Origin of the sequence: Mycobacterium hippophais (genome assembly GCF_027529605.1) — a bacterium.
GTDB classification, from domain to species: Bacteria; Actinomycetota; Actinomycetes; order Mycobacteriales; family Mycobacteriaceae; genus Mycobacterium; species Mycobacterium arseniciresistens.
Genome location: NZ_JAPZPY010000001.1, coordinates 684988 through 793938, shown reverse-complemented (window position 1 = coordinate 793938; position 108951 = coordinate 684988). Strand labels below are relative to the sequence as shown.

The window sequence follows — 108951 nt, the reverse complement described above, 5'->3', positions numbered from 1 at the left end:
ACCCCGGGCCCCCCGTAGCGGAAACGCGCAGGCAGCGATGATCCGAGGCGCGTACCGTGCCGCGGCCGGTACCGGTAGCCTTTCCTTCGATGACCGATCGCGCCGAACAACACGGCATCTCCTACGCGTCGGCCGGGGTGGACATCGAAGCCGGTGACCGCGCCGTCGAACTGTTCAAGCCTCTCGCGGCGAAGGCCACCAGGCCCGAGGTGCGCGGCGGCCTCGGTGGCTTCGCCGGGCTGTTCGCCCTGCGCGGCGGGTACCGCGAACCGGTGCTGGCCTCGTCGACCGACGGGGTGGGCACCAAACTCGCAGTCGCCCAGGCCATGGACAAGCACGACACCGTGGGGCTCGACCTGGTCGCCATGGTCGTCGACGACCTGGTGGTCTGCGGCGCCGAACCGCTGTTCCTGCAGGACTACATCGCCGTCGGCCGCACGGTGCCCGAACGCGTCAGCGAACTGGTGTCCGGTATCGCCAACGGCTGTGTGATCGCGGGCTGCGCTCTGCTGGGCGGCGAGACCGCCGAGCATCCGGGCCTGATGGCGCCCGACCACTACGACATCTCGGCCACCGGCGTCGGCATCGTGGAGGCCGACGACGTGCTGGGGCCCGACCGGGTGAAACCGGGCGACGTCATCATCGCCTTCGGCTCGTCGGGGCTGCACTCCAACGGGTACTCGCTGGCCCGCAAGGTGCTGCTGGAGATCGACCGGATGAACCTCGCCGGTCACGTCGAGGAGTTCGGCCGCACACTCGGCGAAGAGCTGCTCGAACCGACGCGCATCTACGCCAAGGACTGCCTCGCGCTGGCCGCCGAGAGCCAGGTTCGCACGTTCTGCCACATCACCGGCGGCGGGCTGGCGGGAAACCTGGAACGCGTGGTGCCCAACGGACTGTCGGCCGAACTCGACCGCGGCACCTGGACGCCGGCCCCGGTGTTCCAGATGATCGCCCAGCGCGGCCGCGTCGACCGCGCCGAGATGGAACAGACGTTCAACATGGGAATCGGCATGGTGGCCGTCGTCGCGCCGGAGGACACCGACCGCGCGCTGGCCATCCTGACTGCCCGCCATCTCAACTGCTGGACGCTCGGCACCGTCAAGAAGGCCGGTAAGGACGAACCGCGGGCACACCTGGTGGGTCAGCACCCGCGCTTCTGAGCGAGGGGGCTAAGGTCGCCAGTCGTCGTCTTCGACGTAGTCGTCGGTGTTGAACCCGTCGCTGTCTCCAGGAGAGCTCGACCCGCCCAGCTCCTGCTGGAGCCGCTTCAAGTCGGTTTGCGGTGAGCTGTACTTGAGCTCACGTGCAACCTTGGTCTGCTTTGCCTTCGCCCGGCCGCGGCCCATGGGGGGACCCCCTCGCGCAATAACGGAGCGGCCCAGCGAGCAGGCGGCTCCGATCTGAGTGTGTTTATTGTCCTGCGGTTACTTTACCGTGCCCGGCTGCGGTCTGCCGGTAGGCCCTGCCTTGGGTGACCACCCTCACCGCGCGCCGCCCCGGAGGCGCTCCACGGCAAGCCGTCCCGCTCCGGTCACGTCGGCTGCCGGCACGGAGGCCGGATCGATCACCGCGGCGACGTCGCCCGTACCGCCGGTGGTGAGTCCGGTGTCGACCGGCAGCCCCCGCTTCAGCAGCGCCAGCGCGATGGGTCCCTCGTCGACGTGATCGACCACCGTCCCGAGCCGACCGACCGCACGCCCGCCGGCCAGCACCGGATCCCCCGTCGCCGGCCGGTCACTCGACCCGTCCAGCTGCAACAGCACCAGCATCCGGGGCGGTTTGCCCAGGTTGTGCACCCGGGCGACGGTCTCCTGGCCGCGATAGCAGCCCTTGTCCAGGTGGACGGCGCCGATGCCGGGACCGCCGATCCACCCCACCTCGTGGGGGATGGTGCGCTCGTCGGTGTCCAGGCCGAGGCGGGGCCGTCCGGCCGCCACGCGCAGCGCCTCATACGCCCACACACCGGCCGGGCGCACCCCCGCCGCGGTCAGCCGGGCCCGCCAATCGGCGACCCGGTCGCGCGGCACGAGGAGATCGATCTCGAGATCGCGGGCCGTCAGCCGGCGCAGGAATCCGCCGCCGTCGAGCGCGACCGCCGTCGATTCCGCCGGTAGCGAATCGAGGCCGAGCGCGTCGAGCACCGGCGTGTCGCCCACCGCGGGCCCGAGCAGCGACAGCACCGCCAGATCGGCGGGCTCGACCTGGACGTCGGCCCAGAACACCATCTTGCGCAGGTAGGCCAGCAGCGGCTCCGCGCGCCAGGGCTCGGTGTCGATGTACGTGGTGCCGGCCAGTTCGGACTGCAGCCAGTGGTCCTCGACGCGGCCCTGGCCGTCGAGGCTGAGGTTCTCGGTGACCGCGCCGTCGGAGGACTCGCTGACGTGTTGTGTGGAGATGCTGTGCAGCCAGCTGCGGCGGTCGGCGCCGGTGAGGGTGAGCGTGCCGCGGTGGGAGCGGTCCACCACGACGGCGTCGTGCTCGGCGGCGCGCTGCTCGCCGAACGGATCACCGTGATGCCAGACGGCGCCGGCGTCGGGACTGCCTTCGGGCGCGGGAACTGCGGACATACCGTCAACTGTACGAGCGCTAGGCTAACCGGCCATGGGCAGCCAACCCGCGGTCGTGGTGAACCTCGACGGCACGCGGCACGATCCGCACGCGCCGCTGCTGCACGCCGACGACCTTTCCGCCGTGCGCGGCGACGGCATCTTCGAGACGCTGCTCATCCGCGACGGCGCGCCGTGCCTGCTGGAGGCGCACCTCGCCCGGCTCACGCAGTCGGCGAAGATGACCGACCTGCCGGCGCCAGATCTGGACCGCTGGCGTGCAGCGGTGGCCGCGGCCACGGCGCACTGGACGGCCGATCACGAGGGCGAAGGCGTGCTGCGCCTGGTGTACAGCCGCGGACGGGAGAGCGGTTCGGAGCCCACGGCGTACGCCACCGTCGGCGCACTCGCCGCCCGGGTGGCCGTGGCACGCCGCGAGGGCGTGGCCGCCATGCTCCTCGACCGCGGGCTTCCCGCGGGCGCGGCGGACCTGCCGTGGCTGCTCGCGGGCGCCAAGACCTTGTCGTACGCGGTGAACATGGCCGCGCTGCGGCACGCCGAGCGCCACGGCGCCGGCGACGTCATCTTCGTGAGCTCCGACGGCTTCGTGCTCGAGGGGCCGCGTTCGACGGTCGTGATCGCCGCGGGCGAGCCGGACAACCCGGTGCTGCTCACCCCGCCGCCCTGGTATCCGATCCTGCGCGGCACCACCGCGCAGGCGCTGTTCGAGGTCGCCCGCAACAAGGGCTTCGACTGCGACTACCGCGCACTGCGGCCCGCGGATCTGGCTGCGGCGCATGGTGTCTGGTTGATCTCCAGCATCACGCTCGCCGCCCGCGTTCACACACTCGACGGCAGGCCGTTGCCGCCGTCACCGTTGGCCGCCGAGGTGTCCGGGCTCGTCGACGCCGCGATCATCTGTGATCGCTGAGCGCGAAACGGAAATTGCTTGTCGGGTCGCCGGGCCGTGGGTATGGTCGCTCGTACACAGGAAGGGAGGTGGTCCGACATTTTGATTGACTTATGGACATGTGAGGTGGCTGCGAGCTAGCAGCACCAAGGGGGACCGCCGTTCGGCGAAACTACTTGCGCGCGCTGGCGAATTCCCCGCAGTCACCCGGCCCCCGAGCCCCTCGGTCCGTCCAGCTGTGGATCCTTGGCTCGGGGGCCGCTCCATGTCCGGAGACATCTCCAACACAGGGGCGGCGGTGGCGCCGCCGGACCGAGTAGGCGAAGATCGCGGCCATGCGCACATTCCCGATCTTGGTGGCCGGGCCCGCACTGACCGCGTTGGCCGTGCTGAGCGCCTGCGCCCCCGCCGACGAATCCGCACCCCCGACTCCTGCGGCGCAGACATGCCAGAAGGACGCCCTGCCGACACTCACCGAAGGGGTGTTGACCTTCGCCACTGACCAACCGGCCTACCAGCCGTGGTTCATCAACGACGATCCGGCGAACGGCCAGGGCTTCGAAGCGGCCGTCGCCTACGCCGTCGCCGGCAAGCTGGGCTACGCCAAGGAGGACGTGCGGTGGGAGCGGGTGCCGTTCAACTCCGCCATCGCGCCGGGGCCCAAAAATTTCGACGCCAACCTCTCCGAGTTCTCCATCACCGACGAGCGCAAGCAGGCCGTCGACTTCTCCTCGCCGTACTTCGATGTCACCCAGGCTTTCATCACGCTGCCGTCGTCGCCCGCGGCGTCGGTGACCACGCTCGACGGGCTGCGTGACGTCCGGTTGGGCGCCCAGGTGGGCACCACCAGTTATGAGGCCGCCGAGAAGGTCAGCGGCGGTTCGGAGGTCTCCGTCTACAACAACAACGAGGACGCCAAGGCCGCACTGGTGAGTGGACAGATCGACGCGCTGGCGCTGGACCTGCCGACCGCATTCGCGGTGCAGATGGAACTGGCCGACTCGAAGATCATCGGCCAGCTGCCGTCCGAGCCCGGCAACGCCGAACAATTCGGCATCGTGCTGGACAAGGGCAGCGCCCTGACCGCGTGTGTGTCCCAGGCCGTCGACCAGCTCGGCGCCGAAGGCGTGCTGTTCCGGCTGCAGAAGGAGTGGCTGGCCGGGCCGGGAGCAGCGCCGTTCCTTCCGTGACACCACCCGTCGTCGCCTCGCCGCTGCTCGACCGGCAGGCGTTCCGCCGCAGCAGGGCCCGCCGCTCGACGCTGGTGGCGCTGCTGTCCACGGCCGTGTTCGCGGCGGTGCTGCTGGTGGTCGTGACCAACGCACCGGGCTGGCCGCGGGTCCGTGAGTCGTTCTTCGACCTGCGCATCGGCTGGGACAGCCTGCCCGCGGTGCTCTCCGGTCTCTGGCTGAACCTGCGGGTGCTCGCGGTGGCGACGGTGCTGGTGCTCATCGTCGGTCTCGCCCTGGCCCTGCTGCGGGCATCCCGTGGGCCGGTGTGGTTCCCGGTGCGCGCCATGGCGACCGGGTACGTCGACGTGTTCCGCGGTCTGCCGCTGCTGATCTGCCTCTACCTCGTCGGGTTCGGCCTGCCCGGGCTGCGGCTGAACGGCGTGCCGAACGATCCCGTGCTGCTCGGCGGGCTGGCGCTGGTCCTGGTGTACTCGGCCTACGTCGCGGAGGTGTTCCGCGCGGGCATCGAGTCGGTGCACCCGTCGCAACTCGCGGCCGCGAAGTCGCTCGGACTCAACTACCGCCGCACCATGCGCCTGGTGGTGCTCCCGCAGGCGGTCCGGCGCGTCACCCCGGCACTGCTGAACGACTTCGTCGCGCTGCAGAAGGACTGCGGGCTGATCTCGGTGCTCGGCGCGGTGGACGCGGTGCGTGCCGCGCAGATCCAGTCCGCCTCCACCTACAACTTCACCCCGTACGTGGTGGCCGGGCTGCTGTTCGTCGCGCTGGCCGTGCCGTCGGCGCGGCTCGCCGACTGGGTGGCGCGACGCGCCGCGACCCGCCAGGGGGCGGTGTGAGCGCCGCTCCGGCGACGGTGCTGTCCATCCGCGGCCTGCGCAAGAGCTACGACGGGCGGACCGTGCTCGACGGGATCGACCTCGACGTCTGCGAGCACCAGGTGGTGGTGCTCATCGGGCCGTCCGGCTCGGGCAAGTCAACGCTGCTGCGCTGTGTGGACCTGCTCGAGGAGATCGACGACGGGCAGATCCTGCTCGACGGCCGCGACATCAGCGACCCCCGCGTCGACGCCGACGGCGCCCGGCGGGCGATCGGCATGGTGTTCCAGTCCTACAACCTCTTCCCGCACATGACCGCCCTGGCCAACGTGACGCTCAGCCCACGGGTGGTGCACCGCGCCGAACGCCGGGACGCCGACCGCCGCGGCCGTGAGCTGCTGAACCGGATTGGGTTGTCGGACAAGGCCGACTGCTATCCCGACACACTGTCCGGCGGTCAGCAGCAGCGCGTCGCGATCGCACGCGCCCTGGCGTATGAGCCGCGGCTGCTCCTGCTCGACGAGATCACCAGCGCGCTGGATCCCGAACTGGTCGGCGACGTGCTCGATCTGGTCGGGGAACTCGCCGCTGCGGGCCGCACCATCGTGATGGCCACCCACGAGATGAACTTCGCCCGCCAGGTCGCCGATACGGTGTGCTTCCTCGACGGCGGGGTCGTGGTCGAATCCGGGCCTGCCGAACAGCTGCTCACCGACCCGACACACGCGCGCACCCGGGAGTTCCTCGCGCGGGTCCGGCGCGGGTGACGGGGCGCGCTCAGCCTGCGGGGCCGGGCGCCAACGTCGAGCAGTCGTCCATGGCGGTCTTCCACTTCGCGGCGTCCACCCCGGGCGGTGGCCCCGCGACGGGCCCCGGCGGCGCGGGAACGTCATGTGCAGAAAGACATTCGGCGAAGGTGCCGTGCCCGCTCGGCGCCTGGGAGGTCGACGGGTCCGGGGACGGGGCGCTCTCCGACGAGCACCCGGCGAGCAGGGCGATTGCGGTGATTCCGGTACCGAGACAGATTCCGAGGCGGCGCGTCATCCGACGAATCTAGACAACCGGGCGGACAGGTGCGGCACCAACCCGCCGTCGGCGTCCACCCGTTCCTCCACGTACGCCAGGTCGCCGCCGTCGACGATGCCGTAGAGCCGTTTGGCGCCGCCGACGAGCACACCGGACTTGCTGCGCGCCAGGGCGTCGGTGGCCAGCTCCCACGACGACTGATTGCGGGGGCGTCCGTAGAAGAGTTCGACATAGCCGGCGGAATTCGCCAGCAGCAGTTCGATCGCCTGCGACTCCGACGGGTCGGCGGGGTCGGGGACGAACCGCCAGAACCCGGTCTCACGCAGCGCGGGCCGGTCGTAGTCACCGGTCTCGGTGAGCCGCCACGAGCGCGCTTCCCAGTTCAGGTAGTCGCCGCCGTCGTGGCTGACCACGATCTGCTGCCCGAAGCGGTAGTCGCCGCCTGCGCCGCGGCCCTCGCCCTCACCGCGCCAGACGCCGACGAGCGGCAGCAGTGCGAGCAGCGCCTCGTTGAGATCCACACCTTCGCGCAGATTCGCCGTGTCGGTCGGCAGCGGCAGGTCGCCGAACACCGGGATGTTGCGCGGCGCCGTCTCTCTGGCGCGTTGCGCCGCCGCAGCCACCGCCCTGTCGCCCGAGCCGAAGATCGAACCGGTGAGGTCCTCGGGGCCGTCGGGGGAGCTCACGACTCGTCGGTGATGAGGCGATACACCGCGTACAGCGCGAACCAGGTGATCACCACGGTGCAGGCGACCAGGAGGAGTTCGAAGAACAGCACCACGATGCGAGTCTAACCGTCTGGTGCCCGCGCAATGAAGCCGCGGGCGGGCGCGAGCGTGCGTGATTGCTCACTTTCAGCGGCGTGCCACAGGAAGCCACGCGCCCCCGCAAGCGGGAGGTACCCCCGGCTCGCGCCGACAAGCCAGGGAGGTCAGGCGACCTTGACGTCGACCTCGTGGATGCCGGCGCCGGACGGGGCGACGCTGGCGTCGCCGTTGCCCGCGGGCGACAGCGCGCGCAGGGTCCAGGTGCCGGGTGCGGCGAAGAACCGGAAGTCACCGGTCGCCGACGCGACGACCTCGGCGGTGAACTCGTCGGAGCCGTCCAGCAGCCGCACGAAGGCGCCGCCGACCGCCTGACCGGATCCGTCGACCACGCGGCCGGTGATCACGGTCTCCTTCTCGAGGTCGACACTGGCAGGCAACGTCAGCCCTTGCTTCGGTGCAGAGCACATATCAATCAACTTCCCAACTCGATCGGGGCTCCCACGAGGGAACCGTATTCCGTCCAACTGCCGTCGTAGTTCTTGACGTTCTGGTGGCCCAGCAGCTCGCGCAGCACGAACCAGGTGTGCGAGGAACGCTCGCCGATGCGGCAATAGGCGATGGTCTCCTTGCTGCCGTCGAGTCCGGCCTCGGCGTACAGCTTCGCCAGGTCCTCGTCGGACTTGAACGTGCCGTCCTCGTTGGCCGCCTTGCTCCACGGAACGTTGATGGCGCCGGGGATATGCCCGGGCCGCTGGCTCTGTTCCTGCGGCAGGTGCGCCGGCGCGAGGATCTTGCCGGAGAACTCGTCGGGGGAGCGCACGTCGACCAGGTTCTTGCTGTCGATGGCCTCGATGACCTCGTCGCGGAACGCGCGGATGCTGGTGTCCGGCGCTTGCGCGGTGTACGTGGTGGCGGCGCGGTTGACCGGCTCGGTCGACAGCGGGCGACCGTCGAGTTCCCACTTCTTGCGGCCGCCGTCGAGCAGCTTGACGTCCTGGTGGCCGTAGAGCTTGAAGTACCAGTACGCGTAGGCGGCGAACCAGTTGTTGTTGCCGCCGTAGAGCACCACGGTGTCGTCGTTGCCGATGCCACGGTCGGACAGCAGCTTGGAGAACTGCGCGGCGTCGACGAAGTCGCGGCGCACCGGATCCTGCAGGTCGGTCTTCCAGTCGAGCTTGACGGCGCCCTGGATGTGACCGCCGTCGTAGGCCGAGACGTCTTCGTCGACCTCGACGAAAACGATGTTCGGCGCGTCGAGATTGCTCTCGGCCCAGTCTGCGGTGACCAGGACGTCGGAGCGTGCCATGGATGAGATCCCTTCGGTTGCTTGTGAATTCGATCAGGAGTGAGCGGGACTGCGGCGGAGACGTACGGCGAGCGGGTAGAGCTGGCAGCCCAGGCAGATGCCGAAGGCCGCGTTGAGGAACGCCGCGAACAGCGCGAAGGCTGTCGCGGTCAGACCCAGCGGCGAAAGGCCCAGGGCGAAGCCGGCCACCCCCACCACGGCGAAGACCAGGCCGACGACCTGGGCGAACTTCAGCGGCGGCACCGGCTCGGTGTCGGTCACCGGACCGAGGCGCGGTGTGACGAACCGGGCGAACAGCACACCGTACGGATGGCTGCGCGGGCCGCGGACCGCACCGACTGCGAACACCGCGGCCTGCGCGGCGAGCAGGACGGCGGCGGCGGTCTCATCGACCGCGGCCGACAGCAAGGTCACCACGAGCACGGCCGTGGTGACCCACGCGACGAACCGGGGTCCGCGCACGTCCACGTGGTCCGGTGTGATGGTCATGAATCTGCTCCTGTTGCACGGTTGGGCTGGTCACGGGCATGCCACGAAGGCCTGCTCCGAGCGGGCGCGCGACGACGCGACGACGCTCAGCAGCTACAACAACAACAGCAACAACCCGCGACGCGGCACAGATCAACTGCGCGGCGCTTGGTGAGCACAAGCTCGAGGCGGGCGAACACGTCGGTCATCCTACCCAATGACAGGGTGATCAAGCCAACAGCGGCTCGAGCGCCGAACGCAGGTCAGCCGCCCTCGGCACACCCGTCGTGCGGTACCGCGGCCTGCCGCCGGCGTCGAAGATCAGCGTCGTGGGCAACGACAGCACCGAAAGCCGCCGGGCCGCCGTCGGATTGGCGTCCATGTCGATCTCGACGTGCGCGACCGAAGGCAGCTCCGCACACACCTGGTTGACCACCTTGCGTACCGCGGCGCATGGGCCGCACCACACCGCACTGAAGTGCACGATGGTCGGACCGGTGCCCGACAACCCGAGGTCGGAGGTGTCGACGTCCGCCGCGGCCTCGGCCGCCTTCAGCATCCCGGCGCGCATCGACATCAGCCGGCCGACGACGAAGGCCAGGCCGAAGACGGCGATCAGCACGGTGATGACCACCGCCCACTCTGTGCTCATGACCGGGTGAACTCCTCCAGCGCGATGGTTACTCCCTCGGCGATGCCCTCGATGATGATGTCCGAGCCGCGGGCGCCCTCGCTCGTCGGCGCGATGCCGAAGGGCAGCTCCTGACCCGGCATCGTGGTGCTGAACGCGGCCAGTACGGCGGCCACCTTGTCCTCGGGCACCTCCTCGTCGGCGGTGCCCGGACCGGTGAGCACCCCGGTGCCCGTCAGCACCAGGGTGCTCTGATCGCCGTCCGGGCGGGACAGATCGACCGACACGCTGACCCGCTCGGTCACGCCCGCCGACTTCGGGGTGCCGGTGAACACCAGGCCCCGGTTGCTCGAGATGCCGGACTCGGTGGTGCCGCCGGTGGAGTCGTTGGTCTCCCGGGACGGCGCCTCGACCAGCAGGTCGGGGATGCCCATGAAGCGTCCGACGTGAGTCGAGTCGATGATGATGCGGCTCTCCACCTTGCCGACCGGCAGCGGTGCCTGCGGCCGGACCAGCCACGACGCCTGGCCGAGGCCGATGTCGTGCAGGGTGGTCTCCAGGGAGACCTTGCCGACCACCGGGTGATCAACGCCACTGGCCCGGATCTCGACCTCGTCGTAGTGCCGGTCCATCGCCTGGGTGGCGAACGGGAAACCCAGAATCGCCACCGACGGGTCCCACTCCAGGTCCGCGGCGCTGCGCACGGCCCTGGCCAGTCGGTATTCGGCGTAGATGGCGGCGCCGAAGTCGACACCGACGGCGGCGACGACCACGGCGGTCAGCGTCGCTCCCAGTCCGATCAGCAGCCTGCGCACCTGGACATTCTGGCCTACCTCGACCGGCGCGTACCGCTTGGCGCGGCTGATCCGCAGGTGGCGCGGTATCGTTACGTGACTAACAGCCGGTAACGGCGATATGTCAGGCATGAATCTGGGAGATCACCGCAGGAGTTGATTGCACCCCGGGGACCGCTGGAGGGCCTGTGGACCTACTTCTCTTGACCGTCGATCCGCACCCTGAGTCGGTCCTGCCGTCATTGGCGCTGCTCGCGCACAACGTCCGCTCGGCGCCGACCGAGGTGTCCGCTCTGCTCGAAGCAGGCACCGCCGACGTCGCGATCGTCGACGCACGCACCGACCTCGCCGCCGCGCGCGGCCTGTGCCGGCTGCTGGGCACCACGGGTACGTCGGTGCCCGTCGTCGCCGTGGTGAACGAGGGCGGCCTGGTCGCGGTGAACCACGAGTGGGGGCTCGACGAGATCCTGCTGCCGAGCACCGGTCCGGCCGAGATCGACGCCCGGCTCCGCCTGCTCGTCGGGCGCCGCGGCGGCATGGCCAACCAGGAGAACGTCGGCAAGGTCAGCCTCGGTGAGCTCGTCATCGACGAGGGCACCTACACGGCACGCCTGCGCGGACGCCCGCTCGACCTCACCTACAAGGAATTCGAGCTGCTCAAGTACCTCGCCCAGCACGCAGGCCGGGTGTTCACCCGCGCCCAGCTGTTGCAGGAGGTGTGGGGGTACGACTTCTTCGGCGGTACCCGCACCGTGGACGTGCACGTCCGCCGGTTGCGCGCCAAGCTGGGCCCCGAGTACGAGTCGCTGATCGGCACCGTGCGCAACGTCGGCTACAAGGCGGTACGGCCCGCGCGCGGTCGACCGCCCGCACCCGGCGCGGAATTGCCCGACGACGACGAGGAGGACGACTACGCGCACGCCCCGGACAGCGTGCCCGAGTCGTTCGTGGATCCCCTCCGAACCCAGTGACCGACCTCGACTGGCGCGATCACCTCTCCGCGGCCGACCGGGACCGCATCCGCGCGCTCATCCACACCGCCACGACCGTGGACGGCGTTGCGCCGGTGGGGGATCAGGTGCTGCGGGAACTGGCCGCCGATTGGACACGTCACCTGGTGGCCGTCGACGATGACGACATCGTGGGCTATCTGAATTTGGCTCCTGCCTCCGAGGGCACCCCCGCGATGGCCGAACTGGTGGTGGATCCACCGGCGCGCCGGCGTGGCATCGGATCGCAATTGGCGACCGCCGGTCTGGCCGCGGGCGGTGAGGACGCCAGGGTCTGGGCGCACGGCAATCTGGAACCCGCCCGCGCGACCGCCCGGTCACTCGGACTGGTGGTGCGCCGCGAACTGCTGCAGATGCGCCGTTCGCTGCGCGATCTGCCCGCGCCGGTGACGTCGCAGGGCGTCAGTGTCACGACCTACTCCGGACCGGCCGACGACGCCGACCTGCTGCGCGTCAACAACGCCGCCTTCGCCTGGCATCCCGAGCAGGGCGGCTGGACCGGTGCCGACATCGCCGAGCGCCGCGGCGAACCGTGGTTCGACGCGGACGGGCTGTTCCTGGGTCGCGACGACGCGACCGGCGAACTCCTCGGGTTCCACTGGACGAAAATTCACGACGGGGATCTGGGCGAGGTGTACGTCGTCGGCGTCGACCCATCGGCCCAGGGTCGCGGACTCGGCGCGACGCTCACGCTGACGGGTCTGCACCACCTCGCGAAGCGGCTGTCCGGAAGCGCGCAACCGACGGTCATGCTCTACGTCGAGGCGGACAACGCGGCGGCGGTGAACACCTACCGCAAGCTCGGCTTCGACGTCCACAGCGTCGACGTCGCGTACGCCGCCGGGGTCTCGTCGGACTCCTGAGGTCTGGACTCGTTCATCTGCTCTTCGTTTGCCTGCTGATTCGATCAGTGTCAATATCGATGAATGTCGAATCAGGTGCCCGTCGAACCGGCGGAATGTTGTGACGTCGGGCCGCTGCTGCGCGAGCCACTGACGGCGCAAGCCGCCACTGCGATGGCCTCCACACTCAAGGCTCTGGCAGATCCCGTGCGCCTGCGCCTGTTCAGCGCCATCGCCAGCCGCGCCAACGGCGAGGCCTGCGTCTGCGACATCTCCGACGGCCTGGACGTCAAACAGCCGACCGTCTCGCACCACCTGAAGGTGCTGCGCGACGCCGGACTGCTCACGTCGGAACGCCGCGCGTCGTGGGTGTACTACGCCGTGGCGCCTGAGGCGTTGCACGGTCTGGCGGCCCTGTTCGCCGCCGGCCCGGTGCACTCGACAGCAGGAGCCACCGCATGACGAGGACCGCTGCGTCCGCCGACACCCCGGACGTCGTCGGCAAGCTCTCCACCTTGGACCGATTCCTGCCGTTGTGGATCGGCCTCGCGATGGCCGCAGGCCTGCTGCTGGGCCGCGGGGTCCCCGGACTGAACACCGCCCTGGGGCACGTCGCCATCGACGGCGTCTCGCTGCCCATCGCGCTCGGACTGCTGATCATGATGTACCCGGTGCTGGCCAAGGTGCGTTACGACCGCCTCGACACGGTCACCGGCGATCGCCGGCTCCTGATCAGTTCCCTCGTCCTGAACTGGGTGTTCGGGCCTGCGCTGATGTTCGCGCTGGCCTGGCTCATGCTGCCCGACCTGCCGGAGTACCGGACCGGCCTGATCATCGTCGGCCTCGCCCGGTGCATCGCCATGGTGATCATCTGGAACGACCTGGCCTGTGGCGACCGCGAGGCCGCGGCCGTGCTGGTCGCCCTCAACTCCGTCTTCCAGGTCATCATGTTCGCCGTGCTGGGCTGGTTCTACCTGTCGGTGCTGCCGGGCTGGCTGGGGCTCGAACAGGCCACCATCTCCACGTCGCCATGGGAGATCGCCAAGTCGGTGTTGATCTTCCTCGGCATTCCGCTTCTGGCGGGCTATCTTTCGCGCCGGTTCGGTGAGAGAGCCAAGGGGCGGGACTGGTACGAGACGAAGTTCCTGCCGGCGATCGGCCCGTGGGCGCTCTACGGCCTGCTCTTCACGATCGTCATCCTGTTCGCCCTGCAGGGGGAGCAGATCACCAGTCGCCCACTGGATGTGGCTCGGATCGCCCTGCCGCTGCTGGTGTACTTCGCGGTGATGTGGGGCGGCGGATATCTGCTCGGCGCGGCCATCGGCCTGGGCTACGCGCGAACGACCACTCTGGCTTTCACCGCGGCGGGCAACAACTTCGAACTCGCCATCGCCGTGGCGATCGCCACCTACGGAGCGACTTCCGGGCAGGCCCTCGCCGGCGTCGTCGGTCCGCTCATCGAGGTTCCGGTGCTCGTCGCCCTGGTGTACGTCTCACTGGCGTTGCGGCGCCGCTTCTCGCCACCCACCGCTGGGGATGCAGCCGACGTCGTGAAGAAGGGTGTGCCACGTGGCTGAACACGCGAAGCCGGCGGTGCTGTTCGTGTGCGTGAAGAACGGCGGCAAGTCGCAGATGGCCGCTGGGCTCATGCGCAAGGTCGCAGCGGATTCCGTCGACGTGTATTCCGCGGGCACCAGGCCGGGCGCTGAGATCAACGCGCTGTCGGCAGAGGTGCTCGCGGAGGTCGGCGTCGACATCACCGATCAGACGCCGAAGGCGCTGGACCCGGATCTGGTCGAGAGGGTCGATCTGGTCGTCACGCTCGGTCGGGAAGCCGAGGTCGACCCCGTGTCGGGCACGCGGTTCGAGAACTGGGACACCGACGAGCCGTCCGAGCGGGGCATCGACGGCATCGAACGGATGCGACTCGTGCGCGACGACATCGCTGCCCGGGTGGACGAATTGGCGGCCCGGTTGCGGCGCACGACTGGTCTTTCACCAAATATCTAGACGGATGGAATCGGGCCTCAGGGCGCAGGCAGCGATCGGCGGATCTGCTCTATCTGCGTCCGGGTCGGCAGTCTGTCGATCGCCTTGGTTATCGCCGCTGCGATGTCGACGTCACTGCGCGACGTCGTCGACGCGATGTCCGCGACAGCGCGCTCGATCTGGGCGGCCGACAATCGGCTTGGGCCCTGCAGCGCTATGAGCGTGCAGTGTCCAGTGCTCGGCGCCTCCGCGCTGTAGCCGGCCCGGAGCCATTCGACGGCAGCCCGCACCTTCAAGACGAGGCGCGCCCGCGGCGGCGTGACGGCAGGGGAGGCTTCGCGCATCAGCGTTCTACGCATTCACCGGAACCTCGAGCTCTGCCAACAACTCTCGGACCCGGCGCTCAATGTCGTCGCGGATCGGTCGCACGGCCTCGACGCCCATGCCGGCCGGATCGTCGAGCTTCCACTCCTCGTAGCGACGCCCCGGGAACACCGGGCAAGCGTCGCCGCATCCCATCGTGATCACCACGTCAGCGGCTTGCACGATCTCATCGGTCCACGGCTTGGGGTATTCCCCGGAGATGTCGATGCCGCGTTCGGCCATCGCGGCGATCGCGGCGGGATTGATCTCCGTGCCCGGCTCGGATCCGCCTGACCACGCGACCGCGGCGTCCCCCGCGAAGTGGGTGAAGAATCCGAGAGCCATCTGGGATCGGCCGGCGTTGTGAGTGCAGAGGAACAGCACCGTGGGCTTGCCGTCGTTGTGCTTGCCTTCCACTTTTGCGAGCGCCCGCAGTCGTTGTCTTGCGAACCGCTCGGCCAGCAGTGGCAGGAAGTTCGGGATCGATGCGCGGTTGGCGAACTGTTCATAGGAGGAGTGGAGGAAGCGTTCGATCGTCTCGACCCCGAACATCTCCTCGAAATCTTTCTCGAGCCTGGTGGCCGCGGTCTTGAGCGCCAACCGCTGGTCGATGGACAGGTCGGACCGCACATGCTGGTGAGTGGCGTTGTGCACCATGATGTCTCGCTTCCGGGTCAGGCTGGCTGAAGAGATGGGGACAATTGCTGAACTCGCTCGGCGAGTTCGCCGAACGCGGTGTCGAAGGCGTCGGCCGTCGCGGAGCGTGCCGGGTCCGCAACCGACCAGTGGATGCGATCAGGGTCGGGCGGTAGCGCTTCGTGGGCGTTGTCACATACCGCGATGAGCAGGTCACCGTCGGACAGGACGTCGGCGAGGTGCCGGGGAGTACTGGGTTCGATAGGCACGTGGTGACGCTGCGCAGCAGCCAGGGCGCCGGGATGGATCGCATCGGCGGGACAGGTGCCGGCCGACGTCGCGGGTACCGCGCTTCGCCGGTTCCAGATGGCAGCTGCCATCTGGCTGCGCGCGGAGTTCTGGGTGCACACGAAGACCACCCTCCGCGCTGTCCGCTCCGCTGCCGGGACCATCGCCTCCAGGGCGTCGTGATTCAACCTGAGGTAGGTCCGGCGGCGGTCGGCCTCGGATTTCACCCGCCGCAGCAGTTCCGCGTCTTCGAGCACTTTCAGGTGATGCGCGATGAGATTCGACGGCATGGCAAGGGAGGACTGCAGTTCGGTCGGTGAGGCGTCGGCAAGCAACAGGCGGTCGACGATCGCCAGTCGGGCCGGCTCCGCGAGAGCCGCATGAACAGCCGCTCGCCGCACCAGGGTATTTCGCTCAGCACTCATTGAGTCAATAATGATTGAGCTAGCCGATGCTGTCAACGAGATGTGAAAAGTGGCGCACGTCGCCGGTGTGGTTCATTTTCCGTTCACCATGCGTAGGTAATTCATTCATGGCGTCCCTTTAGGTTCACAGCCGAGCAGCAATGGGTCTGCTTGACGCGCCGGCGACGGCCAGCGTCCACCCGTGAACTTTGAAGGAGTTTCGTGAAGGCGAATCGTTCTGGTGCTGCGCTCGGCCTGCTGGCCGCCGGTGCCCTGCTGCTGTCGGCGTGTGGCAGCGACAACAACACCTCTTCGGGATCGGGATCCGGCGAATCCGGTTCGCAGGCCGCCGGTGAGTGCGGCGGCAAGGAAGCGCTGAAGGCGAGCGGCTCGAGCGCGCAGGCCAACGCGATGACGCGGTTCATCAACGCCTACGAGACGGACTGCCCCGGCTTCACGCTGAACTACACCTCGAGCGGATCGGGTGCCGGCGTGTCGGAGTTCCTCGGCGGCCAGACCGACTTCGGCGGCTCCGACTCTCCCCTCAGTGCGGACAAGGGCGAGGTCGAGAAGGCCAAGGAACGCTGCGGTGGCAGTGAAGCGTGGAACCTCCCCGCCGTCTTCGGACCCATCGCCGTGACCTACAACGTTCCCGGCGTCGACGGCCTGGTGCTGGACGGACCGACGCTGGGCAAGATCTTCAACGGCGCGGTGAAGACCTGGAACGCACCGGAGATCGCGGCGCTGAACTCGGGCGCCACCCTTCCGGGTGATCCGATCAACGTGATCTTCCGCAGCGACGAGTCCGGCACGACCGACAACTTCCAGAAGTACCTGGATGCGGCGTCGGACGGCTCCTGGGGCAAGGGTGCGGGCAAGTCCTTCGCCGGCGGTGTCGGCGAGGGCGCCAAGGGCAACGAGGGCACCTCGGCGGCCATCAAGAGCACGCCGGGCTCGATCACCTACAACGAGTGGTCGTTCGCCAAGTCGCAGAACCTCTCGATCGCCAAGATCATCACGTCGGCCGGTCCCGAGCCGGTGGAGCTGAGCACGGAGACGGCCGGCAAGGCCATCGACGGCGTCAAGTTCAAGGGCGACGGGAACGACCTCGTCCTCGACACCGCGTCGTTCTACAAGCCCACCGAGGCCGGGTCCTACCCGATCATGCTCGCGGCCTATGAGATCGTGTGCTCGAAGTACCCGGACGCCGAGGTGGCCACCGCGGTCAAGGCGTTCCTGAACTCGGCACTGGGCAACGGGCAAAAGGGTCTCGAGGACAACGGCTACATCCCGGTTCCCGAAGCCTTCAAGACGCGGCTGACCGAGGCTGTCGACGCCATCAACGCGACGGCGTAGTAGCCACAACAAATGGCTGTCACACCAGACTCGACCGCTGTGGGCTCGTCGGCGACGACGAGCCCACAGCAGGGCGGGCACACGCCCGAGAAGCCAACGAAGAACCGGAAGGGATCGGCCTTGAGGCAGGGCGAAGGACGTTGGGGCGACACCGTCTTCAAGTCCATCGCGATCGCGGCAGGCGCCACCATCATCGGTGCGATCGCGCTGATGGCGCTCTTCCTGATCATCAAGGCGATCCCCTCACTGCAGGCCAATCAGGCGAACTTCCTCACCAGCACCGAGTTCCTCACCAGCGACTCGAGCAACCTGCGCTTCGGTATCCGCGACCTCTTCATGGTGACCGTGCTCAGCTCGGTGTTCGCCCTGATCATCGCCGTGCCCATCGCGATCGGGATCGCGGCGTTCCTGACGAACTACGCGCCCAAGCGGCTGGCGAAACCGTTCGGGATGCTGGTCGATCTGCTGGCGGCCGTGCCGTCCATCGTCTTCGGTCTGTGGGGCATCTTCGTGCTTGCCCCCTGGCTCACCCCGGTGGCGACCTTCCTGAACGACAGCCTCGGCTGGTTCCCCCTGTTCTCCCAGGGCAACGTGTCGCTCGCGGGCGGCGGAACGATCTTCACGGCGGGGATCGTGCTGGCGGTGATGATCCTGCCGATCATCACCTCGGTCACCCGCGAGGTCTTCGCACTCACCCCGCGTGGGCACGTCGAGGCTGCACAGGCCCTCGGCGCCACGAAGTGGGAAGTCATCCGGACGACCGTGTTCCCCTACGGTCGCAGCGGCATGATCGCCGCGTCGATGCTCGGTCTGGGTCGTGCGCTCGGCGAGACGATCGCCATCCTGATCATCCTGCGCACGGCCGCACAGGCCGGCACGTGGTCGCTGTTCGACGGTGGCTACACGTTCGCATCCAAAATCGCCTCGGCAGCGGCGGAATTCAGTGCGCCACTGCCGACAGGTGCATACATCGCCGCCGGCTTCGTGCTGTTCGCGCTGACCTTCGTGGTCAACGCGCTGGCCCGGGCAGCGGCAGGCGGAAGGGTTAGCGGAGGATGACCGCAACGACGTCAACACTCGACCAGCCGGTGAAGGCCCCGACCTTCCACCCGGTCAGCGTCAGTCGCAAGCTCAAGAACAACATCGCGACGACGCTGTTCACCGCATCGTTCGTTGTCGCGATGATCCCGTTGATCTGGCTGATCTACACGGTGCTGGCCAAGGGGATCACCGCGATCCTCTCCTCGACATGGTGGACCAACTCTCTTGCCGGTGTGCTGCCGGAGGAGATGGCCGGTGGCGTCTACCACGCGATCTACGGCACCCTGATCCAGGCGGCCATCGCCGCCGTTCTCTCGGTGCCGTTGGGCGTCATGGCGGCGGTGTACCTGGTCGAATACGGCCGAGGCCGGTTCGCCAAGGTCACCACGTTCATGGTCGACATCCTCGCCGGCGTGCCCTCGATCGTCGCCGCCTTGTTCATCTTCGCGCTGTGGGTTGCGACCCTGGGCTTCGAGCAGAGTGCGTTCGCCGTGTCGCTGGCCCTGGTGCTGCTGATGCTGCCCGTCGTCGTTCGTAATACCGAGGAGATGCTCAAGCTCGTTCCCGACGAACTGCGAGAAGCGTCCTATGCGTTGGGCATTCCGAAGTGGAAGACCATTATGCGGGTCGTCGTTCCGACGGCACTGCCGGGGATGATCAGCGGCATACTGCTGGCCCTGGCAAGGGTCATGGGTGAGACGGCTCCGGTTCTGGTGCTCGTCGGCTACAGCCGGTCGATCAACTTCGACGCCCTCGAGGGCAACATGGCGTCGCTGCCCCTGCTGATCTACACCGAGCTGGTCAACCCGGAAGCGGCTGGCGCACTGCGGGTGTGGGGCGCTGCACTGACCCTCATCCTGATCATCGCGGCCCTGTACCTCGGCGCTGCCTTCATCAACCGATACCTCACGCGGAACCGAGTTTAGGAGCCTCATGGCCAAGCGCCTGGATCTCAAGGATCTCAACATCTACTACGGCAGCTTCCATGCCGTGTCCAACGTGGGTCTGGCGGTGCTGCCGCGTAGCGTCACGGCCTTCATCGGGCCGTCCGGCTGCGGGAAGTCGACCGTGCTGCGCACCCTGAACCGGATGCACGAGGTGATTCCCGGCGCCCGCGTCGAGGGCTCGGTGCTGCTCGACGGTGAGGACATCTACGCCTCGGGTATCGACCCGGTGAGCGTCCGCAAGACCATCGGCATGGTGTTCCAGCGACCGAACCCGTTCCCCACCATGTCGATTCGCGACAACGTGGTGGCCGGCCTGAAGCTGCAGGGAACGCGCAACAAGAAGACCCTCGACGAGGTGGCCGAGCGTTCGCTCAAGGGCGCGAACCTGTGGAACGAGGTCAAGGACCGGCTCGACAAGCCGGGTGGCGGGTTGTCCGGTGGTCAGCAGCAGCGGCTGTGCATCGCCCGCGCCATCGCGGTGCAGCCCGACGTGCTGTTGATGGACGAGCCGTGTTCGGCGCTCGACCCGATCTCGACGCTGGCCATCGAGGATCTGATCGCCGAGCTCAAGCAGGACTACACGATCGTGATCGTGACCCACAACATGCAGCAGGCCGCCCGGGTCAGCGACCAGACCGCGTTCTTCAACCTCGAGGCGACCGGCAAGCCCGGCCAGCTGGTCGAGGTCGACGACACGGAGAAGATCTTCTCCAACCCGACCCAGAAGGCGACAGAGGACTACATCTCGGGCCGCTTCGGCTGACGGTCGCTGCATGCACGTCGCGCGAGGGGGCGACAGAGTGACGGGCGAGGCGATGACGCGTGACGATTGAGGTGCGGCGCACCGAGGTGGGCTTGGGGCGGCATCGCGCCGCCGTCCCGCCCACCCGCGGGACGCTGATGCTGGTCGACACCGACGCCGTTGTCGCGGCGCATCTGATGGATGATGCGGCGAAGATCGGCATCGAGACCACCTGGTGCGACGACGGTGCCGAAGCGCTGCTGGCCATCGGCGTCGAACAGCCCAATGTGCTGGTGTTGGCGGCGCGGACCAGCACCGTCGATGCCGCACGGATCACCTCGGCGGTGCGCAACAGGTGGAACCTGCCGATCCTGATCGGCGCGCCCAGTGCCGACGAGCTCACGCGTCAGGCGCTGTCCGCGGGCGCCTCGGCGCTGATCGTCCGCCCGTACGACATCAACACGATCGCGCCGTTCGCGTTCAACGGATTCCACGAACCCCGGCGGGATCAGCAGGTCTACACGGCCGGCCCGATCGAGGTGGACCGGGACGGCTACGAGACCCGCGTCCGCGGGCGCGACGTCCAGTTGACCCAGCGTGAACTCGAGCTCCTGGTGTACCTCATCGAACGTCGCGGACGAGTGGCCAGCAGCGACGAGATCAGCCGCGCAGTCTGGGGCCACCCCGCCGACACCAACACCGTCGCCGTGCATGTACGACGTCTGCGCGAGAAGCTCGGTCACGATCCCGAACACGGCGAGTTCATCCGCACCATCCGCGGCGCCGGCTACCGTCTGGCGCCGTCCATCTCGGCCTGAATCGCTCGCCCGCCGTCGACTTCGGCGCGCTCACCTACGCTCAGCGTCGGTAAGCGCGCCTATGGCCGACGTCAGCGCGGAGTGGGGATCTGCTCCTCCGTCGGATAGGTCCCCGTGACCTGGAAGATGACCCGGCGCGCCACCTCGACGGCGTGGTCGGCGAAGCGCTCGTAGAACCGGCTGAGCAGGGTCACGTCGACAGCTGCCGTCACGCCGTGCTTCCATTCGCGATCCATCAGCACCGTGAACAGGTGCCGGTGCAGGTCGTCCATCGCATCGTCTTCCTCCTGGATGCGGGCGGCCTTCTCCGGGTCCCGGGTGATCAGCACCTCCTGCGCCGCATTGCCGAGTTCGACTGCGACACGGCCCATCTCGGCGAAGTAGCCGTTGACCTCCTCGGGCAGCACATGCTGCGGGTGGCGTCGACGGGCGATCTTGGCGACGTGGAGGGCCAGGGCACCCATCCGGTCGACGTCGGCGACGATCTGGATCGAGCCGACGACCGAGCGCAGGTCGCCGGCCACCGGGGCCTGCAGCGCCAGCAGCACGAACGCGGACTCCTCGGCGCGGACGCTCAGGGCCGAGATCTGCTCGTGGTCGCTGATCACCTGTTCGGCGAGCACCAGATCGGCCTGCAGCAGCGCCTGGGTGGCGCGTTCCATCGCGCTACCCGCCAGGCCGCACATTTCGCCGAGCTGGCTCGTCAGGGAGTCCAACTGTTCGTGGTACGCGGTTCGCATGGGCCAAGCCTAGAGGTTGACCAGGTCACACGTCACGACGCCGACAGTGAACGACAGGTGAATGACAACCGCCCGGACGTGCTGTTGTCCAATTAACGAAGCCGCTATTCGCAGGTGGTGTCCGCGGCATTGGTGACGGCGAGATCCTCGGGCAGGTGCGACGGGGCGGTGCTCGTGCCCCGCACCACCTGGACCTGAACGGGCGATCCGCTCGGTGTCGGCGCGTTCACGGTGTTGAAGTCCGGCCCGAGCACCACCTGCACGGTGTCACCGAGACCGGTGACCTGTTCGACGGTGGCGTTGGCGAACGACGAGGCGACCGTGGCTGCGGCCTGCTCGTTGCCCGGCGCGAAGAACACCGTCGTCGAGGACAGCGAGTCGGGGTAGTCGTCCGGGGTGGTGACGTTGAACCCGTGCGCCTGCAGCTCGTCGGCCGCGGTGGCGCCGAGCCCGTTCTGACCGGTCGAGTTCGACACCTGGACGGTGATCTGCGCCGGGTCCGTGGTGACGGCGTTGACCAGCCGGCCGGGGTCGGTCGCCGGTGCCGGCTCGGGCGCCGCGGTGGTCGACTCGGGAGTCAGGGTGGCCGACTCCGGAGTGCCGGGCACCGGAGTGTTGTCGGCGTTCTTCTCCCCGGGCAGCGGGTTGTCGTTGATGATCGCGTCGAACAGGGCGTTCATGTCGTCCTCGCGCGGCACCTCGTTGCCGTAGTCGTCGGCATAGCCGACCGTGGGCACGGTGACGAAACTGATCCGGCCGGCGGACACCCCCTGAATCGACTGGCCGAGATCGACCAGTTCACGGGTGCCGATGTTGTCGACGTAGGTGTCGTCGATGAACTTGTTCACCACGTCGTTGAGCTTGTTCAGCGAGAAGAACACCTCCTTGCTGATGAGCGACCGCAGCAGCGACGACAGGAACAGCTGCTGGCGCTTGATGCGGCCGTAGTCGCCGTTGATCTCGGTGGTGACCTGGCGGGCGCGCACGTAGTTCAGCGCGGTGTGCCCGTCGATCATCTGGCGGCCCGAATTCGGCAGCACCGTGCCCAGCTCGTAGTCCTCGATCGGGGTGGTGCTGCAGACCTCGACGCCGCCGATCGCGTCCACCATCTTGGCGAAGCCGGCGAAGTCGACGGCCATGAACCGGTTGACCGACAGCCCCGACAGCTTCTGGACCACCTTGACCAGGCACTTCGGTCCGCCGACGGCGTACGCGGAGTTCAGCTTGGTCTCGGTCCACGCCTCCTCGAGCCCGTACATCGGCGAGTTCTCGTCGGTGATGGGTCCGTACGCGCCGGTCTCGGGATTCCACGGCTCGCACTCCATCGGCTCGATGGACAGGTCGCGCGGGAACGACACCGCGACGACCCGCTCCCGGTTGGCTGGGATGTTGACCAGCATCACGGTGTCCGAGCGCGCGCCCGCCGCGTCCTCGGTGTCGCCGGCGCCCATGTCGCTGTTCTGGCCGATCCGGCTGTCCACGCCGACGATCAGGAAGTTCTCGTCGCCGTACTGCGCGTTCGCGTCGATGATGTCGCGCGAATCCCGGTCCAGCGCCGACACCTTGTTCATGCTGTTGTTCTTCGACGACTGCCACTGCCACGCGCCGCCGGTCAGCACGAGCGCGAAGGCCGCCAGCAGCGCGGCGGCGGTCCGGCCGGCCAGCATCACCCGTCTGCGGCGGTGCGGTTCGTCACCCGGCGCGCCGACCGAACGCCGGCCGATCCGTGACGGCGGCACCCGCGATGACGTGAGGTCGGGGATGTCGTCGTCGTACGCGGACGGTACGGACGGGATGATCTCGGTGTCCTGCCGGTCCGGATCCGACGGGCGGGCGGCACCGTCGGCGGCCACGGCCTCGTAGCCGCCGTAGGGCTGATAGGACTCGTAGTCCTCGTACTGCTCGTAGGGTTCGGCCGGTACGGCGTCGATGATCTCGGTCGGCGGTGCGGGCGGCTCGGCCGCCGGGACCACGTCGATGATCTCGGTCGGCGGTGCGGGCGGCGCCTCGGGTTCGGGCTCGGGCTCGGCGAGGTGGCGCCGCGCGCGGCGTCCGCCGGTGCCCTCTCCGGCCATCTTGGCGATGAGGTCGGCGACCGTCAGGCCGCCGTCGGTGTGGCTACCGCTCGACTCGTCGGCCGCCTCGTCGTCGGGCTCATCGGCGGCCGCGGGCGTGACGGGGTGCCGGTCGCTGCGCTCCCACGGCGCGGCGCCGAGGGATCGCCGGGGAGTTCGGGTAAGCCATTGGTTGTCCGCGTCATGATCCGGGGCCGGGTCCGGCGCCCGCCGACGGCCAGGAGTGGCGTTGTCGCCGTCACTCATGTCCTCATCGGCCTCCGACTCCGTGAACCCGCCGGCGCGTCGCGCCCAGCCGGCTTGTGCAATGCCACATGTCTCGCAGCAGCATCGAGATCGGCTCCGTGACTGGAGCCATCACAGCAAGACCCACATCGTACTGAGACAACCTGTGAGTGAGCCAGTCGGAGCGGGTGACAGGTTCGTCTCGAATTGTCACGAACGCGCTACAACGGCGCCTCGCGCGACACTTCCGGCCCTGCTCAACCGCCTGAATGCATGACGTCCGCGCCGGTGGGGACGGTGCAGTCGTCGGGGTCGGCCAGCCAGCCCTCCGGCAGTGTCACCGACGCGGGTGACCCCTGCCGGCCACGGGGTCCGGTCGCCGCGGCGGGGAACGGGACGTCGGGATCGAGCTCGTCGAGCAGCCGGTCGAGGTCGGCCAGCGTCTTGACCAGGGCCAGCCCGCGTCGCAGGTCGGCGCCGGCGGGAAGGCCGTGCAGGTACCAGGCGACGTGCTTGCGGATGTCGCGCATGCCCTTGTCCTCACCGAAGTGATCGGCGAGCAGCTCGCCGTGGCGGCGGACGATGGCGGCGACCTCGCCCAGCGTGGGCGGCACCGGGATCTCCCGTCCGGCGAAGGCCGCGGACAGCTCGGCGAAGAGCCACGGCCTGCCGAGGCACCCGCGGCCGATGACCACGCCGTCGCAGCCGGTGGACGACATCATCGCCAGCGCGTCATCGGCGTCGAAGATGTCGCCGTTGCCGAGCACCGGAACGCTGGTCACGTGTTGTTTCAGGGCGGCGATCTGCGACCAGTCCGCGGTGCCCGAGTATCGCTGCGCGGCAGTGCGGGCGTGCAGCGCGACCGCGGCCGCGCCCTCCTCCGCGGCGATGCGGCCGGCGTCGAGGTGGGTGTGGTGCTCGTCGTCGATGCCGATGCGGAACTTGACGGTGACCGGGATGCCGGAGCCCTCGACGGCGCGCACCGCGGCGGCCACGATCCTGCCGAACAGCCGGCGCTTGTACGGCAGCGCGGCGCCACCGCCCCGGCGGGTCACCTTCGGCACCGGGCAGCCGAAGTTCATGTCGATGTGGTCGGCCATGCCCTCGTCGGCGATCATCCGCGCCGCCGCATAGGTGGTGTCCGGGTCGACGGTGTAGAGCTGCAGCGACCGCGGGGACTCGTCGGGCGCGAAGGTCGTCATGTGCAGGGTGACGGGGTGGCGCTCCACGAGTGCCCGCGCGGTCACCATCTCGCACACGTACAGGCCGCTGACCGTCCCGGCGCGGGCGATCTCGAGTTCACGGCACAGCGTCCGGAACGCGACGTTGGTCACGCCGGCCATCGGGGCCAGCACGACGGGGCTGGACAGCGCGAACGGCCCGATCTGAAGTGCAGATCGGGCCGGCGCGCGGTGTTCGGTCAGGACGCTGATGAGGCGAGCACCTTCGAGTTGCGCTTCTCGGCCATCTTGCGTTCCCGTTCGAGGCGCTTCTCCTTGGCGAGCTCGAACTTGACGCAGGCCTCCTCGAGTTCCTCGACGAGCACGCCGAGGTCGTCGCGCATCCGTGCGGCCTCGCCGGTGAAGTCCTCGCGCTCGAAGATCCGCCACTTCTTCAGCACCGGCATCACCACGTCGTCGAGGTGGATGCGCGGGTCGTAGACGCCGCCGACGGCGATGATCACGGCCTTGCGCCGGAACTCCGGCACCGTGAAGCCGGGCATCTTGAAGTTGCGCAGCACGCGGTGCAGCGACTTCATCGCCTGGTTCGGCGCGATCGCGAGACCGGCCTCGCTGACGTCGCGGTAGAAGATCATGTGCAGGTTCTCGTCGGCCGAGACCCGCGCCAGCAGCTGATCGGCGATCGGCTCGTTGCAGGCCTTGCCGGTGTTGCGGTGCGAGACGCGGGTGGCCAGCTCCTGGAACGTCACGTAGATGACGGAGTCGAAGAGGCTGTGCGCGAACATGTCGCCCTGGGCGTTCTGGCCGGGGGAGAAGCCGCGGGTCATCTGCTCGACGCGCAGTTCCTCGAGCTGGATGGGATCGATGGCGCGGGTGACGACGAGGTAGTCACGCAGCGCGATCCCGTGCCGGTTCTCCTCAGCGGTCCAGCGGTTGACCCACTGGCCCCAGGCGCCGTCCATGCCGAAGTTCATCGCGATCTCGCGGTGATAACTGGGCAGGTTGTCCTCGGTGAGCAGGTTCTGCACCATCGCGGTCTGGGCGACCTCCGACAGCTTGGACTGCTCGGGATCCCAGTCCTGTCCGCCGAGCGCGTAGTAGTTCTTGCCGTCCGACCACGGGATGTAGTCGTGCGGATTCCAGTCCTTGCGCATACGCAAGTGCCTGTTGAGGTTCGCCTCGACGACCGGCTCGAGCTCTTTGAGCAAGTGCAGGTCGGTCAGGTCGATCGCCATGGGCCCCTCCGGTTATCTGTACCTGATGGTTGCACTCAATATATCTGTGTACGCCGGTGACATCAAGTTGGCCCGCACCGGGTGTCGCCCACCCGTCGCGCCGCATTTCCGGCGTCACTCCGCTCGTGTACCCGCCTGCGGCGGGTGTTCTCAGTATTCGGCCACCCGGCTGAGCAGCATGTCGACGCAGTAGTCGATGAACTGCTCGCGGGTGGCCTTCAGTCTTCCGTCGAGGTAAGCGGTGAACAGCGCCGTCAGCGCTCCGATCAGTCCTGTCGCGACCATCGCCTGCAGCGCTGGATCGGTGATCCTGGTCAGCTTGCGCTGCAGCAGGTCGATGAAACTGGGCATCCATTCCGCGCCCGATTGGACGAGCACGGGTTCCGATTCCGGCGCAAGCAGCAGCACGCGACCGCGGGCGGGGTCGTCGACCATCAGCGCGACGAACTGTTCCACCGCATCGCGCGGCGTCTCCGCGCTCGTCAGGGCCGCCATCGCCCGGGCGCAGACATCGTCGTAGACCGCGCGGACGTACTCGTCGCGGTCGCCGAAGCTCTCGTAGAAGTAGCGCTCGGTCAGGCCGGCCTCCCGGCACACCGCCCGCACGGTCAGCGCCGGGCCGCCCGCACTGCCGAGCAGTTTCACCCCGGCGGCGACCAGGTCGTCGCGACGCAGCGCCTGGCGATCCTGCAGTGGAACGCCCGACCAGCGGCCGCGTCGTTGACCGGAGGGCACATCACTCCCTATGCTCGATGTGACAACACGCGTAGTCAAAATGGCTTCTGGCGTCGATGGGACTGATACCAGTGACTCAAGATACTTCTGCGGCCAGTCCGCTGACCAGCGAATCGCCGCTGGCCACCGGCTGCCCGGTGGCACCGGGCGGCTACGACGCCCCGCCCTCGCCGCTCGGCCCCGATTCCCTGACGTGGAAGTACTTCGGCGACTGGCGGGGACTGCTGCAGGGACCGTGGGCCGGGTCGATGCAGAACATGCACCCGCAGCTGGGCGCCGCGGTCGAGGAGCACTCGACGTTCTTCCGCGAGCGGTGGCAACGGCTGCTGCGCTCGCTGTACCCGATCGGCGGCGTGGTGTTCGACGGCGACCGCGCGCCGGCCACCGGAGCCGAGGTGCGCGACTACCACACCGACATCAAGGGCGTCGACGACCAGGGCCGCCGCTACCACGCCCTGAACCCCGACGTCTTCTACTGGGCGCACTCGACGTTCTTCGTCGGCACGCTCATCGTCGCCGAACGCCTCTGCGGCGGCATCACCGAGGCGGAGAAGCGTCAACTGTTCGACGAACACGTCGAGTGGTACCGGATGTACGGCATGAGCATGCGGCCGGTGCCGGCGACGTGGGAGGACTTCCAGGTCTACTGGGACCACATGTGCCGCAACGTGCTGGAGAACAACTACGCCGCGCGCGCTGTGCTCGACCTGACCGAGTTGCCCAAACCGCCGTTCGCGTCGGCGATGCCGGACTGGATGTGGCGGCTGCAGCGAAAGATGTTGGCGCCGTTCTTCGTCTGGTTCACCGTCGGCCTGTACGACCCGCCGGTGCGCGACCTGATGGGCTACACGTGGTCGGCCCGCGACGAGTGGTGGCACCGGCGCCTCGGGGAGGCGGTGGGCAAGGTGTTCCGGCTGGTGCCCGAGCGTCGACGGATGCATCCGCGGGCGCGCGCAGGCCTGGACCGCGTCAGGGGCCGCATCGCGCCCGACGCGCCGCTGGTGCACACCCCCGCCCGAAACCTGCCGCCCCTGGACTGCCGCGGCAAGTCGACGCACTACTGCCCCGAGGTCTGACACTTCCGACAAATCGCCGGTGCCGTGCAGCAAACTGCGGCACCATGCCCTGATGCGCGTGTCAGCGAACATCATCCGTGTGACGAAGGCGGCCGGCGTCGCACTGACGACCGTCCTCGCCGTCTGGGCGCTGGCGGTGACGTCGACCATCTCCGCGGCGGTGAACCTGCTGGCGACCACCGTCCTCGCGATGACCGGCACCTTCACCTCGACGCCGTACCCGGCCTACGAGGACATGGTCGCGAACCAGTACGTGCGTCCCGCGCTGGGACCGGGATACGCCTATCCGATCGGCGTCACCACCCCCGAGCAGGCCTGGCCCATCACCGGCCTGTTCGACCTCACCTTCGGCGCTTCGGTGCGCAAGGGCCTCGGCGACCTGGAGGACGCCATCGCCGACCAGCGCGAGGGGGACCCCGACAAGCCGTTGCTCATCTTCGGGTACTCGCAGAGCTCGGTGATCATGATCGAGGAGCGGCGCAGGCTCGACGCCTACTACGCCGCGAACCCGCAGCTGACCCCGCCGCCGACGCAGTTCATGTGCATCGGCTGCCTCAACCTGCCCAACGGCGGCGTGATGGCCCGCTACGCCGGCGGCTACATCCCGCTGATCGACTTCTACTTCAACGGCGCCGCGTCGCCCGACACGCGATTCCCGACCACCATGGTGACCAATCGCTGGGACGGCTTCGCCGACTCGCCGCTGTACCCGCTGTGGTTGCCGTCGACGGTCAACGGCGTGCTCGGGATGGTCTACGCCCACACCGAGTACGACGAGTGGAATCTCGAGGACAACGAGGAGTACTTCGTCGGCCGTGAGGGCAACACCGACTACTACTTCCTGCCCAACGACAAGCTGCCGCTGTTCGGGCCGGCACGCTCGCTCGGCGTGCCCGAGGAGGTGATCGACGTGTTCGAACCGTTCTTCACCGAACTCGTCGAACTCGGCTACGACCGCGACATCCCACCCTGGGAGGCGACCCGGGCCCGCCTGGTGCCACGCATCGACCCGTTCACCGCGATCCCCAAGCTGGTCCGGGGGATCGACGAGGGCATCGACAATGCCCTCGAGCTCATCGGCCCGCCGGCCGACGTCCGCATCCCGGCTCCGGAGCGGCCCGCGTCGCCCCCGGACGAAATCCACTCCACCGCAAGCGATGTCGCGGAGACAATCTCACCCGCGCCCGCCGCGGACGAGCTGAAGGCGCAGGCGGGGGAGATCCCCGGCGAGAAGGTGATCGTCGACGAGGAGCCGGTCAACCCCAAGGCGTCGCGCGTCGGGCGTCCGCAGGTCCGTGCCGACGGACCGGGTGAAGTGCGCTCGAAAGTGCGCAGCTTCCTGAAGCGGGGCCACGAGAAACGGGAGCGGGTCCTACGGCCGAAACGGGAGTCGGCGTCGGACGAGTCCGAGTCGGAGGAGTCCATCGACAACGACAGGTCCGAGTCCGCGGGCGACACCGACGCCGGCGAAGCAGCCAGCTAGGTTGGGCTCATGACGGCCCCCGAGCTTCTCGGCGGCCGCTACGAGTTGCGAGGCGTCCTGGGCCGGGGCGGCATGGCCGAGGTTCGCGACGGCTGGGACACCCGCCTCGACCGTGCGGTCGCGATCAAGCTGATGCACCCCGTGCTCGGGGCGCAGCCCGAAACCCGGACCCGATTCGAGTCCGAGGCCCGTTCGGCCGCGGCGCTCAACCACCCGCACATCGTGGCCGTGCACGACAGCGGCGAACACAACGGGATGCCGTTCATCGTCATGGAGCGGCTGTCCGGCTTCTCGCTGGCCGACCAGATCGCGCGCGGCCCACTGTCGGTGCCGATGGCGCGCAAGGTGCTCGACGACGTGCTCGACGCACTGACCGCCGCGCACGACGCCGGCATCCTGCACCGCGACATCAAACCGGGCAACATCCTGTTCACCCCGTCGGGTGCGGCCAAGGTGACCGACTTCGGCATCGCGAAGACCGCGGCGGCAGGCGTGACGATGACCGGCCAGATCGTCGGCACGATGGCCTACCTCAGCCCGAACCGGTTGATGGGCCACCCGGCCACACCGGCCGACGATCTGTACGCGGTCGGCGTGGTCGGTTACGAAGCGCTCGCCGGCAGGCGTCCGTTCCTGCCGGAACACCCCGGCGCACTGGCCCGCGCGATCATGGACGAGCAGCCGCCCCCGCTGCGTTCGCTGCGTCCGGACGTCGACCCGGTGCTCGACGCGGTGATCGAACGTGCGATGGCCCGTGACCCGGGACTGCGCTTCCACAACGCCCGCGCGATGCGTGCGGCACTCGCCGGCACCGTGCCGGTGGCCGCGCCGGGCCCGCCGGGACCGATGGGCACCCGGGTGCTCGACACCCCGGTGCCGCCGCCCTCGATGATCGCTGCGCCGCCGCCCCGCCGGTCGGGTCCCGACCGCAGGCTGCTGTGGATCGGTGCGGCGGTCGCGGCGCTCCTGCTCGGCGTGATGCTCGCGGTGTACGAGGCGGGCACCTCGTCGAATTCGCCGCCGCAGCCCGCCACCACCAGCACGCCGGTCACCACGACACCCACGCCGCCGCCGACGACGACCACCACCACGGTGGCTCCGGTCGAGCCCGGGCAGCAGGGCCCGCCGTTCGACCGGCCGGGCAAGAAGCCCAAGCGCGACGGCGACGGCGACGACTGACCTCCCGCGCGCCGAGTTAGCGTGAGCCCGTGACCAAAGGCGGCTTCTGGCTCAATGCCGTCCTCGCGTCGGTGGGGATCGTCGCGTTCGTGGTGCTGGCGGGGGTGTTCGGCTACAAGTGGCTCGGACGGGACGAGCCGAACGACGCCTACTCGTGTGGCAGCGGGACCCGGGGCGGCACCTGCTTCAGCGGTGAGACCACGAACATGGTGCTCACCTGTGTCTTCGCCGGCATCGCGGTGATCGGGATCGTGCTCTTCGTGAGGTCCGTGCGCTCGCATTGGCGCAGCCTCAGGTAGTTCGGCGTGGCGTGGCTCGTGCGTCGATCAGGTGCGCCGAATGTGAAGCCATGGCGAAGATCGGGCCGATTTTCCGCCATGGCTTCACATTCGCGGCAAGCTGCAGACCCCTGATACAGATACCGCTGTACTATCGGAAGTGTGGAGACGCTGCAGCACACCGATGCGCTGGCCCGGTTCGGTCACGCCCTGTCCGACACCACGCGGACACGCATCCTGCTGCGCCTGAACCGGGCCCCCGGGTATCCCTCCGACCTGGCCGATGAGATCGGAGTGTCGAAGCAGATCCTGTCGAATCACCTGGCCTGTCTGCGCGGGTGCGGTCTGGTGGTGGCGGTGCCCGAGGGCCGTCGCGCGCGCTACGAACTCGCCGATCCCCGCATCGGACATGCGCTGGCCGATCTGATGGGTCTGGTGCTGGCCGTAGATCCCGCCTGTCGTTGTTCGGGCGCGGACGGCCGCGAGTGCGGGTGTGGTTGCGGCTGATGGCATCTCCGCTCACCGCTGCCCGCCGCGACCTGCTGTCCAGACGCATCCGGCTGTTCGTCGCCGCGACGATCTCGTACAACGTCGTCGAGGCGATCGTGGCGATCACCGAAGGCGCTCGGGTGTCGTCCACCGCGCTCGTCGGCTTCGGGCTCGACTCGGTGATCGAGGTGTCCTCGGCGGCCGCGGTGGCGTGGCAGTTCGCCGGCCGCGATCCCGAGGCCCGCGAGAAGATCGCGCTGCGGATCATCGCGTTCTCGTTCTTCGGTCTGGCGACGTATGTGACCGTCGACGCGGTGCGGGCGCTGCTGGGCGCCGGTGAGGCGCGGCACTCGACGGTGGGCATCGTGCTCGCGGCGCTGAGCCTGATCGTCATGCCGGTGCTGTCGTACGCGCAGCGCCGAGCGGGCCGCGAACTGGGCTCGCTGTCGGCGGTCGCCGACTCGAAACAGACGCTGCTGTGCACCTACCTGTCGGCGGTGCTGCTGGTCGGACTCGTGCTCAACAGTGCCTTCGGGTGGTCCTGGGCCGACCCGGTCGCCGGCCTGGTGATCGCCGGCATCGCAATCCGGGAGGGCGTCAACGCGTGGCGCGGTGAAACGTGCTGTGCGCAACCGGTCGGCGGCGGCACGGGCCGGGACGACTGCTGCGACTGATGATCGTGGTGCCCCCACCAGGGCTCGAACCTGGGACCTGCGGATTAAAAGTCCGTAGCTCTACCAACTGAGCTATAGGGGCGCGGTGAAACACAATACCGGGCCGCCTGACGGGCCCCATTTGAGGATTCGGGAGCCGGTAATCTAAGCTATCGAAGCTCACAACGTCCGCGTTGTGAGTACCCCGAAGAGATTCGGCTTGGCCCCCTTCGTTTAGCGGCCTAGGACGCCGCCCTTTCAAGGCGGTAGCGCGGGTTCGAATCCCGTAGGGGGTACGACGCACCGGCGGCGACGTCGGTGTGGCACTACAGCAAGGCCCTGTGGCGCAGTTGGTTAGCGCGCCGCCCTGTCACGGCGGAGGTCGCGGGTTCGAGTCCCGTCAGGGTCGCCATCCGGCGAGGCATACCGGTCGTCAGGCCGGTGCCTTCCGGCCAGGTAGCTCAGTTGGTACGAGCGTCCGCCTGAAAAGCGGAAGGTCGCCGGTTCGATCCCGGCCCTGGCCACTCAGCAGGGGCGGACGCGAAGGAACAGGCAGTGATCGCCGATCGGCATGGCGGCCGGCAGGACGCCGGCGGCTTCCGGCAGCGGTTGCTCGACGCGCTCGAGGCGTCCATCGCCGAGGACGGATACCAGAAGACCACCATCGCCGGCATCGTCCGTCGTGCCCGGACCTCACGCCGGACCTTCTACGAACACTTCGAAGACCGCGAAGCCTGCTTCGTCGCGCTGCTCACGGCCGCCAACGACGAGCACATCCGCAGCATCTCGGCGGCCGTCGACCCGACCACTGCCTGGCAGCACCAGGTGCGTCAGGCGATCGTGGCGTGGATCGCCTCCGCGGAGTCGCGTCCGGCGCTGATGTTGAGCTGGATCCGCGACATGCCGTCGCTCGGCGCGTCCGCGCGCCGGTTGCAGCGCGACGTGATGGACAACTTCGTCGACATGGTGCAGGCGCTCGGCGGCACGGACCGCTTCCGCGCCGCCGGCATCGGGCCGGTGTCTCGCCAACGGGTCATCATGCTGCTCGGCGGGCTTCGCGAGCTGACCGCCATCACCGTCGAGGACGGCGGCCGGATGAGCGACGTCACCGAGGAGGCCGTCGACGCGTCGATCGCCCTGCTCACGCCGACACCCTGACCGCTGCGCGCAGGCGGGTACGTTACCGGCATGGCCCGGCCGGCTCAGACCATCCGCAGCGAGCGCACCCGCGACGCGCTGCGCCAGGCCGCGCTCGTGCGCTTCCTCGCCCAGGGCGTCGAGGACACCTCGGCCGAACAGATCGCCGCCGACGCGGGGGTGTCGCTGCGGACGTTCTACCGGCACTTCGCGTCCAAGCACGATCTGCTGTTCGCCGACTACGACGCCGGGCTGCAGTGGTTCCGCGCCGCGCTGGCCGACCGCTCCGCCGACGAATCGCTGGTCGACTCGGTGCATTCGGCGATCCTCGCGGCGCCCTATGACGTCGACGCCGTCGCCAAGATCGCCGCGCTCCGGTCCGAGGAACTCGACCCCGGCCGCATCGTGCGGCACATTCGTCAGGTCGAGGCGGACTTCGCCGAGGCGGTCGAGGAGCACCTGGCCCGGGACCGCCCGCCGCCCGTGGACGCCGACGAGCGGCTGCGACTCACCGTCACGGCGCGCTGCATCGCCGCCGCGGTGTTCGGGGCGATGGAGATGTGGATGCTCAGCGAGCCGCGGTCACTGCCGGAGCTGGCCCGGTTGTGCCGCGCCGCGCTGGAGTCGCTGCGCGGCGGCATCATCGACTGACGGCTCTCGATTTTGCACGTAGGGCTGTGCGCCCACGCCGATCGCAGCCCTGAGTGCAAAAACCAGCGCCGCCCGCCGCAAGTTTCGTCAATATTGACAAAACATGCGCCGCCGTGTCAGCCTCAGCCGATGGCGGATCATGACGCGATCGTCGTCGGCGCGGGCCACAACGGACTGACCGCGGCAGCGCTGCTGCAACGCGCCGGCCTGCGCACCGTGTGCCTTGAGGCCAAACGCTACGCGGGCGGAATGGCCTCCACCGTCGAGCTTTTCGACGGCTACCGGTTCGAGATCGCCGGCTCGGTGCAGATCCCCACCGCCGCGACGGTGAGCCGCGAGCTGGGTCTCGACACGCTGCCGACCGTCGACCTCGACGTGATGTCGGTGTCGCTGCGCGGTGTCGGCGACGACCCGGTCGTCTACTACACCGACCCGATGCGGCTGTTGACCCACCTCAACGAGGTGCACGGCGCCGAGGCGGTCAACGGCATGGCGGGCCTGATGGCCTGGAGCCAGGCCCCGACCCGCGCGCTCGGGCGCTTCGAGGCCGGCCGGCCACCGAAGACGCTCGACGAGATGTACGCCTGTGCCACAGACGAGTTCGAGCGCTCGACGATCACCGACCTGTTGTTCGGCTCGGTCACCGACGTGCTCGACCGCTACCTGCCCGACCGTGAGAAGCACGGCGCGCTGCGCGGCATGCTGGCGCTGCTGGCCGTCAACACCACCTATCGCGGGCCCGCCACCCCCGGCACCGCCGCGGCACTCGCGTACGGCTTCGCCGTTCCCGACGAGAACACCCTGCTGGTGAAGAAGCTGCGCGGCGGCATCGGTGCGCTCACGTCGCATCTGCAGGACGTGTTCACCTCCGCCGGAGGGGAAGTGAGACTGCGCGCCGACGTCGCCGAGATTTTGGTGGATGACGGCCGGGTTGCCGGCGTGCGCCTCGAGGACGGCACGCGGCTGGCCGCGCCGGTGGTGGTGTCCGCCGTCGCGCCCGACCTCACGGTGACGCGACTGCTCGACCCCGCCGCGATACCGGCCGACATCCGCGCCAGGTACGCCCGCGTCGACCACCGCGGCAGCTACCTGCAGATGCACTTCGCCCTCGACGGCACACCGGAATTCGCCGCACCCTACGAACTGCTCAACGACCCCGCCATGCAGTCCAACATCGGCATCTTCAGCACCCCGGAGGAACTGCAGCAGCAGTGGGAGGACTGCAGGCACGGCGTCGTGCCCGCCGACCCGTCGATCGCGCTGCAGATCCCCTCGGTCAACGACCCCACCCTGGCGCCGCCGGGCAAGCACGCCGCGTCGGCGTTCTCGCTGTGGTTCCCGGTCGAGCAGGGGGAGTCGGGCTACGGCGAGATGAAGACCGAGATGGGGCGGCGGGTGATCGAGAAGATCTGCCGCATCGCACCCGACTTCGAGTCCCGCATCATCCGGCACACCATCTTCACGCCCAAACACATGGGCACCATGTTCGGCGCCCCCGGCGGCGACTACTGCCACGGCCTGGTCCACCCCGAGCAACTGGGCCCCAACCGCCCGGGCCCGAAAGGCCATGTGGATCAACCGCTTCCGGTGCACGGCCTGTACCTGGGCAGCGCCGGCTGCCACGGCGGCCCCGGCATCACCTTCGTTCCCGGCTACAACGCCGCCAAGCAGGCGCTGGCCGACGCCTGAGACTCAGACGCCGGTCGCGCGCTCCAGATCCTTGAGCGAATCCTCGAGGTGGCCGAGCAGACGCTGCAGATGCGGCACGCTGCCTCTGGCGCCCACCAGCCCGAAGTCCAGGTTGTCTGCGTTGTTCGCCACCGTGATGTTCACCGCCTGGCCGTCCAGCGCGATCGACAGCGGGTAGTTGCCGTCGAGGCGGGCGCCGCGCCAGTACAGCGGCTCCCTGGCCCCCGGAACGTTGGAGATGACGATGTTGAACGGCGGCGGCGCGGCCGACACGAAGCCCGGCACCGCACCGAGACCGAGCGGGGCGATCATCGTCGCCGACAGCGCCAACTGCTGCACGCGCGGCAACTGCGTGAAGACCTTCTTGTTGTTGCGCATCGACGTGCTGATGATCTCGAGGCGCTTGGCGGCATCGGCCGTGTCGGTGGCGAGGTTGCACAGCACCACGCCCGTCATGTTGCCGCCGGTGTCGGCCTCCTCCTCGGTGCGCAGGCTCACCGGGACCATGGCGATCAGGGGCGCGTCGGGCAGCGCGTTCTGCTCCAGCAGGTAGGCGCGCAGCGCGCCGGCGCTCATCGCGAGCACCACGTCGTTGACCGTGACGCCGGCCGCCGACTTGACCGCGCGCAGCCGTTCCATCGCCCAGGACTGCGCCGCGACCCGCCGGGCGCCGCCGATCGGGACGTTGAACATCGTCCGCGGCGCGCCGTACGGCAGTTGCAGCTGCTGTTCGAGCAGCGCCGAGCGGGCCAGTGACAGCGTCGAAGGAGCCAGCGCGGCAACCGATCCCAGCCGGCGGCCGAGAGCCTGCAGCGGGGACGATGACGGCTGTTCCAGCTCGGCCCTGCGCTCCTTGCGCGGCAGGTTCCACGGCACCCGCACCTTGGCGTCGTCCGGGTCGGTCGACAGCGTGCGCTGGGTGAGCTTCAGCGCCGACACCCCGTCGATCAGCGCGTGGTGGAACTTGACGTACACCGCGAACCGGTTGTCGTTGAGGCCCTCGATGAGGTGGGCCTCCCACAGTGGCCGGTGCCGGTCGAGCAGCGCCCCGTGCAGCCGCGAGGTCAACTCGAGCAGATCGCGCACCCGGCCCGGCGTCGGCAGCGCCGACCGCCGCAGGTGGTAGTCGAGGTCCACCTCGTCGTCCTCGGCCCACGCCAGGTTGGCGATCCCGCCGAGCAGCGTCCCCGGATGCTTGCGGAAGGTCGGGTGGAACTCGGTCTGCTCGATCATCTGCTGATGAATCTCCCGCAGGAACTCCGGGCCCGAGACGCCGTCCGGCGGTTCGAACAACTGCAGGCCGCCGACATGCATGGGGTGCTCGCGGGATTCGACGAGCAGGAACATCGAATCGGTCGGCGAGATGAGCTTCATCGCACTCCTCTGAGGTAGGTGTCCTTTCTATTCCCTGCGGGCCCGGTTCTCAACGTTTCACCCGATCGGGCGCCGGGAAAGACCTGGGGATGTCACTTCGCGTCGCTGTCACGGGCCCCACCGGAGAGATCGGCAAGTCGGCGGTGGACGCGCTGGAGCGCCACCCCGACGTCGAGCGGATCATCGGGATGGCCCGCAGACCCTTCGACCCGGCGGCGCGGGGCTGGACGCGTACCGAGTACCGGCAGGGCGACATCACCGACCGGGCGGCCGTCGACGCGTTGGTGGCCGACGCCGACGTGGTGGTGCACCTGGCGTTCATCATCATGGGCTCGCGCGCCGAGAGCGCGCGGGTGAACCTGGCGGGCACCCGCAACGTCTTCGAGGCGACGGTGGCCGCCGAGCGGCCGCGCCGGCTGGTGTACACCTCGTCGGTGGCGGCCTACGGCTACCACTCCGACAACCCCGTGCCGATCACCGAGGACGTCCCGCCCCGCGGCTCGCCCGAGCACTACTACTCGGAGCAGAAGGCGGCCTGCGAGGCCGCCCTTGCCGAGATCACCGACGGCTCCGGCCTCGAGGTGTTCGTTCTGCGCCCGTGCATCGTGGCCGGCCCCGACGCGCCCGCGCTGGCCGAGGTGATGCCGTGGAACCAGCTGCCGGGCCCGGTCCGCCGCGCCACCCGGATGTTCCCGTTGCTCAAACCGCCCTTCCCGGACCCCGGCACGCCGCTGCAACTGGTGCATCACGACGACGTGGCCGACGCCATCGCGCTGGCCGCGACGAGTGCGGCGCCGCCGGGGGCGTACAACATCGCCGGCGACGGCGTGCTGTCGATGTCCGACGTGGCCGACGCACTCGGTGCGCGGCCGGTGCGGGTTCCCAGAGTCACGGTGTCGGCGGCGTCGGAGGTCGTCGCGCGGCTGCCCTTCGTGCCGTCGGTGCTGGAATGGCTGCACATCGGCCGCACGTCGGTGGTGATGGACACCACCCGAGCGCGCACCGAGCTGGGTTGGACGCCGAAACATTCTGCCGCCGAAACGCTTTCGGCACTCGCCGAGTCCTACAGATGACTACTGGGTGGGATCGCCGGTGTCGGCGGGACCGCCGGGTGTCGCACCGCCCTCGCTGGACCAGTCGACCCGGTCGTCGGCGCCCTCGGCGGGATCACTGATGACGTCGTCCTTGGCCTGATCGGAACCCTTGTCGGTCTCGCTGGTGTCCGGCTTTTCCTTGCTCACCGGCGCTGAATACCCTGGTCACCGGGATCGGAAACGGCTCGCGCCGCGCTTCAGTCCCGGCCGTTGCGCAGCTGCTCGGCCCAGTCCTTCGGGACCCTGCCGCGCGGGCCCGGAACCGTCTGGTCGGCCGGACGGCTGTGCGGCGCGGCGAGTTCCGGGCCGTCGTAGTAGTCGTCGGTCGTGAAGTTCCAGAACCAGTCCTCGCCCGGTTCGAAGGACTGGATGATCGGGTGCCCGCTGCCGCGCCAGTGCGCCGAGGCGTGCCGGGCGGGCGAATCGTCACAGCAGCCGATGTGCCCGCATGCCGCGCAGCGCCGCAGGTGCACCCACCAGCCGTCGTCCGCTTCGCATTCCACACAACCGGTTCCGCTCGGCGGCACCGCGGGATCGACCGCTTCAGTCATGCGCGCAGCCTATCGTCAACGGATGGCCGTCACGCTGCGTCGCGAGGTGATCATCGAGGCCGGCGTCGAGGAGATCCTCGACGTCATGCTCGACCTCGAATCGCTGCCGCAGTGGTCGCCCGCGCACGAGAGTTCGGAGGTGCTCGAGCGCGACGACCGGGGCAGGCCGCTGCGCAGCAGGGCGACCGTGCAGACCGTCGGCATCACCGACGAGACCGAGATCGCGCTGACCTATCACGACGACGGATACGGCTGGACCCTGGTCAGCTCGACGTGGCAGCGCTCGCAGGACGCCCGCTACACGCTCGTCCCACAGGGCGACCGGACACTGGTGCGCTTCGAGGTGACCGTCGACCCCGTCATGCCGATGCCCGGGTTCATGCTCAAGCGGGCGGCCAAGGGCGTGATCGACACGGCGACCGACGGCCTGCGCTCGCGCGTGCTCGCGGTGCGGAAGCGGGGGAAGTAACCCGCCGCGCCGGCACGCTGACTATGGTCACGCCATGGCCGTCAGCGATTCCCGTGAAGTGCTCGTCGAAGCGACCGCCGAGGAGATCCTCGACGTCATCGCCGACGTCGAATCGACCCCGGACTGGTCGCCCCAGTACCAGAAGGCCGAGGTCCTCGAGGCCTACGACGACGGCAGGCCGCACCGGGTGAAGATGAAGGTGAAGTCCGCGGGCATCTCCGACGAACTGGTCGTCGAGTACACCTGGACCGACGCGAGCGCGAGCTGGACACTCGTGTCGGCCGGCCAGCTCAAGGCGCAGGACGGCAAGTACACGCTCACCCCGGAGGGGGACAAGATCCGGCTGCGGTTCGACCTGACCGCGGATCCATCGGTGCCGATCCCCGGCTTCATCCTCAAGCGGGCGCTCAAGGGCGCGATGGAGACCGCGACCGACGGACTGCGCAAGCAGGTTTTGAAACTGAAGAACGGTGGCAACTAGCCCACCATGGCCATCACCGAGACCCGCGAGATCCTCATCGAGGCGACTCCGGACGAAATCCTGGAAGTACTTTACGATCTCGAATCGCTGACCGAATGGTCGTCGGCGCACCAGGAGGTCGAGATCCTCGAACGTGACGACGAGGGCAGGCCGAAACGCTCGCGGCAGGTCGTGAAGATCGTCGGCGTCAGCGACGAGCAGGTGCTCGACTACACCGTGCACGACGACGGCGTCAGCTGGACGCTCGTGGAATCGAAGCAGCAGAAGGGCCAGGACGCCCGCTACACCCTGACCCCGGAGGGCGACGGCACCAAGGTGCGGTTCGAGCTCACCGTCGACCCGCTGGTACCGCTGCCCGGCTTCCTGATCAAGAAGGGCGCCAAGGGTCTGCTCGACACCGCCACCGAAGGCCTGCGCAAGCGGGTGCTGAAGGTCAAGAAGTCCTGACCGCGGCCGTCGCGCCGTGCCAAGATCAGGACCATGACCATCGTCCTGGTGCACGGCAATCCGGAGACCGACGCCCTGTGGGATCCACTGGTCGACGCGCTGGGGCGTGACGACGTGGTGCGGCTGTCGCCCCCGGGTTTCGGCGCCCCGCTTCCCGACGGCTTCGCCGCGACGTTCACGGCGTACCGGGACTGGCTGGAAGACGAGCTGACGCGTATCGACGGCCCGATCGACCTCGTCGGTCACGACTGGGGCGGCGGCCACGTGGTGAACGTGGTGATGCACCGCCCGGAGCTCGTGCGTAGCTGGGCCAGCGACGTCCTCGGACTGTTCGACCCCGATTACGTCTGGCACGACATGGCGCAGGTGTGGCAGACCGAGGGCGAGGGCGAGAAGCTGGTCGACGACCTGCTCGGCGGAACGGTGCGCGAACGCGCAGAGCGGATGGCCACGTTCGGCATACCGCTGGAGACGGGCGAGAAGATCGCCGCCGGGCAGGGGCCGGAGATGGCCCGCGCGATCCTGCTGCTGTACCGCTCGGCGCGCCAGCCCGCGATGGCGCAGGCCGGCCGCGACCTGGAGAAAGCCGCGGCCCGCCCAGGCCTGTCGATCCTCGCGACCGATGACCCCTTCGCACGTCCCGGACCGTCGCGCGGGCGAGCCGCCGACCGGGCCGGGGCGCGCACCGAGGTCCTCGACGGCCTCGGACACTGGTGGATGGTGGAGGATCCGGCCCGCGGGGCGGCCGCCCTCAGCGACTTCTGGGCGACGCTCGACTGACGCGCTCGCCCGAACCCCGACCCTGCGCGGCGGCCCAGGGCTACATTTGCCGGTATGGCCGTTCGCGCGTCCAAGGAAGCAGTGATCGACGCCTCCCCGGAGGCGATCCTGGACGTGCTCGCCGACATCGAGGACCTGCCGGCCTGGTCGTCGGTGTACAAGAACGTCGAGGTGCTCGACCGCCATCCCGACGGCAGGCCGTTCCACGTGCGGGCCACGCTGCGCCTGATGGGCATCACCGACAAGGAGATGCTCGAATACCACTGGGGCAGGCACTGGGTCGTGTGGGACGCCGCCGACACCTTCCAGCAGCGCGGCCAGCACGTCGAGTACAACCTCACCCCCGAGGGCGACCGCACCCGGGTGCGCTTCGACGTCATCGTCGACCCGTCGGCCCCCATCCCGGAATTCCTGATCAAGCGGGCCAAGAAGATCGTGCTCGACTCGGCGATCGAGCAGCTGCGCCGACGGGTGCTCAGTAGGACTCGCGCCGAATAGGACTCGCGCTGATCCGAACGGAATGAGCGCACGGCCGTCCCGGTTGGCACTGACATGCCGACCGGAGTAGTCATCCATCCCCGACCCGACGCCGCCAACGCGGTCGACGACGCCGTGGCACAGGCCACCGCCGCGCAGCGGGCAGGTGTCACGCAGGTGTGGCTGGCCCAGCGCGTCGATCACGACGCCATCGCGCTGGCCGGCCTGATCGGCGCCGCCGTGCCGGGCCTCGGCGTCGGGACGTCGGTGGTGCCGATCAACCCCCGGCATCCGCTGCTGATCTCGTCGGCGGCGCAGACCGCGCAGGCCGCCGCGCACGGCAACTTCAGCCTCGGCCTCGGGCTCGGCGCCCACGAACCCGAACGGCTGGCGTTCGGCGCGACATGGCCCGACCCGGTCGGCCGGCTGCGCGAACACCTCACGGTGCTGCGTTCGCTGCTCGACACCGGCACCGTCGACTTCCACGGCGAGGCGATCACCTCCAGCCCGGCGTGGCCCGCGACGGTGGCGGGCGGCACCCCGGTGCCCGTCTACGTCGCGGCCATGGGACCCAAGGCGCTGCACGTCACCGGCGAACTCGCCGACGGGACACTGCCCTACCTCGCCGGGCCGCGGACCATCGCGGACTTCATCGTCCCCACCATCAACCGCGCCGCAGCCGACGCCGGCAGGCCACGACCGCGCGTCATCGCCATGGTGCCGGTGTTCGTGACCGACGACCCCGGCAGCGTGCACGAGGCCGTTGCCGCGGAACTCGGCTTCTACAACGAGATCCCGTCGTATCAGAAGATCCTGGCGCGCGAGAATGTCTCCGGCGCAGCGGAACTCGCGGCGGTCGGGCCTGCCGAGTCGGTGCTGCGGCAGCTGCGCCGCTACCTCGATGCAGGCGCCACCGATGTCGCGCTCGCGCCGGTGGGTCCGGTGGACGACCGCGCCCGCGAGGCGCTGTGGTCGGTGGCCGCCTCGCTCTGAACCTCAGCCGCGCAGCACCTGCAGCCGGCGGATCGCCTCGTCGAGGGTGTCGTCGCGCTTGCAGAACGCGAACCGCACCAGGTGGCTCCACGCGTCGGCGTGCGCGGCGGCGGGATCGCAGAACGCGGACATCGGGATCGCGGCCACACCGGCGCGCTCGGGCAGCTCCGCGCAGAACGCGGTGCTGTCGGTGTAGCCCAGCGGACGCGGATCGGCACACAGGAAGTAGGTGCCCGAGCTGGGGTGCACGTCGAAGCCGAGGTCGACGAGCGCCGATCCGAGCCGGTCGCGCTTGGCCTGCAGCGAGTCGCGCAACGCGGCCACCCACGCGTCCTCGTGGTCGAGGGCGTGGGCCACCGCCGGCTGGAACGGCGCACCTCCGACGTAGGTCAGGTACTGCTTGGCCGCACGCACCCCGGCGATGAGATCCGCTGGGCCGCAGGCCCACCCGACCTTCCAGCCGGTGACGTTGAACATCTTGGCGGCACTGGAGATCGTGATCGTGCGCGCCGCCATCCCGGGGTAGTTGGCCAGCGGCAGGTGCGTGCGTCCGTCGAAGACGAGGTGTTCGTACACCTCGTCGCTGATCACCAGAAGGTCGTGGGCGACAGCCAGTTCGGCGATGGCGGCCAGTTCGGCATCGCCGGCGACCATGCCGGTGGGATTGTGCGGCGAGTTCAGGATCAGCGCCCGGGTGCGGGGTGTCACCGCGCGGCCCAGCGCGTCGACGTCGATCGCGAAGCCGTCACCGACCTGGGCGAGCGGCACCGCGACCCGGTGGCAACCCGCCATCGCTAGGACGGGGGAGTAGGAGTCGTAGAACGGCTCGATCAGCAGCACCTCGGATCCGGGCTCGACCAGGCCGAGCACCGCCGACGCGATCGCCTCGGTGGCGCCGACCGTCACGAGCACCTCGGTGTCCGGGTCGTAGACGGTGCCGAAGTGGCGTTGGCGCTGTGCGGCGATCGCCTTCCTCAGCGGCGCGATGCCGAGGCCGGGCGGGTACTGGTTGTCCCCGTCGGCGATGGCGGCCCGGGCGGCCTCGAGCATGGCCGGCGGGCCGTCCTCGTCGGGGAATCCCTGGCCCAGATTGACCGCGCCGATGCGGGCGGCCAGCGCCGACATCTCGGCGAACACCGTCACCGCGAAGGGGCGCAGCCGCGAAACCGTCATGGCTGCCGAGCGTAGCCGCGGGAATGAACCGCGGTGTCCCGGCACTTGTTGCCTGCGTGACTTTCCAACTCGCTGCCGACGCCACGCTCCTCACGCCGATCCAGGTCGGTGACACCCCGGTCGCGAACCGGCTCTTCATGGCGCCCCTGACGAGGTCGCGCGCCGACGCCGACGGCACGCCGTCCGACCTGGCGGCCACCTACTACGCGCAGCGCGCGTCGGCGGGCCTGATCATCAGTGAGGCCACCGCGGTGTCACCCGGCGCGGGCGGGGCGTACCCGAACACCCCCGGCGTGTTCACCGACCGGCAGCAGTACGCGTGGGCCGGGATCGCCGAGGCCGTGCACGCCGCGGGCGGCAGGATGTTCCTCCAGCTCTGGCACGTCGGCCGGATGGGCCACCCCGACCTCAGCGGCACCGAGACGGTGGGCCCGTCGGCGGTCGCCGCCGACCTGGACGCGCGCACTCCGCAGGGCCGCAAGCCACTGCCGGTGCCGCGCGCACTGGCGGTCGACGAGATCGGTGAGATCGTGGCAGCGTTCCGCGTCGCCGCCCGCCGGGCCGTCGACGCAGGCATGGACGGGGTGGAGATCCACTCGGCCAACGGCTACCTGCTGCACGAATTCCTCTCCGACGTCGTGAACCGGCGCACCGACTCCTACGGCGGATCGGCGGCCAACCGCGCCCGGCTGACCGCCGAGGTGGTCGAGGCGGTCGTCGACGAGATCGGTGCGGGCCGGGTGGGCCTGCGCATCTCGCCCGGGAATCCCGCGGGCGACATGCGTGAGGACGACGTGGTCAGTGCCTACGAGGCGCTGCTGGCTCGCATCACGCCGCTGGGCATCGCCTATCTGCACGTGCTCGTCGACCCCACCACGCCGCTGTTCGGCACGCTGCGGGCGCTGTGGTCGGGGACGTTCGTGCTGAACACCGGGCGTGACACCGGCACCGACTTCTGCCAGCTGGAGAGCTTCGCCGACTGGGGTGCGATCAGCGCCGCCGCCGTCGGGCGGTCCTACCTGGCCAACCCGGACCTGATCGACCGGTTGCTGCTCGGCGCCGAACTCAACGAGCCCGATCCCGCGACGTTCTACGCCCCCGGGCCGGTCGGCTACATCGACTACCCGACGCTGGAAGCGCAGCGCCAGACCGCCTGACACTTTCTCGGCGAGCAGACGTAGATTCGCACGCCTGAGTGGCGAATCATGCGACTTTGCGTCTGCTCGCGGGAAAGGGTGACCGCCCAACCAACAGGTTGGTTTAGGCTGTTACGCTTCGCTTCATGTCTGAAGAAGCCTTCATCTACGAGGCGATCCGCACTCCCCGCGGCAAGGGGAAGAACGGCTCGCTGCACGAGATCAAACCCGTCAACCTGGTCGTCGGCCTGATCGACGAGCTCCGCAGCCGCCATCCCGACCTCGACGAGAACCTGATCAGCGACCTGATCCTCGGGGTGGTGTCGCCCGTCGGCGATCAGGGCGGCGACATCGCGCGCACCGCCGCGCTGGTGGCCAAGCTGCCCGAGACCACGGGTGGCTTCCAGCTCAACCGGTTCTGCGCGTCCGGCCTGGAGGCCGTCAACACCGCGGCGCAGAAGGTCCGCTCCGGCTGGGACGATCTGGTGCTCGCCGGCGGCGTCGAGTCGATGAGCCGTGTCCCGATGGGCTCCGACGGCGGCGCGTGGGCCACCGACCCCGAGACCAACTACCGCATCGGCTTCGTCCCGCAGGGCATCGGCGCCGACCTCATCGCGACCATCGAGGGCTTCTCGCGCGAGGGCGTCGACGCCTACGCGCTGCGCAGCCAGGAGAAGGCGGCCGCCGCATGGTCGGGCGGCTACTTCGCCAAGTCGGTCATCCCGGTGAAGGACCAGAACGGCCTCGTCGTCCTCGACCATGACGAGCACATGCGCCCGGACACCACCCCCGAGGGCCTGGCCAAGCTGCGCACCGCCTTCGACGGCGTCGGCGCGATGGGCGGATTCGACGACGTGGCGCTGCAGAAGTACCACTACGTCGAGAAGATCAACCACGTCCACACCGGCGGCAACAGCTCCGGCATCGTCGACGGCGCCGCGCTGGTGCTCGTCGGGAGTGAGAAAGCCGGCACGTCGCAGGGCCTGACCCCGCGGGCGCGCATCGTGGCCACCGCCACCAGCGGCGCCGATCCGGTCATCATGTTGACCGGCCCGACCCCGGCCACCAAGAAGGTGCTCGACCGGGCCGGCCTGACGGTCGACGACATCGACCTGTTCGAGCTGAACGAGGCCTTCGCCTCGGTGGTGCTGAAGTTCCAGAAGGACCTGAACATCCCCGACGAGAAGCTCAACGTCAACGGCGGCGCCATCGCGATGGGCCACCCGCTGGGCGCCACCGGCGCGATGATCACCGGAACCATGGTCGACGAGCTCGAGCGCCGCAACGCGCGCCGGGCGCTCGTCACGCTGTGCATCGGCGGCGGCATGGGTGTCGCGACCATCATCGAGAGGGTTTAAGAGCATGGCAGAGAACACCATTCAGTGGGACAAGGATGCCGACGGCATCGTCACCCTGACGCTGGACGACCCGACCGGTTCGGCCAACGTGATGAACGAGCACTACCAAGAGTCCATGAACAAGGCCGTCGAACGGCTTGTCGCCGAGAAGGACTCGATCACCGGCGTCGTCATCGCCAGCGCGAAGAAGACCTTCTTCGCCGGTGGTGACCTCAAGGGCATGATCAACCTGGGTCCCGAGAACGCCGCCGAGGCGTTCGAGATGGTCGAGGCCGTCAAGGCCGACCTTCGCAAGCTGGAGACCCTCGGCGTGCCGGTGGTCGCCGCCATCAACGGCGCCGCGCTCGGCGGTGGCCTGGAGATCGCGCTGGCGTGTCACCACCGCATCGCCGCGGACGTCAAGGGCGTGCAGATCGGCCTGCCCGAGGTCACCCTGGGCCTGCTGCCCGGTGGCGGCGGTGTCACCCGCACCGTCCGGATGTTCGGCATCCAGAAGGCGTTCATGGAGATCCTCAGCCAGGGCACCCGGTTCAAGCCGGGCAAGGCCAAGGACGCCGGCCTGGTCGACGAACTCGTCGGCAGCGTCGAGGAACTGGTGCCCGCCGCGAAGGCGTGGATCAAGGCCAACCCGGAGAGCCACACCCAGCCGTGGGACCAGAAGGGCTACAAGATGCCCGGTGGCACCCCGAGCTCGCCCGGCCTCGCCGCCATCCTGCCGTCGTTCCCGGCGCTGCTGAAGAAGCAGCTCAAGGGTGCGCCGATGCCGGCCCCGCGGGCGATCCTCGACGCCGCGGTCGAGGGTGCGCAGGTCGACTTCGACTCGGCCAGCCGCATCGAGAGCCGCTACTTCACCCAGCTGGTCACCGGCCAGGTCGCCAAGAACATGATCCAGGCGTTCTTCCTCGACCTGCAGTACATCAACTCCGGCGGCTCGCGGCCCGACGGCATCGAGCCGGTCAAGATCGACAAGATCGGCGTGCTCGGCGCCGGCATGATGGGCGCGGGCATCGCCTACGTCTCGGCCAAGGCCGGCTACGACGTCGTGCTCAAGGACGTGTCGATCGAGGCCGCCGAGAAGGGCAAGAACTACTCGGAGAAGATCGAGGCCAAGGCACTCGAGCGGGGACGCACCACAGAGGAGAAGTCCAAGGAGCTGCTGGCCCGCATCACGCCGACCGCCGACGCCGCGGACTTCAAGGGCGTCGACTTCGTCATCGAGGCCGTCTTCGAGAGCCAGGAACTCAAGCACAAGGTGTTCCAGGAGATCGAGGACATCGTCGAGCCCAACGCGCTGCTCGGCTCGAACACCTCCACGCTGCCGATCACCGGTCTGGCGACCGGCGTGAAGCGCCAGGAGGACTTCATCGGCATCCACTTCTTCTCACCGGTCGACAAGATGCCGCTGGTGGAGATCATCCGTGGCGAGAAGACCTCCGACGAGGCGCTGGCCCGGGTGTTCGACTACACGCTGGCCATCGGCAAGACGCCGATCGTCGTCAACGACAGCCGCGGCTTCTTCACCAGCCGCGTCATCGGCACCTTCGTCAACGAGGCGCTGGCCATGCTCGGCGAGGGCGTCGCGCCGGCGAGCATCGAGCAGGCGGGTTCGCAGGCCGGCTACCCGGCACCGCCGCTGCAGCTGTCCGATGAGCTCAACCTCGAGCTGATGCACAAGATCGCCACCGCGACCCGCAAGGGTGTGGAGGACGCGGGCGGCAGCTACGAGCCGCACCCGGCCGAGGCGGTCGTCGAGAAGATGATCGAGATCGAGCGGCCCAGCCGCCTCAAGGGCGCCGGGTTCTACGAGTACGTCGACGGCAAGCGGGTCGGCCTGTGGCCGGGCCTGAAGGAGACGTTCAACTCGGGCAGCACCGAACTGCCGCTGCAGGACATGATCGACCGGATGCTGTTCGCCGAGGCGCTCGAGACGCAGAAGTGCCTCGACGAGGGCGTGCTCACCACCACCGCCGATGCGAACATCGGCTCGATCATGGGCATCGGCTTCCCGCCGTACACCGGTGGCTCGGCGCAGTTCATCGTCGGCTACGAAGGTGCGGGCGGTGTCGGCAAGGAGGCCTTCGTGGCCCGGGCCAAGGAGCTGGCCGCCAAGTACGGCGACCGGTTCAACCCACCGGCCTCGCTGAGCTAGTTCTCCCGAGCAACACAGGATCCCCCGAAACCGCTGGGTTTCGGGGGATTCTGCGTCTGCTCGGCGTTAGCCTCCAGGCGTGGCCGACTTCACCGAGACGTTCGCGGCAGGGCTGAGGGGCTACGGCGCCGGGCCGTGCCTGGAGTTCGAGGGCAGGTGGCACACCGGCGACGAGATCGTCGCGCACGCCGACGCGGTGACCGCCGCACTGCGGGACGCCGGTGTGGGCCAGGACGCCCCGGTCGGGCTGGTGGTGCGGAACCGGCCATGGCATGCGGCGACCATCGCGGGCCTGCTCGCCGACCGGCGCTGGGTGTCGATGATCTATTCCTTCCAGTCGCCGGAGGCGATCGCCCGCGACGTCGAGTCGCTCGACCTGGCCGCGGTCGTGGCCGACGCCGAGGACTGGACGGCACCGGTGCTGGCGGCCGCCGCACGCGCAGGCACTGCGGGAGTGGCGATCTCACCCGCCGGCGCCGAGATGCTCGACGGCCTGACCCGGGTGACCGGTGCGCACCCGACCCGGGCCGGCGCAGGCCTGCAGATCCTCACCAGCGGCACGACCGGCCCGCCGAAACGGCAGTCCATCGACACCACGGTGCTGGAGCGCACAGTGTTCAGCGTGACCGGCGGCCGGTCCGCCTCCCCGCAGGATCCACCGGAGCTGTCCTACTGGCCGTTCGGCGGAATCGGCGTGTGCCAGTTGATCACCGGCTTCTACACCGGCCGGCGGATCGTGCTGCTCGAGAAGTTCGGCGTCGACGCCTGGGTGCGGGCCGTGCGGACGCACCGCATCGCGCGGTCGGGTGTGCAGCCCGCGGTGGTGCGAATGCTGCTGGACGCCGACGTCGACCCCGAGGACCTGTCCTCGCTGCAGTACATCATCAGTGCCTCAGGCCCGCTCGACTCGCGGACCCGAGACGAGTTCGAGCGCCGGTACCGGATACCCGTGCAGTTGGCCTACGGGGCAACGGAATTCGCGGGTTCGGTGTGCGCGTGGACGCCGGAACTGGTGGCGCGCTACGGCGACAGCAAGCGGGAGAGCGTGGGCAGGCCGCTGCCCGACACCGAGGTGCGCGTCGTCGACCAGGACAGCGGCGCCGAGGTGCCCATCGGTGAGCAGGGCGTGCTCGAGGCGCGCATCCCGGTGATCACGCCGGACTGGATCCGCACCACCGACGTCGCGTCGATGGATGCCGACGGCTTCGTCACGCTGCACGGCCGCACCGACGGCGCGATCATCCGCGGTGGCTTCAAGGTGCTGCCGGAGACGGTGCGCCGGGTGTTGTTGTCGCACCCCGGTGTTCGGGACGCATGCGTGGTCGGTGTGCGGGACGCACGGCTGGGGGAGGTGCCGTTCGCGGCGTTCGAACCCGCGCCGGGCCGGCCCGTGCCGACAGAGCAGGAACTGCAGGACCTGGTGCGCGAGTCGTTGCCCAGGCACCACGTGCCGGTCGCCGTCCTCGCGGTCGAGGAGCTGCCGCGCACAGCGTCGCTGAAGGTCCGGCTGCCCGACGTCGCGGCGCTCTACGAGCCGGTGCGCGCGAACACGTAGTAGCGGGCCGGGTCTCTGCCGTTGTGGTCCATCGCCGACTCGGAGCCCGAGTCCAGCAGCGTCCAAGCGGCGGCGAAGCGGCGCTGCACCTCCGCGGGGTCTATGCCGGGGACTCCGAAGGAGCTGCCAGGCCGGAATGCGACGATGAGCAATCGGGCTTCGGGGGCGGCGACGGCGGTGACCTCGCGGACATAGGCGTCCCGGTCGGCGTCGCTCATGCCGTGCAGGCAGCCGTTGTCCACGATCAGGTCGAAGCCGGTGCCGACACCCTCGCTGGTCAGCCGGGTGGCGTCGGCCCGCACGAAGCTCGACGTCACCTTCGCGGCGGCAGCCTTCGCCCGCGCCCGGTCCAGCGGACGGGCGAGGTAGTCGACCCCGGTGACGTGCCAGCCGTGCTTCGCCAGGTAAATCGAGGTGTCGCCGGTCCCGCAGCCGATGTCCAGCGCCGTGCGCGCAGGGAGCGCCGACTCGCCCTCCACCAGCGCACGCAGGCTTTCGGCCAACGGGTGGCCGTCCCACGGCGTGAAGCCGAGGCGGTAGAACACACGGAACAAAAGCTGTCGCGACGACATGGCGGTCAGAACGAGCCCATGTCCGCCGACAGCCAGTGCTCGGGGGTGAGGTGGATGGCGACGTGCTCGCCGAGATTCTCTTTGGCGAACGCCAGGTACTGCTCGGCGGCGTCTCCGGAGAGGTAGCGGCGGGTGACCTCCTCCATCAACTCGTCGGTGCCGGGCTCGATGCGGCTGACCGGGCCGTCCACGGCGACATAGCGGGTGGTGGGCTCGACCCGCTCGACCATGAGGGAGAAGTGGCCGGCCGCCTCGATGAGCCGGTGCTTGCGGGAGCCCGCGCCGGTGAGCACCCACGGCTCACCACCGGGGCGGTACTGGTACCAGATCGGCACGGTCAACGGGCCGCGGCCGGTGCCCGCGGACACCGACAGGGCGGCGACGTGCGGTTCGGCCAGGAACTGTTCGCGTTCTTCTCTGCTGAGGGCCATGATCGCGACGGTACCCACGGCCACCGACAGCCTCGATGCGCTCGCAGAGTCAGCGAGCAGCGAGGGCCGGGTAGTCGGGGATGCGGATCGAGTCGAAGAACCGGACGCCGCGGTCGTCCAGCCCGGCCAATGCCCGGCCGATGGGGCTGGGCAGCACCGAGATGAGCCGCCCCGCGGCCAGCAGCGCCCGGACTCCGAGACCCGACGACGGCAGGATGCTGCCGGCCATTCTCTTCGCCAGTGCCCGGCTGCCGATCACCGCCGGGGTCATGACGTCTTCGTACGCGGGGAACGCGACGGTGTGGTCCCCGGCGGCGCGATCGAGCTCGCCGGCGAGGACGTATGCCCCGATGACGGCGAGGCTGGTGCTGCCTCCGACGGCAGGGCCGGGACAGTATCCGGCGTCGCCGACCAGCGTGACCCGACCGCGGGACCAGCTCGTCAGCTGCAGCTGGTCGATCGCGTCGAAGTAGAAGGCCGGCGTGTGGTCCATCTCGGCCAGCCAACGGTCGACGGGACCCGACATCCCGCCGAAGCGCTGCCGCAACTGCTCTTTCTGACCGGCGTGATCGCGGTGGTCGTAGTGGTAGGCGGCGGCGGGCCTGAAAATGAAGACCGCCCGGGCGTCCTCCAGGTGGTCGGCGGTGTAAATCATGGCCATACGGTCCACTTCGATGAAGCCGGTCGACTCACCGTCGCGCGCGAAGTCTTTCGGTACCGACACCACCGCGAGGTAGCCGCCGAGGAACTCGGTGTGGCCGGCGTCCTCGCCGAACGCCAGGCGCCGCACACCGGAGTGGAGGCCGTCGGCGCCGATGACCACGTCGAATCCGCGTGGCGCCGAGCGGGCGAACGTGACATCGCCGTCAGGGGCTATGGCGGTGATGTGGTCGCCGAATAGGTACTCGACGTCGGCGCGGCCCGCGTCGTAGAAGATCTCACTGAGGTCGTCGCGCATGATCTCCACGTGCCGGTCGGAGATGGCTGCCGACAGCTTGTGATAGTCGATGTGGGTCGGCCGCCGGGCCCCGATGCGGTGCATGATCAGGCGTCCGGTGCCGGTGGCGTGCTCGATGACGCGGTCGAGGACGCCCATCTGCTCGGCGATGGCCATGGCCGGCCCGAACAGGTCGATGGCGTGGCCGCCGGTCTTCCGCAACGCCGGGGCCCGTTCCACGACCGTGACGTCGAAGCCCTGGCGCGTCAGCCAGTAGGCCACCACGGGGCCGGCGATGCTCGCGCCGGAGACGAGTACGCGCATGACACTTCTCCTTACTGAACGTTCGGTAAGCCGATGCCGAAAGCTTACTTAACGATCGGTCAGTTAGGGTGGGTGCGTGAGCGGCCCCCGTTCGGATACCCGGCAGCGGATCCAGGACGTGGCGCGTGAGCTGTTCACGGCCAAGGGTGTGCAGCGCACCAGCCTGCAGGACATCGCCGGGCGCCTCGGCATCACCAAACCTGCGCTTTACCACCATTTCTCATCGCGTGAGGACCTGGTCCGCAGCATCGTGCAGCCGCTCATCGACGGCGGCGAGCGCTATGTACGCGAATGCGAGGAGCGGCAGGGGATCACGCCCCGCGAGGTGCTGGAGGGGTTCTTCGACTTCCAGTACGCCCACCGTGCCGACCTCGTGCTGATCGTCGCGGAGCTCAGCACCATCGCCGACCTGGGCCTCATCGACAGCATGCTGGCTTGGCGCGAACGGCTGAGCCGGATCCTGTTCGGGCCCGACCAGACGCTCGAGCAGGCGACCCGGGCCGTGATCGCGCTCGGCGGCCTGCAGGACTGCTGTCTGCAGTTCCCCGACGCGCCGGCGGACGCGCTGCGCCAGGCGGCGGTGACGGGTGCGTTGGCCGCCCTTGGCAAGTCGACCGGGCGGGGCCGCCCGACTCGCTAGAGTCGGATGCCATGCGCTTCGGACTGTTCATCCCGCAGGGCTGGCGACTCGACCTGATCGGCATCGCGCCGGACGAACAGTGGCAGGTGATGCGTGACCTGGCCACCTACGCCGACGGCACCGCATGGGACTCGCTGTGGGTCTACGACCACTTCCACACCGTGCCGGTGCCCACCGACGAGGCGACCCACGAGGCGTGGACCCTGATGGCGGCCTACGCGGCGACCACCTCCCGAATCAAGCTCGGCCAGATGTGCACCGCGATGGGCTACCGCAACCCGGTGTACCTCGCCAAGGTCGCGGCGACCGCCGACATCATCTCCGGCGGGCGGGTGCAGATGGGCATCGGTGGCGGCTGGTACCAACACGAATGGGAGGCCTACGGCTACGGCTTCCCCACGGCCGGGCAGCGCCTCGGCATGCTCGACGAGGGCGTGCAGATCATGCGCGACGCCTGGCGCGACGGCCGGGTGACCTTCGGGGGCAAGTACTACAAGGTCGACGACGCGATCGTCGCGCCCACCCCGCTGCAGCAGGGAGGTCCTCCGCTGTGGATCGCGGGCGGCGGCGAGAAGGTGACACTGCGCATCGCCGCCAAGTACGCGCAGTACACCAACTTCACCTCCGAACCGGCGGGCTTCGAGCACAAGTCCGAGGTGCTCGCCGGGCACTGCCGCGACGTCGGCACCGACTACGGGAAGATCGTCCGGTCCGCGAACTTCAACGCCGTCATCGGCGATTCGGAGGCCGACGTGAAAGACCGCATCGAGCGCATCCGCGCCAGGCAGCAGGCCAAGGCCGACCCCGGTTCCGTCGATCGCATGCTGTCGGCGGTCAGCGCGCCCGAATCCGCCTCCGGCACAACCGAACAGGTTGTCGAGAAGCTGACGCGGATGCGTGATCTCGGCTGTGAATACGCCATCCTGTACTTCCCCGAGGCCGCCTATGACCGGTCCGGCATCGAGAAGTTCGAACAGCAGGTCATCCCGGCGCTGAGCTAGCCTCCTGCGCCCACTCTCGGCGCCGGGTGACGTCGCGGCGCGCTGTTAGGCTCGCTGTCAGAAGGCGGTGAGGGGGTCAGCGTGAGCTATCCGGCGCTGGGATTCCCGCCGCCCGAGGGCGACGGGCGGCCTCCGGACTACGTCGAGCGCACCACCGTCGACTATCCCGACGAATCGCCGCCACCCGGTGGACCGCCCCCGGGGCGGCGCCGGGTCTGGTGGGTTCTGGCGGCCGTCGCCGCGGTGGTGGTGCTGGGCGCAGGTGTGCTCATCGCCGTCGACGCCCGCCGGTCCCCGACGTCGGACACCACGGTGGCGACGGTCAGCGCACCCCCGCTCCCGCCCGCCCTGCCGCCACCCTCGACCCCGCCGCCGCCACCGCCGTGTGAGCCGGCGCTGCCGGGATCCCAGACGCCCGCCGGCTGGAAACCGGTGAGCAGCAACGTCGGCCTCACCTATGACGTGCCGCCGGAGTGGACCGTCGAGGGCTGCGGCGTGCGCCTGGGCTGGGAGAAGGTGTGCAAGGGCGGCCTGTTCGACGCCTGCCCCATCGAGATCCTGCGCGCCGCGGCGCAGTTGGAATCCAGCACGTGCCCGGACAACTGGCTGGCCGTGTCCGGACTCGACAGCCCGAAGAACCCCCGCGACCTCAACCGTGCCGTGCGCGACAAGGCCGCACTGGTGCGCGACATCTACACGTCCGCCGGCGGGCGGGTGCCGAAGGTCACGCTGACCGATCCGCGCGGCCTGATCCTCGACGCCACGCCGGCGTTGCAGATCCTGGCCACCGTGACCGGGATCGACGCCGGTGGGTGCGGCGCCTCCTCGGCGGTGCACAGCGTCGTCGCCATCAACGTGCCCGGCCAGGACGGTGCGGTGGTGTTCGTGGTGTCCCTCTATCAGGGCATCCCCGGCGCGCCGAGTCCGCGACTGATCGACGAGCTCGTCGCGACTCTGCGGCACACCTGACGCCCGGGTGGCACGATTCGGGGCATGGAGAAGATCTCACTCACCGCGCTGGCCCGCGAGCACCTCGAGACCGCCCGCGCCACCGGCAGCGGTCGCAGCGCCCACACCGTGTACGGCGGTCACGAACACGCGTTGCGTCAGACCCTGATCGCGCTCACAGGCGGCAGCGACCTGCACGAGCACGAGAGCCCCGGCGAGGCGACGCTCCAGGTGGTCACGGGCCGGGTGCGGCTGAGCACCGAGGAGGCCGGCTGGGAGGGCTCGGCGGGTGACCACATCGTGATCCCGCGCACCCGCCACGGCCTGCACGCCATCGAGGATTCGGTGGTCCTGCTGACCGTCGTCAAACCGGTCGGGCCGCACGCCTGACCGTGAGGCCTGCCGCGGCTACTGCCCGGCGATGATCTTCGGGGGCATCGGCGCAGGCGCCGGTGGCGCGGGCTGACCCGGCGCGGGGGCCGGCGGCGCGTCGAAGTATCCGGGCGGCGGCGGCCCGTCGAGCGGGTAGTAGCCCTCCGGCAGCGGCGGTCCGCCCGTATTCGGCCCGGCGGGAGAAGCCGGGGTGGACGACCCCGGGTCGCTGATCGAGCTGTAGCCGGGCGGCAGAGCCGGCGCGGGGCCTGCGCCCGGCGGCGGGGCCGTCGATCCGGGTGCGGTCATCGTGGGGTCGCCGTACGGGTTCTTCGCCTGGTTCCACGCATCGCGCAGGAAGCCCAGTGGGCCGTCGCCGCTGCCGTACTTCTGATCCTGCATCTGCATCTGCGGAACCGGCGGCGGGCCGCCCGGGGGCGGTGGCGCAACCGGAGCTCCCGGAGCGGGTGCGGGCGGCACCGGCGGCATTCCGGGCTGGGCGGCGGCGGGTGTCGCGGCGACCAGGGCGCCGAAGCCGACGGCGAGGCCGGCCAGCGCCAGCCTGACGGCGGGGGTGTTCGAGGCAGCGCGAGCGCGCCGTCGTGCGGTCATGGGTGTCGAGGCTATCGCCTCAGCGCGGCGGGTGCGTGGTCACCGGGGGAACTCGTGGTGACACGGCGCCGTCAGATCGCCGGGCCGAGCAGGTCGTCGGCGTCCTTGATGATGTAGCCGTAGCCCTGTTCGGCGAGGAACCGCTGCCGGTGTGCGGCGTACTCCGCGTCGAGGCTGTCGCGTGAGACCACCGAGTAGAACACCGCGCCGCCGCCGTCGTGCTTGGGTCGCAGCAACCGGCCCAGCCGCTGCGCCTCCTCCTGCCGCGAGCCGAAGGTGCCCGAAACCTGCACCGCCACAGAGGCTTCCGGCAGGTCGATGGAGAAGTTGGCCACCTTTGACACCACCAGGGTGGAGATCTCGCCGCGCCGGAACGCGTCGAACAGCGACTCGCGTTCGGCGGTCTTGGTCGACCCCTGGATCACCGGCGCGTCGAGTTCGCGGCCCAGCTCGTCGAGCTGGTCGAGGTACGCACCGATCACCAGCGTCTGCTCGCCCTTGTGCTTCTCCAGGATCGACCGGACCACGGCGATCTTGGTGTGCACGGTGGAGCACAGCTTGTAGCGCTCCTCGGGTTCGGCGACGGCGTAGAGCATCCGCTCGTTGTCCGTCATCGTGACCCGCACCTCGATGCACTCGGCGGGCGCGATCCAGCCCTGGGCCTCGATGTCCTTCCACGGCGCGTCGTAGCGCTTGGGCCCGATCAGGCTGAACACGTCGCCCTCGCGGCCGTCCTCGCGGATCAGCGTGGCCGTCAGCCCGAGCCGGCGCCGCGACTGCAAATCAGCCGTCATCCGGAACACCGGTGCGGGCAGCAGGTGCACCTCGTCGTAGATGATCAGCCCCCAGTCGCGGCTGTCGAACAGTTCGAGGTGGCGGTACTCACCCTTGGTGCGGCGGGTGATCACCTGGTAGGTCGCGATCGTGACCGGGCGGATCTCCTTGCGTTCACCGGAGTACTCGCCGATCTCCTCCTCCGTCAGGCTGGTGCGCGCGATCAGTTCGCGCTTCCACTGCCTGCCCGCCACGGTGTTGGTGACCAGGATCAGCGTCGTCGCGCCCGCCTTGGCCATCGCCGCCGCGCCGACGAGCGTCTTGCCCGCGCCGCACGGCAGCACCACCACCCCGGAGCCGCCTGCCCAGAAGGAGTCGGCCGCCATTTCCTGGTAGTCGCGCAGCTCCCAGCCGTCCTGCCGCAGATCGATGGCGTGCTTCTCGCCGTCGACGTACCCGGCGAGGTCCTCGGCGGGCCAGCCGATCTTGAGCAGCAACTGCTTGATGTGGCCGCGCTCGCTGGGATGCACGATCACCGTGTCGTCGTCGATGCGGGCGCCCAGCATCGGGGCGATCTTCTTGTGGCGCATCACCTCTTCGAGCACCGCACGGTCCAGGCTCACGAGCACGAGACCGTGCACGGGGCTCTTGACCAGCTGCAGGCGGCCGTAGCGGGCCATCGTGTCGACGATGTCGACCAGCAGGGGCTGCGGCACCGCGTAGCGGGAGAAGGACACCAGCGCGTCGACCACCTGCTCGGCGTCGTGGCCCGCCGCCCTGGCGTTCCACAGCGCCAGCGGGGTGATCCGGTAGGTGTGGATGTGCTCGGGAGCGCGTTCGAGCTCCGCGAACGGCGCGATGGCCGCCCGCGCCGCCCCGGCCTGCTCGTGGTCGACCTCGAGCAGCACCGTCTTGTCGGACTGGACGATCAGTGGGCCGTCAGTCATGCGGGTCTCGCTGGTGCGTCATCTTCTCCATCATCCTGCGTCTATTCGCTGTCGGCCGACACCACCGAGGTGACGCGATGGATGGCGAATTCGCGTACCCGTCCGGATGCCGGGTCGTAGGCGGTGAGCTGCCCGCCGCGCACGTTGATCGGTGCGACCACCCGCTGGGTCGCGATGCCGGCGGGGTCGACGTAGCCGATCACCACCGACGTCTGGGTCAGTGCGGCGTCCTGCAACTGCGTTATCGCAACGCCGGGATCCAGCCGCGTGTTCCCGAACGGCGCGACCGCGACCTTGCGCAGTACCGCGACGATCGCGCCAAGCGTCTGCGGCGTCGGAGTCGGCGCCGGCCGGTACACCCGGCGGCGCGGGGCGGTCGGCACCCGCGCGCCGCGGGCACGCAGGTCGACGATCGCGCCCGAGGCGTCCTCGGCCGCCGGAGCGAGACCCGCATTGCGCAGCGCCGTGAGCACCTCGCCGATGGGCGCCTGCGACACCGCCACCGTCGGCGCCAGCAGCCGCATCTCCAGCGCCTCGGCGGCCGGTGTGCTCACCGCCTGGGCGAGCAGCACCGCGTCCTCGCACCGGACGAACGAGCTGGCCATCCCGACGCGCAACTGCCCGTGCCTGCGGGCGACGTCGTCGATCAGGTACGTCAGGCCCTGCGGCACCGGGGTGCGGGAGTGCCGCTCGAACAGCGCGTGCAACTCGCTGGCCGTGCGGCCGGTGTCCAACGCGCGGCGGATCGACCCCTCGCTGATCCGGTACACCATCGCGGCGCCGGCCGACTCGACGATCGCGACCGCGGTGAGCTGCTCGGCCAGTTCGCGTTCCAGCGGCCCTGGCACGACGACGGTGAGGTCGGCCTGCAGCAGGAAGTGGTCGATGGGCTTGGGCATCACCTTCTGCATGGCGGCGATGACGTCGTCGGCCGCGTCGCCTGCGAGCAGCTTGCGGCCGGACCCTGTGATGGCGCCACGTCCGACGACACCCAGCGCGTGCGCCTCGGTGAGCAGACTGCCGACGGGTTCGGGTTGCAGCCGCACGGCCCAGCGCGGGCGCTGCCAGATCATCGCGGCCGACGCCGAGGCGGCGTCGGCGCCCGCGCCGTGGGGAAGCCCCGCCAGCACCGTCAGCAGCAACCGGCGGTCCAGCGGAGCCGCCGTCGAGTACAGCGAATCCGACAGCGCCGCATACGGTTTGCCGTCCGGGCCGCGGGTGGCGATGAGGCTCGGCCTGCCTGGCAGGTCCAGCCAGGTCGACGCCAGCAGATGCCACTTCGCGGCGCTCGACGATTCGACGAACCGGTCGGCGGCCACCGTCGGCGCCCAGTGCGGGCCCGCGCCGTCGCCGGGATCCGGTTCCGGCATGCCTGCCGCGATCAGCCCTGCCGCCGCCGACAGCTCGACGATCAGGCCGAGCCGCTGCTCGTCGATGCCGGTGGTCTTCGTCAGCCGCTTCATGTCGCGCACACCGAGGCCACCGCTGCGCAGCTCGGGAACCGGCGTCGCCGCGAGGGTCTCGATCACCAATTCGACCTCGCGCAGCAGGTCGAGGGCCGCACCCGCCGCGACGGCGTCCACGTCGGCGCCGGACGTGGTCGAGACCGTCGGGTTCGGCGGGGTGAGATCCACCGGGCCGGGCGCCTCACCGCGAAGCACCTGGCCGACCAGCCGCGGCAGGATCACGGTCTCGTCGTCGACTTGGCGCAGCAGCCCCGCGGCCAGCAGGCGTGGCACGGGCCGATCGGCCGGGGTGCCGGGGGCGGCGTCCCGGGTGCGCCCGACCGGCGAGCCGTTCACCAGGCGCGACAGCAGCTCGGTCTGGGCGGTGTCGAGTCCCTCGAGGCGGCGGGCGATGTCCCCGGGGGACGGCGCGGCGGTCTCGACGACGGCCTGGCCGGGATACCAGGGCAGACCGGACGACGCCTCGGCGGCCACCCGCACCTCCGCGCCGCCCCACACCAGTGCGCGTTCGCGCAGATCGTCGACGGCGGCGTTGAGCGCCTTGTCGTCGGCGCGGCCGTCGAACAGTTCGACCAGCTTGGTCAGTGGGACGGCCGTGGTGTCGGCGTGCAGCACGAGCAGGCCGTCGAGCACCGCCAGCCGCAGGAAGTCGAGTTCGTCGGTGGCCGCCTTGACCGACTGCCGGGACGTCGCCCGCGCCGCCAGCGCCGCGACGTTGCCGGGCGGCGGCTGGGTGAGGTCCGGGCGCAACTGCAGCAGCCTGACGAGCTGCTCGTCGGGCAGTTCGGCCAGCCAGGCGCCCAGCGGGACGCCCGCCGATCCCCGGGTGGTGTCACTCCGGCCCGGCGGCGGAGTCTTTTCGGTCATTGCTGACCAGCGTAAAGCCTCCGCCCGACCTCGCCAGCACGCCCGGCGTTTGCCACAATGTGTACGTGGCTGACAAGAAGAAGAAGCAATACGTCGACAACGGCTGGCCGGCGCACCTCGAGGGCGACGAGCACGCGGTCAGCGAGCTGGCGACGGATCGCACCGGGGCGCTGTCCCCGTTCGGCGACCTGACGTTTCCGCTGCCGGCCGACCAACTGCCGTACACACACCCCGTCACCGTCGTCAACAAGTAACGGTGACCGGCGGGGAGCTGTCCCACCTCGACGAGTCCGGCGCGGCCCGCATGGTCGATGTGAGCGCCAAGAACGCAACCCGGCGCACCGCCGTGGCCACCGGGGTGCTGCACACCCGCCCCGACGTCGTGGACCTCATCACCGCCGGTGGGCTGCCCAAGGGTGACGCGCTGGCGACCGCGAGGATCGCCGGGATCATGGCGGCCAAACGCACCAGCGACCTCATCCCGCTGTGCCACCAGCTCGCCCTCACCGGGGTCAACGTGGACTTCGACATCGAGGACGCACGCGTCGTGATCACCTCCACGGTCCGCAGCACCGACCGCACCGGCGTCGAGATGGAGGCTCTCACCGCGGTGAGCCTGGCGGCGCTGACGCTCTACGACATGATCAAGGCGGTGGACCGCGCCGCGCGCATCAGCGACATCCGGGTGCTGCACAAAGAGGGCGGCAAGACCGGCGACTGGACCAACCCGTGACGCGCACCGCCCGGGTCGTCATCGCGTCGACGCGCGCCGCGGCAGGCGTCTACGAGGACCGCACGGGCCCGCTCATCGTGGGCTGGCTCGAACAGCGCGGCATCGGCACACCCGCCCCCGTGGTGGTTCCGGACGGCCGCGCCGTGGCTACGGCGCTGTCTGCGGCGCACGCCGACGACGTCGACCTCATCGTCACCTCCGGCGGCACCGGCATCTCACCCACGGACGGCACCGCCGACGCGACGGCCGCCTTCGTCGACTACCAGATTCCCGGCCTGGCCGACGCGATCCGGCGGGCCGGGGAGGACAAGGTGCCCACCTCGGTGCTCTCCCGCGGTGTCTGCGGGGTGCGGGACCGCACGCTGATCGTGAACCTGCCCGGCTCGCCGGGCGGCGTCAGGGACGGACTGGCGGTGCTCGACCTGGTGCTCGAACACGCGCTGGACCAACTCGTCGGGAAGGACCATCCGCGATGACGGCGATCGTGCTGCGGGCCGAACTCACCGAGGAGCCGATCGACCTCTCCGGCCACGAGGAGCTCGTCGCGCACGAATCAGCCGGGGCGGTGGTCGGATTCGCCGGTGTGGTCCGCGACCACGACGGGGGCCGCACCGTGCAGCGACTGGAGTACTCCGCCCACCCGACGGCGGCGCAGGTGCTCGAAGAGGTGGCCGCCGAGATCGCCGCGGCGGGTCACGGCGTGCGTGCGATCGCGGTGAGTCACCGGGTAGGGCCGCTGGCGATCGGCGACGCCGCCCTGGTGGCCGCTGTGGCAGCCGACCACCGGGGAGCGGCGTTCGAGACCTGTGCCCGGCTCGTCGACGCCGTGAAGGACCGGCTACCGGTGTGGAAGCACCAGTTCTTCGGCGACGGCTCCGACGAGTGGGTCAACTCCGCCTGACGGCGCTCAGGCCGGCGGCGGAACCGGGGCAGGTGCGGGGGCCGGTGCCGGCAGCGGTGCGGGAACAGGCGCACCCAGCGGAGCTGGCGCAGCCGCCGGATTCACGGGGGCACCGACCGGCGCGTTCGGCGGCGGGCCACCCGGGGTGTCCGGCGTCGTCAGCGGCCGCTGCGTCAGCGCCAGCAGCGCGTCCTGGCCGGAGATGTCCTGAGTCTGGATCGCGTGCCAGATCTCCTTGAGGTACGTCACGTTCGGGCTCTGCTGCGGCCCGGTCGGAGCGAGCGCCGCGCCCGGGGGCAGGTTCTCCGGGCTGGCCAGGTGCGGGATGCCCTGGGCCATCGCCGGCAGATCGCCGGGCACCGCCGGAAGGCCGGCAGGCATGCCGCCGGACATCGCCTCGTTGGCCGCGTCGAACATCGGCTGCGGGATGTTCACCGCGTTGAGCGGCGCCATCGGATCCGCTGCCGGGGCGGCAGGCGCGGCGACGGCACCGGGTGCCGGTGCCGGGGCCGGGGCCGGTGCGGGCGGCGCAGGCGGGACCGGCTGCAGCGGCAGCGGCGCACCGTTGTGCAGCGACCAGGTCTGCGGCGCATCCGGGGCATCAGGGGCGACGTCCCAGTTCGAAGCGGTGACGACGGTCTCCGGGGCGGGCGGCGGCACGTCTGCGGCCGGAGGCGCAGGCGGCAGCGGCGCGTTCAGCGGGACACCGTTGAGCGAGTTGCCCGGGGGAGGAGGAGGCGGCACCGGCGCAGGCGCGGGAGCGGCCATCAGGTCGACCGGTGCGGGCGGCGGCGGGGCAGGAGCGGGAGGGGGCGGCGCTACCGGTGCCGGTGCCGGTGCGGCCATCGCGTCGAACGGCGCGGGCGCGGGCGGCGGGGGAGGCATCGGGGCCGGCGGAGGCGGCGGCATCGGCGCGGCCAGAGGCGCAGGAGCCGGCGGCGGCGGAGGCGGCGGGGCGAACGGGTTGATCGGCGGCGCCGGAGGCAGCTGGCCGTTCAGGCCGACGGCGTCGAGCGCGTCGTCGATCACGTTGCGGGGAGTGGAGCCGGACAGTGCCTTGCCACACGTCGGCCATGCGCCCTTGCCCTGGCTGGCCAGGACGCGCTCGGCGACGGCGATCTGCTCTTCCTTGGTGGCCTGGAACGCCGACGGGGCGTATTCACCGCCACCGTGACCCGACCAGGTGCTCGGCGAGAACTGCAGTCCGCCGTGGTAGCCGTTGCCGGTGTTGATGGCCCAGTTGCCGCCGGACTCGCAGGATGCGACCTGGTCCCATTCGCCGTCGGTGGCGGCGTTGGCCTGGCCCGCGAGGGTGAGGCCACCGGTTCCGATCACTGCGCCGGTGAAGGCGATCTTGGCGACGCTGACAGCTGGTTTGGTGGGCTTGCGATGCCGTCCACTCATAAGTGCGATAGGTCCTCTCGTGAGCGCCCGCGAGGTCAGCTGTCGGGTTCGGGTCTGAGAGGTCACCCGGCCGGCGGAAATCCGCCGGCTTCACCCCAAGGAACCGCAAGCGGTTCCAGGTCCTTCGGTGGACCGGTGGGTCCCCCGCCTCCATCCAGGTGGGTCGTGGTCCCTCTTTCGACGGATGGAGCTCGGCGCTGTCGAACGAGGCGAGCCGATTGATGAGGGTCGATCGGCCTGGAAGAAAGGTAACGGCTCTCCGCGATCCCGTCACCTTCTGCCGACCTCGGCGTTTCTCTCCTTGGCAAATATTAAATGGGCTCTAAACCGCCAGGTTGGCGCGACGTTTTCCGCCGTTCATCCGGCGCTCAGCGCGTCTGTGACGGTTTGTGACCATTTCGTGATGTGACGTAAATCACGGTTATCCGCCGGCGAACGGTGGAAGAACATCCACCGTCTGGGCGTTTTGCAGTCCGATCGTCTGGTCGCGTACGGCGATGCCGTCCACCAGGTACGAACAGCGGGCGAGCACCCGGGCGAGTTCCGCGTCGCGGGCGCTGAGGATGCCGGTGAGTGCTCCGACCGTGGTGCCCGCCGCCAATTCGAGCGGTTCCTCCTCGACGCCCGCCGCCGCCCGGGCCGCAGCGAAGTATCGGACGGTCACCCGCACCGTCGTCGTGGCCGACACGCGTCAGCCGCCGATCGCGCTCATCGGGCGGTCGGGCTGCACGAAGTCCGGGTCGTTGATGCCGTGCCCGGCGGCCTTGGCCCACATCGCGGTGCGCCACGCCTGCTCGAGCGCGTCGTCATCGGCTCCACTGCGCAGCAGCCGCCGCAGATCGGTCTCGGTGGTCGCGAACAAGCAGTTGCGCACCTGCCCGTCGGCGGTGAGCCGGGTGCGGTCACAAGCGGCGCAGAACGCCTTCGACACCGAGGCGATGATCCCGACGGTGGCGTCGTGGCGCCCGTCCACCCGCCACAGCTGCGCCGGGGCCGAACCTCGCGGCGTCGGATCGGGCGTCAGGGCGAATTCGCGGCGCAACGCCGTCAGTACGTCGTCGGCCTCCAGCGCCTCGCCGCGGCGCCACCGGTGTTCGGCGTCCAGCGGCATCTGCTCGATGATGCGCAGCTGGTAACCGTTCTCGAGACAGAAGCGCAGCAGGGCGACGGCGTCGTCACGCCCGGCGACGGGATCGAGGACGGCGTTGACCTTCACCGGCGTCAGTCCGGCGGCCTTGGCCGCGGCCAGGCCGGTCAGCACGTCGTCCAGCCGGTCCCGGCGGGTGATGGCGGCGAAGCGGGCGCGGTCGACGGTGTCCAGGGACACGTTCACCCGGTCCAGGCCGGCCCGCTTGAGCTGCTCGGCACGCCGGCCGAGACCGAGCCCGTTGGTGGTCACGGCGATCTCCGGGCGGGGCCGCAGCGCCGCCGTCGCGGCGACCACCTCGTGGAGATGGCGCACCACCAGCGGCTCACCGCCGGTGAAGCGGACGCTGGTGACTCCCAGCTTCGTCACGGCGATGCGCAGCAGCCGGGCCAGCTCCTCGGAGCTGAGCAGCTCGTCGCCGGGCAGCCAGTCCAGCCCCTCGGCGGGCATGCAGTAGGTGCAGCGCAGATTGCACCGGTCGGTCAGCGACACCCGCAGGTCGGTCGCGATCCGGCCGAAGGTGTCCACCAGGGGGCCGGCGGTGGGCATCCCGGCGAGGGGACGCTGCACCGTCGGGAATCCGAGGCCGATCACCGTCATGCGGCGGCTCGCGTGGGTCTGCTCCACGGGTCGTTCTGCGCGTCGACAGGCACGATTTCCTTGCCCAGGGGGAACAGCGACACCGGGATCAACTTCAGGTTGGCCAGGGCCAGCGGGATGCCGATGATCGTCACCGCCATCGCCACGGCGCTGACGATGTGGCCGATCGCCAGCCACACGCCGGCCACGATGAGCCAGATGACGTTGCCCACCAGTGCTCCGGGCCGCGGGCCGGGCTTGTCGACGACTGTCTGACCGAACGGCCACAGTGCGTAGACCCCGATGCGGAACGCTGCGAAGCCGAACGGGATGGTGATGATCAGAACGAAGCAGATGATGCCGGCGAGGAAATACCCCAGCGCCAGCCAGAGGCCGCCGAAGATCAACCAGATGACGTTCAGGATCAATCGCATGTCAGCTGCTTCTTCTCCTTCAGCGGTGATTCCAGCCTACCGACAAACAGGATGAACCTGCGGGTGTGGGCCGAGTAGGATCACCGCAACGCGTCCCGACGCAAGCGGGACGCTTTCTTGTGTATCAGTGAGATGTTCTTTCGAGACGAGCGGGTGAGGGCAGTGCCGACCGGCAAGGTTAAGTGGTACGACACCGAGAAGGGCTTCGGCTTCCTGTCCCAGGAGGAAGGCGAGGACGTCTACGTCCGCTCGTCGGCGCTGCCCGCGGGAGTCGAAGGGCTCAAGGCGGGCCAGCGGGTGGAGTTCGGCATCGCGGCGGGCAGGCGCGGTCCGCAGGCGTTGAGCGTCAAGGTGCTCGACCCGCCGCCGAGTCTGACCAAGACCCGTCGCGAGGCGGAGCGCGCCGAACGTCCGGAGCACAAGCACACCCCCGACGAGTTGCACGGCATGGTCGAGGACATGATCACGCTGCTCGAAGGCACCGTGCAGCCCGAACTGCGCAAGGGCCGCTACCCCGACCGCAAGGTCGCCCGCCGGGTGTCCGAGGTGGTCCGCGCCGTCGCGGGTGAGCTCGACCAGTAGGCCTGAGAGCGGGCGCCGAGTCTGAGCTTGCGGTCGATATTTCGCCGACAACTCGTACACAACCTCAGATTCGACACCCCGCGGCTGTCAGTGCCCGTCGCGTGCGTTCGAGGATGACGCGGGGCCGGTTGTGCAGCATGTCCGCGCCGACGCGCACGATGCGCCACCCCAGCGCCTCGAGTTCGGCGTGGCGATCGATGTCCCGGGTGCGCTGTCTGCCGTCCGTCCAGTGCTGCACTCCGTCGTACTCGACCGCGACCTTCCACTGTGGCCAGGCGATGTCGAGGCGGGCGACGAAACAGCCTTGCCGGTCATACACCTCGACCTGAGTCTGCGGCGTCGGCAACCCTGCGCCGACCAGCAGGAGGCGGACACGCGACTCCTGGGGTGACTCCGCTCCGGCGTCGGCCAGCTCGAGAGCGCGGCGTAGCTGCACCACCCCCCGGGCTCCTCGGTGCCGCTCGACGAGCCCGTCAACGTCGGACGACTTGAGATCGGTGGCACGCATCAGCGCATCGAGCCGCGCCACCGCTGTGACTAGCCCGCCTCGGCGGCCGAGGTCGAATGCCGTACGGGCCGGCGTGGTCACCGGAATTCCACGAACAGTTGTCACTTCCTCGCTTGCCAACGCATCCGCGTGCAGGACGATGCCCGCCGACCTGTGCTGACTCGTCTGGTTGAGTTCGGCAGGCAGATGGGCGTCGACCCAGAGTGACCCGTGCAGGGCCGCGGCCGAGACGCCGGCCACCGTTGCTCGTCGCCCCGACCACAACCACGCTGCAACGGCTTTGTCGGCCGCTGTCAGTGACGTTCCCCTGGGTGCGTACACGCCACGGAACACGCGGTCGAACCGGGTTCTGAGGGCATATCTGGTCATTCCCGCGGTCAGAGCCTCGGTGCCGACGAAAGGACCCATGCCGATTCGACGTCGTTCTCCGAACACGCGTTCCTGCGAATCTGCGCTTGTGTCCGCTATTCCGTGGAAACTGCGCGCTTAAGTTCAGTTTCGGCAGGGAAAATCAGAGCCATGAGCTACGTCGCCAGCACAGCCGAATCGGGTGGCGAATTCGACCGCGACACCGACTACATCGAAACCCGCATCACCGCCGACGGCCGGGACGGCTACCCGGTCGAGCCGGGCCGCTACCGGCTGATCGTGGCGCGGGCCTGCCCGTGGGCGAACCGGGCGATCATCGTGCGACGGCTGCTCGGCCTCGAGGACGCGCTGTCCATCGGCTTCTGCGGGCCGACGCACGACGAGCGCAGCTGGACGTTCGACCTCGACCCCGGCGGCGTCGACCCCGTGCTGAAGATCCCCCGGCTGCGCGACGCGTACCTCCAGCGGTTCCCCGACTATCCCAAGGGCATCACGGTGCCCGCGCTGGTCGACGTGCCCACCGGCGAGGTGGTCACCAACGACTTCCCGCAGATCACCCTCGACCTGTCCACCGAATGGACGGCCCACCACCGCGACGGCGCACCGCAGCTCTACCCCGAGCCGCTGCGCGACGAGATCGACGAGGTGGCCCAGCGCATCTACACCGAGATCAACAACGGCGTGTACCGGTGCGGCTTCGCCGGCTCACAGAAGTCCTACGACCGGGCCTACGACCGCCTGTTCGCCGCGCTGGATTGGGTCTCCGACCGGCTCGAGAATCAGCGATACCTGGTGGGCGACACCATCACCGAGGCCGACGTGCGGCTGTTCACCACGCTGGCCCGGTTCGACCCCGTCTACCACGGCCACTTCAAGACCAACCGGAGCAAGCTCACCGAGATGCCGGTGCTGTGGGCCTACGCCCGCGACCTGTTCCAGACCCCCGGATTCGGCGACACCGTCGACTTCGTGCAGATCAAGCAGCACTACTACATCGTCCACACCGACATCAATCCGACCAAGGTGGTGCCCAGGGGGCCCGAGCTCGGCGACTGGCTCACTCCGCACGGCCGGGAAGCGTTGGGCGGGAGACCGTTCGGCGACGGCACACCGCCGGGGCCGACGCGCGAGGGCGAGCGGGTGCCGTCGGAGCACACCCCGCTCTAGGACCACTGCGTGCGGATCGACCATTCCGCGTGCGGCACGTCGAACACCTCGCCCGTCTCGTCCTGCACGAGGGTGAGTAGTTGCACCGCGATGCCGGTCAGCCGGCCGCGCTGCGGATCGACGGTGGGGATGGTGACCGCCAGCCGGCTGTCGCGTGGGAACACCGAGACCGTGGTGTCGACCGGGTTCTCGTAGACCTGCAGCAGCCGCCACGGCGCCTCGGCGATCGCGGCGGGCACCGACAGCTGCACCGGGTCGCGGTCGTTCACCCGCAGCTCGCCCTGCACGCCCGCCTGCTCGCAGTCGTTGAGGTCGAGCACACGGCAGTACTGGAACGGCCCGACCCGGGTCAGCTCGCCGCGCGAATACGCGCTCACCTCAGGCAATTCCGGGCCGTGGTCGCGGGTCGCCCGCCACACCAGGGCGGCGGTGACCGCCGTCGTCAGCACGACGACGGCCGCCAGCACGGCTGCGGCGCGCTTCACTCCGGCACCATGTCCGGCCGCCGGCCCTCCTGGGCCGCCAGCACCGGGCGGTTGCCGCCGAAGCCCGGGATCAGCGACTCGCCGCGATAGCTCACGATCGTCTGTGCCAGGCCGAGGATCAGCACGGCGCTGATGGTGGTGAAGCCGATCCACAGTTCGGTGTAGATCAGCACTCCGGTCGCGCCGCCTGCGACCCAGGCCAACTGCAGCAGCGACTCCGAGCGGCCGAACGCCGACGCCCGCGACTCCTCGGGCAGATCGTCCTGCAGCGAGGCGTCCAGCGACGCCTTCGCGATGGCGCTGGCGCCCGACGTCACCAGCGTGGCCGCGGCGACCACCAGCAGATTGCCGGTCACGGCGGCGGCCAGCGCCATCGCCGTCACCGCGATTGCGGCGCGCACCACCAACTGTGCCGGGCGGCCGAGCTCGAGCCGGGCGCTGGTCATGTTCCCGGCGAAGTTGCCGATCGCCGCGGCCGCCCCGATCAGCCCCAGGATGCGCAGCTGCTCCCAGCCGCTGGCCTGGTGCGACTTCGCGACGAACGCGGGATAGAGGAACAGGAACCCGACCATCACCTTGATCGTGCAGTTGCCCCACAACGACGTGATGGTGTTGCGGCCCAGCGGTTGCCGGGCGCGGGTCTTCCCGCCCGCCGGCCTGCGGCGCAGGTCGCCGTCGCCACCGTGATAGCTCAGCGTGGCGGGCACCTCGCCCTCGGTGACCTCCACCCACTTCGGGATCCGCATGGCCAGCACGGCGCCCGCGACGGTCGCGGCGACCAGCACGTACAGCGCGCCGGGCAGATTGAACACTCCGAGGAGATACTGCGCGCCCACGGCGACGGCGCCGCCCGCCATCGTCCCGCCGAGCAGGCCGAACATCGTCAGCCGGGCGTTCACCCGCACCAGGTCGATGCTCGGCGGCAGCACCCGTGGCGTCACCGCACTGCGCAGCACGCTGAATGACTTGGACAGCACCATCATCCCCAGCGCACAGGGGTACAGCACCCAGGACGGGTAGCTGCCCGTCGCGCCGTCGAAGTTGGCGATCAGCACGACCACCAGTGCCGTGCGGATCAGGAACGAGCCGGCCAGTGCGACCCGTCGGCCGTGCTGCAGGCGGTCCAGCGCCGGACCGATGAGCGGCGCGATGACGGCGAACGGGGCGATGGTGATCAGCAGGTAGAGCGCGACCTTGCCTTTGCTCTCGCCGGAGGCGGCCGCGAAGAACAACGTGTCCGCCAGCGCGACGGCCATCGCGGCGTCGACGGCAAAGTTGGCGACCACCGGCCAGGTCAGGGCGGTCAGCCCGGACTTGTCGGCGCCGTCGGCAGTGGCGGCACGGTGCACCAGCCCGTACATCCGCGAACCCATCTCGCGGCTGCGCGCGGCGGCCGCGCGGGTGACGGTGACCCGCTCGCCCGCACCGGACCCGACGCCGGGGTCGCGCTCGTACCGGTAGCCGGCGGTGGATTCCTGATCGTCGAGCGGCGGCAGCCAGCGGTTCGAGCTCGGCATCGACTGCCTGCGCTGCCTGCGGTGGTCCACGCCGTCGCTCGGGTAGTTGGCCATGCCGGGATGGTCGGCGCCTGCCGCCGGGCGGGGCGGGTAGTAGCGGCCGTCGTCCCGCGCCCTGTCGTCACGCCGCCCTCCGGTCACGCCACGATTGTCCCCCATGGCGCCGACTGCGCCCGTCATGGCAACCGGTGTGGCCTCGGGGCATCGGGCTCAGGCACTATGGGGGCGATGGAAAGCATGACCGAAGGCGCGCAGCAGGGTGCACCGCTCCCGCTGGGGGAGTCCACAGCCGATCTGGAGTCGGTGTTGATGGGCGCCGCCGAGCAGGCGCGCACCGCGCTGGACGAGTTCGCCGGCGCAGATGCGGTCGGTGAGTACCTCGGCGCGTCGTTCGAAGACCCGGCGTCGGCGACGCACCGCTTCCTGGCGAATCTGCCGAGTTACCGCGGCTGGCAGTGGGCGGTGGTGGTGGCCGGCTACCCCGGCGCCGACCACGCCACCATCAGCGAGGTCGTTCTGGTGCCCGGCCCGACGGCGCTGCTGGCGCCGAGGTGGGTGCCCTGGGAAGAACGTGTCAGGCCCGGTGATCTGGGCCCCGGTGACCTGCTCGCCCCGTCCGTGGACGATCCGCGGCTGGTGCCCGGCTACGTCGCCAGCGGCGACCCGGAGGTCGACGAGGTCGCCCTGGAACTCGGGCTCGGCCGCAAGCAGGTGCTCAGCGACTGGGGCCGCGTCGACGCCGCGCAGCGCTGGCACGACGGCGATCACGGGCCGGGCTCGTCGATGGCCCGGTCCACCCGCCGGGTGTGCCGCGAGTGCGGGTTCTATCTGCCGCTCTCGGGTGCGCTCGGGGTGATGTTCGGTGTGTGCGCCAACGAACTGGCGGCCGACGGCCATGTGGTCGACGCCGAGTACGGCTGCGGCGCCCACTCGGACACCCCGCCGCCCCCCGGAACCGGTTCGCCGCTGTACGAGCCGTTCGACGACGGTGTCCTGGACGTCGCCGACCGCGATTAGGCCTCCGCCGCCGCCTTGATCCTGGCGAGCGACTGCTTCATGCCGTCGACCAGCTCCTGCTCAAAGCTGGGGACACCGCCGAACAGCGCGTTGACCGTCGCGTTCGACACCGCCTTGACGCCGTTCTCGGCGTGCCGGGTCTCGGTGAGGCGGGTGCCTCCGTCGACCGGCTCGAGCCGGTAGCGCCACACCGTCCCGTTCGCGTTGACGCGGAACGCCAGCTCCTTCTCCGGGACGAGTGCGGTGATCGTGCTGGTGGTCGGCCACAGCAGCCGGCCGCGCCGGTTGAGGTTGACCGCACGGGTCCCCGGCCGCAGTGGGCCGAGTCGCTTGGTCCAGCGGCACTGCGGACTCCAGCGCGGCATCCGTTCGAGATCGGAGACGAGTTCCCAGACCCGGCTGACCGGTGCGTTGATGTCGATCTCTGCCTGCAACAGCGGTGCGGCCACAGTGCCTCCTCGCTTCTCGGCGGGCTCAGTCGAGCCCGCTCTGAGCGCCGCGGGCACCGCGGCGCACGGCGTGACGTTGCCACAGGAAGATCGACGTGCCAAAAACGCCGACGCCGAGACCGGCCACGGCGATGGGCCGCCAGTCGTGCAGCGCGGCGACCGTGAACGACAGCACCGTCACGATCAGCCAACCGAATGCGATCACCATGATGACGGGTCGCGGGTCGAGCAGCCTGGCCGGCAGTGCCGGAGGTTGCCGCGCGTCGGGTTCGGCCGAGCTCTCTGCAGGCATCGACGCCGAATCTATCCGATGAACTGATTTTGCGGCGTACCCCGGCCGGATTAGCTGTGAGATCGCCGCATGCTGGGTACTCTTTGCCATGTGAAAGACCAGGACGCGCAGTTGGCCGGTGACTTGTCGCTTGCCGTAGTGCGTTTAGCTCGACAGTTGCGGTTCCGCCGAGCGGATTCCAAGATTTCGCTGTCGCAGTTGTCTGCGCTGTCGACGCTGGCCAAAGAGGGCGCGATGACCCCTGGAGCGTTAGCTATCCGGGAACGTGTCCGGCCGCCGTCGATGACGCGGGTGATCGCCTCTCTCGCCGAGATGGGCCTGGTCGAGCGCAGCGCCCACCCGTCCGACGGACGCCAGGTGCTGGTCTCGGCGTCGCCCTCGGGCGCCGGCCTGGTCGAGGCGGAGCGCCGCGCCAGCCAGGAGTGGCTCCGGGTCCGCCTGGCCCGGCTGGATCCCGAGCAGCGCAGGACGCTGCTGGCCGCTGCCGACCTGATGACAGGGATGGTCGAGGAGAGCGCCTGAACGCCCGGGTGCGAAGCTACCCGGGATATGGCCACCGTCATCGACGTCGACGACCCGGGTGACCCCCGCCTCGACGACTTCCGCGATCTGAACAGCGTCGACCGTCGGCCCGACCTGCCCAGCGGCAAGGGACTGGTGATCGCCGAGGGCGTGCTGGTGGTGCAGCGGATGCTGGCGTCGCGGTTCGTCCCGAGGGCGATGCTGGGCACCGACCGCAGGCTCACCGAACTCGGCGACCACCTGGACCGCACCGATGCGCCGTACTACCGGGCCGACGCGGAGGTGATGGCCGCGGTGATCGGCTTCCATCTCAACCGGGGGGTGCTGGCGTCGGCGTCGCGACCCGGCGAACTCGCCGTCGACCAGGTGCTCGCCGGCGCGCGAACGGTGGCAGTGCTCGAGGGCGTCAACGACCACGAGAACCTGGGGTCGATCTTCCGCAACGCCGCCGGACTCGATGTCGACGCGGTGGTGTTCGGCACCGGCTGCGCCGACCCGCTCTACCGGCGGGCGGTGAGGGTGTCGATGGGTCACGCGTTGCTGGTGCCCTACGCCTGGGCGCAGTCCTGGCCTGGCGATCTGAACCTGTTGCGCGACAATGGTTTCAAACTGCTCGCCATGACTCCGGATGCGGCCGCCGCGACGCTGGCGGCGGCGATGCCGGCACTGGCCGGCGACAAGGTGGCGATCCTGGTCGGTGCGGAGGGGCCGGGGTTGACCGAGCACGCGATGCGGGCCAGCGACACCCGCGTGCGCATCCCGATGTCACGCGGCACCGACTCCCTCAACGTCGCGACCGCTGCGGCGCTGGCGTTCTACGAACGGGCAAGGGCGGCAGGCTAAATTGGGCAGAGGCGAGGCGACCGGGGGTAAGGGGCCGGTGGGCAGGAGCGAAGCGACCCGGGGGGAGAAACCGTGACCGACGATTCGACGCCCTGGGGCACCGGATTGACGGTGGCCGCGTTCGTCGCGGCAGTGGTCGCGGCGGCGGTGCTGGTGCTCAGCCTCGGCCTGGTGCGCGTGCATCCACTGCTGGCGATCGGCTTGAACATGGTCGCCGTCGGCGGGCTGGCGCCGACGGTGTGGAGCTGGCGCACGCGCCCGGTGTGGCGGTGGTTCGTGCTGGGCGGCGGGGTCGGCGTGGCCGTGGGCTGGGTGGCGGTGCTGGCGCTGTCCCTGGGGAGCTGACGCTCAGCGCTGCCCGCTGGAGCGCACCCCGAGCAGCACGTCCTCCCACGCAGGCACGGCCGGCTTGCCCTTGCGGGCGCGGGCCGGCTTCTTCGCCTCGACGGCCGGCTCGGGCTCAGGCTCAGAGAGCGGCTCGGGCGCCGGCGCGGGTGCGGGAGCCGCAACGGGATCGGTGAAATCGAGTTCGGCCAGCGGAACGGCGCGCAGCGGGCGGGCGAAGTCAGGATCGATCAGTTCGGAAGCCGCGTCGTCGAAGGCGCTGACGGTGCCGCCGTGCGCCCCGGGGGTGAAGCGGAAGTGGGCGACGTTGTCCGACCGGCCGGCCTTCCAGCCCAGTTGCACGGTCCAGCGGCCGTCCTCGTTGCGCCATGCGTCCCACGTCGTGCTGTCCGGGTCGAGACCGCGGGCCACGAGCGAGGTGGTGACCGTCTCGAGCAGCGTCAGCACCGAGGGGCCGTCGGCGAGGATCGGGTGCGCGGCGGTGGCGAGCTCGGCGGCGCGCGAGCGTTCCAGCAGCACCGGATGGGCGAAGCGTTCCACCCGCTCGAGCGGCGCCCCGGCGGCCGCGGCCACCTGTTCGACGGATGCACCCGCCCGGATCCTGGCCTGGATGTCCTTGGGACTCAGCACGGTGGTGACCTCGGCATCGATCTGGGTTTGGCTGGAACCGACTCTGTCGCCACGGACGGCCGCACGCAGCCGGTCGTCCACGACCATGATGAATTTGTCGCCGGAGTCGGCCTCGCAGATGATGCTGCGGCCGTCTACGTCGAGCCCGACGACCTTGAGTACCCGCATACCGACCTCCTCCGGGACGAGCCCGATTAGCAGGTCACCCTACTGCGTTATCCGCCCGTTACCGGCCAGACACGCGGTGCGCCCTCAGAGGTGTTCGACCACCCAGTCGACGCACTGGGTGAGCGCGCTGACGTCGTCGGGATCGACGGCCGCGAACATCGCGACACGGAGCTGGTTGCGGCCCAGTTTGCGGTAAGGCTCGGTGTCGACGACGCCGTTGGCACGCAGCACCTTGGCGACGGCGGCGGCATCGACGGAGTCGTTGAAGTCGATGGTGCCGACCACCTGTGAGCGCAGCGCCGGGTCGGTGACGAACGGGGTGGCGTACTGCGACGCCTCGGCCCACGAGTAGAGCCGCGACGAGCTGTCGGCGGTGCGCTTGACCGCCCAGTCCAGGCCGCCGTTGCCGAGCATCCAGTCCAGCTGGTCGGCCAGCAGCACCAGGGTGCCGATCGCGGGGGTGTTGTACGTCTGGTTCTTGACGCTGTTCTCGACCGCGATCGGCAGCGACAGGAAGTCCGGCACCCACCGGCCCGACGCGTGGATCGACTCGATGCGCGCGAGCGCGGCGGGGCTGACGACGGCGAGCCACAGGCCACCGTCGCCGGCGAAGTTCTTCTGCGGCGCAAAGTAATAGGCGTCGGTCTGCGCGATGTCGACCGGCAGCCCGCCCGCCCCCGACGTTGCGTCGATCAGGATCAACGCGTCGCCCGCATCGGCGGGCCGCTGCACCGGCACCGCCACGCCGGTCGACGTCTCGTTGTGTGCCCACGCGATCGCGTCGACGGACGGGTCGGCCTGCGGTTCGGGAGCGCTGCCGGGGTCGGCCTTGACCACGATCGGGTCGCCGACGAAGGGGTTCTTGGCCACGGCGGAGGCGAACTTCGCGCTGAACTCGCCGTAGGTCAGGTGCAGCGAGCGCTTGTCGATCAGCCCGAACGCGGCGGCGTCCCAGAACGCGGTGGACCCGCCGTTGCCGAGGATCACCTCGTAGCCGTCGGGCAGCGAGAACAGCTGGCGCACCCCGTCTCGGACGCGGCCCACCAGGTTCTTGACCGGGGCCTGCCGGTGCGAGGTGCCGAACAGGTCACCGGCATCGGCCAGCGCCTGCAGTTGTTCGGGTCGCACCTTCGACGGCCCCGACCCGAATCGTCCGTCTTTCGGCTTCAGGTCGGCGGGAAGGGTGAGTTCGGCCATGCGGTCAAGACTAGTGACCAGAGCCTGTGCGCCTCCTGCCGGGGAGGGGCGGTGAAAATACTAAAAAGTCAATAAAAGCGGTTTGAGCGACACGCTTCCGTGTCCATACTGTGACCTGTCGGGGCGGACAGCTGGGAGCCCGTCATGGGGTGCACGTTCAGTGGGGGAAATCGCGCTTCAATTCTGATGCCCGTCTGCGCTGCGGCCCTTGCGGTCGCCGGGGCGCTGGTCGCCGTGGCACCCGCGTACGCCGACGGCGATCAGGCCGGCGCGCTGCTGGGCCGGATCAACGCCACGCGCGCGGCGAACGGCTGCGGCCCCGTCGCACCGAATGCGCAGTTGGCCGCGGCCGCCAACCGGCACGCGACCGACATGCTCGTCAACGGGGTGCGCAGCCACACCGGTTCCGACGGGTCGTCGGTCGTGCAGCGCGCCACCGACGCCGGCTATGCGCCGTATGCGGCGGTCGGAGAGGTCGTCTTCTGGAGTGCGGGATACAGCGACGATCCGGCCCACGCGGTGAACTGGTGGATGAACAGTCCTCCCCACCGGGCGGTGATCACCGACTGTGGGATGACCGACGCCGGGTTCTCCTCGGTGAGCAGCGGTGACCGGGTGATCGCAGCCGGAGAGTTCGGCAAGAAGTAGCCGCCCGGCGCTGGTGAAGCAACGGCGTCGCGATCGCGGCATCGGTTTTCGAATGTCCTCCGGGGTGGGTACTCACTGTCCGGAGTCGATGCGCCGCGCGTTCAGCAAACCCTCAGCTCGGGGATGGACATTTACCCGGTACCTGCGGTACTGTGTACACAAGGCCGGTAAATGTAAACCTCTCAGGGAGGCTTCGAATGGCTCGGACACGCACGATCAACCGCTGGCGGCGCAACATGGACGTCAGCGACGACCCGCAGTACGTGGACATGCTGAACACGCTGTCGGAAGGCTCGGTGCGGCGGAACTTCAATCCGTACACCGACATCGAGTGGGACTCCCCGGAGTTCGCCGTCTTCGAGAACGATCCCCGCTGGGTGCTGCCGGCGACGGACCCGCTGGGCGGGCACCCGTGGTACCAGGCGCAGCCGCAGGAGCAGCAGATCAAGATCGGCATGTGGCGCCAGGCCAACGTCGCGAAGGTCGGCCTGCACTTCGAGTCGATCCTCATCCGCGGCCTGATGGAGTACTCGTTCTGGACGCCCAACGGCTCACCCGAGTACCGCTACTGCCTGCACGAGGCGGTCGAAGAGTGCAACCACACCATGATGTTTCAGGAAATGGTGAACCACATCGGCGCCGACGTGCCAGGTATGCCGCGCCTGCTCAAATGGGTGCAGCCCGCCATCCCGCTCGTCGCCGGGCCGCTGCCCATCCCGTTCTGGTTCGGCATTCTCGCCGGTGAGGAACCGATCGACCACACGCAGAAGAACGTGCTGCGCGAGGGCAAGGCCCTGCATCCGATCATGGAGCGCGTCATGGCCATTCACGTGGCGGAGGAAGCGCGGCACATCTCGTTCGCGCACGAGTACCTGCGCAAGCGGGTGCCGCATCTGTCGCGGTGGAAGCGATTCTGGTTGTCGCTCTACGTGCCCGTGGTGATGAGGGTGCTGTGCTCGGCCATCATCGTTCCGCCGAAGGCGTTCTGGAAGGAATTCGACATCCCGCGCTCGGTGCGCAAGGAGGTGTTCTTCCGCTCGCCGGAGTCCCGGCAGATGTTGCGCGACATGTTCGGCGACGTCCGGATGCTGTGCAAGGACACCGGACTGATCAATCCGGTGGCCAAGCTGATCTGGAAGCTCTGCCGCATCGACGGCCGCCCCAGCCGTTACCGCAGCGAGCCGCAGCGCCAGCACGTGGTCGCGGCCGCCTGACGAGAGCCTGAATCCCTTATGCCGCACGTCATCACCCAGTCGTGTTGCAGCGACGGGTCCTGCGTCTACGCCTGCCCCGTCAACTGCATCCACCCCTCGCCGGACGAGCCGGGGTTCGCGACCGCCGAGATGCTCTACATCGACCCGGTCGCCTGTGTGGACTGCGGTGCATGTGTGAGCGCCTGTCCGGTAGGCGCCATCTCTCCGGACACCCGGCTGGACGACAAGCAGTTGCCGTTCATCGAACTCAACGCCGCGTTCTATCCCGAGCGTGAGGGCAAGCTCCCGCCGACGTCGAAGCTGGCGCCGGTCCTCGAGGCGCCGGAGGTGCACCGCCGGGGGAGTGGTCCGCTGAGGGTCGCGATCGTCGGGTCGGGCCCCGCGGCGATGTACGCCGCCGACGAGCTGCTCACCCAGCCCGGCGTGCAGGTCAACATGTTCGAGCGGCTGCCGACGCCGTACGGGCTGGTGCGGGCGGGCGTTGCGCCCGACCATCAGAGCACCAAGCGGGTCACCCGGCTGTTCGACTCGGTGACGCAGATACGCGGGTTCACGTTCTATCTCAACGTCGAGGTGGGCACCCACCTCAGCCACGCCGAGCTACTGGAGCATCACCACGCCGTCCTGTACGCGGTCGGCGCGCCCGACGACCGCCGCCTCGAGATCGAGGGCATGGGAATGGCGGGCACCGCCACCGCGACCGAAGTGGTGGCCTGGTTCAACGGCCACCCCGACTTCGCCGACCTGTCCGTCGAACTCGGGCACCGCCGTGCGGTCATCATCGGCAACGGCAACGTCGCGCTCGACGTCGCGCGGATCCTCACCACCGACCCGGATCAGCTGGCCGCCACCGACATCGCCGATCACGCGCTGGCGGTGCTGCGCACATCGAAGGTCGACGAGGTGGTGATCGTCGCCCGCCGCGGACCGGCGGACTCGGCCTTCACGCTGCCCGAGTTGATCGGGCTGACCGCGACCTGTGACGTGGTGCTCGACGCCGCCGATCACGAGCTGGTGCGGCGCGACCTCGGCACCGCCACCGACCCGCTGACCCGCAACAAGCTCGAGATCCTCAGCAAGCTCGGCGACGCGTCCACCCCGGCGACGCGGCCGCGCATCAGGCTGGCCTATCGGCTCACCCCGCGGCGCGTGCTCGGCGACCTGCGTGTCGACGGCGTCGAATTCACCGTCACCGATTCCGACGAGGTTCGGCTGATGAGCGCAGGCCTGGTGCTGACGTCGATCGGCTACCGCGGCAAGGCGATTCGTGACCTGCCCTTCGACGGCGCCGCCGCGGTGGTGCCCAACGACGGCGGCCGCGTGGTGGACCCGGAGTCGGGCGATCCGGTGTCGGGCGCCTACGTCGCAGGGTGGATCAAGCGCGGGCCGACCGGGTTCATCGGGACCAACAAGTCGTGCGCCGCGCAGACCGTGCACCACCTCGTCGACGACTACAACAGCGGGGCGCTCAGCGAGCCGTCCGCCGCGCCTTCCGCACTGGCGAAGCTGGTGCGCAACCGACGGCCCGACGCGGTCGACGCCGCGGGCTGGCGGGCGATCGACGCCGTCGAGGTCGCGCGCGGCGGCGAGGCCCGGCCGCGGGTGAAGTTCACCTCGGTACCGGACATGCTGGCCGCCGCGGCGAACGCACCCACACCGCCGCTGCACCAGCGGCTACTGGCCGGATTGTGGCGCTAGCCCGGCCCTTTCAGCGGCAGACGGCCGCGATGGCCGCGGCGTCCCAGTAGTACGGCCGCACCTCGGCGATCCGTCCGCCGGCGATGCGAAGGGTCTGCAGGATCGAAAACTCGAGTCGCCGGCCGGTGGCACGAGCACGGGCGTCGACGTGGGTCTCGACGACCGAGGTCTCGCCCGTCGCCAGGAAGCGTTGATCGACCATGGCGAAGGTCGACCACGTCTCGCTCATGGCGAGGAAGAACCGCTCCAACCCGCCGTGGCCGCGCCACACGCCGCCGTACGGCAGCGAATCGGCCTGGTGCAGGACGACGTCGGAGGCGAAGAACGCCGCGAGCGCCGAGAAGGACGCCACGCCCGGTCCGCCCGCGGCGAGGTACTCCTGCTCGGCGGCGTACATGCCGCGCAGGATCGGTGTCGCGTCCAGGTCGTCGGTCGTCATGCCCTGTAGACGCGGACCGCGCGCCCTACGTGAGATCGGGCATCACTGCTCCTGCTTCATCGCCTCTTCGATCTCCTCCATGCTGACCTCGCGCATGGGCTGACCCATCGACCAGTAGTGGCCGAACGGGTCGCGCAGCACCCCGTAGCGGTCCCCCCAGAACGCGTCCTCGAGAGGGGACAGCACGGTGGCGCCTGCATCGACGGCGCGCTGGAACTTGGCGTCCACGTCGGTGACAGTCAGATGGATTGTCACCGGCGTGCCGCCCAGCGAGGTGGGCGTCATCGACTTGCCCTCGGTCATCTCCGGGAAATCGTCGTTGAGCATCACCATCGAACCGTTGATGTTCAGCGCGGCGTGCACGAGCTTGCCGTCCGGACCGGGCACCCGTCCGTACTCGGTGGCGTCGAAGGCCTTCACGTAGAAGTCGATAGCCGCGGCGGCGTCGTCGACGACCAGGGACGGGGACACTGCGGGTTGCACTTCGATGGCCATGGGGGCTCCTTATGGGTTCGGTGGTGTCCATGGTGACTGCCGGCACCGACAAAACTCACCGCGAGACGACGGTTGTTGACGCCGCCACTCGAACTTCCGGTCAACAACCGTCGTCTCGGCGCACGCCTCACACGACGGAGAACGACGCGGGCAGCGGTGCCCGGCCGGTCAACGCCATCAGCAGCGTCTCGCCGTCACCGAGCGTGACGGCAGTGTCCGCGGCGAGCCGGACCGCGGCGGCCAGCACGTCGCCGGGCAGCGCGTGGTCGAGCCCGACGGCGCGGGCGATGTCGAGGCCGTGCACGGCCAATTCGAACGTGCGGGTCGGCAGGTAATTGGACAGCCGGATGCCCTGTCCGCCGATCACTTCGATCAACCGGTCGTCGACGCCGTCGAGATCGCGGCGGACCTGGGCGGCGAGCGCTTCGACCGCCGCGGCGGGGTCCGGCCCGAGATCGCGACCCGCCTGGCGGCCGCGTTCGAGCACCGCGGCGCCGCCGGCCTGCGCCGCGAACTGCCGCGCGAACACGTAGTACTCCTGCGGGTCGCGCAGGTCCTCACGCGGGGCGGTGGTCCCCAGGTAGGCGCTCACCGTCGTCAGCGATCGCGACGTGTGCCCGACCAGTGCGCGCAGATCCCACTCGCCCAGGCCGGGGCCGTCCCACGCGCCGGCCGGGATCTTCGCCACCAGTCCGGCGAAACTCTCTGCGGCGCTGTAGAAGACCCGATCGGCGGTCACGGGCGGGCGATCTGATCCCATCCGCGCACGGTTTCCGGGCCGCGCGGTTCCGGACCGACGTAGACCGCCGCCGGCCGGACGAGCCTGCCGAGCCGCTTCTGTTCGAGGATGTGCGCGCACCAGCCCGCGGTGCGCCCGCAGGTGAACATCGCCGGCATCATCGAGGTCGTCACCTCGGCGAAGTCGAGGATCACCGCGGCCCAGAACTCGACGTTGGTCTCGATCGCGCGGTCGGGCCGACGCTCGCGCAGTTCGGCCAGCGCGGCCTGTTCCAGCGCGGCCGCCACCTCGTAGCGCGGCGCCGCCAACCGCTGCGCCGTGCCGCGCAGCACCCGGGCGCGGGGGTCCTCGGCCCGGTACACCCGGTGCCCGAAGCCCATCAGCTTCTCCTTGCGATCCAGGATGCCCTTGACCACGGCGGCGGCGTCGCCGGTCTTCTCGACTTCCTCGATCATCGGGATCACCCGGGCCGGGGCGCCGCCGTGCAGCGGGCCGCTCATCGCGCCGACGGCACCCGACAGCGATGCGGCCACGTCGGCGCCGGTCGAGGCGATCACCCGCGCGGTGAAGGTGGAGGCGTTCATGCCGTGCTCGGCGGCGCTCACCCAGTACGCGTCGATGGCCTCGACGTGCCGGGGGTCCGGTTCGCCCTTCCAGCGGGTCATGAATCGTGCTGTCACCGTGTCGCACCCGTCGACGACGCGCTGCGGCACCGCGGGCTGGTAGATGCCGCGGGCGGACTGGGCGACGTAGGACAGTGCCATCACCGACGCCCTGGCGAGCTGGTCGCGGGCGGTGGCGTCGTCGATGTCGAGCAGCGGCTTGAAGCCCCAGATCGGGGCCAGCATGGCCAGGCCGGCCTGGACGTCGACGCGGACGTCACCGCTGTGGATCGGCAGCGGGAACGGTTCTGCGGGCCGCAGTCCGCGGCCGAACTCGCCGTCGACGAGCAGCGCCCACACGTCGCCGAAGGTGACCTTCTGTGTGACGAGGTCCTCGATGTCGACGCCGCGGTACCGCAGCGCGCCACCGTCCTTGTCGGGTTCGGCGATCTGGGTGGTGAACGCCACCACGCCCTCGAGTCCCTCGGCGAAGTCTTCCGGCAGCCCCGACGCGGCAGTCATGAGCAGATTCTCGCACCACCGCCGGGCGGCCTCGCTACCGGCCGGTAACTGCGCCTGCGGTCAACTGCTGGTAGGTCTCCCACGACGACCGCTCGACCCAGTTGGTCGTCAGCGTGCCATCGGCGTCGACCGCCCACACCGCGGTACCGGTCATCGCCACGCGCTGCTGATCCGCTGCGGTGCCGAGGATTCCATTGTTCCGGCCGGTCAGCAGCCATCGCGACGTCACCCGCCGGCCGTCGGCACTCTGGAACGTCTCGAGCACCTCGAGGTGCAGGTCGGTCAGCGCGGTGAGGAAGTCGTTCACCCACGCCTTGAAGTTCTCCCGCCCGGTGATCGGCCGCCCGCCGGTGACGATGACGAAGTCCTCGCTCACGAACCGGTCGGCGGCGGCCGCGTCGTGGGCGTTCCACACCTCGTCCCAGAAGCGGTTGACGGTGTCGACGGAGTCGCGCGTGTCCATGTGGGTGGAACAACCGCGGCGACGGCGGTATGCCCGCCCAGGCGTAGCGTCGTGCAGGTGGCTGATGGGTCGGACGCCGTCGGATCGGACGGCGCCTCGAACGAACACTTGGCGAGGATGCGCGTGGAGTACGGATCGGCGGAGAAGGACGGCAGCGGAGACCTGGACGCCGACTGGCTGGGCGCCGACCCCGCAACGGGTTGGGTTGACCTGCTGCGCAACTGGCTGACCGATGCCGAGCGGGCCGGCGCCGCCGAACCCAACGCGATGGTGGTGGGAACCGTCGACGCGGCGGGTCGCCCCGTCACCCGCACGGTGCTGTGCAAGAGCGTCGACGGCGAGGGCATCACGTTCTACACCAACTACGACTCCGACAAGGGTGAGCAATTGGCGGCGACGCCGTACGCGTCGGTGACCTTCCCGTGGTACGCGCTGGGCCGGCAGGTGCACGTGCGTGGCGCGGTCACCAGAGTCGCGCCGAAGACCACCGAGCAGTACTGGTCGAAGCGGCCACGCGGCTCCCAGTTGGGGGCGTGGGCGTCGCACCAGTCGAAACCGATCGCCTCGCGCAGCGCGCTGCTCGATCAGCTGACCGAGGTGACCGAACGCTTCGCCGCCGACGACGACGTGCCGGTGCCGCCGAACTGGGGTGGATACCTGATCACACCCGAGACCGTCGAGTTCTGGCAGGGCCGGGAGAATCGAGTGCACAACCGGATCCGAGTGACGCTCGCACCGGACGGAATCCGCGTCGAGCGCCTCCAGCCCTGACGTGCGCCGGCCTTCATTCGCTGCCGACCGGGGAAAACGCCTCGAGCAGACATACTGTGAGTACGGGCGATTTGCATAGGGTGCCAAATTTTCAGGATTTCATCAGCTCGGCGGGATAGCATCGCGGCGTGGCTGAAGTCGACGGCAAACCGATCCTCGGCCTGCGCGAACGCAAGAAACAGCGCACGCGAGCGGAACTGATCGAGGCGGCCGTCGAGTTGTGCACCCGGCAGGGATACGAGGCCACCACGGTCGACCAGATCGCCGCCGTCGCCGACGTCTCGCCGCGCACGTTCAGCCGCTACTTCGCCACCAAGGACGCCGTCGTGCTCGCCTCCATCGACGACATCGTCGAGCTGGTGGCGGTTCAGTTGACGCGCCAGCCCCACGACCTGACCCACCTGGACGCGCTGTGCAAGGCCCACATCGAGGCGTTCGTCTCGACGAAGACCGGTGCGGTCAACGGGCTGACCTCCGAGCGGTTGCTCGCCGCCGCCCGCATCATCAACTCCTCGCCATCGCTGCGTCACCTGTCCGGGGAGTTCCGCGAGGACGCGGTCAACGCCGCCCTCGCGCAGCGGATGGGGGTGGCGCGCGACGACAAGCGGCTCAAGCTGGTGGCATGCGTGTGGTCGGCGATCGTGAGCACCGCGATGGCCGACGTCGGCAAATCGGACTGGGCCAGCCTCACCGTCGAGGCCATCGTGTCGCGTGTCGAGGAGACGTACTCGATGTTCCTGGCGGAGACGGCCGGCGCCCGGCAGCCGGCCTGAGCAACTGCCGCCCCCCGCGGGCACGACCGTCGGGATGGGACTACCTTTTGTAGGACAGGTCCGCATCTCAGGCGATGACGAAGGGGTACCCGTGGCCGATAACCCGTCCGGTGGAGAAGAGCACGCCACCCTGTCCTATCCCGGGGGCGAACTGGAGCTGGACGTAGTCCACGCCACGGAAGGATCCGACGGCATCGCGCTTGGGTCACTCCTGGCCAAGAGCGGCTACACCACCTACGACAGCGGTTTCGTCAACACCTCGTCGACCAAGAGTGCGATCACCTACATCGACGGCGACGCCGGGATCCTGCGCTACCGCGGCTACCCGATCGAGCAGCTGGCCGAGAAGTCGACCTTCATCGAGGTCAGCTACCTGTTGATCTACGGCGAGCTGCCGACCGCGGAGCAGCTGGAGAAGTTCACCACCCAGATCCAGCGGCACACCCTGCTGCACGAGGACCTGAAGCGGTTCTTCGACGGCTTCCCGCGCAACGCCCACCCGATGCCGGTGCTGTCGAGTGCCGTCAACGCGCTGAGCGCCTACTACCAGGACTCGCTCGACCCGTTCGACGACGAGCAGGTCGAGCTGTCGACGATCCGGTTGCTCGCCAAGCTGCCGACGATCGCGGCGTATGCCTTCAAGAAGTCGGTGGGGCAGCCGTTCCTCTACCCGGACAACTCGATGAGCCTGGTCGAGAACTTCCTGCGGATGACGTTCGGCCTGCCGGCCGAGCCGTACGAGGTGGACCCTGAGGTCGTACGCGCCCTCGACATGCTGCTGATCCTGCACGCCGACCACGAGCAGAACTGCTCCACCTCGACGGTGCGGCTGGTCGGCAGCTCGCAGGCGAACCTGTTCACGTCGATCTCCGGCGGCATCAACGCGCTGTGGGGGCCGCTGCACGGCGGTGCGAACCAGGCGGTGCTGGAGATGCTCGAGCGCATCCGTACCGAGGAGAGCGACGTCCAGACCTTCGTCAAGAAGGTGAAGAACCGCGAGGACAACGTGAAGCTGATGGGCTTCGGTCACCGCGTATACAAGAACTACGACCCCCGCGCGCGGATCGTCAAGGAACAGGCCGACAAGATCCTCGGCAAGCTCGGCGGCGACGACGAACTGCTCGACATCGCCAAGTCGCTGGAGGAGTTCGCCCTCACCGACGACTTCTTCGTCGAGCGCAAGCTCTACCCGAACGTCGATTTCTACACCGGCGTGATCTACCGGGCGATGGGCTTCCCGACGCGGATGTTCACCGTGCTGTTCGCACTGGGCCGGTTGCCGGGCTGGATCGCGCACTGGCGGGAGATGCATGACGAGGGTGGCGGCAAGATCGGCCGGCCGCGGCAGATCTACACCGGCTACACCGAACGCGACTACGTCGACTCCGAAAAGCGCTGACGCCGTTCCCGCGAGCTTTTGCGGGCGACGAACGTCACGAACAATCCGCTTGCGATCACGACAGTTGTAGTTTCACAATAGTTAGGTGATCGATACTGTCGGCATGACCTCGCGGCGCAAGGCCATCATCCTGATGTCCTGCTGCCTGAGCCTGCTGATCGTGTCGATGGACGCGACGATCGTCAACGTCGCCATCCCGGCCATCCGCTCCGATCTGCACGCGTCGCCGTCGCAGCTGCAGTGGGTGATCGACGTCTACACGCTGGTGCTGGCGTCGCTGCTGATGCTGGCCGGCGCCACCGGCGACCGGTTCGGCCGGCGCCGGGTGTTCCAGCTCGGGCTGACGATCTTCGCGCTCGGCTCACTGCTGTGCAGCCTGGCGCCCAACATCGAGACGTTGATCGTCGCGCGGCTGCTGCAGGCCGTCGGTGGCTCGATGATGAATCCCGTTGCACTGTCCATCATCTCGCAGGTGTTCACCGGCCGCGTCGAGCGCGCACGGGCGCTCGGTTTCTGGGGGGCCGTGGTCGGCATCTCGATGGCGCTCGGTCCCATCGTCGGCGGACTGCTGATCGAGTGGATCGGCTGGCGGGCGGTGTTCTGGATCAACCTGCCGATCTGCGCGGCGGCCATCATCCTGACCGCGGTGTTCGTGCCCGAGACCAAGTCGGCGACCATGCGCAACATCGACCCGCTGGGGCAGGCGCTCGGCGTGCTGTTCCTGTTCGGCGTCGTGTTCACCCTGATCGAGGGCCCGGGGCTGGGGTGGACGAATCCGCGGACCGTCGGCGCAGCGGTGGTCGCCGTCATCGCGTTCGCCGCGTTCCTGCGCTACGAGTCGCGCCGCCACGACCCGTTCGTCGACCTGCGCTTCTTCCGCAGCATCCCGTTCACCTCGGCGACCGTGACGGCGATCTCGGCCTTCGCGGCATGGGGCGCGTTCCTGTTCATGATGTCGCTGTACCTGCAGGGGGAGCGCGGCTACTCGCCGATGCACACCGGCCTCATCTACCTGCCGATCGCGATCGGTGCGCTGCTGTTCTCACCGCTGTCGGGCCGCCTCGTCGGGCGGTTCGGCGCCCGGCCGTCGCTGCTCGTGGCCGGTGTCCTGATCACGTCGGCCTCGGTGCTGTTGACGTTCCTCACCGCGACGACGCCGGTGTGGGAACTGCTGGTGGTGTTCGCGGTGTACGGCATCGGCTTCTCGATGGTCAACGCGCCGATCACCAACGCCGCGGTCAGCGGGATGCCGCTCGACCGGGCCGGCGCGGCGTCGGCGGTGACCTCGACCAGCAGGCAGATCGGCGTGAGCATCGGTGTGGCGCTGTGCGGTTCGGTGGCGGGAGCGGCGCTGGCCGGCACGGCTGCCGACTTCGCGACCGCCGCACGCCCGCTGTGGTTCGTGTGCACCGCATTCGGGGTGGTCATCACCGTGCTCGGCGTCTACTCGACATCGGGACGGGCGCTGCGGTCCGCCGAGCGGCTGGCGCCGCTGATCGCCGGCGATCAGGCCCGCACGGAGCCGACGCATGTCACATGACGGTCTGGCCGACGACGTCTGGCGGACGATGGCCGCGCTGGTGTACGACAACCGTGAGGGCTGGAAGCGCGCGGTGGTCGAGCAGACCGGGCTGCCGTTCAGCCGGGTCCGCGTCCTGCGACGGCTGGCCCGTCAGCCGATGAGCGTCAAGGAGATCGCGCACGCCGCCACCATCGATGCGCCGGCGGCCACCGTCGCCGTCAACGACCTCGAGGACCGTGGACTGGTGATGCGCGAGGTCGATCCGGGCAACCGCCGCAGCAAGCGGGTGTCGCTGACGGCGGCCGGTCGCGCCGTGGTCGATCGGATCGACGCCATCGACGACCCGGCGCCCCCAGCTCTGAGCGCGCTCGCCGCCGACGACCTGGTGACGCTGCATGCCATCATCGGCAGGCTGAGGTGACGCTCAGGCGCGGGTGAGTGTCGTGTTGTACAGCGCCACCGCCGTGTCGGTCGGCAGGATGTCGACGAACGTCGCGACGCCGCGCACCGCATCGCCGCGCGCGATGATGTGGCCACCGGCATTGTGGGAACACGGGAAAGCGTTGCAGCGCAACCAGAAACCGGGAGCGCTCTGATAGGGCGCCATGCTCGGCGCCTGGTCGACGCGGTAGCGGCCCGGCGCGATGAACGCGGTCACCCAGCCCTTGCCCGCCTCGGTGTCGACGCCGAACACGCCGTTGCTGCCGTAGGTCGGTACCGCCTGCGCAGGCGCGGCGAGCGCCATGGCCGCCGCGGACATCACCGCAGCGGCGAGTGCCGCCATCGTGGCCTTCATCTTCGCCAGGCTAGCAAGCCGGCCGCCGCTTCACCGGCTTTCGAGCACAGCCATCGCCGCGTTGTGCCCGCCGATGCCCGACACCCCGCCGCCGCGACGAGCGCCTGAGCCGCACAACAGGATTCGCGCGTGGGCGGTGTCCACACCCCAACGCCGGGCCCGGGTGTCGAGCGCCTCGTCGTCCTCGGCGAACGGCCAGTGCAGCCCGCCGTGGAAGATGTTGCCCGCGGTCATGCCGAGTGTGTGCTCCAGGTCGGCCGTGGTCTTAGTCTCGATGCACAGCCGACCGGCGACGTCCTCGAGGATCACGTCCTGCACGGGTTCGTCCAGCACCGAGTTCAGTGAACCGAGCGCCGCCGACGTCAGCGCATTGCGCAGCCGCTCGGGATCCTGGCCGTGGGCCAGCGAGTGCGGCGTGTGCAGTCCGAACAGCGTCATCGTCTGCGCGCCGGTCTCGCGAAGGCGGTCGGACAGGATGGTCGGATCGGCCAGCGAGTGGCAGTAGATCTCGCACGGCAGCGGCTGGGGGACCTCGCCGCCTGCGGCACGGTCGTGGGCGGTGTCGAGCTGTGTCAGGTTCTCGTTGACGTGGAACGTCCCGCCGAACGCCTGCTCGGGCGTCACCGACGCGTCGCGCAACCTCGGCAACCGGCGCAGCATGAGGTTCACCTTGACCTGCGACCCGCCGGCGAGCTGCGGGGCGGGGTCGCCGACGAGGCCGGCGAGCACCGCCGGGGTGACGTTGGCCAGCACGAACCGCGCGCCGACGCGGTGCTCCCGCCCGCCGGACCGGTAGCGCACCTCGCCGTCCGGGTCGATGCCGAACACTTCTGCGCCGGTGAGGATTTCGGCGCCGAAGCCGGCGGCCGCGGCGGCCAGCGCGCCGCTGACCGCGCCCATGCCGCCGATCGGGACGTCCCAGTCGCCGGTGCCGCCGCCGAGCAGGTGGTAGAGGAAGCACACGTTCTGCGCCAGGGACGGGTCGTCGGTCCTGGCGAACGTGCCGATCAGCGCGTCGGTGGCCATCACCCCGCGCACCAGGTCACTGGAGACCGCGCCTTCGATCGCCGCACCGATCGGCGCGCCCGTCATGGCGTGCCACACCGCGTCGGCATCCGGGTCGCCGGCCAGTACGTGCGCGTGCGCCTGGCTGCGCGTCATCAGCGGCGCCGTCATGGTCGGCCACAACCGCTCGGTGACCGTGCGGCAGCGCCGGTAGAACTCGGCGAAGCCGGCCTCGTCGTCGGCGGCGCCGACGGCCGAGAACGTGTTCGCCCGGCCCACCAGCAACCCTGTTCGCCCGCCGGTCGCCGGGTCCGGCGTGTAGGACGACTGCCGCCGCTTGACCAGCCGGACGCGGGCGCCCAGATCGTCGACGATCCGCCGCGGCAGCAGGCTGACCAGATACGAGTACCGCGACAGCCGCGCCTCGACGCCCTCGAACGCGTGGGCCGAGACGGCCGCCCCGCCGACGTGGTCGAGGCGTTCGAGCACCAGCACCCGCCTGCCTGCGCGCGCCAGATAGCCCGCGGCGACCAGCCCGTTGTGACCGCCACCGACGATCACCGCATCGAAGGTCCCCGCCGGGGCGGCTCCGGTGTCGAAGGTCCCCGCCGGGGCGGCTCCGGTGGGGTGATCGGCGCTCAGTTCAGGTAACCCTCGACCTCACCGGCCGGTCGCACCTCGGCCTCACGGGGATCCTTGCCCGACTCACGCAGGGCGCGTCGCTGTCGCAGCAGGTCCCAGCACTGGTCCAGCGCCACCTCGACGGCACGCAGCCGCTGGTGTTCTTCGGATTCGTCGATCTCGTGGTGCTGGAGCTGGGAGCGCAGGTCCTTCTCCTCAGCAACGAGTCGGTTCACCTGTTCGAGGATGTCTTCGTCTTTGGCCACGGCACCAGTCTGCCCGACTACGGTGGGTGCGGTGACTGCCAATAGTGGGGGAAAGCCCGAGATCGAGTTTCCCGATGGACCGCCTCCGACCGATCTGGTCATCGAGGACCTGGTCGTCGGCGAGGGCGCGGAGGCCGTGCCGGGCGCCAATGTCGAGGTGCATTACGTCGGTGTCGAGTACGACACCGGCGAGGAGTTCGACAGCTCGTGGAACCGCGGCGAGTCGATCGAGTTCCCGCTGCAGGGCCTGATCCAGGGCTGGCAGGACGGCATACCCGGGATGAAGGTCGGCGGCCGCCGCAAGCTGACCATCCCGCCGGCCCAGGCCTACGGCGACGCGGGCGGCGGGCACCGCCTGTCGGGCAAGACTTTGATCTTCGTCATCGACCTGCTGGCCACCCGCTAGAGCTGCAAGGTCGGCAGCCCCTCGCCGGGTCGCGGGCCCGGCAGCCGAAGCAGCAGCCGGGCGCCACCCAGGGGGCTGGCCTCCAGCGTCGCCGTGCCGCCGTGCAGTTCGGCCTGCTGGGCGACGAGCGCCAACCCCAGCCCGGAACCGAGCCGCGACGCCGTCGACCCGCGGGAGAACCGCTCGAACACCAACGCGCGTTCCTCCTCGGGCACGCCGCAGCCGTCGTCGTCGATCGCGATCTCGACGCCCTCGCGTGAGCTGACCGCCGAGAGCTGCACCCGGCCCGCCCCGCCGTGTTTGACGGCGTTGGCGATGGCGTTGTCCACCGCGAGCCGCAGCCCGGCGGGCAGCCCGACGATGATCACCGTCGGCGCGGGCGCCAGCGAGACCTCCAGATCGGGGTAGATCCGCATCGCGTCGTGTGCGGCCCGGTCGAGCAGTTCGGTGATGTCGACCGGGACATGGTCGTCGGCGGTGGACAGTTCCCCCTGCGCCAGCCGCTCCAGCGCCCACAGCGTCGCCTCGATCCGCGACTGGGTGCGGATGACGTCGCCGACCACCTCCTGGCGCTGCTCACCGTCGAGGTCCAGCGTGGCGAGCACCTCGAGGTTGGTCCGCATCGCCGTCAGCGGGGTGCGCAACTCGTGCGCCGAGGCCGCCGAGAAGTCGCGCGCCGAGGTCAGCGCCGCCTTGGTCCGGTCCTGCTCCTTGGCGATGCGCTGCAGCATGCCCTTCACCGCGTCGGCGATCTCGACGGCCTCCGTCGCGCCGCGCACCTCGATGACCGGGGTCTCGTCGGCGGTGTCGATCTGGCTGGTCTGCCGCGCAAGGCGCTTGAACGGCCGGACCGCGAACGTCGCCAGCAGCCAGCCCACCACCGCGGCGGCGCCGATCGCCAGCGAGCAGATGATCACCACCCGCCGGTGCAGGTTGTTGGTGTCGGCGATGGTGGCGTTGTAGGTGTCGCCGACGGCCACCAGCATCGGCTCGGGTGTCGGGATCTCGACCGTGCGCACCCGGTACCGCACGCCGTCGACGTAGGTGTCCTCGTAGCCCGCGGGCAACTCGGGAAGCACCACCTCGGAGTTGGAACTGATCTGCCCGGCCCTTCGCACCGTGATGACGGCGTCCTTGTCGTTGGGCGACTTCGGGATCTCGTCGAGCCCGCGCGGCAGGAACGGGATCGCGAACCCGGCCGCCTCGTCGAGCCTGCGGTCGAGGCGTTCCTTGCGGTCCCCGGTGATGCCGACCCAGACCACGGTGCCGACGATCAGCACCGGGATCGCCGCGCCGATCGCTGTCGCGACCACCACCCTGGCCCGCAGTGAAGGCGTGCGGCGGATGCGCGACAGCAGGTTCATCGGCTACTGGGTCCGCAGCACGAAACCCACACCGCGCACGGTGTGCAGCAGCCGCGGTGCGCCGTTGGCCTCGAGCTTGCGGCGCAGGTAGCCGATGAACACGTCGACCACGTTGGTGTCGGCGGCGAAGTCGTAACCCCACACCAGTTCGAGCAGCTGCGCGCGCGAGAGCACCGCGGTCTTGTGTTCGGCGAGCACCGCCAGCAGGTCGAACTCCCGCTTCGTCAGGTCGACGTCGGCGCCGTTGACGCGCGCCCGCCGGCCCGGGATGTCGACCTCCAGCGGGCCGACCTGGATGGTCTCCGAGGAGATGGTGGCCGAGGATCCGCGGCGGCGCAGCAGCGCCTTCACCCGCGCCACCAGCTCCTGCAGCACGAACGGTTTGACCAGGTAGTCGTCGGCGCCGGCTTCCAGCCCCGCCACCCGGTCGTCGACGCTGCTGCGCGCCGACAGCACGCAGACCGGCACGTCGTTGTCCATCGCGCGCAGCGCGGTCACCACGCTGACGCCGTCGAGCACCGGCATGTTGATGTCGAGCACGATCGCGTCGGGCCGGGTCTCGGTGGCGCTGCGCAGCGCCTCGGCGCCGTCCACGGCGGTGGAGACGTCGAACCCGGACAGCCGCAATCCTCGCTCGAGCGACGCCAGCACGTCGGGGTCGTCGTCCACCACGAGCACCCGGGGCGAGGCCACACCACCACTGTCCATGTCCGCAATCTTGCCCGATGGCCGGGTCACGCTGGGGGAGGCTGACCGCCGGGACCTCGTCCCTCGTCGCGCAGCAGGGCGATCTCGCCGCGCAACTCCTTGATCTCGGCGAGCACCTGCTCGACATGCGCGGTGGTCACCGCCTCCTCGGCCGACTGTTCGTCGGCCACGCGCTGGACGATCCACGACGCCAGCGTGGCGGTGATCGAACCGACGAGGCTGATGCCGCCGATCATCAGCAGCACCGCGATCACCCGCCCGGTGCCGGTAAGGGGGGTCAGGTCGCCGTAGCCGACGGTGGTGATCGTGGTGATCGACCACCACAGCGCCTCACCGAAATTCGTGATGTGCGGGTCGACGGCGTCGCGTTCGCTCTCGAGCACCGCCAGCGACGCCACGAACACCAGGAGGACGGCCGCCGAGATCGTGTAGATGACGACCCGGCCGCGGATCGCATTGCCGACGGCCCGCTGCAGCACCGAGATGAGGATGACCAGCCGCACCAGGCGCAGCGGCCGCAGCAGCGGCAGCAGCACGATCGCGAGGTCGAACAGGTGGCGGAAGAACCACCGCCAGCGGTTGGAGGCCAGGCTCAGCCGGATGACGTAGTCGACGGCGAAGACGGCGTAGGAGCCCCAGGCGACCACCTCGATGGCCACGTCGGCCGCGCCCTGCGGCTGGGCGAGCACGTCGATCGCGTAGGCGATGAGGAACACGACGGCGACCGCCGCCAGCGGCCACTCGGTGCGTCGTTCCCAGACGTCCAGCTTCGGGCGTGACGCCGGGCAGTCGTTGATCACGGCCCACAAGTTACGCCCATCGCCGTTTGCTGGCTCCGCGGCGGTGCTAGCATCCGGGACTTGTGCCGTCGTCGAATCTGATCGTGGAACCCGACGACGGGCTGGACCCGGTTCGGGACTTCATCTCCTCCGCCCGCGAGCGCCTCCTGGTCAAGCAGTTCACGTTCACCGACGAGAGCCTGATCGACGCGGTGATCGACCGAAGGGCCGCGGGCGTCGACGTGCGGGTCATGTTGAACGCCAAGCGGTCCGGTGGCGACCGCGCGAACGACGACACCTATGAACGACTCCGCGCCGCGGGCGTCGAGGTGCAGTGGTGCAACCCGAAGTTCTACGTGACCCACGAGAAGTCGATCGTCGTCGACGGCGACGCCGCCCTGATCGCCACGTTCAACCTGTGCACCAAGTACTTCACCCGCACCCGCGACTACGGCATCATCACCACCGACCCGAACCACGTCGCCCAGATCACCGAGGCCTTCCACGCGGACTGGAACCACGAGGACTGGTCGCCCGCGCAGAACGACGGCCTGCTGTGGAGCAACGCGAACTCGCGCTACCGGATGGCGCAGTTCATCGACGCCGCCACCCACCGCCTCGACATCCAGCACCCGAAGTACGTCGACGCGGTGATCCTCGACCACATCGCCGCCGCCGCCGACCGGGGCGTGAAGGTGCACGTGCTGTGCGGCGGCAGGCACGGCATCAGCGAGTGGGACGTCCTGGACACCTTCGCCTCGCTGCGCACCCTGCGCCGCTTCGGGGTCAAGGTACGCAAGCAGAAGCAGCTGCGGGTGCACGCGAAGCTGCTGATCATGGACGACAGTCAGGCGCTGCTCGGTTCGATGAACATCGACCGGAGCGCGTTCGACCTGCGCCGCGAGCTTGGCGTGGTCACCAGCGACCCCGAAGCAGTGGCCCGGTTGAAACAGGTCTTCGACGGAGACTGGGAGACGTCGCACCACTACGAGCCACCCGACCCCCTCGAGCCGGCGCACCATCACGAGGACGAGACCCACCTCGACTTCCCCGCCGACGCGCACGTCGACCATGAGTGAGACCGACAAGCCGGTCTCACTGTTCGACATCGCCTGGACGTTCAACCACATCGCGCTGGCGTCGTTCGGCGGCGGACTGTCGGCGTGGTCGCGTGAGATCCTCGTCGTCGAGAAGCGGTGGCTCGGCGAGGCGGAGTTCCTGTCGGCCATGACGATGTGCCGGATCCTGCCGGGCGCCAATCAGGTCAACATGGCGGTGTTCGCGGGCAGCAAGATGCGCTCGGTGGCCGGGGCGGTCGCCGCGGTGGCGGGGCTGTGCTTCATGCCGCTGGTGATCATCCTGGTGATGGCGTTCCTGTACTTCCGCTTCAAGGAGGTGCCCGCCGTCGCCGGTGTGCTGCACGGCGCGTCGGCGGCCGCCGTCGCGCTGACCGTGGCGATGGTGATCCAGACCGGCCGCCAGTGCCTCACCGGTCTGGTGCCCGTCGCGCTGTTCGCCGCGGCGTTCGTCCTCAACGGCGTGCTGCGCTGGCCGCTGCTCGGTGTGCTGGCGATCCTGGCGCCGCTCAGCGTGCTCTGGGCGTGGCCGCGCAGGGCGCGGGAGGCGGCCACCGAGACGTGAGCACCTACCTGCAACTCATCGCGCTCTTCGGGTCGCTGTCGCTGATGTCGATCGGCGGGGGCAACGCGGTGCTGCCCGAGATGCACGCCAGGGCGGTGCACGAACGGCACTGGCTGACCGACGGGCAGTTCGCCGACCTGTTCTCGATCTCCCAGTCGGCGCCGGGTCCGAGCATCCTGATCGTCGGGATGGTGGGCTACGCCGCGGGCCTCGAGGTGGGCGGGGTGCCCGGCGCGATCCTCGGCGGCGTGGTCGCCACGGTCGCGATGGTGCTGCCCGCGGCCACGCTGGTCCTGGTGATCACGCAGTTCTGGCAGAGGGCGCAGAAGTCGCGGCTGCGGATCGCCGTGGAGAAGGGCTTCGCGCCGCTGACCGTCGGGCTGATCCTGGCCACCTCGCTGGTGATGAGCCGGTCGGCCGACCACGACTGGCGGGCCTATCTGCTGACGGCCGTGTGCACCGCGGTGTTCGTCTTCACCAAGCTCAATCCGCTGCTGGTGGTCGCTGTCGCCGGCGTGATCGGGTACTTCGGCGTCGTCTGATCCGGGTCGGGCCGGGGTTGGCGCGGCGCTCATCGGGGAACGCTGCAGGCAGGACGGCGAATTCGCCGGGCCGGAAGGCTTTGACCTAATCCATTGTTGAGGTTCTACGGTGAAAACATGAGCTTGGAGACGGTTGCCCGGCAATCGCTGTACCGGCAGACGCACGCCCGCGGCGGTGATCTGCGGTCGTTGGCCGACCGGACGCTGCTGAAGCGGATCTGGCGGTTCTCGGCGCGCCACCACCGCAGGCTCGGCGTGTTCGTCGGCGTCAGCGTGGTGACGGCGCTGCTGACGGTCGCCACGCCGCTGCTGGCCGGGCGTGTGGTCGACGTCATCACGGCGGGCGGTCCGGCGAGCGCGGTGGTGGTGCTGGCCCTCGTCATCGCCGGCGTCGCGGTCGCCGAGGCGGCGGTGTCGCTGCTGACGCGCTGGCTGTCGTCGACCATCGGTGAGGGCCTGATCCTCGACCTGCGCACCGCGGTGTTCGACCACGTGCAGCGCATGCCGGTCGCATTCTTCACCCGCACCAGGACCGGCGCGCTGGTCAGCCGGCTGGGCAACGACGTCATCGGCGCCCAGCGGGCGTTCTCCGACACGCTGTCCGGCGTCGTCTCCAACGTCGTCACGCTGACCCTGACGCTGGCCGTGATGATCGGCATCTCGTGGCAGATCACCCTGCTGTCGCTGGTGTTGATGCCGCTGTTCGTGGTGCCCGCCCGCCGCATCGGCGCCCGGATGGCGCGCCTGAGCCGTGAGGCCGCGATCTACAACGCGACGATGAACACCCAGATGACGGAGCGCTTCTCCGCGCCCGGTGCGACGCTGGTCAAGCTGTTCGGCCGGCCGGCGCAGGAGTCGGCGGAGTTCGCCGACCGCGCGGGGCGGGTCCGCGACATCGGGGTGCGGTCCTCGATGCTGCAGGCGACGTTCATGAACTCGCTGACGCTGATGTCGGCGCTCGCGCTGGCGCTGGTGTACGGCCTCGGTGGGGTGCTGGCCATCGGCGGGCACCTGCAGACCGGCGCGGTGGTGTCGCTGGCGCTGCTGCTCACCCGGCTGTACGCCCCGCTGACCGCGCTGGCCAACGCCCGCGTCGAGATCGCCAGCGCGCTGGTGTCCTTCGAGCGGGTCTTCGAGGTGCTCGACCTGGTGCCGCTGATCCGGGAGAAGCCCGACGCCGCGGCGCTGCCGGAGGGCCCGGTCGCCGTGGAGTTCGATCAGGTGCGCTTCGGCTACCCGGCGGCCGACAAAGTGTCGCTGGCCTCGCTGGAGGAGGTCGCGACGCTCGACGACCGCGGCGGCGAGCAGGTGCTGCACGGCATCTCGTTCACCGCCGAGCCGGGGCAGATGGTCGCGCTGGTGGGATCGTCCGGGGCGGGGAAGTCGACGATCGCGGCGCTGCTGGCGCGGCTGTACGACGTCGACGGCGGTGCGGTCCGGTTGGGCGGCGCCGATGTGCGCGACGTGACGTTCGAGTCGCTGCGCGACGCCGTCGGCATGGTCACCCAGGACGGCCACCTGTTCCACGAGTCGATCCGGTCGAATCTGCTGCTGGCGGCTCCGGAGGCCACCGAGGCCGACCTGTGGGCGGCGCTGCGGCGCGCCCGGCTGGCCGATCTGATCGCCGAGATGCCCGACGGGCTGGACACCGTTGTCGGAGAGCGCGGATACCGTCTGTCCGGCGGGCAACGGCAACGGCTGACCATCGCCCGCCTGCTGCTGGGGAGGTCACGGGTGGTGGTGCTCGACGAGGCGACGGCGTCGCTGGACTCCGAGTCGGAGGCCGCGGTGCAGCAGGCCCTCGGCGAGGCACTGGCGGGGCGCACGTCGATCGTCATAGCCCACCGGCTCTCCACGGTGCGGGCCGCCGACCAGATCCTGGTGATCGAGGACGGCCGGGTCGTCGAACGCGGCACGCACCGGGAACTGCTGGCCCGCGGCGGCCGCTACACCGTGCTCTACGAGACGCAGTTCGGCCCGCAGGACGCCGGGGTCGCCGCGTGACGTTCGACGCACGGCGGGTTATTGGTTTGCGTGAGATGGGAAGATTCTCTAAGTGAGTGAACCCGTGAACTCGGTGCCCGCGATCGCACCGCCGCCCGCGCGGCCACGGGCGAGTTCGGATCTGTGGCGGCTGCTGCCCTACCTGCTGCCGTACCGCGCGCGGTGGACGGCGATGGTGGTCATCGCGATCGCGAGCCTCGGCGCCACCGTGTCGATCCCGCTGATGACCAAGGCCGTCATCGACGGCCCGGTGCGCCACCAGGACCAGCAGGGTCTGTGGCTGCTCGGCGCTGCGGCGATGGGCGTCGGAATCACCGAGGCCGTGCTGTGGTTCATTCGGCGCTGGTTGAGCTCGCGCGCCACCATGGGCGTCGAGGCCGACATCCGCAAGGATCTCTACGCGCGCCTGCAGATCCTGCCGATGAGCTTCCACGGCCGCTGGCAGTCCGGGCAGTTGTTGTCGCGGATGATGAACGACCTGAGCACGATTCGCCGCTTCATGTCGTTCGGGCTGCTGTTCCTGGTGCTCAATTTCCTGCAGATCACGGTGGTGACGGCGATCCTGCTGGCGATGTACTGGCCGCTCGGCGTCGTCGTGCTGGTCTCGATCGTCCCGATCACGTTGATCGTGCTGCACTTCCAGCAGTCCTACACGCGGCTGTCGCGGCTGGCGCAGGACCAGTCCGGCCATGTCGCGACCCATGTCGAGGAGTCGGCGCTCGGCTTGCGGGTGGTCAAGTCCTTCGGCCGCGAGGACTACGTCTACGACCGCTTCGACCGGCAGCTGACCGACCTGTACGACACCCAGGTCAAGCGGGTGGGGGTGTCGGCGAAGTTCTGGACGCTGCTCGAGATCATCCCGAATCTGACGCTGATCGTGGTGCTGGGTTTCGGCGCGTACGCCGCGGGCCAGGGCCAGGTCACGCTGGGCACGCTCGTCGCGTTCATCACGATGATGCTGTCGCTGGTGTGGCCGATCGCGTCGCTGGGCTTCCTCCTGTCGATGACGCAGGAGTCGTTCACCGCGGCGAACCGCATCGCCGAGATTTTCGACGCGCCACAGGAGATCACCGACGGCCCGGCCGATGCCGCGCCGCGGGGTGGGCGCCTCGAACTGGTCGACGTCGGCTTCCGGTTCCCCGACAGCGAGGAGTGGGCTCTCCGGCACGTCAGCGCGACCGTCGAACCGGGGGAGACGCTGGCCCTCGTCGGCCCGACCGGCTCGGGCAAGTCGGTGCTGGCCGCGCTGCTGTCGCGGCTCTACGACGTCAGCGAGGGGTCGATCCGCATCGACGGCCGCGACATCCGCGAGCTGTCGCTGCCCGCGCTGCGCGAGGCGGTGGCCACCGCGTTCGAGGATCCGACGCTGTTCTCCATGTCGGTGGCCGAGAACCTGCGGCTGGGCCGCCCGGACGCCACCGACGAGCAGTTGGCCGAGGCCGTCGAGGTCGCCGCCGCGCAGTTCGTATACGACCTGCCGTTCGGCCTGGACACCCGCATCGGCGAGCAGGGCATGAGTCTGTCCGGCGGGCAGCGCCAACGGCTGTCGCTGGCCAGGGCGATCCTGGCCGGGCCGAAGATCCTGGTGCTCGACGACACGCTCTCGGCGCTCGACATGCACACCGAGGCGGTGGTCACCGAGGCGCTGGGCCGGGTGCTGCATTCGGTGACGGGCATCGTCGTCGCGCACCGCGCGTCCACCGTGCTGCTGGCCGACAAGGTTGCGCTCATCGGCCGCACCGAGGACGGCGGCACCATCACCCACATCGGCACGCACGCCGAACTGCTGGCCGACGTGCCGCAGTACCGCTACCTGCTGGCCGCCGACGACGACCAGCTCGACGACGGCGCCGAGCGCAGCTGCGCCTGGCAGGACGACGAGGACCGGCGCCGCCTCGACCGCGCCCACGAGGAGCAGGAGGCCGCCGACGACGCCTGTGCGGAGCGGCCTTTCGTGACGTCGGAGGCCGAGGCGCGATGACCGTCACGGACTGGCGCGGTCGGGTCAAGGAGAGCGGCGACGACGACCTGCCGATCGACGAGAACGTGCCGCGCCGCCGCGAGGCCCGGGCGCTGCTGGGCTCGCTGCTTCGCCCCTACCGCCTGACGGTCGGGCTGCTGGCGCTGGTCGTGGTGGTGGAGAACGCCGCCCGGCTGTCGGTGCCGCTGCTCGTGCAGCGTGGCATCGACCACGGCATCCCGCCGATCGTCGACGGCGGGCCCGCCCGCGAGCTGATGCTCATCGTCGCGTCGCTGGGCGTCGTCGTGGTGGTGCAGGCCGTCAGCCGGATGTTCTTCCTGCGTCGCTCCGGACGCGTCGGCCAGAAGGTGCTGCTGGAGTTGCGGCGCAGGGTGTTCCGGCACTTCCAGCGGCTCGACATCCGGTTCCACGACCGCTACACCTCGGGCCGGGTGGTCAGCCGGTCGACCAACGACGTCGAGGCCATCCAGGACATGCTGGAGACCGGGTTCGACTCGCTGATCACCGCCGTGCTGACGCTGGTCGGCACGTCCGTGCTGCTCGTCGTGCTCGACGTGAAGCTGGGCCTGATGTGCCTGGCCGCGTTCCCCCTGCTGGTCGCGCTGGTGTGGTGGTTCCGCACCGAGTCCGCCAAGACCTACCGCAAGGTGCGCGAGAGCGCGGCGCTGGTGATCGTGCAGTTCGTCGAGACGATGACGGGCATCAAGGCCGTGCAGGCCTACCGCCGCGAACCGCGCAACCAGGAGATCTTCGAGGACATCGCCGACGAGTACCGCGAGATCAACGAGAAGACGTTCAAGCTGCTCGCGATCTTCATGCCCGGGGTGAAGCTGGTCGGCAACGTCACCACCGGTGTGGTGCTGCTCTACGGCGGCTACCGGGTGCTGCACGGCGAGATGACGATCGGCACGCTGACCGCGTTCCTGCTGTACCTGCGGATGTTCTTCGAGCCGATGCAGGAGATCTCGCAGTTCTTCAACACCTTCCAGTCGGCGTCGTCGGCGCTGGAGAAGCTGGCCGGGGTGCTGGCCGAGAAGCCCGGCATCGCGGACCCTGAGAACCCGGTGCGCCTGGACCGGGTGCGGGGTGAGATCGCCTTTTCCGACGTGGAATTCGAGTACACCGAGGGCCGGCCGGTGCTGCCCGGACTTAATCTCGACGTGCCTGCGGGGCAGACCGTCGCGCTGGTGGGCACGACGGGTGCGGGCAAGACGACGATCGCGAAGCTGATCGCCCGGTTCTACGACCCGACGTCGGGGGCGGTGACGCTCGACGGGGTCGACCTGCGGAACCTGTCGCAGAGCGAACTGCGCCGCCACGTGGTGATGGTGACCCAGGAGAACTTCATGTTCGATGGCACCGTCGCCGACAACATCCGCTTCGGTAAACCCGAGGCCACCGACGAGGAGGTGCGGGCCGCGGCGGTCGCCGTCGGCGCCGACCGCGTCGTCGCCACGCTGCCCGAGGGGTACGACACCGATGTGGCCAAGCGGGGCGGCCGGTTGTCCGCGGGACAGCGGCAGCTGGTGGCGTTCGCGCGGGCGTTCCTGGCCGACCCGGCGGTGCTGATCCTCGACGAGGCGACGTCGTCACTGGACATCCCGAGTGAGCGAATGGTGCAGCGGGCGTTGGAGACCGTGCTGTCCGACCGCACCGCGCTGGTGATCGCGCACCGGCTCTCGACGGTGGAGATCGCCGACCGCGTGCTGGTGCTCGAGCACGGGGAGATCGTCGAGGACGGCCCGCCCGCCGAGCTCATCACCCGCGACGGGCGATACGCGGCGCTGCACCGGGCGTGGCAGGACTCGCTCGCCTGAGCCACGCCGAGCTTCAGTGCGTTGACTTTGCGCTCAGATCGCGAATCCGCCCATAATCGCGATCTGAGTGCAATCTCAACGCATCGATCTCAACCCGAAGCCAGGAGCGCCTCGAGTTTGACGTTGGTGGCGGCCAGCCGCGATCGCATCACGCCCATGATCTTCTCGCGGGCGCGTGAGCTCACCGAACCCGTCGCGTGACTGAGGATGTTGAGCCGCGCGGTGTCGAGCCACGCCATCATCGTCGGGTCGTCGAACCACCGCAGCTGATTGCGGTTGTAGGTCAACGTAATTCGCAGCCAGTCGAGCGGCACTTCGGGGTTGGGCACCGGCGCGCAGTACGCGTTGCGGGTGGCGTCGTCGTCGTACGCCGCCTCGACGTGGGCGATGAGCGCCGCGCTGAAGACCGGCTGACAGGTCCGCACGGTCTGCAGGGTGATCAGGTCGTCGGTGAACACGGTCGTCGTTCCGAGGCGGCCGAGGCCGACGGCGGTGCAGTCGATGTAGAGCGCCGTGCCGTCGACGGCCACCGTCCCGCCCTCCAGCGTCATCCGGCCGGGCTCGACGGCCTGCACATGCCCCAGCCGCACGACGTCCTCGATGCGCCGCAGCTGCTCGAGCTCGGCCTGCGACACGATCGCGCAGCGGTACATCGTCGGCTCCACCGAATCGTCGATGCGCAGCAGCACACCGGATTCCGCGAGCCGGCCGAACAGATCGCGCACCGACGAGGCGAGTTCGACCGACTGCAGCTGCGCCGCCACGTCGGCCAGCACGTTCTTGGTGAACTGCGCACCGGGCTGCACCGAGGCGCGGTTCAGCAGCCAGGCGTCGCGGGGCTTCACCCACGTGAGCCGCCGCGGTGCGACGCCGTGCCGCAGCAGCCACAGGCAGGCGTCCATCGCGGTCTTGCCCGCGCCGACGATGACGTAGCGGTCCGGCGTCGGACGGGGAGCCGGCAGCGCGTTCGGCGGCACGCACTCGACACCGTCGACGCGATAGGGCGGCGGGCGCATCGCAGGCACGGTGACGCCGACGAACGTCGTGTCGACCACCCGTCGGCGCACCGTCACGTGCACCTCGTCGCCGCCGAACGTGCGGATCCGGCCGTCACCGAGGTACTCGCTCATCGGGTGGTAGGTGACGCGGCCGGTCGGCAGCAGGTGCTGCTGCATCACCGCGTCGAAGTACGCGCACACCTCGGCCCCGCTGGCCAGTTCGTAGAAGCCGGCGTTCCAGCCGGTGCGGTCGATGGTGTCGCTGCCCAGCGCCCGGGAGTTCACCCCGTAGTACGCCGACGGCTGGTGCAGCCGGACAAAGGGATACGCGACGGTCCAGTGTCCGCCCGGCGCATGGCCGCGGTCGACGACCACCACCGTCGCGTCGCTCTCGTGGACGAGGGTGTCGACGAACGCCATCCCGGTGGCGCCCGCACCGATCACCAGGTAGTCGGCTTCGATCGACGTCATTCAGCGAACCGTGTCGAAGAACGCGGTCACGTCGTCGACGAACAACTCGGGCTGTTCGAGCGCGGCGAAGTGTCCGCCGCGGGGCATCGTCGTCCAGTGGGTGATGTTGTAATTCGGCTCGCACCACCGGCGCGACGACTGCAGGATCTCCTTCGGGAACGACGCCACACCGGTCGGCAGCGTGACCGGGTCGCCGCCGCCGAAGCTGTTGAAGCTCTCCCAGTACAGCCGTGCCGACGACGCCGCCGACGCGGTGAGCCAGTACAGCATCACGTTGTCGAGCATCTCGTCGCGGCCGACGGCGTTCTCGGGGTGCCCGTCGCAGTCGGTCCACGCCCAGAACTTCTCGACGATCCAGGCCAGCTGGCCGACCGGCGAGTCGACCAGGCCGTAGCCCACGGTCTGTGGCCGGGTGGACTGCTCCTTGGAGTAGCCGGTGCCCCAGCGCTGGTGCTCGGCGACGCGGGCGAGCGCCCGCTGCTCCTCCTCGGTGGCGTCGGCGAGGTCCTTCGGCGGCCTGCCGATCGGCATGTTCAGGTGGATGCCGACGCACGATCCGACGTTGCGGCCGATCTGCGTGGTCACCGCGGCGCCCCAGTCGCCGCCCTGCGCGCCGTAGCGGTCGTACCCGAGCCGGCCCATCAGCGTGTCCCACGCGACGGCGATCCGCTCGATGCCCCACCCGGTGCCGGTCGGCTTGCCGGAGAAGCCGTATCCCGGCAGCGACGGGCACACGACGTCGAAGCCCGCGGCGGTGAGCGGCTCGATCACCTTGTGGAACTCCACGATCGACCCGGGCCAGCCGTGCGTGATCAGCAGCGGGAACGCGTTGTCGCGGGAGGACCGCTGATGGATGAAGTGGATCTCGAGCCCGTCGACGTCGGTGGTGAACTGGTCGAACCGGTTGAGCGCGGCCTCCCGGGCGCGCCAGTCGTAGCCGTCTGCCCAGTAGCCGGCGAGTTCGCGGGTGTAGGCCAGCGGGACGCCCTGGCTCCAGTCGTCGACGGTCTCGTTCTCCGGCCACCTGGTGTTGGCGAGCCTCGTCCTGAGATCGGTGAGGGCGGCGTCAGGAACGGCGATGCGGAACGGGTGAACGGCAACCACTCCTCGTGCTTACCCGACCGGCAGGGGGTGGCGGTCGGCGGCTGTGACGTAGACCATAGCGGCATGGAAGCCTACGACCGCGGACCCACCGACGTCGCTCTGCTCGAGGAGACGATCGGGACCAACTTCGAGCGGACCGCACAGGCGCATCCCGACGTCGAAGCGCTTGTCGAGGTGGTCACCGGCAGGCGCTGGACCTATGCCGAGCTGAACGACGAGATCGACCGCACCGCCGCCGGTTTGATCGGCCTCGGCGTGGAGAAGGGCGAGCGGGTCGGGATCTGGGCGCCGAACTGCGCGGAGTGGACGATCGTGCAGTACGCCGCGGCGAAGATCGGCGCCATCCTGGTCAACATCAATCCCGCCTACCGCACACACGAGCTGGCCTATGTGCTCGAGCAGTCCGGGGTGCGCACGCTGATCGCCGCGACGTCCTTCAAGTCCTCGGACTACCGCGCCATGGTCGACGAGGTGCGCCCCGGCTGCCGTGCATTGCGGGACGTGCTGTTCCTGGGCACCGACGAGTGGACGGCCCTGCATCAGCAGCAGGAGGTCGCCGTCGACGCGGTGCGGGACCGGATGGCGCAGCTGGACACCGGCGACCCGATCAACATCCAGTACACCTCGGGCACAACGGGTTTCCCGAAGGGCGCGACGCTGTCACACCGCAACATCCTCAACAACGGGTACTTCGCCACGGAGTTGATCAATCTGGGGCCACAGGACCGGTTGTGCATTCCGGTGCCCTTCTACCACTGCTTCGGCATGGTGATGGGAAACCTCGGGTGCACCGCGCACGGCACCACGATGGTGATCCCGGCGCCCGGCTTCGACCCCGGCCTCACCCTCGCCGCGATCGAACAGGAGCGGTGCACCGGCGTGTACGGCGTGCCGACGATGTTCATCGCGATGCTCGGCCACCCGGACTTCGCGAACACTGACCTGTCGTCGCTGCGCACCGGGATCATGGCCGGTTCGGTGTGCCCGGTGGAGGTGATGAAGCGGTGCGTGGCCGACATGAACATGGCGGAGGTGGCGATCGCCTACGGCATGACGGAGACGTCGCCGGTGTCGTGCCAGACGCTGATCGACGACGACCTCGAACGGCGCACCGCGTCGATCGGCCGGGCGCATCCACACGTCGAGGTGAAGATCGTCGACCCCGGAAGCGGCGAGACCCTGGACCGGGGCGAGACGGGCGAATTCTGCACGCGCGGTTACTCGGTCATGCTCGGGTACTGGGAGGACGACGCGAAGACGGCCGAGGCGATCGACGCCGAGGGCTGGATGCACACCGGCGACCTCGCCGTCATGCGCGAGGACGGGTACTGCAACGTGGTCGGCCGGATCAAGGACATGGTGATCCGCGGTGGTGAGAACGTCTATCCGCGCGAGATCGAGGAGTTCCTCTACACCCATCCCGACATCGAGGACGCCCAGGTGGTGGGTGTGCCCGACGAGAAGTACGGCGAGGAGATCTGCGCGTGGATCCGGATGAAGGCGGGCCGCGCCGCGCTCGACGCCGACGCGGTGCGGTCCTTTGCCCGGAACAAGCTGGCGCACTACAAGATCCCGCGCTACGTGCACGTCGTGGACGAGTTCCCGATGACCGTCACCGGCAAGGTGCGCAAGGTCGAGATGCGTGAGGAGAGCGTGCGCGTCCTCGGTCTGGACGGCTAGCGGTACACCAGGCCGGACAGTCGCCACGCCAGTGCGCGCCGCACCGCGGGGATCCGGCCGGCCAGGCTCATCGCCGTGTTGCGTACCGGGCGCAGGGCGCGGGGCAGGGTGGCCAGCCGGGTCAGCCGGTGGGTCAGGCTGACCACATCGCGGGCGATGGGCCTGCGGGTGTCGCTGTAGTCGTCGAGCAGCGCGGGCGATCCGCCTTCGAGCACCGCGGGGAGTGCGCCGGCCAGCGCGACCGCGTCCTGGATGCCCAGGTTCATGCCCTGCCCGCCCGCGGGACTGTGCACGTGTGCGGCGTCGCCCACCAGCAGGAGCCGGCCGGCCCGGTAGGTGTCGGCCACCCGGTGCTGGATGCGGAACCGGGAACCCCAGACCACCTCGGTCACCCGCACATTGCCTGCGCTCCGCTCGTCGAGGAGCTGCTGGACGAACGCGACCGACGGTTCCGCGGGTGCGTCGGCGACCGGGGCGACGATCCGGAAGGAGCCGTCGGGCAGCGGTGCCACCACCGTGAGCCCGGCCGTCGCCCAGAACAACACGACCTCCTCGACCGGCGCATCACCGGTCAGCCGGACGTCGGCGAGCACGAAGGACTCGTCGTAGGCGCCACCGGTGAAGCCGATGCCTGCGTGTTCGCGCACGGTGCTGTGGATCCCGTCGGCGCCGACGACGTAGCGGGCGCGCAGCACGTCGCCGTCGTCGAACACCGCCGTCACCCCGTCGGCGTCCTGGGTGACCGACTCCAAGGTCTTCGGCCGGATGATTGTGCCGCCCAGCTCGACGAGCCGGTCGAGCAACACCTGCTCGGTGGTGCTCTGCGGGACGAGCAGGGTGTACGGGTAGGCCGACGGCAGGACGCTGAAGTCGATCGGGATCAGCGTGCGGGCGCGGTCGCGGATGGAGAAGCGCGGCGCCTGCACCCCCTGCTTGACCAGGCGGCGCGACACGTCGAGATCCTCGAGCACCTCGAGGGTGCGGGCGTTGACGGCGGCGGCCCGTGAGGTGTTGGCCCCCGCGGCCTGCCGGTCGACGATGGTGGTCCGCACACCGCGTCTGAGCAGCGACGCAGCCAGTGTCAGTCCGCTCGGACCGGCTCCCACGATCAGGACGTCGGTGTCGTTCATGGTCCACTCCTTCGCTCAATGCCAACGCTTGTTGGCATAACTGTGCGCCCGTTGGCCGAGAAAGTCAACACTTGTTGGCCTACACTCGTTGGCATGCGTAGATCATCGGTCGAGACGAAGGCGGTGATCCTTGCCGCCGCCCGCGAGCGTTTCGCCGCGTCGGGGTTCGAACGGGCCACCATCCGGGCGATCGCCGCGGACGCGAACATCGACCCGTCGATGGTGATGCGGTACTTCGGCAGCAAGGACCAGCTGTTCGCCGCGGCGGCGGACTTCGACCTTGACCTGCCCGATGTCGCCGACGTCGCGGCGGACGAACTCGGCAAGCTGCTGGTCGGCCACTTCGTCGACCGGTGGGAGCGCGACGAGGCGCTCGTCGTGCTGCTGCGCTCCAGCACGACGAACAGCGATGCCGCGCAGCGCATGCGGGAGATCTTCAGCGCGCAGCTGCTGCCCGCGCTGACAAAGATCGGGCCGACGGCGCCCGCCCGGCGGGCCGCTCTGATCGCCACCCAGATGCTCGGGCTGGCGCTCTGCCGCTACGTGCTGCGGCTGCCCCCGGTCGTCGACATGACCCGCGACGAGGTGGTGGCCTGGCTGGCGCCGACGGTCCAGCGGTATCTCAGCGCACCGGACGAGCCACGATGAGCCGGGATAATGGGACCGCGTGTGGACCCCGACGCTCGTCCTGATCGCCACCACCGCGTTGTTCTCCGGCATCCTGCTCGGCGGCGGACTCTACGAGCACCTCGCGATCGACCCGTTCTGGCCCAAGCGGCCCGGCATCGTCCAGCAGCGCAACGGCGGCATCTCCCGGCGGCGGTTCTGGCTTCCGGCGCACATCGCGTTCGAGGTGCTGCTCGTCATGTCGGTGATCGCGGCGTGGGGGCAACCCGCGACGCGGTACCCGCTGCTCGTCGCGCTGGCCACGCACGTCGCGGCGCGGATGTGGTCGCTGCTCGACGTGATCCCCAAGGCGGCAGAGTTCGAGCGGACCGACCCCGCCGCCGTCGACGAAGCGGCGGCGGTGCGGTGGACCCGGCGCAGCCTGCTGCGGCTGCCGTTGAACCTCGTCACCAGCGGCGCCATCTTCTTCGCACTGATGTTCGGATCGCACGCATAAGTGCCGCCCGCAGCGGGCATAGGACAGTCATGACTGAAGACGTGGGGCGAGCCCCCCAGGAGAACGCCGAGAAGGACGCGTCGGACTGGGTCACCGGCGACGAGCCGATGACCGGACCGCAACGCAGTTACCTGGGCACCTTGGCGCAGGAAGCCGGTGAAGAGGTGCCAGACGACCTGACCAAGGCGCAGGCGTCGGAGATGATCGACCGTCTGCAGCAGCGGACCGGGCGGGGGCAGTGATGACGGTCTCCGCCGACGACGTGCGCCGGTTGCACAGCGCTGAGGGCGACGCCGTGCTGGTCCTGATCGAGGGCCGCGCCGACGTGGTCACCGCCGACCAGCTGGCGTCCGACGAGTACAGGGGCGCCCTCGAGGTGATCACGCGGCGCGACCTCACCGCCCGCCTCGGTGACGACCCGTCGGATCGGGAACTGACCGAGCAGGCCGCGATCCTCGACGCCGAGGTGTCCGAACTGGGCGGTTAGCGTCCACCGCGCCGCCCGATATTGCCGCGCTCGACGCTCTTCGGCCGCCTCGATACTGGACGGGTGGCACATCAGGACGGGGTCGCCGTCGAAGCGGCCCGGCGCCCGCGGGCAGGGGCCGCACAGATCGCGATCACCGCGGCGATCCTGTTCCTCCAGCTGACGCTGGCGCAGATCGCGGCGTCCGTCGTCGGGCTCACGGCGATCAGCGCCGTCGCCTCGTGTGACTCCGGAGACTGCGATCCGCGGTGGGCCGAGTGGGCGATGGAGGCGACGCTCTACGGCGGTGGCGCGCTGCTGGTCGTCACCACCGCGATCGCGATCTGGCGCCTCGTTAGGGCGAAGCAGTCGGTGCGCGTCGCGATCACCGGGTGCGTGCTGCAGGTGCTGCTGGCGCTGGCCGCGGCGATGATGGTCGGTATCACCGGCCCCGTCTCGTTCTGACCGTCAGGACGGCAGGCCGATTCGGCGGTAGCGCGCCAGCCGGTGGGTCAGCCGGTCGCCATCGGGCGCCTCGCGCAACCGGTGCAGTTCCACCGCGATCGACGCCGACAGCCGCGCGGTGAACTCCTGCGGTTCGTCGGCCGCATCGGGGTGCTCGGCGACGATGGCGTCGACGATGCCGTCGCGCAGCAGGTCGGCCGACCGGATGCCCTGCTGCGCAGCGAGTTCGGGCGCATGGTCGGTGTCGCGGAAGACGATGGCACTGGCGCCCTCGGGCGGCAGCGGCGCCAGCCAGCCGTGCTGGGCGGCCAGCACCCGGTCGGCGGGCACCATCGCCAGCGCGGGCCCGCCGCTGCCCTGTCCGAGCAGCACCGACACCGTCGGGGTGTCCAGGGTGACGAGTTCGGCCAGGCAGCGGGCGATCTCGCCGGCGAGCCCACCCTGCTCGGCCTCAGTCGACAGCGCCGGACCCGCGGTGTCGATCACCAGCACCAGCGGCAGCCGCAACCCGGCGGCCAGCGCCATCCCGCGGCGCGCCTCGCGCAGGGCGGCCGGCCCGACCAGCCCGCCGACGACGCGCTGCTGGCCGACCACCACGGCGGGCTGGCCGCCGAATCGGGCCAGCGCGAGCAGTGTCGTGGAGTGCCGTCCGGTGCCCGACAGCAGTACGCGTTCGGTGGTGCCGTGACGCAGCAGGTAGGCCACGCCGGGTCGGTCCGGCCGGCGCGACGCGGTGACCGACTCCCATGCCGGCACGTCGGTGCGCGCAGCCTCGGCGGGTGCAGCGTGCGGCGCCGGCTCCGGCCGGTCGGCGATGACGGTGAGAGTGCGGTCGAGCGTCGAGCGCAGGAACTCCAGCGGCACCACGCCGTCGATCACCCCGTGCCGGTGCAGGTTCTCCGCGGTCTGCACGCCTTCGGGAAACTCCTCGCCGTAGAGGTGGCGGTAGACCCGCGGCCCGAGGAAGCCGATCAGGGCGCCGGGTTCGGCGGCCGTGACGTGCCCTTGCGAACCCCAGGATGCGAACACCCCGCCCGTCGTGGGGTGACGCAGGTACACCAGGTAGGGCAGGTGCGCGCGCTTGTGCAGCTCGACGGCCGCGGCGATCTTGACCATCTGCAGGAACGCGACCGTGCCCTCCTGCATGCGGGTGCCGCCGGAGCTGGGGGAGGCCACCAGCGGCAGCCGCTCGGCGGTCGCGCGCGCGACGGCCGCGGCGATGCGCTCGGCGGCGGCCACCCCGATGGATCCGGCGAGGAAGTCGAACTCGCACGCCACCACGGCGACCCGTCGCCCGTAGACGGTTCCCTCGCCGGTCAGCACCGACTCGTCAAGGCCGGTGGCGGCCGCGGCATCGGCGA

General features: G+C 69.6%; 124 protein-coding genes, 4 tRNA genes and 1 riboswitch (1 of these 129 only partly in view). Of the genes, 73 read left to right on the top strand and 55 right to left on the bottom strand.

From position 1 onward, the window contains the following. Window positions 1–89 precede the first annotated feature (89 nt). Window positions 90–1163: a phosphoribosylformylglycinamidine cyclo-ligase gene (gene purM / locus O6P37_RS03965; protein ID WP_269892817.1), complete on the top strand. Its 1074-nt coding sequence runs from the start codon at window positions 90–92 to the stop codon at window positions 1161–1163. 9 nt (window positions 1164–1172) lie between these two features. Here purM and O6P37_RS03960 read toward each other — a convergent pair whose 3' ends face one another. Further along, on the bottom strand, window positions 1173–1349 hold the full coding sequence (locus O6P37_RS03960) for a DUF3073 domain-containing protein (protein WP_269892816.1): 177 nt from the start codon (window positions 1347–1349) through the stop codon (window positions 1173–1175). 135 nt (window positions 1350–1484) lie between these two features. Then, window positions 1485–2570 carry a CAF17-like 4Fe-4S cluster assembly/insertion protein YgfZ gene (gene ygfZ / locus O6P37_RS03955; protein ID WP_269892815.1) on the bottom strand — a complete coding sequence of 362 codons (1086 nt, stop codon included), beginning with the start codon at window positions 2568–2570 and terminating at the stop codon, window positions 1485–1487. 34 nt (window positions 2571–2604) lie between these two features. On the opposite strand from ygfZ, the gene O6P37_RS03950 reads away from it, so the two are divergent. The 4 genes from O6P37_RS03950 to O6P37_RS03935 all read left to right on the top strand — a co-directional run bounded on the left by O6P37_RS03950 (window position 2605) and on the right by O6P37_RS03935 (window position 6234). After that, window positions 2605–3480 (top strand): aminodeoxychorismate lyase, encoded by an 876-nt coding sequence (locus O6P37_RS03950; protein WP_269892814.1) that lies wholly within the window; start codon window positions 2605–2607, stop codon window positions 3478–3480. 314 nt (window positions 3481–3794) lie between these two features. After that, window positions 3795–4649 (top strand): ABC transporter substrate-binding protein, encoded by an 855-nt coding sequence (locus O6P37_RS03945; protein WP_269892813.1) that lies wholly within the window; start codon window positions 3795–3797, stop codon window positions 4647–4649. Beyond that, a complete protein-coding gene (locus O6P37_RS03940) occupies window positions 4646–5488 on the top strand; it encodes an amino acid ABC transporter permease (RefSeq protein ID WP_269892812.1) in 843 nt (280 codons plus the stop codon). The genes O6P37_RS03945 and O6P37_RS03940 overlap by 4 nt, the downstream gene beginning before the upstream one ends. After that, window positions 5485–6234, top strand: a complete 750-nt coding sequence (locus tag O6P37_RS03935) for an amino acid ABC transporter ATP-binding protein (RefSeq protein ID WP_269892811.1) — start codon at window positions 5485–5487, stop codon at window positions 6232–6234. The genes O6P37_RS03940 and O6P37_RS03935 overlap by 4 nt, the downstream gene beginning before the upstream one ends. A gap of 10 nt (window positions 6235–6244) precedes the next feature. Here the strand turns inward: O6P37_RS03935 and O6P37_RS03930 are convergent, their stop codons facing one another. From O6P37_RS03930 to lmeA, 8 genes are all read right to left on the bottom strand, one after another. Next, a complete protein-coding gene (locus O6P37_RS03930; protein ID WP_264013943.1) occupies window positions 6245–6511 on the bottom strand; it encodes a YajG family lipoprotein in 267 nt (88 codons plus the stop codon). Beyond that, window positions 6508–7179 (bottom strand): FABP family protein, encoded by a 672-nt coding sequence (locus tag O6P37_RS03925; protein ID WP_269892810.1) that lies wholly within the window; start codon window positions 7177–7179, stop codon window positions 6508–6510. The genes O6P37_RS03930 and O6P37_RS03925 overlap by 4 nt, the downstream gene beginning before the upstream one ends. A gap of 245 nt (window positions 7180–7424) precedes the next feature. Next, window positions 7425–7727, bottom strand: a complete 303-nt coding sequence (locus O6P37_RS03920; RefSeq protein ID WP_264013941.1) for a DUF1416 domain-containing protein — start codon at window positions 7725–7727, stop codon at window positions 7425–7427. Window positions 7728–7732: 5 nt separating this feature from the next. After that, a complete protein-coding gene (locus O6P37_RS03915) occupies window positions 7733–8566 on the bottom strand; it encodes a sulfurtransferase (protein ID WP_269892809.1) in 834 nt (277 codons plus the stop codon). A 33-nt stretch (window positions 8567–8599) separates the two neighbouring features. Further along, the gene (locus O6P37_RS03910) at window positions 8600–9055 is read right to left on the bottom strand and encodes a DUF4395 domain-containing protein (protein ID WP_269892808.1); all 456 of its coding nucleotides are present in this window, start codon (window positions 9053–9055) and stop codon (window positions 8600–8602) included. Window positions 9056–9141: 86 nt separating this feature from the next. After that, window positions 9142–9243 (bottom strand): Ms5788A family Cys-rich leader peptide, encoded by a 102-nt coding sequence (locus O6P37_RS28505; protein WP_372503763.1) that lies wholly within the window; start codon window positions 9241–9243, stop codon window positions 9142–9144. A 20-nt stretch (window positions 9244–9263) separates the two neighbouring features. Then, window positions 9264–9686: a thioredoxin family protein gene (locus O6P37_RS03900; protein WP_269892807.1), complete on the bottom strand. Its 423-nt coding sequence runs from the start codon at window positions 9684–9686 to the stop codon at window positions 9264–9266. Continuing rightward, window positions 9683–10480, bottom strand: a complete 798-nt coding sequence (gene lmeA, locus O6P37_RS03895) for a mannan chain length control protein LmeA (RefSeq protein WP_269892806.1) — start codon at window positions 10478–10480, stop codon at window positions 9683–9685. The genes O6P37_RS03900 and lmeA overlap by 4 nt, the downstream gene beginning before the upstream one ends. Window positions 10481–10647: 167 nt before the next feature. Here lmeA and O6P37_RS03890 point away from each other — a divergent pair, with 167 nt between their 5' ends. The 5 genes from O6P37_RS03890 (at window position 10648) to O6P37_RS03870 (ending at window position 14321) form a co-directional block, all read left to right on the top strand. After that, window positions 10648–11430: a winged helix-turn-helix transcriptional regulator gene (locus O6P37_RS03890; RefSeq protein WP_269892805.1), complete on the top strand. Its 783-nt coding sequence runs from the start codon at window positions 10648–10650 to the stop codon at window positions 11428–11430. Beyond that, window positions 11427–12332, top strand: a complete 906-nt coding sequence (gene mshD, locus O6P37_RS03885; protein ID WP_269892804.1) for a mycothiol synthase — start codon at window positions 11427–11429, stop codon at window positions 12330–12332. The genes O6P37_RS03890 and mshD overlap by 4 nt, the downstream gene beginning before the upstream one ends. 63 nt (window positions 12333–12395) lie before the next feature. After that, window positions 12396–12773 (top strand): ArsR/SmtB family transcription factor, encoded by a 378-nt coding sequence (locus O6P37_RS03880; protein WP_269892803.1) that lies wholly within the window; start codon window positions 12396–12398, stop codon window positions 12771–12773. After that, a complete protein-coding gene (gene arsB, locus O6P37_RS03875) occupies window positions 12770–13888 on the top strand; it encodes an ACR3 family arsenite efflux transporter (RefSeq protein ID WP_408633094.1) in 1119 nt (372 codons plus the stop codon). Before O6P37_RS03880 ends, arsB begins: the two co-directional genes overlap by 4 nt. 55 nt (window positions 13889–13943) lie before the next feature. Continuing rightward, a complete protein-coding gene (locus tag O6P37_RS03870; RefSeq protein ID WP_269893164.1) occupies window positions 13944–14321 on the top strand; it encodes an arsenate-mycothiol transferase ArsC in 378 nt (125 codons plus the stop codon). A 17-nt stretch (window positions 14322–14338) separates the two neighbouring features. Here the strand turns inward: O6P37_RS03870 and O6P37_RS03865 are convergent, their stop codons facing one another. From O6P37_RS03865 to O6P37_RS03855, 3 genes are read right to left on the bottom strand one after another with little or no spacing between them, the layout of a single operon-like run. Beyond that, entirely contained in the window at window positions 14339–14659 is a 321-nt protein-coding gene (locus O6P37_RS03865; RefSeq protein ID WP_269892802.1) for a DUF3349 domain-containing protein, read from the bottom strand. Further along, the gene (locus O6P37_RS03860; RefSeq protein WP_269892801.1) at window positions 14652–15320 is read right to left on the bottom strand and encodes an arsenate reductase ArsC; all 669 of its coding nucleotides are present in this window, start codon (window positions 15318–15320) and stop codon (window positions 14652–14654) included. The genes O6P37_RS03865 and O6P37_RS03860 overlap by 8 nt, the downstream gene beginning before the upstream one ends. Before the next feature lie 17 nt (window positions 15321–15337). Next, window positions 15338–16012, bottom strand: coding sequence for an arsenate reductase/protein-tyrosine-phosphatase family protein (locus O6P37_RS03855; RefSeq protein WP_269892800.1), 675 nt, complete (start codon window positions 16010–16012; stop codon window positions 15338–15340). A 201-nt stretch (window positions 16013–16213) separates the two neighbouring features. Between O6P37_RS03855 and pstS the strand changes: the two genes are divergently transcribed. The 5 genes from pstS to O6P37_RS03830 are packed head-to-tail and all read left to right on the top strand — an operon-like array spanning window position 16214 to window position 20895. Then, window positions 16214–17347, top strand: a complete 1134-nt coding sequence (gene pstS, locus O6P37_RS03850) for a phosphate ABC transporter substrate-binding protein PstS (protein WP_269892799.1) — start codon at window positions 16214–16216, stop codon at window positions 17345–17347. A 12-nt stretch (window positions 17348–17359) separates the two neighbouring features. After that, window positions 17360–18406, top strand: a complete 1047-nt coding sequence (gene pstC, locus O6P37_RS03845; RefSeq protein WP_269892798.1) for a phosphate ABC transporter permease subunit PstC — start codon at window positions 17360–17362, stop codon at window positions 18404–18406. After that, window positions 18403–19314 carry a phosphate ABC transporter permease PstA gene (gene pstA / locus O6P37_RS03840; protein ID WP_269892797.1) on the top strand — a complete coding sequence of 304 codons (912 nt, stop codon included), beginning with the start codon at window positions 18403–18405 and terminating at the stop codon, window positions 19312–19314. Before pstC ends, pstA begins: the two co-directional genes overlap by 4 nt. A gap of 7 nt (window positions 19315–19321) precedes the next feature. Then, window positions 19322–20098 (top strand): phosphate ABC transporter ATP-binding protein PstB, encoded by a 777-nt coding sequence (pstB, locus tag O6P37_RS03835; protein ID WP_264013929.1) that lies wholly within the window; start codon window positions 19322–19324, stop codon window positions 20096–20098. Window positions 20099–20157: 59 nt separating this feature from the next. After that, on the top strand, window positions 20158–20895 hold the full coding sequence (locus O6P37_RS03830) for a winged helix-turn-helix transcriptional regulator (RefSeq protein ID WP_269892796.1): 738 nt from the start codon (window positions 20158–20160) through the stop codon (window positions 20893–20895). Between the two features lie 71 nt (window positions 20896–20966). Here the strand turns inward: O6P37_RS03830 and phoU are convergent, their stop codons facing one another. From phoU to O6P37_RS03805, 5 genes are all read right to left on the bottom strand, one after another. Next, window positions 20967–21635 carry a phosphate signaling complex protein PhoU gene (gene phoU, locus O6P37_RS03825; protein ID WP_269892795.1) on the bottom strand — a complete coding sequence of 223 codons (669 nt, stop codon included), beginning with the start codon at window positions 21633–21635 and terminating at the stop codon, window positions 20967–20969. A gap of 104 nt (window positions 21636–21739) precedes the next feature. After that, entirely contained in the window at window positions 21740–23956 is a 2217-nt protein-coding gene (locus tag O6P37_RS03820; RefSeq protein ID WP_269892794.1) for an LCP family protein, read from the bottom strand. A gap of 236 nt (window positions 23957–24192) precedes the next feature. Continuing rightward, window positions 24193–25359 carry a tRNA dihydrouridine synthase DusB gene (gene dusB, locus O6P37_RS03815; protein ID WP_269893163.1) on the bottom strand — a complete coding sequence of 389 codons (1167 nt, stop codon included), beginning with the start codon at window positions 25357–25359 and terminating at the stop codon, window positions 24193–24195. Then, window positions 25356–26351 (bottom strand): acyl-ACP desaturase, encoded by a 996-nt coding sequence (locus tag O6P37_RS03810; protein WP_264013925.1) that lies wholly within the window; start codon window positions 26349–26351, stop codon window positions 25356–25358. Before O6P37_RS03810 ends, dusB begins: the two co-directional genes overlap by 4 nt. Before the next feature lie 150 nt (window positions 26352–26501). Further along, a complete protein-coding gene (locus tag O6P37_RS03805; protein WP_269892793.1) occupies window positions 26502–27086 on the bottom strand; it encodes a TetR/AcrR family transcriptional regulator in 585 nt (194 codons plus the stop codon). 71 nt (window positions 27087–27157) lie between these two features. Here O6P37_RS03805 and O6P37_RS03800 point away from each other — a divergent pair, with 71 nt between their 5' ends. The 6 genes from O6P37_RS03800 to O6P37_RS03775 all read left to right on the top strand — a co-directional run bounded on the left by O6P37_RS03800 (window position 27158) and on the right by O6P37_RS03775 (window position 32265). Beyond that, window positions 27158–28162, top strand: coding sequence for an oxygenase MpaB family protein (locus O6P37_RS03800; protein WP_269893162.1), 1005 nt, complete (start codon window positions 27158–27160; stop codon window positions 28160–28162). 52 nt (window positions 28163–28214) lie between these two features. Beyond that, complete coding sequence (locus O6P37_RS03795) at window positions 28215–29645, top strand: PE-PPE domain-containing protein (protein WP_269892792.1); 1431 nt, start codon at window positions 28215–28217, stop codon at window positions 29643–29645. 9 nt (window positions 29646–29654) lie between these two features. Beyond that, window positions 29655–30824 (top strand): protein kinase domain-containing protein, encoded by a 1170-nt coding sequence (locus O6P37_RS03790; RefSeq protein WP_269892791.1) that lies wholly within the window; start codon window positions 29655–29657, stop codon window positions 30822–30824. Window positions 30825–30853: 29 nt separating this feature from the next. After that, the gene (locus O6P37_RS03785) at window positions 30854–31123 is read left to right on the top strand and encodes a hypothetical protein (protein ID WP_269892790.1); all 270 of its coding nucleotides are present in this window, start codon (window positions 30854–30856) and stop codon (window positions 31121–31123) included. A 141-nt stretch (window positions 31124–31264) separates the two neighbouring features. Beyond that, complete coding sequence (locus O6P37_RS03780; RefSeq protein WP_269892789.1) at window positions 31265–31609, top strand: ArsR/SmtB family transcription factor; 345 nt, start codon at window positions 31265–31267, stop codon at window positions 31607–31609. Next, window positions 31609–32265 (top strand): cation transporter, encoded by a 657-nt coding sequence (locus O6P37_RS03775; protein WP_269892788.1) that lies wholly within the window; start codon window positions 31609–31611, stop codon window positions 32263–32265. The genes O6P37_RS03780 and O6P37_RS03775 overlap by 1 nt, the downstream gene beginning before the upstream one ends. Window positions 32266–32271: 6 nt before the next feature. Here the strand turns inward: O6P37_RS03775 and O6P37_RS03770 are convergent. Further along, window positions 32272–32347, bottom strand: a tRNA-Lys gene (locus tag O6P37_RS03770). A 120-nt stretch (window positions 32348–32467) separates the two neighbouring features. Here O6P37_RS03770 and O6P37_RS03765 point away from each other — a divergent pair. The 6 genes from O6P37_RS03765 to O6P37_RS03740 all read left to right on the top strand — a co-directional run bounded on the left by O6P37_RS03765 (window position 32468) and on the right by O6P37_RS03740 (window position 35721). Continuing rightward, window positions 32468–32540: transfer RNA gene (locus tag O6P37_RS03765), tRNA-Glu, on the top strand. A 39-nt stretch (window positions 32541–32579) separates the two neighbouring features. Then, window positions 32580–32656, top strand: a tRNA-Asp gene (locus O6P37_RS03760). Between the two features lie 38 nt (window positions 32657–32694). After that, window positions 32695–32768 (top strand) — tRNA-Phe (locus O6P37_RS03755). Between the two features lie 31 nt (window positions 32769–32799). Further along, window positions 32800–33402, top strand: a complete 603-nt coding sequence (locus O6P37_RS03750; protein ID WP_269892787.1) for a TetR/AcrR family transcriptional regulator — start codon at window positions 32800–32802, stop codon at window positions 33400–33402. Window positions 33403–33432: 30 nt separating this feature from the next. After that, window positions 33433–34032: a TetR/AcrR family transcriptional regulator gene (locus O6P37_RS03745; RefSeq protein WP_269892786.1), complete on the top strand. Its 600-nt coding sequence runs from the start codon at window positions 33433–33435 to the stop codon at window positions 34030–34032. Window positions 34033–34161: 129 nt separating this feature from the next. Continuing rightward, window positions 34162–35721, top strand: a complete 1560-nt coding sequence (locus O6P37_RS03740) for a phytoene desaturase family protein (RefSeq protein WP_269892785.1) — start codon at window positions 34162–34164, stop codon at window positions 35719–35721. Window positions 35722–35724: 3 nt separating this feature from the next. Here the strand turns inward: O6P37_RS03740 and O6P37_RS03735 are convergent, their stop codons facing one another. Next, window positions 35725–37095: a WS/DGAT/MGAT family O-acyltransferase gene (locus O6P37_RS03735; protein WP_269892784.1), complete on the bottom strand. Its 1371-nt coding sequence runs from the start codon at window positions 37093–37095 to the stop codon at window positions 35725–35727. Window positions 37096–37184: 89 nt separating this feature from the next. Between O6P37_RS03735 and O6P37_RS03730 the strand changes: the two genes are divergently transcribed. Then, complete coding sequence (locus O6P37_RS03730) at window positions 37185–38168, top strand: NAD-dependent epimerase/dehydratase family protein (protein ID WP_269892783.1); 984 nt, start codon at window positions 37185–37187, stop codon at window positions 38166–38168. Here O6P37_RS03730 and O6P37_RS03725 read toward each other — a convergent pair whose 3' ends face one another. After that, window positions 38169–38336, bottom strand: a complete 168-nt coding sequence (locus O6P37_RS03725) for a hypothetical protein (protein WP_264013914.1) — start codon at window positions 38334–38336, stop codon at window positions 38169–38171. A gap of 50 nt (window positions 38337–38386) precedes the next feature. Continuing rightward, window positions 38387–38740 (bottom strand): UBP-type zinc finger domain-containing protein, encoded by a 354-nt coding sequence (locus O6P37_RS03720; RefSeq protein ID WP_269892782.1) that lies wholly within the window; start codon window positions 38738–38740, stop codon window positions 38387–38389. Between the two features lie 22 nt (window positions 38741–38762). On the opposite strand from O6P37_RS03720, the gene O6P37_RS03715 reads away from it, so the two are divergent. The 6 genes from O6P37_RS03715 to O6P37_RS03690 are packed head-to-tail and all read left to right on the top strand — an operon-like array spanning window position 38763 to window position 42387. Then, a complete protein-coding gene (locus O6P37_RS03715) occupies window positions 38763–39209 on the top strand; it encodes an SRPBCC family protein (RefSeq protein WP_269892781.1) in 447 nt (148 codons plus the stop codon). A gap of 34 nt (window positions 39210–39243) precedes the next feature. Then, a complete protein-coding gene (locus O6P37_RS03710; RefSeq protein ID WP_269892780.1) occupies window positions 39244–39690 on the top strand; it encodes an SRPBCC family protein in 447 nt (148 codons plus the stop codon). Window positions 39691–39696: 6 nt separating this feature from the next. After that, complete coding sequence (locus tag O6P37_RS03705) at window positions 39697–40137, top strand: SRPBCC family protein (RefSeq protein ID WP_269892779.1); 441 nt, start codon at window positions 39697–39699, stop codon at window positions 40135–40137. Between the two features lie 33 nt (window positions 40138–40170). Next, window positions 40171–40917, top strand: a complete 747-nt coding sequence (locus O6P37_RS03700; RefSeq protein ID WP_269892778.1) for an alpha/beta fold hydrolase — start codon at window positions 40171–40173, stop codon at window positions 40915–40917. Between the two features lie 54 nt (window positions 40918–40971). Beyond that, window positions 40972–41415 (top strand): SRPBCC family protein, encoded by a 444-nt coding sequence (locus O6P37_RS03695; protein WP_269892777.1) that lies wholly within the window; start codon window positions 40972–40974, stop codon window positions 41413–41415. A 54-nt stretch (window positions 41416–41469) separates the two neighbouring features. Then, a complete protein-coding gene (locus O6P37_RS03690; protein WP_269892776.1) occupies window positions 41470–42387 on the top strand; it encodes a TIGR03564 family F420-dependent LLM class oxidoreductase in 918 nt (305 codons plus the stop codon). Window positions 42388–42390: 3 nt separating this feature from the next. On the opposite strand, the gene O6P37_RS03685 is transcribed toward O6P37_RS03690, so the two are convergent. Continuing rightward, entirely contained in the window at window positions 42391–43560 is a 1170-nt protein-coding gene (locus O6P37_RS03685; protein WP_269892775.1) for a pyridoxal phosphate-dependent aminotransferase, read from the bottom strand. Window positions 43561–43616: 56 nt separating this feature from the next. Here O6P37_RS03685 and O6P37_RS03680 point away from each other — a divergent pair, with 56 nt between their 5' ends. From O6P37_RS03680 to O6P37_RS03665, 4 genes are all read left to right on the top strand, one after another. Then, window positions 43617–44717, top strand: coding sequence for an alkene reductase (locus tag O6P37_RS03680; RefSeq protein WP_269892774.1), 1101 nt, complete (start codon window positions 43617–43619; stop codon window positions 44715–44717). A 125-nt stretch (window positions 44718–44842) separates the two neighbouring features. Continuing rightward, window positions 44843–46054: an acetyl-CoA C-acetyltransferase gene (locus O6P37_RS03675; RefSeq protein ID WP_269892773.1), complete on the top strand. Its 1212-nt coding sequence runs from the start codon at window positions 44843–44845 to the stop codon at window positions 46052–46054. Window positions 46055–46058: 4 nt separating this feature from the next. Further along, window positions 46059–48203 carry a 3-hydroxyacyl-CoA dehydrogenase NAD-binding domain-containing protein gene (locus O6P37_RS03670; protein ID WP_269892772.1) on the top strand — a complete coding sequence of 715 codons (2145 nt, stop codon included), beginning with the start codon at window positions 46059–46061 and terminating at the stop codon, window positions 48201–48203. 79 nt (window positions 48204–48282) lie between these two features. Continuing rightward, window positions 48283–49758, top strand: a complete 1476-nt coding sequence (locus tag O6P37_RS03665; RefSeq protein ID WP_269892771.1) for a class I adenylate-forming enzyme family protein — start codon at window positions 48283–48285, stop codon at window positions 49756–49758. Here the strand turns inward: O6P37_RS03665 and O6P37_RS03660 are convergent. Genes O6P37_RS03660 through O6P37_RS03650 form a run of 3 tightly spaced genes read right to left on the bottom strand, consistent with a single transcriptional unit; the run spans window position 49731 to window position 52022 of the window. Next, window positions 49731–50330: a class I SAM-dependent methyltransferase gene (locus tag O6P37_RS03660; protein WP_269892770.1), complete on the bottom strand. Its 600-nt coding sequence runs from the start codon at window positions 50328–50330 to the stop codon at window positions 49731–49733. The two genes, O6P37_RS03665 and O6P37_RS03660, sit on opposite strands and share 28 nt — an antisense overlap. A 5-nt stretch (window positions 50331–50335) precedes the next feature. Then, window positions 50336–50761 (bottom strand): pyridoxamine 5'-phosphate oxidase family protein, encoded by a 426-nt coding sequence (locus tag O6P37_RS03655; protein WP_269892769.1) that lies wholly within the window; start codon window positions 50759–50761, stop codon window positions 50336–50338. 49 nt (window positions 50762–50810) lie between these two features. Further along, the gene (locus O6P37_RS03650; RefSeq protein WP_269892768.1) at window positions 50811–52022 is read right to left on the bottom strand and encodes an FAD-dependent monooxygenase; all 1212 of its coding nucleotides are present in this window, start codon (window positions 52020–52022) and stop codon (window positions 50811–50813) included. Window positions 52023–52098: 76 nt separating this feature from the next. Here O6P37_RS03650 and O6P37_RS03645 point away from each other — a divergent pair, with 76 nt between their 5' ends. The 4 genes from O6P37_RS03645 to O6P37_RS03630 all read left to right on the top strand — a co-directional run bounded on the left by O6P37_RS03645 (window position 52099) and on the right by O6P37_RS03630 (window position 55001). Beyond that, window positions 52099–52662, top strand: coding sequence for a TetR/AcrR family transcriptional regulator (locus O6P37_RS03645; protein WP_269892767.1), 564 nt, complete (start codon window positions 52099–52101; stop codon window positions 52660–52662). An 11-nt stretch (window positions 52663–52673) separates the two neighbouring features. Further along, a complete protein-coding gene (locus O6P37_RS03640; protein WP_269892766.1) occupies window positions 52674–53663 on the top strand; it encodes an LLM class F420-dependent oxidoreductase in 990 nt (329 codons plus the stop codon). Window positions 53664–53744: 81 nt separating this feature from the next. Continuing rightward, window positions 53745–54632 carry a hypothetical protein gene (locus tag O6P37_RS03635; protein ID WP_269892765.1) on the top strand — a complete coding sequence of 296 codons (888 nt, stop codon included), beginning with the start codon at window positions 53745–53747 and terminating at the stop codon, window positions 54630–54632. 24 nt (window positions 54633–54656) lie between these two features. Next, window positions 54657–55001 (top strand): cupin domain-containing protein, encoded by a 345-nt coding sequence (locus O6P37_RS03630; RefSeq protein ID WP_264013894.1) that lies wholly within the window; start codon window positions 54657–54659, stop codon window positions 54999–55001. A gap of 18 nt (window positions 55002–55019) precedes the next feature. Here O6P37_RS03630 and O6P37_RS03625 read toward each other — a convergent pair whose 3' ends face one another. From O6P37_RS03625 to O6P37_RS03615, 3 genes are all read right to left on the bottom strand, one after another. After that, window positions 55020–55595, bottom strand: coding sequence for a hypothetical protein (locus tag O6P37_RS03625; protein ID WP_269892764.1), 576 nt, complete (start codon window positions 55593–55595; stop codon window positions 55020–55022). Window positions 55596–55666: 71 nt separating this feature from the next. Further along, entirely contained in the window at window positions 55667–57316 is a 1650-nt protein-coding gene (locus tag O6P37_RS03620) for a DNA repair helicase XPB (protein ID WP_264013892.1), read from the bottom strand. 41 nt (window positions 57317–57357) lie between these two features. Next, a complete protein-coding gene (locus O6P37_RS03615) occupies window positions 57358–59649 on the bottom strand; it encodes a helicase-associated domain-containing protein (protein WP_269892763.1) in 2292 nt (763 codons plus the stop codon). Window positions 59650–59714: 65 nt separating this feature from the next. Between O6P37_RS03615 and O6P37_RS03610 the strand changes: the two genes are divergently transcribed. Genes O6P37_RS03610 through O6P37_RS03595 form a run of 4 tightly spaced genes read left to right on the top strand, consistent with a single transcriptional unit; the run spans window position 59715 to window position 61283 of the window. Next, window positions 59715–59903 (top strand): hypothetical protein, encoded by a 189-nt coding sequence (locus O6P37_RS03610; RefSeq protein WP_269892762.1) that lies wholly within the window; start codon window positions 59715–59717, stop codon window positions 59901–59903. Window positions 59904–59953: 50 nt separating this feature from the next. Next, the gene (gene moaC / locus O6P37_RS03605; protein ID WP_332909778.1) at window positions 59954–60382 is read left to right on the top strand and encodes a cyclic pyranopterin monophosphate synthase MoaC; all 429 of its coding nucleotides are present in this window, start codon (window positions 59954–59956) and stop codon (window positions 60380–60382) included. Continuing rightward, a complete protein-coding gene (locus tag O6P37_RS03600; protein ID WP_269892760.1) occupies window positions 60379–60858 on the top strand; it encodes a MogA/MoaB family molybdenum cofactor biosynthesis protein in 480 nt (159 codons plus the stop codon). The genes moaC and O6P37_RS03600 overlap by 4 nt, the downstream gene beginning before the upstream one ends. Continuing rightward, window positions 60855–61283: a molybdenum cofactor biosynthesis protein MoaE gene (locus O6P37_RS03595; RefSeq protein ID WP_269892759.1), complete on the top strand. Its 429-nt coding sequence runs from the start codon at window positions 60855–60857 to the stop codon at window positions 61281–61283. Before O6P37_RS03600 ends, O6P37_RS03595 begins: the two co-directional genes overlap by 4 nt. 6 nt (window positions 61284–61289) lie before the next feature. Here the strand turns inward: O6P37_RS03595 and O6P37_RS03590 are convergent, their stop codons facing one another. The 4 genes from O6P37_RS03590 to O6P37_RS03575 all read right to left on the bottom strand — a co-directional run bounded on the left by O6P37_RS03590 (window position 61290) and on the right by O6P37_RS03575 (window position 64847). After that, window positions 61290–62687, bottom strand: coding sequence for a transglycosylase family protein (locus tag O6P37_RS03590; RefSeq protein ID WP_269892758.1), 1398 nt, complete (start codon window positions 62685–62687; stop codon window positions 61290–61292). A gap of 9 nt (window positions 62688–62696) precedes the next feature. Then, window positions 62697–62891: riboswitch (cyclic di-AMP (ydaO/yuaA leader) on the bottom strand. A gap of 217 nt (window positions 62892–63108) precedes the next feature. Beyond that, window positions 63109–63375 carry a MoaD/ThiS family protein gene (locus O6P37_RS03585; RefSeq protein ID WP_269892757.1) on the bottom strand — a complete coding sequence of 89 codons (267 nt, stop codon included), beginning with the start codon at window positions 63373–63375 and terminating at the stop codon, window positions 63109–63111. Window positions 63376–63378: 3 nt separating this feature from the next. Next, window positions 63379–64434, bottom strand: coding sequence for a GTP 3',8-cyclase MoaA (gene moaA / locus O6P37_RS03580; RefSeq protein ID WP_269893161.1), 1056 nt, complete (start codon window positions 64432–64434; stop codon window positions 63379–63381). Continuing rightward, complete coding sequence (locus O6P37_RS03575; RefSeq protein ID WP_269892756.1) at window positions 64431–64847, bottom strand: YccF domain-containing protein; 417 nt, start codon at window positions 64845–64847, stop codon at window positions 64431–64433. Before O6P37_RS03575 ends, moaA begins: the two co-directional genes overlap by 4 nt. Window positions 64848–65009: 162 nt before the next feature. Between O6P37_RS03575 and O6P37_RS03570 the strand changes: the two genes are divergently transcribed. After that, the gene (locus O6P37_RS03570) at window positions 65010–65429 is read left to right on the top strand and encodes a cold-shock protein (RefSeq protein ID WP_269892755.1); all 420 of its coding nucleotides are present in this window, start codon (window positions 65010–65012) and stop codon (window positions 65427–65429) included. Window positions 65430–65493: 64 nt separating this feature from the next. Here the strand turns inward: O6P37_RS03570 and O6P37_RS03565 are convergent, their stop codons facing one another. After that, window positions 65494–66345 (bottom strand): DUF559 domain-containing protein, encoded by an 852-nt coding sequence (locus tag O6P37_RS03565; RefSeq protein ID WP_269892754.1) that lies wholly within the window; start codon window positions 66343–66345, stop codon window positions 65494–65496. 111 nt (window positions 66346–66456) lie between these two features. Between O6P37_RS03565 and O6P37_RS03560 the strand changes: the two genes are divergently transcribed. After that, entirely contained in the window at window positions 66457–67473 is a 1017-nt protein-coding gene (locus O6P37_RS03560; RefSeq protein WP_269892753.1) for a glutathione S-transferase family protein, read from the top strand. On the opposite strand, the gene O6P37_RS03555 is transcribed toward O6P37_RS03560, so the two are convergent. Next, window positions 67470–67958 carry a DUF2771 domain-containing protein gene (locus tag O6P37_RS03555; RefSeq protein ID WP_269892752.1) on the bottom strand — a complete coding sequence of 163 codons (489 nt, stop codon included), beginning with the start codon at window positions 67956–67958 and terminating at the stop codon, window positions 67470–67472. The genes O6P37_RS03560 and O6P37_RS03555 overlap by 4 nt on opposite strands. Next, window positions 67955–69529, bottom strand: a complete 1575-nt coding sequence (locus O6P37_RS03550) for an MFS transporter (RefSeq protein ID WP_269893160.1) — start codon at window positions 69527–69529, stop codon at window positions 67955–67957. Before O6P37_RS03550 ends, O6P37_RS03555 begins: the two co-directional genes overlap by 4 nt. A 183-nt stretch (window positions 69530–69712) precedes the next feature. On the opposite strand from O6P37_RS03550, the gene O6P37_RS03545 reads away from it, so the two are divergent. Further along, window positions 69713–70492, top strand: coding sequence for a DUF3027 domain-containing protein (locus tag O6P37_RS03545; RefSeq protein ID WP_269893159.1), 780 nt, complete (start codon window positions 69713–69715; stop codon window positions 70490–70492). Here O6P37_RS03545 and O6P37_RS03540 read toward each other — a convergent pair. Together O6P37_RS03540 and O6P37_RS03535 are read right to left on the bottom strand one after the other, a co-directional pair. Continuing rightward, the gene (locus tag O6P37_RS03540; protein ID WP_264015043.1) at window positions 70489–70941 is read right to left on the bottom strand and encodes an SRPBCC family protein; all 453 of its coding nucleotides are present in this window, start codon (window positions 70939–70941) and stop codon (window positions 70489–70491) included. The genes O6P37_RS03545 and O6P37_RS03540 overlap by 4 nt on opposite strands. Window positions 70942–70966: 25 nt before the next feature. Continuing rightward, window positions 70967–71233, bottom strand: a complete 267-nt coding sequence (locus O6P37_RS03535) for a DUF2530 domain-containing protein (protein WP_269892751.1) — start codon at window positions 71231–71233, stop codon at window positions 70967–70969. A gap of 90 nt (window positions 71234–71323) precedes the next feature. Between O6P37_RS03535 and O6P37_RS03530 the strand changes: the two genes are divergently transcribed. The 3 genes from O6P37_RS03530 to O6P37_RS03520 all read left to right on the top strand — a co-directional run bounded on the left by O6P37_RS03530 (window position 71324) and on the right by O6P37_RS03520 (window position 72943). Then, on the top strand, window positions 71324–71755 hold the full coding sequence (locus O6P37_RS03530) for an Rv0880 family HTH-type transcriptional regulator (protein ID WP_269892750.1): 432 nt from the start codon (window positions 71324–71326) through the stop codon (window positions 71753–71755). Window positions 71756–71782: 27 nt separating this feature from the next. Then, window positions 71783–72598 carry a TrmH family RNA methyltransferase gene (locus tag O6P37_RS03525; protein WP_269892749.1) on the top strand — a complete coding sequence of 272 codons (816 nt, stop codon included), beginning with the start codon at window positions 71783–71785 and terminating at the stop codon, window positions 72596–72598. Between the two features lie 72 nt (window positions 72599–72670). Beyond that, window positions 72671–72943 (top strand): DUF2537 domain-containing protein, encoded by a 273-nt coding sequence (locus O6P37_RS03520; RefSeq protein WP_264015047.1) that lies wholly within the window; start codon window positions 72671–72673, stop codon window positions 72941–72943. 3 nt (window positions 72944–72946) lie between these two features. Here the strand turns inward: O6P37_RS03520 and sepH are convergent, their stop codons facing one another. Beyond that, window positions 72947–73741 carry a septation protein SepH gene (sepH, locus tag O6P37_RS03515; RefSeq protein ID WP_269892748.1) on the bottom strand — a complete coding sequence of 265 codons (795 nt, stop codon included), beginning with the start codon at window positions 73739–73741 and terminating at the stop codon, window positions 72947–72949. Window positions 73742–73825: 84 nt separating this feature from the next. Continuing rightward, window positions 73826–74938, bottom strand: a complete 1113-nt coding sequence (serC, locus tag O6P37_RS03510) for a phosphoserine transaminase (protein WP_269892747.1) — start codon at window positions 74936–74938, stop codon at window positions 73826–73828. A 186-nt stretch (window positions 74939–75124) separates the two neighbouring features. Here serC and O6P37_RS03505 point away from each other — a divergent pair, with 186 nt between their 5' ends. The 3 genes from O6P37_RS03505 (at window position 75125) to O6P37_RS03495 (ending at window position 78498) form a co-directional block, all read left to right on the top strand. Then, the gene (locus O6P37_RS03505) at window positions 75125–75586 is read left to right on the top strand and encodes a CAP domain-containing protein (protein WP_269892746.1); all 462 of its coding nucleotides are present in this window, start codon (window positions 75125–75127) and stop codon (window positions 75584–75586) included. A gap of 197 nt (window positions 75587–75783) precedes the next feature. After that, entirely contained in the window at window positions 75784–76800 is a 1017-nt protein-coding gene (locus tag O6P37_RS03500; RefSeq protein ID WP_264015051.1) for an AurF N-oxygenase family protein, read from the top strand. An 18-nt stretch (window positions 76801–76818) separates the two neighbouring features. After that, window positions 76819–78498 (top strand): FAD-dependent oxidoreductase, encoded by a 1680-nt coding sequence (locus O6P37_RS03495; RefSeq protein WP_269892745.1) that lies wholly within the window; start codon window positions 76819–76821, stop codon window positions 78496–78498. 10 nt (window positions 78499–78508) lie between these two features. Here the strand turns inward: O6P37_RS03495 and O6P37_RS03490 are convergent, their stop codons facing one another. The 5 genes from O6P37_RS03490 to O6P37_RS03470 form a co-directional block, all read right to left on the bottom strand. Then, window positions 78509–78937, bottom strand: coding sequence for a nuclear transport factor 2 family protein (locus O6P37_RS03490; RefSeq protein WP_269892744.1), 429 nt, complete (start codon window positions 78935–78937; stop codon window positions 78509–78511). Between the two features lie 42 nt (window positions 78938–78979). Then, window positions 78980–79432 (bottom strand): VOC family protein, encoded by a 453-nt coding sequence (locus O6P37_RS03485; RefSeq protein WP_269892743.1) that lies wholly within the window; start codon window positions 79430–79432, stop codon window positions 78980–78982. 127 nt (window positions 79433–79559) lie between these two features. Then, window positions 79560–80192: a maleylpyruvate isomerase family mycothiol-dependent enzyme gene (locus O6P37_RS03480; protein WP_269892742.1), complete on the bottom strand. Its 633-nt coding sequence runs from the start codon at window positions 80190–80192 to the stop codon at window positions 79560–79562. Further along, window positions 80168–81295: a citrate synthase 2 gene (locus tag O6P37_RS03475; RefSeq protein ID WP_269892741.1), complete on the bottom strand. Its 1128-nt coding sequence runs from the start codon at window positions 81293–81295 to the stop codon at window positions 80168–80170. Before O6P37_RS03475 ends, O6P37_RS03480 begins: the two co-directional genes overlap by 25 nt. A 34-nt stretch (window positions 81296–81329) precedes the next feature. Further along, entirely contained in the window at window positions 81330–81758 is a 429-nt protein-coding gene (locus O6P37_RS03470; RefSeq protein ID WP_269892740.1) for an ester cyclase, read from the bottom strand. Between the two features lie 57 nt (window positions 81759–81815). Here O6P37_RS03470 and pdxH point away from each other — a divergent pair, with 57 nt between their 5' ends. The 5 genes from pdxH to O6P37_RS03445 all read left to right on the top strand — a co-directional run bounded on the left by pdxH (window position 81816) and on the right by O6P37_RS03445 (window position 86644). Further along, window positions 81816–82529 carry a pyridoxamine 5'-phosphate oxidase gene (gene pdxH, locus O6P37_RS03465; RefSeq protein ID WP_269892739.1) on the top strand — a complete coding sequence of 238 codons (714 nt, stop codon included), beginning with the start codon at window positions 81816–81818 and terminating at the stop codon, window positions 82527–82529. Between the two features lie 128 nt (window positions 82530–82657). Next, complete coding sequence (locus O6P37_RS03460; RefSeq protein WP_269892738.1) at window positions 82658–83302, top strand: TetR family transcriptional regulator; 645 nt, start codon at window positions 82658–82660, stop codon at window positions 83300–83302. 91 nt (window positions 83303–83393) lie between these two features. Then, entirely contained in the window at window positions 83394–84701 is a 1308-nt protein-coding gene (locus O6P37_RS03455; RefSeq protein ID WP_264015059.1) for a citrate synthase, read from the top strand. Window positions 84702–84804: 103 nt separating this feature from the next. Beyond that, window positions 84805–86241: an MFS transporter gene (locus O6P37_RS03450; RefSeq protein ID WP_269893158.1), complete on the top strand. Its 1437-nt coding sequence runs from the start codon at window positions 84805–84807 to the stop codon at window positions 86239–86241. Beyond that, window positions 86231–86644, top strand: coding sequence for a MarR family transcriptional regulator (locus O6P37_RS03445; protein WP_269892737.1), 414 nt, complete (start codon window positions 86231–86233; stop codon window positions 86642–86644). Before O6P37_RS03450 ends, O6P37_RS03445 begins: the two co-directional genes overlap by 11 nt. Window positions 86645–86647: 3 nt before the next feature. On the opposite strand, the gene O6P37_RS03440 is transcribed toward O6P37_RS03445, so the two are convergent. The 3 genes from O6P37_RS03440 to O6P37_RS03430 all read right to left on the bottom strand — a co-directional run bounded on the left by O6P37_RS03440 (window position 86648) and on the right by O6P37_RS03430 (window position 88911). Then, window positions 86648–87019, bottom strand: coding sequence for a hypothetical protein (locus O6P37_RS03440; protein WP_269892736.1), 372 nt, complete (start codon window positions 87017–87019; stop codon window positions 86648–86650). A 30-nt stretch (window positions 87020–87049) separates the two neighbouring features. Beyond that, window positions 87050–88585, bottom strand: a complete 1536-nt coding sequence (locus O6P37_RS03435) for a phytoene desaturase family protein (protein ID WP_269892735.1) — start codon at window positions 88583–88585, stop codon at window positions 87050–87052. A gap of 77 nt (window positions 88586–88662) precedes the next feature. After that, on the bottom strand, window positions 88663–88911 hold the full coding sequence (locus tag O6P37_RS03430; protein ID WP_269892734.1) for a DUF2630 family protein: 249 nt from the start codon (window positions 88909–88911) through the stop codon (window positions 88663–88665). Window positions 88912–88942: 31 nt separating this feature from the next. Here O6P37_RS03430 and O6P37_RS03425 point away from each other — a divergent pair, with 31 nt between their 5' ends. Then, complete coding sequence (locus O6P37_RS03425) at window positions 88943–89317, top strand: FKBP-type peptidyl-prolyl cis-trans isomerase (protein WP_407667669.1); 375 nt, start codon at window positions 88943–88945, stop codon at window positions 89315–89317. Here O6P37_RS03425 and O6P37_RS03420 read toward each other — a convergent pair. Genes O6P37_RS03420 through O6P37_RS03410 form a run of 3 tightly spaced genes read right to left on the bottom strand, consistent with a single transcriptional unit; the run spans window position 89314 to window position 92189 of the window. After that, a complete protein-coding gene (locus O6P37_RS03420; RefSeq protein WP_269892733.1) occupies window positions 89314–90681 on the bottom strand; it encodes a sensor histidine kinase in 1368 nt (455 codons plus the stop codon). The two genes, O6P37_RS03425 and O6P37_RS03420, sit on opposite strands and share 4 nt — an antisense overlap. Before the next feature lie 3 nt (window positions 90682–90684). Continuing rightward, entirely contained in the window at window positions 90685–91389 is a 705-nt protein-coding gene (prrA, locus tag O6P37_RS03415) for a two-component system response regulator PrrA (protein WP_276009539.1), read from the bottom strand. A 26-nt stretch (window positions 91390–91415) separates the two neighbouring features. Further along, entirely contained in the window at window positions 91416–92189 is a 774-nt protein-coding gene (locus O6P37_RS03410) for a potassium channel family protein (protein ID WP_269892732.1), read from the bottom strand. 83 nt (window positions 92190–92272) lie between these two features. On the opposite strand from O6P37_RS03410, the gene O6P37_RS03405 reads away from it, so the two are divergent. From O6P37_RS03405 to O6P37_RS03380, 6 genes are all read left to right on the top strand, one after another. Continuing rightward, window positions 92273–93247 (top strand): phospholipase D-like domain-containing protein, encoded by a 975-nt coding sequence (locus O6P37_RS03405; protein WP_408633093.1) that lies wholly within the window; start codon window positions 92273–92275, stop codon window positions 93245–93247. Beyond that, entirely contained in the window at window positions 93240–93809 is a 570-nt protein-coding gene (locus O6P37_RS03400; protein WP_264015066.1) for a chromate transporter, read from the top strand. Before O6P37_RS03405 ends, O6P37_RS03400 begins: the two co-directional genes overlap by 8 nt. Continuing rightward, the gene (locus tag O6P37_RS03395) at window positions 93806–94351 is read left to right on the top strand and encodes a chromate transporter (protein ID WP_269892731.1); all 546 of its coding nucleotides are present in this window, start codon (window positions 93806–93808) and stop codon (window positions 94349–94351) included. Before O6P37_RS03400 ends, O6P37_RS03395 begins: the two co-directional genes overlap by 4 nt. 117 nt (window positions 94352–94468) lie before the next feature. Next, entirely contained in the window at window positions 94469–96355 is a 1887-nt protein-coding gene (locus O6P37_RS03390) for an ABC transporter ATP-binding protein (RefSeq protein ID WP_269892730.1), read from the top strand. Between the two features lie 52 nt (window positions 96356–96407). Beyond that, window positions 96408–98336 (top strand): ABC transporter ATP-binding protein, encoded by a 1929-nt coding sequence (locus O6P37_RS03385; protein ID WP_269892729.1) that lies wholly within the window; start codon window positions 96408–96410, stop codon window positions 98334–98336. Further along, window positions 98333–100153, top strand: a complete 1821-nt coding sequence (locus O6P37_RS03380; RefSeq protein WP_269892728.1) for an ABC transporter ATP-binding protein — start codon at window positions 98333–98335, stop codon at window positions 100151–100153. The genes O6P37_RS03385 and O6P37_RS03380 overlap by 4 nt, the downstream gene beginning before the upstream one ends. An 89-nt stretch (window positions 100154–100242) precedes the next feature. Here the strand turns inward: O6P37_RS03380 and O6P37_RS03375 are convergent, their stop codons facing one another. Both O6P37_RS03375 and O6P37_RS03370 read right to left on the bottom strand, forming a co-directional pair. Then, entirely contained in the window at window positions 100243–101622 is a 1380-nt protein-coding gene (locus O6P37_RS03375; RefSeq protein ID WP_269892727.1) for an NAD(P)-binding protein, read from the bottom strand. Continuing rightward, window positions 101623–102726 (bottom strand): epoxide hydrolase family protein, encoded by a 1104-nt coding sequence (locus O6P37_RS03370; RefSeq protein ID WP_269892726.1) that lies wholly within the window; start codon window positions 102724–102726, stop codon window positions 101623–101625. A gap of 63 nt (window positions 102727–102789) precedes the next feature. Here O6P37_RS03370 and O6P37_RS03365 point away from each other — a divergent pair, with 63 nt between their 5' ends. After that, complete coding sequence (locus tag O6P37_RS03365) at window positions 102790–104406, top strand: AMP-binding protein (protein WP_269892725.1); 1617 nt, start codon at window positions 102790–102792, stop codon at window positions 104404–104406. On the opposite strand, the gene O6P37_RS03360 is transcribed toward O6P37_RS03365, so the two are convergent. Next, complete coding sequence (locus O6P37_RS03360) at window positions 104403–105536, bottom strand: FAD-dependent oxidoreductase (protein ID WP_269892724.1); 1134 nt, start codon at window positions 105534–105536, stop codon at window positions 104403–104405. The genes O6P37_RS03365 and O6P37_RS03360 overlap by 4 nt on opposite strands. Before the next feature lie 93 nt (window positions 105537–105629). On the opposite strand from O6P37_RS03360, the gene O6P37_RS03355 reads away from it, so the two are divergent. The 5 genes from O6P37_RS03355 (at window position 105630) to O6P37_RS03335 (ending at window position 107590) form a co-directional block, all read left to right on the top strand. After that, window positions 105630–106184 carry a TetR/AcrR family transcriptional regulator gene (locus O6P37_RS03355; RefSeq protein ID WP_269892723.1) on the top strand — a complete coding sequence of 185 codons (555 nt, stop codon included), beginning with the start codon at window positions 105630–105632 and terminating at the stop codon, window positions 106182–106184. Between the two features lie 19 nt (window positions 106185–106203). Continuing rightward, complete coding sequence (locus O6P37_RS03350) at window positions 106204–106659, top strand: hypothetical protein (protein ID WP_269892722.1); 456 nt, start codon at window positions 106204–106206, stop codon at window positions 106657–106659. A gap of 29 nt (window positions 106660–106688) precedes the next feature. Then, a complete protein-coding gene (locus O6P37_RS03345) occupies window positions 106689–106901 on the top strand; it encodes a DUF3072 domain-containing protein (protein WP_269892721.1) in 213 nt (70 codons plus the stop codon). Further along, on the top strand, window positions 106901–107146 hold the full coding sequence (locus O6P37_RS03340; RefSeq protein ID WP_269892720.1) for a hypothetical protein: 246 nt from the start codon (window positions 106901–106903) through the stop codon (window positions 107144–107146). The genes O6P37_RS03345 and O6P37_RS03340 overlap by 1 nt, the downstream gene beginning before the upstream one ends. Before the next feature lie 63 nt (window positions 107147–107209). After that, window positions 107210–107590, top strand: coding sequence for a hypothetical protein (locus O6P37_RS03335; RefSeq protein WP_269892719.1), 381 nt, complete (start codon window positions 107210–107212; stop codon window positions 107588–107590). 3 nt (window positions 107591–107593) lie between these two features. Here the strand turns inward: O6P37_RS03335 and O6P37_RS03330 are convergent, their stop codons facing one another. After that, a protein-coding gene (locus O6P37_RS03330) for a carboxyl transferase domain-containing protein (protein ID WP_269892718.1) crosses the window boundary here: on the bottom strand, window positions 107594–108951 show its 3' portion. The gene runs 115 nt beyond the window's last position; 1358 of the gene's 1473 nt are visible here — the last part of the coding sequence; its start codon lies off the right edge, out of view; it ends in the stop codon at window positions 107594–107596.

Excerpts from the sequence above, each read along its gene's own strand:
- purM (WP_269892817.1), top strand. The coding sequence starts at position 90 with ATGACCGATCGCGCCGAACAACACGGCATCTCCTACGCGTCGGCCGGG.
- O6P37_RS03960 (WP_269892816.1), bottom strand. The coding sequence starts at position 1,349 with ATGGGCCGCGGCCGGGCGAAGGCAAAGCAGACCAAGGTTGCACGTGAG.
- ygfZ (WP_269892815.1), bottom strand. The coding sequence starts at position 2,570 with ATGTCCGCAGTTCCCGCGCCCGAAGGCAGTCCCGACGCCGGCGCCGTC.
- O6P37_RS03950 (WP_269892814.1), top strand. The coding sequence starts at position 2,605 with ATGGGCAGCCAACCCGCGGTCGTGGTGAACCTCGACGGCACGCGGCAC.
- O6P37_RS03945 (WP_269892813.1), top strand. The coding sequence starts at position 3,795 with ATGCGCACATTCCCGATCTTGGTGGCCGGGCCCGCACTGACCGCGTTG.
- O6P37_RS03930 (WP_264013943.1), bottom strand. The coding sequence starts at position 6,511 with ATGACGCGCCGCCTCGGAATCTGTCTCGGTACCGGAATCACCGCAATC.
- O6P37_RS03920 (WP_264013941.1), bottom strand. The coding sequence starts at position 7,727 with ATGTGCTCTGCACCGAAGCAAGGGCTGACGTTGCCTGCCAGTGTCGAC.
- O6P37_RS03915 (WP_269892809.1), bottom strand. The coding sequence starts at position 8,566 with ATGGCACGCTCCGACGTCCTGGTCACCGCAGACTGGGCCGAGAGCAAT.
- O6P37_RS03910 (WP_269892808.1), bottom strand. The coding sequence starts at position 9,055 with ATGACCATCACACCGGACCACGTGGACGTGCGCGGACCCCGGTTCGTC.
- O6P37_RS28505 (WP_372503763.1), bottom strand. The coding sequence starts at position 9,243 with ATGACCGACGTGTTCGCCCGCCTCGAGCTTGTGCTCACCAAGCGCCGC.
- O6P37_RS03900 (WP_269892807.1), bottom strand. The coding sequence starts at position 9,686 with ATGAGCACAGAGTGGGCGGTGGTCATCACCGTGCTGATCGCCGTCTTC.
- O6P37_RS03880 (WP_269892803.1), top strand. The coding sequence starts at position 12,396 with ATGTCGAATCAGGTGCCCGTCGAACCGGCGGAATGTTGTGACGTCGGG.
- arsB (WP_408633094.1), top strand. The coding sequence starts at position 12,770 with ATGACGAGGACCGCTGCGTCCGCCGACACCCCGGACGTCGTCGGCAAG.
- O6P37_RS03870 (WP_269893164.1), top strand. The coding sequence starts at position 13,944 with ATGGCCGCTGGGCTCATGCGCAAGGTCGCAGCGGATTCCGTCGACGTG.
- O6P37_RS03865 (WP_269892802.1), bottom strand. The coding sequence starts at position 14,659 with ATGCGTAGAACGCTGATGCGCGAAGCCTCCCCTGCCGTCACGCCGCCG.
- O6P37_RS03860 (WP_269892801.1), bottom strand. The coding sequence starts at position 15,320 with ATGGTGCACAACGCCACTCACCAGCATGTGCGGTCCGACCTGTCCATC.
- O6P37_RS03855 (WP_269892800.1), bottom strand. The coding sequence starts at position 16,012 with ATGAGTGCTGAGCGAAATACCCTGGTGCGGCGAGCGGCTGTTCATGCG.
- pstC (WP_269892798.1), top strand. The coding sequence starts at position 17,360 with ATGGCTGTCACACCAGACTCGACCGCTGTGGGCTCGTCGGCGACGACG.
- pstA (WP_269892797.1), top strand. The coding sequence starts at position 18,403 with ATGACCGCAACGACGTCAACACTCGACCAGCCGGTGAAGGCCCCGACC.
- pstB (WP_264013929.1), top strand. The coding sequence starts at position 19,322 with ATGGCCAAGCGCCTGGATCTCAAGGATCTCAACATCTACTACGGCAGC.
- phoU (WP_269892795.1), bottom strand. The coding sequence starts at position 21,635 with ATGCGAACCGCGTACCACGAACAGTTGGACTCCCTGACGAGCCAGCTC.
- O6P37_RS03820 (WP_269892794.1), bottom strand. The coding sequence starts at position 23,956 with ATGAGTGACGGCGACAACGCCACTCCTGGCCGTCGGCGGGCGCCGGAC.
- O6P37_RS03810 (WP_264013925.1), bottom strand. The coding sequence starts at position 26,351 with ATGGCGATCGACCTGACCGACCTGCACTTGCTCAAAGAGCTCGAGCCG.
- O6P37_RS03795 (WP_269892792.1), top strand. The coding sequence starts at position 28,215 with ATGCGCGTGTCAGCGAACATCATCCGTGTGACGAAGGCGGCCGGCGTC.
- O6P37_RS03790 (WP_269892791.1), top strand. The coding sequence starts at position 29,655 with ATGACGGCCCCCGAGCTTCTCGGCGGCCGCTACGAGTTGCGAGGCGTC.
- O6P37_RS03775 (WP_269892788.1), top strand. The coding sequence starts at position 31,609 with ATGGCATCTCCGCTCACCGCTGCCCGCCGCGACCTGCTGTCCAGACGC.
- O6P37_RS03745 (WP_269892786.1), top strand. The coding sequence starts at position 33,433 with ATGGCCCGGCCGGCTCAGACCATCCGCAGCGAGCGCACCCGCGACGCG.
- O6P37_RS03740 (WP_269892785.1), top strand. The coding sequence starts at position 34,162 with ATGGCGGATCATGACGCGATCGTCGTCGGCGCGGGCCACAACGGACTG.
- O6P37_RS03735 (WP_269892784.1), bottom strand. The coding sequence starts at position 37,095 with ATGAAGCTCATCTCGCCGACCGATTCGATGTTCCTGCTCGTCGAATCC.
- O6P37_RS03730 (WP_269892783.1), top strand. The coding sequence starts at position 37,185 with ATGTCACTTCGCGTCGCTGTCACGGGCCCCACCGGAGAGATCGGCAAG.
- O6P37_RS03720 (WP_269892782.1), bottom strand. The coding sequence starts at position 38,740 with ATGACTGAAGCGGTCGATCCCGCGGTGCCGCCGAGCGGAACCGGTTGT.
- O6P37_RS03715 (WP_269892781.1), top strand. The coding sequence starts at position 38,763 with ATGGCCGTCACGCTGCGTCGCGAGGTGATCATCGAGGCCGGCGTCGAG.
- O6P37_RS03710 (WP_269892780.1), top strand. The coding sequence starts at position 39,244 with ATGGCCGTCAGCGATTCCCGTGAAGTGCTCGTCGAAGCGACCGCCGAG.
- O6P37_RS03705 (WP_269892779.1), top strand. The coding sequence starts at position 39,697 with ATGGCCATCACCGAGACCCGCGAGATCCTCATCGAGGCGACTCCGGAC.
- O6P37_RS03700 (WP_269892778.1), top strand. The coding sequence starts at position 40,171 with ATGACCATCGTCCTGGTGCACGGCAATCCGGAGACCGACGCCCTGTGG.
- O6P37_RS03695 (WP_269892777.1), top strand. The coding sequence starts at position 40,972 with ATGGCCGTTCGCGCGTCCAAGGAAGCAGTGATCGACGCCTCCCCGGAG.
- O6P37_RS03690 (WP_269892776.1), top strand. The coding sequence starts at position 41,470 with ATGCCGACCGGAGTAGTCATCCATCCCCGACCCGACGCCGCCAACGCG.
- O6P37_RS03685 (WP_269892775.1), bottom strand. The coding sequence starts at position 43,560 with ATGACGGTTTCGCGGCTGCGCCCCTTCGCGGTGACGGTGTTCGCCGAG.
- O6P37_RS03675 (WP_269892773.1), top strand. The coding sequence starts at position 44,843 with ATGTCTGAAGAAGCCTTCATCTACGAGGCGATCCGCACTCCCCGCGGC.
- O6P37_RS03670 (WP_269892772.1), top strand. The coding sequence starts at position 46,059 with ATGGCAGAGAACACCATTCAGTGGGACAAGGATGCCGACGGCATCGTC.
- O6P37_RS03660 (WP_269892770.1), bottom strand. The coding sequence starts at position 50,330 with ATGTCGTCGCGACAGCTTTTGTTCCGTGTGTTCTACCGCCTCGGCTTC.
- O6P37_RS03655 (WP_269892769.1), bottom strand. The coding sequence starts at position 50,761 with ATGGCCCTCAGCAGAGAAGAACGCGAACAGTTCCTGGCCGAACCGCAC.
- O6P37_RS03650 (WP_269892768.1), bottom strand. The coding sequence starts at position 52,022 with ATGCGCGTACTCGTCTCCGGCGCGAGCATCGCCGGCCCCGTGGTGGCC.
- O6P37_RS03640 (WP_269892766.1), top strand. The coding sequence starts at position 52,674 with ATGCGCTTCGGACTGTTCATCCCGCAGGGCTGGCGACTCGACCTGATC.
- O6P37_RS03630 (WP_264013894.1), top strand. The coding sequence starts at position 54,657 with ATGGAGAAGATCTCACTCACCGCGCTGGCCCGCGAGCACCTCGAGACC.
- O6P37_RS03625 (WP_269892764.1), bottom strand. The coding sequence starts at position 55,595 with ATGACCGCACGACGGCGCGCTCGCGCTGCCTCGAACACCCCCGCCGTC.
- O6P37_RS03620 (WP_264013892.1), bottom strand. The coding sequence starts at position 57,316 with ATGACTGACGGCCCACTGATCGTCCAGTCCGACAAGACGGTGCTGCTC.
- O6P37_RS03615 (WP_269892763.1), bottom strand. The coding sequence starts at position 59,649 with ATGACCGAAAAGACTCCGCCGCCGGGCCGGAGTGACACCACCCGGGGA.
- moaC (WP_332909778.1), top strand. The coding sequence starts at position 59,954 with ATGGTCGATGTGAGCGCCAAGAACGCAACCCGGCGCACCGCCGTGGCC.
- O6P37_RS03595 (WP_269892759.1), top strand. The coding sequence starts at position 60,855 with ATGACGGCGATCGTGCTGCGGGCCGAACTCACCGAGGAGCCGATCGAC.
- O6P37_RS03590 (WP_269892758.1), bottom strand. The coding sequence starts at position 62,687 with ATGAGTGGACGGCATCGCAAGCCCACCAAACCAGCTGTCAGCGTCGCC.
- moaA (WP_269893161.1), bottom strand. The coding sequence starts at position 64,434 with ATGACGGTGATCGGCCTCGGATTCCCGACGGTGCAGCGTCCCCTCGCC.
- O6P37_RS03575 (WP_269892756.1), bottom strand. The coding sequence starts at position 64,847 with ATGCGATTGATCCTGAACGTCATCTGGTTGATCTTCGGCGGCCTCTGG.
- O6P37_RS03565 (WP_269892754.1), bottom strand. The coding sequence starts at position 66,345 with ATGGGTCCTTTCGTCGGCACCGAGGCTCTGACCGCGGGAATGACCAGA.
- O6P37_RS03560 (WP_269892753.1), top strand. The coding sequence starts at position 66,457 with ATGAGCTACGTCGCCAGCACAGCCGAATCGGGTGGCGAATTCGACCGC.
- O6P37_RS03550 (WP_269893160.1), bottom strand. The coding sequence starts at position 69,529 with ATGGCCAACTACCCGAGCGACGGCGTGGACCACCGCAGGCAGCGCAGG.
- O6P37_RS03545 (WP_269893159.1), top strand. The coding sequence starts at position 69,713 with ATGACCGAAGGCGCGCAGCAGGGTGCACCGCTCCCGCTGGGGGAGTCC.
- O6P37_RS03535 (WP_269892751.1), bottom strand. The coding sequence starts at position 71,233 with ATGCCTGCAGAGAGCTCGGCCGAACCCGACGCGCGGCAACCTCCGGCA.
- O6P37_RS03525 (WP_269892749.1), top strand. The coding sequence starts at position 71,783 with ATGGCCACCGTCATCGACGTCGACGACCCGGGTGACCCCCGCCTCGAC.
- sepH (WP_269892748.1), bottom strand. The coding sequence starts at position 73,741 with ATGCGGGTACTCAAGGTCGTCGGGCTCGACGTAGACGGCCGCAGCATC.
- serC (WP_269892747.1), bottom strand. The coding sequence starts at position 74,938 with ATGGCCGAACTCACCCTTCCCGCCGACCTGAAGCCGAAAGACGGACGA.
- O6P37_RS03505 (WP_269892746.1), top strand. The coding sequence starts at position 75,125 with ATGCCCGTCTGCGCTGCGGCCCTTGCGGTCGCCGGGGCGCTGGTCGCC.
- O6P37_RS03500 (WP_264015051.1), top strand. The coding sequence starts at position 75,784 with ATGGCTCGGACACGCACGATCAACCGCTGGCGGCGCAACATGGACGTC.
- O6P37_RS03495 (WP_269892745.1), top strand. The coding sequence starts at position 76,819 with ATGCCGCACGTCATCACCCAGTCGTGTTGCAGCGACGGGTCCTGCGTC.
- O6P37_RS03490 (WP_269892744.1), bottom strand. The coding sequence starts at position 78,937 with ATGACGACCGACGACCTGGACGCGACACCGATCCTGCGCGGCATGTAC.
- O6P37_RS03485 (WP_269892743.1), bottom strand. The coding sequence starts at position 79,432 with ATGGCCATCGAAGTGCAACCCGCAGTGTCCCCGTCCCTGGTCGTCGAC.
- O6P37_RS03480 (WP_269892742.1), bottom strand. The coding sequence starts at position 80,192 with ATGGGATCAGATCGCCCGCCCGTGACCGCCGATCGGGTCTTCTACAGC.
- O6P37_RS03475 (WP_269892741.1), bottom strand. The coding sequence starts at position 81,295 with ATGACTGCCGCGTCGGGGCTGCCGGAAGACTTCGCCGAGGGACTCGAG.
- O6P37_RS03470 (WP_269892740.1), bottom strand. The coding sequence starts at position 81,758 with ATGGACACGCGCGACTCCGTCGACACCGTCAACCGCTTCTGGGACGAG.
- O6P37_RS03450 (WP_269893158.1), top strand. The coding sequence starts at position 84,805 with ATGACCTCGCGGCGCAAGGCCATCATCCTGATGTCCTGCTGCCTGAGC.
- O6P37_RS03445 (WP_269892737.1), top strand. The coding sequence starts at position 86,231 with ATGTCACATGACGGTCTGGCCGACGACGTCTGGCGGACGATGGCCGCG.
- O6P37_RS03440 (WP_269892736.1), bottom strand. The coding sequence starts at position 87,019 with ATGAAGGCCACGATGGCGGCACTCGCCGCTGCGGTGATGTCCGCGGCG.
- O6P37_RS03420 (WP_269892733.1), bottom strand. The coding sequence starts at position 90,681 with ATGAACCTGCTGTCGCGCATCCGCCGCACGCCTTCACTGCGGGCCAGG.
- prrA (WP_276009539.1), bottom strand. The coding sequence starts at position 91,389 with ATGGACAGTGGTGGTGTGGCCTCGCCCCGGGTGCTCGTGGTGGACGAC.
- O6P37_RS03400 (WP_264015066.1), top strand. The coding sequence starts at position 93,240 with ATGAGTGAGACCGACAAGCCGGTCTCACTGTTCGACATCGCCTGGACG.
- O6P37_RS03390 (WP_269892730.1), top strand. The coding sequence starts at position 94,469 with ATGAGCTTGGAGACGGTTGCCCGGCAATCGCTGTACCGGCAGACGCAC.
- O6P37_RS03380 (WP_269892728.1), top strand. The coding sequence starts at position 98,333 with ATGACCGTCACGGACTGGCGCGGTCGGGTCAAGGAGAGCGGCGACGAC.
- O6P37_RS03375 (WP_269892727.1), bottom strand. The coding sequence starts at position 101,622 with ATGACGTCGATCGAAGCCGACTACCTGGTGATCGGTGCGGGCGCCACC.
- O6P37_RS03365 (WP_269892725.1), top strand. The coding sequence starts at position 102,790 with ATGGAAGCCTACGACCGCGGACCCACCGACGTCGCTCTGCTCGAGGAG.
- O6P37_RS03360 (WP_269892724.1), bottom strand. The coding sequence starts at position 105,536 with ATGAACGACACCGACGTCCTGATCGTGGGAGCCGGTCCGAGCGGACTG.
- O6P37_RS03355 (WP_269892723.1), top strand. The coding sequence starts at position 105,630 with ATGCGTAGATCATCGGTCGAGACGAAGGCGGTGATCCTTGCCGCCGCC.
- O6P37_RS03345 (WP_269892721.1), top strand. The coding sequence starts at position 106,689 with ATGACTGAAGACGTGGGGCGAGCCCCCCAGGAGAACGCCGAGAAGGAC.
- O6P37_RS03340 (WP_269892720.1), top strand. The coding sequence starts at position 106,901 with ATGACGGTCTCCGCCGACGACGTGCGCCGGTTGCACAGCGCTGAGGGC.